Origin of the sequence: Corynebacterium gottingense, assembly GCF_007559235.1 — a bacterium.
GTDB classification, from domain to species: domain Bacteria; phylum Actinomycetota; class Actinomycetes; order Mycobacteriales; family Mycobacteriaceae; genus Corynebacterium; species Corynebacterium gottingense.
On the sequence record NZ_VMHH01000004.1, the window covers coordinates 53999 to 167297 of the forward strand.

At 65.4% G+C, this 113299-nt stretch carries 106 protein-coding genes and 2 tRNA genes (2 of these 108 cut by a window edge); 68 read left to right on the forward strand and 40 right to left on the reverse strand.

From position 1 onward, the window contains the following. Positions 1-2078 carry the 5' portion of an aminopeptidase N gene (pepN, locus tag FPH17_RS06360; RefSeq protein ID WP_154879248.1) on the reverse strand. It extends 340 nt beyond the left edge of the window, so 2078 of the gene's 2418 nt are visible here — the first part of the coding sequence; it begins with the start codon at positions 2076-2078; its stop codon lies beyond the left edge, outside the window. Positions 2079-2147: 69 nt separating this feature from the next. Between pepN and FPH17_RS06365 the strand changes: the two genes are divergently transcribed. Genes FPH17_RS06365 through FPH17_RS06375 form a run of 3 tightly spaced genes read left to right on the forward strand, consistent with a single transcriptional unit; the run spans position 2148 to position 4128 of the window. Further along, positions 2148-2774 carry a mycothiol-dependent nitroreductase Rv2466c family protein gene (locus FPH17_RS06365; protein WP_095535388.1) on the forward strand — a complete coding sequence of 209 codons (627 nt, stop codon included), beginning with the start codon at positions 2148-2150 and terminating at the stop codon, positions 2772-2774. Between the two features lie 39 nt (positions 2775-2813). Then, a complete protein-coding gene (locus tag FPH17_RS06370; RefSeq protein ID WP_095275570.1) occupies positions 2814-3299 on the forward strand; it encodes a ribose-5-phosphate isomerase in 486 nt (161 codons plus the stop codon). A 22-nt stretch (positions 3300-3321) separates the two neighbouring features. Further along, positions 3322-4128, forward strand: coding sequence for an N-formylglutamate amidohydrolase (locus FPH17_RS06375; protein ID WP_144717374.1), 807 nt, complete (start codon positions 3322-3324; stop codon positions 4126-4128). Positions 4129-4134: 6 nt separating this feature from the next. Here FPH17_RS06375 and bioD read toward each other — a convergent pair whose 3' ends face one another. Further along, positions 4135-4809 carry a dethiobiotin synthase gene (bioD, locus tag FPH17_RS06380; protein ID WP_144717372.1) on the reverse strand — a complete coding sequence of 225 codons (675 nt, stop codon included), beginning with the start codon at positions 4807-4809 and terminating at the stop codon, positions 4135-4137. Then, entirely contained in the window at positions 4806-6113 is a 1308-nt protein-coding gene (locus FPH17_RS06385; RefSeq protein WP_154879250.1) for an adenosylmethionine--8-amino-7-oxononanoate transaminase, read from the reverse strand. The genes bioD and FPH17_RS06385 overlap by 4 nt, the downstream gene beginning before the upstream one ends. A gap of 70 nt (positions 6114-6183) precedes the next feature. Here FPH17_RS06385 and FPH17_RS06390 point away from each other — a divergent pair, with 70 nt between their 5' ends. Both FPH17_RS06390 and FPH17_RS06395 read left to right on the forward strand, forming a co-directional pair. Then, a complete protein-coding gene (locus FPH17_RS06390) occupies positions 6184-6912 on the forward strand; it encodes a 6-carboxyhexanoate--CoA ligase (protein ID WP_154879252.1) in 729 nt (242 codons plus the stop codon). Further along, on the forward strand, positions 6909-8138 hold the full coding sequence (locus FPH17_RS06395) for an aminotransferase class I/II-fold pyridoxal phosphate-dependent enzyme (RefSeq protein WP_154879253.1): 1230 nt from the start codon (positions 6909-6911) through the stop codon (positions 8136-8138). Before FPH17_RS06390 ends, FPH17_RS06395 begins: the two co-directional genes overlap by 4 nt. Here FPH17_RS06395 and FPH17_RS06400 read toward each other — a convergent pair. The 5 genes from FPH17_RS06400 to FPH17_RS06420 all read right to left on the reverse strand — a co-directional run bounded on the left by FPH17_RS06400 (position 8123) and on the right by FPH17_RS06420 (position 13190). Beyond that, positions 8123-8962 (reverse strand): aldo/keto reductase, encoded by an 840-nt coding sequence (locus FPH17_RS06400; RefSeq protein WP_154879255.1) that lies wholly within the window; start codon positions 8960-8962, stop codon positions 8123-8125. The two genes, FPH17_RS06395 and FPH17_RS06400, sit on opposite strands and share 16 nt — an antisense overlap. Before the next feature lie 52 nt (positions 8963-9014). Beyond that, positions 9015-10475, reverse strand: coding sequence for a cytochrome b/b6 domain-containing protein (locus tag FPH17_RS06405; protein ID WP_154879257.1), 1461 nt, complete (start codon positions 10473-10475; stop codon positions 9015-9017). 7 nt (positions 10476-10482) lie between these two features. Further along, the gene (locus FPH17_RS06410) at positions 10483-11421 is read right to left on the reverse strand and encodes an electron transfer flavoprotein subunit alpha/FixB family protein (RefSeq protein WP_154879259.1); all 939 of its coding nucleotides are present in this window, start codon (positions 11419-11421) and stop codon (positions 10483-10485) included. A 13-nt stretch (positions 11422-11434) separates the two neighbouring features. Further along, complete coding sequence (locus tag FPH17_RS06415; protein WP_154879261.1) at positions 11435-12214, reverse strand: electron transfer flavoprotein subunit beta/FixA family protein; 780 nt, start codon at positions 12212-12214, stop codon at positions 11435-11437. An 88-nt stretch (positions 12215-12302) separates the two neighbouring features. Continuing rightward, on the reverse strand, positions 12303-13190 hold the full coding sequence (locus FPH17_RS06420; protein WP_244288072.1) for a DUF1542 domain-containing protein: 888 nt from the start codon (positions 13188-13190) through the stop codon (positions 12303-12305). Between the two features lie 115 nt (positions 13191-13305). Between FPH17_RS06420 and FPH17_RS06425 the strand changes: the two genes are divergently transcribed. Then, positions 13306-13380 (forward strand) — tRNA-Gly (locus FPH17_RS06425). A gap of 39 nt (positions 13381-13419) precedes the next feature. Here the strand turns inward: FPH17_RS06425 and FPH17_RS06430 are convergent. After that, on the reverse strand, positions 13420-13875 hold the full coding sequence (locus FPH17_RS06430; protein ID WP_154879263.1) for a hypothetical protein: 456 nt from the start codon (positions 13873-13875) through the stop codon (positions 13420-13422). A 168-nt stretch (positions 13876-14043) separates the two neighbouring features. Here FPH17_RS06430 and FPH17_RS06435 point away from each other — a divergent pair. The 4 genes from FPH17_RS06435 to FPH17_RS06450 all read left to right on the forward strand — a co-directional run bounded on the left by FPH17_RS06435 (position 14044) and on the right by FPH17_RS06450 (position 17021). Further along, positions 14044-14117, forward strand: a tRNA-Pro gene (locus FPH17_RS06435). 81 nt (positions 14118-14198) lie between these two features. After that, on the forward strand, positions 14199-15578 hold the full coding sequence (tig, locus tag FPH17_RS06440; protein WP_154879265.1) for a trigger factor: 1380 nt from the start codon (positions 14199-14201) through the stop codon (positions 15576-15578). Between the two features lie 198 nt (positions 15579-15776). Then, the gene (locus FPH17_RS06445; protein ID WP_095275432.1) at positions 15777-16367 is read left to right on the forward strand and encodes an ATP-dependent Clp protease proteolytic subunit; all 591 of its coding nucleotides are present in this window, start codon (positions 15777-15779) and stop codon (positions 16365-16367) included. 33 nt (positions 16368-16400) lie between these two features. Continuing rightward, positions 16401-17021: an ATP-dependent Clp protease proteolytic subunit gene (locus FPH17_RS06450; protein WP_095275433.1), complete on the forward strand. Its 621-nt coding sequence runs from the start codon at positions 16401-16403 to the stop codon at positions 17019-17021. A gap of 76 nt (positions 17022-17097) precedes the next feature. On the opposite strand, the gene FPH17_RS06455 is transcribed toward FPH17_RS06450, so the two are convergent. Both FPH17_RS06455 and FPH17_RS06460 read right to left on the reverse strand, forming a co-directional pair. Continuing rightward, positions 17098-17742 carry a hypothetical protein gene (locus tag FPH17_RS06455; protein ID WP_133064023.1) on the reverse strand — a complete coding sequence of 215 codons (645 nt, stop codon included), beginning with the start codon at positions 17740-17742 and terminating at the stop codon, positions 17098-17100. A gap of 51 nt (positions 17743-17793) precedes the next feature. Beyond that, positions 17794-18558 carry an alpha/beta fold hydrolase gene (locus FPH17_RS06460; protein ID WP_154879267.1) on the reverse strand — a complete coding sequence of 255 codons (765 nt, stop codon included), beginning with the start codon at positions 18556-18558 and terminating at the stop codon, positions 17794-17796. 197 nt (positions 18559-18755) lie between these two features. Between FPH17_RS06460 and clpX the strand changes: the two genes are divergently transcribed. Beyond that, positions 18756-20033, forward strand: a complete 1278-nt coding sequence (clpX, locus tag FPH17_RS06465; RefSeq protein WP_095547417.1) for an ATP-dependent Clp protease ATP-binding subunit ClpX — start codon at positions 18756-18758, stop codon at positions 20031-20033. A gap of 30 nt (positions 20034-20063) precedes the next feature. On the opposite strand, the gene FPH17_RS06470 is transcribed toward clpX, so the two are convergent. Beyond that, positions 20064-20894: a TetR/AcrR family transcriptional regulator gene (locus FPH17_RS06470; protein ID WP_154879269.1), complete on the reverse strand. Its 831-nt coding sequence runs from the start codon at positions 20892-20894 to the stop codon at positions 20064-20066. A gap of 292 nt (positions 20895-21186) precedes the next feature. Here FPH17_RS06470 and FPH17_RS06475 point away from each other — a divergent pair, with 292 nt between their 5' ends. The 5 genes from FPH17_RS06475 to FPH17_RS06495 all read left to right on the forward strand — a co-directional run bounded on the left by FPH17_RS06475 (position 21187) and on the right by FPH17_RS06495 (position 28049). Next, entirely contained in the window at positions 21187-22173 is a 987-nt protein-coding gene (locus FPH17_RS06475; protein ID WP_154879271.1) for a malate dehydrogenase, read from the forward strand. Positions 22174-22195: 22 nt separating this feature from the next. Next, complete coding sequence (locus FPH17_RS06480) at positions 22196-24937, forward strand: valine--tRNA ligase (RefSeq protein ID WP_154879273.1); 2742 nt, start codon at positions 22196-22198, stop codon at positions 24935-24937. Positions 24938-24947: 10 nt separating this feature from the next. Beyond that, positions 24948-26627, forward strand: a complete 1680-nt coding sequence (locus FPH17_RS06485; protein ID WP_238397107.1) for a bifunctional folylpolyglutamate synthase/dihydrofolate synthase — start codon at positions 24948-24950, stop codon at positions 26625-26627. A gap of 4 nt (positions 26628-26631) precedes the next feature. Beyond that, positions 26632-27501, forward strand: a complete 870-nt coding sequence (locus FPH17_RS06490) for an ATP-grasp domain-containing protein (RefSeq protein ID WP_165765394.1) — start codon at positions 26632-26634, stop codon at positions 27499-27501. A gap of 68 nt (positions 27502-27569) precedes the next feature. Continuing rightward, positions 27570-28049: a DUF4233 domain-containing protein gene (locus tag FPH17_RS06495; RefSeq protein ID WP_095535399.1), complete on the forward strand. Its 480-nt coding sequence runs from the start codon at positions 27570-27572 to the stop codon at positions 28047-28049. Here the strand turns inward: FPH17_RS06495 and FPH17_RS06500 are convergent. Then, a complete protein-coding gene (locus FPH17_RS06500; protein WP_167496784.1) occupies positions 28046-29485 on the reverse strand; it encodes a class I adenylate-forming enzyme family protein in 1440 nt (479 codons plus the stop codon). The genes FPH17_RS06495 and FPH17_RS06500 overlap by 4 nt on opposite strands. A gap of 27 nt (positions 29486-29512) precedes the next feature. On the opposite strand from FPH17_RS06500, the gene FPH17_RS06505 reads away from it, so the two are divergent. The 6 genes from FPH17_RS06505 to rpmA all read left to right on the forward strand — a co-directional run bounded on the left by FPH17_RS06505 (position 29513) and on the right by rpmA (position 35651). Then, positions 29513-29836, forward strand: a complete 324-nt coding sequence (locus FPH17_RS06505; protein ID WP_154879280.1) for a hypothetical protein — start codon at positions 29513-29515, stop codon at positions 29834-29836. Beyond that, positions 29833-30243: a nucleoside-diphosphate kinase gene (ndk, locus tag FPH17_RS06510; RefSeq protein ID WP_095275443.1), complete on the forward strand. Its 411-nt coding sequence runs from the start codon at positions 29833-29835 to the stop codon at positions 30241-30243. The genes FPH17_RS06505 and ndk overlap by 4 nt, the downstream gene beginning before the upstream one ends. A 195-nt stretch (positions 30244-30438) precedes the next feature. Further along, positions 30439-31020, forward strand: a complete 582-nt coding sequence (locus tag FPH17_RS06515) for a TetR/AcrR family transcriptional regulator (RefSeq protein ID WP_167496785.1) — start codon at positions 30439-30441, stop codon at positions 31018-31020. Between the two features lie 273 nt (positions 31021-31293). Next, on the forward strand, positions 31294-34773 hold the full coding sequence (locus FPH17_RS06520) for a translation initiation factor IF-2 N-terminal domain-containing protein (protein ID WP_154879292.1): 3480 nt from the start codon (positions 31294-31296) through the stop codon (positions 34771-34773). A 220-nt stretch (positions 34774-34993) separates the two neighbouring features. Next, the gene (rplU, locus tag FPH17_RS06525) at positions 34994-35299 is read left to right on the forward strand and encodes a 50S ribosomal protein L21 (protein ID WP_095275446.1); all 306 of its coding nucleotides are present in this window, start codon (positions 34994-34996) and stop codon (positions 35297-35299) included. A gap of 25 nt (positions 35300-35324) precedes the next feature. Continuing rightward, on the forward strand, positions 35325-35651 hold the full coding sequence (rpmA, locus tag FPH17_RS06530) for a 50S ribosomal protein L27 (RefSeq protein ID WP_095275447.1): 327 nt from the start codon (positions 35325-35327) through the stop codon (positions 35649-35651). Positions 35652-35695: 44 nt separating this feature from the next. Here the strand turns inward: rpmA and FPH17_RS06535 are convergent, their stop codons facing one another. Further along, a complete protein-coding gene (locus FPH17_RS06535) occupies positions 35696-36490 on the reverse strand; it encodes a hypothetical protein (protein WP_154879294.1) in 795 nt (264 codons plus the stop codon). Positions 36491-36608: 118 nt separating this feature from the next. On the opposite strand from FPH17_RS06535, the gene FPH17_RS06540 reads away from it, so the two are divergent. The 15 genes from FPH17_RS06540 (at position 36609) to FPH17_RS06610 (ending at position 53097) form a co-directional block, all read left to right on the forward strand. Continuing rightward, on the forward strand, positions 36609-39923 hold the full coding sequence (locus tag FPH17_RS06540) for an AAA family ATPase (protein ID WP_154879296.1): 3315 nt from the start codon (positions 36609-36611) through the stop codon (positions 39921-39923). Between the two features lie 63 nt (positions 39924-39986). Continuing rightward, positions 39987-41528 (forward strand): GTPase ObgE, encoded by a 1542-nt coding sequence (gene obgE, locus FPH17_RS06545; protein ID WP_095537343.1) that lies wholly within the window; start codon positions 39987-39989, stop codon positions 41526-41528. A gap of 6 nt (positions 41529-41534) precedes the next feature. Further along, positions 41535-42659, forward strand: coding sequence for a glutamate 5-kinase (gene proB, locus FPH17_RS06550; protein WP_154879298.1), 1125 nt, complete (start codon positions 41535-41537; stop codon positions 42657-42659). 16 nt (positions 42660-42675) lie between these two features. Beyond that, positions 42676-43605, forward strand: coding sequence for a D-isomer specific 2-hydroxyacid dehydrogenase family protein (locus tag FPH17_RS06555; RefSeq protein ID WP_154879300.1), 930 nt, complete (start codon positions 42676-42678; stop codon positions 43603-43605). Position 43606: 1 nt separating this feature from the next. Then, positions 43607-44908, forward strand: a complete 1302-nt coding sequence (locus FPH17_RS06560; RefSeq protein WP_154879301.1) for a glutamate-5-semialdehyde dehydrogenase — start codon at positions 43607-43609, stop codon at positions 44906-44908. 16 nt (positions 44909-44924) lie between these two features. Beyond that, on the forward strand, positions 44925-45887 hold the full coding sequence (locus FPH17_RS06565; protein WP_240510701.1) for a cutinase family protein: 963 nt from the start codon (positions 44925-44927) through the stop codon (positions 45885-45887). A 75-nt stretch (positions 45888-45962) separates the two neighbouring features. Beyond that, complete coding sequence (gene nadD / locus FPH17_RS06570) at positions 45963-46583, forward strand: nicotinate-nucleotide adenylyltransferase (protein WP_095275454.1); 621 nt, start codon at positions 45963-45965, stop codon at positions 46581-46583. 70 nt (positions 46584-46653) lie between these two features. Then, on the forward strand, positions 46654-47109 hold the full coding sequence (gene rsfS / locus FPH17_RS06575) for a ribosome silencing factor (RefSeq protein WP_095275455.1): 456 nt from the start codon (positions 46654-46656) through the stop codon (positions 47107-47109). A gap of 86 nt (positions 47110-47195) precedes the next feature. Beyond that, complete coding sequence (locus tag FPH17_RS06580; protein ID WP_095537339.1) at positions 47196-47837, forward strand: histidine phosphatase family protein; 642 nt, start codon at positions 47196-47198, stop codon at positions 47835-47837. After that, positions 47834-48637, forward strand: a complete 804-nt coding sequence (locus FPH17_RS06585; protein ID WP_154879303.1) for a DegV family protein — start codon at positions 47834-47836, stop codon at positions 48635-48637. The genes FPH17_RS06580 and FPH17_RS06585 overlap by 4 nt, the downstream gene beginning before the upstream one ends. A 114-nt stretch (positions 48638-48751) precedes the next feature. Then, positions 48752-49426, forward strand: coding sequence for a ComEA family DNA-binding protein (locus FPH17_RS06590; RefSeq protein ID WP_095537337.1), 675 nt, complete (start codon positions 48752-48754; stop codon positions 49424-49426). Positions 49427-49428: 2 nt separating this feature from the next. Beyond that, positions 49429-51084 (forward strand): ComEC/Rec2 family competence protein, encoded by a 1656-nt coding sequence (locus FPH17_RS06595; protein ID WP_154879305.1) that lies wholly within the window; start codon positions 49429-49431, stop codon positions 51082-51084. A 1-nt stretch (position 51085) separates the two neighbouring features. Then, positions 51086-52021: a DNA polymerase III subunit delta gene (holA, locus tag FPH17_RS06600; RefSeq protein WP_095275460.1), complete on the forward strand. Its 936-nt coding sequence runs from the start codon at positions 51086-51088 to the stop codon at positions 52019-52021. Positions 52022-52033: 12 nt separating this feature from the next. Then, entirely contained in the window at positions 52034-52450 is a 417-nt protein-coding gene (locus FPH17_RS06605) for an ankyrin repeat domain-containing protein (RefSeq protein ID WP_095535413.1), read from the forward strand. Next, positions 52447-53097: a LysE family translocator gene (locus FPH17_RS06610; RefSeq protein ID WP_095275462.1), complete on the forward strand. Its 651-nt coding sequence runs from the start codon at positions 52447-52449 to the stop codon at positions 53095-53097. Before FPH17_RS06605 ends, FPH17_RS06610 begins: the two co-directional genes overlap by 4 nt. Before the next feature lie 47 nt (positions 53098-53144). On the opposite strand, the gene FPH17_RS06615 is transcribed toward FPH17_RS06610, so the two are convergent. From FPH17_RS06615 to FPH17_RS11895, 3 genes are all read right to left on the reverse strand, one after another. Continuing rightward, positions 53145-54230: a CE1 family esterase gene (locus FPH17_RS06615; protein ID WP_238397106.1), complete on the reverse strand. Its 1086-nt coding sequence runs from the start codon at positions 54228-54230 to the stop codon at positions 53145-53147. 191 nt (positions 54231-54421) lie between these two features. Further along, on the reverse strand, positions 54422-54685 hold the full coding sequence (gene rpsT, locus FPH17_RS06620) for a 30S ribosomal protein S20 (protein WP_095275464.1): 264 nt from the start codon (positions 54683-54685) through the stop codon (positions 54422-54424). Between the two features lie 222 nt (positions 54686-54907). Then, positions 54908-55519: a type II toxin-antitoxin system PemK/MazF family toxin gene (locus FPH17_RS11895; RefSeq protein WP_244288073.1), complete on the reverse strand. Its 612-nt coding sequence runs from the start codon at positions 55517-55519 to the stop codon at positions 54908-54910. Positions 55520-55619: 100 nt separating this feature from the next. Between FPH17_RS11895 and lepA the strand changes: the two genes are divergently transcribed. Continuing rightward, positions 55620-57476: a translation elongation factor 4 gene (gene lepA, locus FPH17_RS06630; RefSeq protein WP_095546509.1), complete on the forward strand. Its 1857-nt coding sequence runs from the start codon at positions 55620-55622 to the stop codon at positions 57474-57476. Here the strand turns inward: lepA and FPH17_RS06635 are convergent. The 3 genes from FPH17_RS06635 to FPH17_RS06645 form a co-directional block, all read right to left on the reverse strand. Further along, positions 57460-58251, reverse strand: coding sequence for a CPBP family intramembrane glutamic endopeptidase (locus tag FPH17_RS06635; protein WP_154879309.1), 792 nt, complete (start codon positions 58249-58251; stop codon positions 57460-57462). The genes lepA and FPH17_RS06635 overlap by 17 nt on opposite strands. Beyond that, positions 58248-58970, reverse strand: coding sequence for an aldose epimerase family protein (locus FPH17_RS06640; protein WP_154879311.1), 723 nt, complete (start codon positions 58968-58970; stop codon positions 58248-58250). Before FPH17_RS06640 ends, FPH17_RS06635 begins: the two co-directional genes overlap by 4 nt. Before the next feature lie 100 nt (positions 58971-59070). Then, a complete protein-coding gene (locus tag FPH17_RS06645) occupies positions 59071-59817 on the reverse strand; it encodes a CPBP family intramembrane glutamic endopeptidase (RefSeq protein ID WP_154879313.1) in 747 nt (248 codons plus the stop codon). On the opposite strand from FPH17_RS06645, the gene FPH17_RS06650 reads away from it, so the two are divergent. Both FPH17_RS06650 and FPH17_RS11900 read left to right on the forward strand, forming a co-directional pair. After that, entirely contained in the window at positions 59816-61024 is a 1209-nt protein-coding gene (locus tag FPH17_RS06650; protein WP_238397105.1) for an alpha/beta fold hydrolase, read from the forward strand. The genes FPH17_RS06645 and FPH17_RS06650 overlap by 2 nt on opposite strands. A gap of 46 nt (positions 61025-61070) precedes the next feature. Beyond that, positions 61071-61208 carry a hypothetical protein gene (locus FPH17_RS11900; protein ID WP_165765481.1) on the forward strand — a complete coding sequence of 46 codons (138 nt, stop codon included), beginning with the start codon at positions 61071-61073 and terminating at the stop codon, positions 61206-61208. Here FPH17_RS11900 and FPH17_RS06655 read toward each other — a convergent pair. From FPH17_RS06655 to brnQ, 8 genes are all read right to left on the reverse strand, one after another. After that, positions 61205-62170: a ribokinase gene (locus FPH17_RS06655; RefSeq protein ID WP_154879317.1), complete on the reverse strand. Its 966-nt coding sequence runs from the start codon at positions 62168-62170 to the stop codon at positions 61205-61207. The genes FPH17_RS11900 and FPH17_RS06655 overlap by 4 nt on opposite strands. Next, positions 62167-63609: an ATP-binding cassette domain-containing protein gene (locus tag FPH17_RS06660; RefSeq protein WP_154879319.1), complete on the reverse strand. Its 1443-nt coding sequence runs from the start codon at positions 63607-63609 to the stop codon at positions 62167-62169. The genes FPH17_RS06655 and FPH17_RS06660 overlap by 4 nt, the downstream gene beginning before the upstream one ends. Continuing rightward, positions 63606-64418 (reverse strand): ABC transporter permease, encoded by an 813-nt coding sequence (locus FPH17_RS06665; RefSeq protein ID WP_244288074.1) that lies wholly within the window; start codon positions 64416-64418, stop codon positions 63606-63608. Before FPH17_RS06665 ends, FPH17_RS06660 begins: the two co-directional genes overlap by 4 nt. A 2-nt stretch (positions 64419-64420) precedes the next feature. Further along, positions 64421-65335 carry an ABC transporter permease gene (locus FPH17_RS06670; protein ID WP_203085530.1) on the reverse strand — a complete coding sequence of 305 codons (915 nt, stop codon included), beginning with the start codon at positions 65333-65335 and terminating at the stop codon, positions 64421-64423. A gap of 92 nt (positions 65336-65427) precedes the next feature. Next, positions 65428-66903: an ABC transporter substrate-binding protein gene (locus tag FPH17_RS06675; protein WP_154879325.1), complete on the reverse strand. Its 1476-nt coding sequence runs from the start codon at positions 66901-66903 to the stop codon at positions 65428-65430. 30 nt (positions 66904-66933) lie between these two features. Continuing rightward, entirely contained in the window at positions 66934-67695 is a 762-nt protein-coding gene (locus FPH17_RS06680; protein ID WP_154879327.1) for a GntR family transcriptional regulator, read from the reverse strand. 85 nt (positions 67696-67780) lie between these two features. Then, positions 67781-68773 (reverse strand): LLM class flavin-dependent oxidoreductase, encoded by a 993-nt coding sequence (locus FPH17_RS06685; RefSeq protein ID WP_154879329.1) that lies wholly within the window; start codon positions 68771-68773, stop codon positions 67781-67783. Positions 68774-68782: 9 nt separating this feature from the next. Next, positions 68783-70180 (reverse strand): branched-chain amino acid transport system II carrier protein, encoded by a 1398-nt coding sequence (gene brnQ, locus FPH17_RS06690; RefSeq protein WP_154879331.1) that lies wholly within the window; start codon positions 70178-70180, stop codon positions 68783-68785. A 395-nt stretch (positions 70181-70575) separates the two neighbouring features. Here brnQ and FPH17_RS06695 point away from each other — a divergent pair, with 395 nt between their 5' ends. Genes FPH17_RS06695 through efeB form a run of 3 tightly spaced genes read left to right on the forward strand, consistent with a single transcriptional unit; the run spans position 70576 to position 74993 of the window. Further along, a complete protein-coding gene (locus FPH17_RS06695) occupies positions 70576-72519 on the forward strand; it encodes a phospholipase C (RefSeq protein WP_154879333.1) in 1944 nt (647 codons plus the stop codon). Between the two features lie 15 nt (positions 72520-72534). After that, entirely contained in the window at positions 72535-73746 is a 1212-nt protein-coding gene (locus FPH17_RS06700) for an EfeM/EfeO family lipoprotein (protein WP_238397104.1), read from the forward strand. Continuing rightward, a complete protein-coding gene (gene efeB, locus FPH17_RS06705; RefSeq protein ID WP_154879335.1) occupies positions 73746-74993 on the forward strand; it encodes an iron uptake transporter deferrochelatase/peroxidase subunit in 1248 nt (415 codons plus the stop codon). The genes FPH17_RS06700 and efeB overlap by 1 nt, the downstream gene beginning before the upstream one ends. 7 nt (positions 74994-75000) lie before the next feature. Here efeB and FPH17_RS06710 read toward each other — a convergent pair whose 3' ends face one another. The 4 genes from FPH17_RS06710 to FPH17_RS06725 are packed head-to-tail and all read right to left on the reverse strand — an operon-like array spanning position 75001 to position 80998. Beyond that, positions 75001-76140, reverse strand: a complete 1140-nt coding sequence (locus FPH17_RS06710) for a phosphotransferase (RefSeq protein ID WP_154879337.1) — start codon at positions 76138-76140, stop codon at positions 75001-75003. 10 nt (positions 76141-76150) lie between these two features. Further along, positions 76151-77905 carry a maltose alpha-D-glucosyltransferase gene (gene treS, locus FPH17_RS06715; RefSeq protein WP_154879339.1) on the reverse strand — a complete coding sequence of 585 codons (1755 nt, stop codon included), beginning with the start codon at positions 77903-77905 and terminating at the stop codon, positions 76151-76153. Between the two features lie 6 nt (positions 77906-77911). Continuing rightward, complete coding sequence (locus FPH17_RS06720) at positions 77912-79033, reverse strand: MalY/PatB family protein (RefSeq protein ID WP_154879341.1); 1122 nt, start codon at positions 79031-79033, stop codon at positions 77912-77914. A gap of 54 nt (positions 79034-79087) precedes the next feature. Then, positions 79088-80998 (reverse strand): ABC transporter ATP-binding protein, encoded by a 1911-nt coding sequence (locus FPH17_RS06725; RefSeq protein ID WP_154879343.1) that lies wholly within the window; start codon positions 80996-80998, stop codon positions 79088-79090. 100 nt (positions 80999-81098) lie between these two features. Here FPH17_RS06725 and FPH17_RS06730 point away from each other — a divergent pair, with 100 nt between their 5' ends. Both FPH17_RS06730 and idi read left to right on the forward strand, forming a co-directional pair. Further along, on the forward strand, positions 81099-81644 hold the full coding sequence (locus tag FPH17_RS06730; RefSeq protein ID WP_095537318.1) for a hypothetical protein: 546 nt from the start codon (positions 81099-81101) through the stop codon (positions 81642-81644). Continuing rightward, entirely contained in the window at positions 81644-82195 is a 552-nt protein-coding gene (gene idi, locus FPH17_RS06735) for an isopentenyl-diphosphate Delta-isomerase (protein WP_154879345.1), read from the forward strand. Before FPH17_RS06730 ends, idi begins: the two co-directional genes overlap by 1 nt. Here the strand turns inward: idi and FPH17_RS06740 are convergent. Next, entirely contained in the window at positions 82192-83502 is a 1311-nt protein-coding gene (locus FPH17_RS06740) for a carboxylesterase family protein (protein WP_154879347.1), read from the reverse strand. The genes idi and FPH17_RS06740 overlap by 4 nt on opposite strands. 19 nt (positions 83503-83521) lie before the next feature. Here FPH17_RS06740 and FPH17_RS06745 point away from each other — a divergent pair, with 19 nt between their 5' ends. The 3 genes from FPH17_RS06745 to FPH17_RS11905 are packed head-to-tail and all read left to right on the forward strand — an operon-like array spanning position 83522 to position 85921. Continuing rightward, positions 83522-85546: a M3 family metallopeptidase gene (locus FPH17_RS06745; RefSeq protein WP_482764205.1), complete on the forward strand. Its 2025-nt coding sequence runs from the start codon at positions 83522-83524 to the stop codon at positions 85544-85546. Positions 85547-85569: 23 nt separating this feature from the next. Next, positions 85570-85773, forward strand: coding sequence for a hypothetical protein (locus FPH17_RS06750; protein WP_095553581.1), 204 nt, complete (start codon positions 85570-85572; stop codon positions 85771-85773). Positions 85774-85777: 4 nt separating this feature from the next. Beyond that, positions 85778-85921 (forward strand): hypothetical protein, encoded by a 144-nt coding sequence (locus FPH17_RS11905; RefSeq protein ID WP_095275485.1) that lies wholly within the window; start codon positions 85778-85780, stop codon positions 85919-85921. 63 nt (positions 85922-85984) lie between these two features. On the opposite strand, the gene malQ is transcribed toward FPH17_RS11905, so the two are convergent. After that, on the reverse strand, positions 85985-88150 hold the full coding sequence (gene malQ, locus FPH17_RS06755) for a 4-alpha-glucanotransferase (protein WP_414437235.1): 2166 nt from the start codon (positions 88148-88150) through the stop codon (positions 85985-85987). A 70-nt stretch (positions 88151-88220) separates the two neighbouring features. Between malQ and FPH17_RS06760 the strand changes: the two genes are divergently transcribed. From FPH17_RS06760 to pdxY (FPH17_RS06815), 12 genes are all read left to right on the forward strand, one after another. Continuing rightward, a complete protein-coding gene (locus FPH17_RS06760) occupies positions 88221-90059 on the forward strand; it encodes an AMP-dependent synthetase/ligase (RefSeq protein ID WP_154879351.1) in 1839 nt (612 codons plus the stop codon). A gap of 129 nt (positions 90060-90188) precedes the next feature. Further along, positions 90189-90857: a hypothetical protein gene (locus tag FPH17_RS06765; protein ID WP_095275579.1), complete on the forward strand. Its 669-nt coding sequence runs from the start codon at positions 90189-90191 to the stop codon at positions 90855-90857. Positions 90858-90866: 9 nt separating this feature from the next. Then, positions 90867-92018, forward strand: a complete 1152-nt coding sequence (gene hemW, locus FPH17_RS06770) for a radical SAM family heme chaperone HemW (protein ID WP_154879353.1) — start codon at positions 90867-90869, stop codon at positions 92016-92018. A 31-nt stretch (positions 92019-92049) separates the two neighbouring features. After that, complete coding sequence (gene hrcA, locus FPH17_RS06775; RefSeq protein WP_122085172.1) at positions 92050-93069, forward strand: heat-inducible transcriptional repressor HrcA; 1020 nt, start codon at positions 92050-92052, stop codon at positions 93067-93069. A gap of 62 nt (positions 93070-93131) precedes the next feature. Next, the gene (gene dnaJ, locus FPH17_RS06780; protein ID WP_095537311.1) at positions 93132-94271 is read left to right on the forward strand and encodes a molecular chaperone DnaJ; all 1140 of its coding nucleotides are present in this window, start codon (positions 93132-93134) and stop codon (positions 94269-94271) included. After that, positions 94271-94969: a 16S rRNA (uracil(1498)-N(3))-methyltransferase gene (locus tag FPH17_RS06785; protein WP_154879355.1), complete on the forward strand. Its 699-nt coding sequence runs from the start codon at positions 94271-94273 to the stop codon at positions 94967-94969. The genes dnaJ and FPH17_RS06785 overlap by 1 nt, the downstream gene beginning before the upstream one ends. A 14-nt stretch (positions 94970-94983) precedes the next feature. Next, positions 94984-96006 (forward strand): PhoH family protein, encoded by a 1023-nt coding sequence (locus FPH17_RS06790; RefSeq protein ID WP_095537309.1) that lies wholly within the window; start codon positions 94984-94986, stop codon positions 96004-96006. Further along, entirely contained in the window at positions 96003-96638 is a 636-nt protein-coding gene (ybeY, locus tag FPH17_RS06795) for an rRNA maturation RNase YbeY (protein ID WP_154879357.1), read from the forward strand. The genes FPH17_RS06790 and ybeY overlap by 4 nt, the downstream gene beginning before the upstream one ends. A gap of 7 nt (positions 96639-96645) precedes the next feature. After that, complete coding sequence (locus FPH17_RS06800) at positions 96646-97974, forward strand: hemolysin family protein (protein WP_095547377.1); 1329 nt, start codon at positions 96646-96648, stop codon at positions 97972-97974. Positions 97975-98015: 41 nt separating this feature from the next. After that, positions 98016-99080 (forward strand): 2,3-butanediol dehydrogenase, encoded by a 1065-nt coding sequence (locus tag FPH17_RS06805; protein ID WP_154879359.1) that lies wholly within the window; start codon positions 98016-98018, stop codon positions 99078-99080. A gap of 80 nt (positions 99081-99160) precedes the next feature. After that, on the forward strand, positions 99161-100012 hold the full coding sequence (gene pdxY / locus FPH17_RS06810) for a pyridoxal kinase PdxY (RefSeq protein WP_095547376.1): 852 nt from the start codon (positions 99161-99163) through the stop codon (positions 100010-100012). Next, positions 100012-100869 (forward strand): pyridoxal kinase, encoded by an 858-nt coding sequence (gene pdxY, locus FPH17_RS06815; protein ID WP_154879360.1) that lies wholly within the window; start codon positions 100012-100014, stop codon positions 100867-100869. The genes pdxY (FPH17_RS06810) and pdxY (FPH17_RS06815) overlap by 1 nt, the downstream gene beginning before the upstream one ends. On the opposite strand, the gene fmdA is transcribed toward pdxY (FPH17_RS06815), so the two are convergent. Together fmdA and FPH17_RS06825 are read right to left on the reverse strand one after the other, a co-directional pair. Beyond that, positions 100866-102119 carry a formamidase gene (gene fmdA, locus FPH17_RS06820; RefSeq protein ID WP_095275496.1) on the reverse strand — a complete coding sequence of 418 codons (1254 nt, stop codon included), beginning with the start codon at positions 102117-102119 and terminating at the stop codon, positions 100866-100868. The genes pdxY (FPH17_RS06815) and fmdA overlap by 4 nt on opposite strands. A gap of 8 nt (positions 102120-102127) precedes the next feature. After that, a complete protein-coding gene (locus FPH17_RS06825) occupies positions 102128-102415 on the reverse strand; it encodes an FmdB family zinc ribbon protein (RefSeq protein ID WP_095535442.1) in 288 nt (95 codons plus the stop codon). Between the two features lie 129 nt (positions 102416-102544). Here FPH17_RS06825 and FPH17_RS06830 point away from each other — a divergent pair, with 129 nt between their 5' ends. The 4 genes from FPH17_RS06830 to FPH17_RS06845 are packed head-to-tail and all read left to right on the forward strand — an operon-like array spanning position 102545 to position 106877. Then, complete coding sequence (locus FPH17_RS06830; protein WP_269150539.1) at positions 102545-104329, forward strand: ABC-ATPase domain-containing protein; 1785 nt, start codon at positions 102545-102547, stop codon at positions 104327-104329. A gap of 11 nt (positions 104330-104340) precedes the next feature. Continuing rightward, on the forward strand, positions 104341-105351 hold the full coding sequence (era, locus tag FPH17_RS06835; RefSeq protein ID WP_095537301.1) for a GTPase Era: 1011 nt from the start codon (positions 104341-104343) through the stop codon (positions 105349-105351). Beyond that, positions 105341-106123, forward strand: coding sequence for a DNA repair protein RecO (gene recO, locus FPH17_RS06840; protein ID WP_122085160.1), 783 nt, complete (start codon positions 105341-105343; stop codon positions 106121-106123). Before era ends, recO begins: the two co-directional genes overlap by 11 nt. A gap of 7 nt (positions 106124-106130) precedes the next feature. Further along, complete coding sequence (locus tag FPH17_RS06845; protein ID WP_095553569.1) at positions 106131-106877, forward strand: isoprenyl transferase; 747 nt, start codon at positions 106131-106133, stop codon at positions 106875-106877. A gap of 2 nt (positions 106878-106879) precedes the next feature. On the opposite strand, the gene FPH17_RS06850 is transcribed toward FPH17_RS06845, so the two are convergent. Then, entirely contained in the window at positions 106880-107329 is a 450-nt protein-coding gene (locus FPH17_RS06850) for a Fur family transcriptional regulator (RefSeq protein ID WP_154879362.1), read from the reverse strand. A gap of 20 nt (positions 107330-107349) precedes the next feature. Then, positions 107350-107856 carry an ArsR/SmtB family transcription factor gene (locus tag FPH17_RS06855; RefSeq protein WP_238397103.1) on the reverse strand — a complete coding sequence of 169 codons (507 nt, stop codon included), beginning with the start codon at positions 107854-107856 and terminating at the stop codon, positions 107350-107352. A gap of 199 nt (positions 107857-108055) precedes the next feature. Here FPH17_RS06855 and FPH17_RS06860 point away from each other — a divergent pair, with 199 nt between their 5' ends. The 3 genes from FPH17_RS06860 to FPH17_RS06870 are packed head-to-tail and all read left to right on the forward strand — an operon-like array spanning position 108056 to position 110375. After that, entirely contained in the window at positions 108056-109438 is a 1383-nt protein-coding gene (locus FPH17_RS06860) for a glycine--tRNA ligase (protein WP_095535447.1), read from the forward strand. Positions 109439-109443: 5 nt separating this feature from the next. Further along, the gene (locus FPH17_RS06865; protein WP_095275504.1) at positions 109444-109950 is read left to right on the forward strand and encodes a hypothetical protein; all 507 of its coding nucleotides are present in this window, start codon (positions 109444-109446) and stop codon (positions 109948-109950) included. Further along, complete coding sequence (locus tag FPH17_RS06870) at positions 109947-110375, forward strand: hypothetical protein (RefSeq protein WP_154879364.1); 429 nt, start codon at positions 109947-109949, stop codon at positions 110373-110375. The genes FPH17_RS06865 and FPH17_RS06870 overlap by 4 nt, the downstream gene beginning before the upstream one ends. 7 nt (positions 110376-110382) lie before the next feature. Here FPH17_RS06870 and FPH17_RS11910 read toward each other — a convergent pair whose 3' ends face one another. Continuing rightward, positions 110383-110550: a hypothetical protein gene (locus FPH17_RS11910; protein WP_167496787.1), complete on the reverse strand. Its 168-nt coding sequence runs from the start codon at positions 110548-110550 to the stop codon at positions 110383-110385. A gap of 140 nt (positions 110551-110690) precedes the next feature. Continuing rightward, positions 110691-112712 (reverse strand): TPM domain-containing protein, encoded by a 2022-nt coding sequence (locus FPH17_RS06875; protein ID WP_154879366.1) that lies wholly within the window; start codon positions 112710-112712, stop codon positions 110691-110693. Between the two features lie 56 nt (positions 112713-112768). Here FPH17_RS06875 and FPH17_RS06880 point away from each other — a divergent pair, with 56 nt between their 5' ends. Continuing rightward, a protein-coding gene (locus tag FPH17_RS06880; protein WP_154879368.1) for a deoxyguanosinetriphosphate triphosphohydrolase crosses the window boundary here: on the forward strand, positions 112769-113299 show its start. The gene runs 741 nt beyond the window's last position; the window shows 531 of its 1272 coding nt (coding positions 1-531); the start codon lies at positions 112769-112771; its stop codon lies off the right edge, out of view.

The window sequence follows — 113299 nt, forward strand, 5'->3', positions numbered from 1 at the left end:
TCCTCGTTGACCAGCGTGTCCCATGCCCATCGCTTCTCGACGGTCGCGCGGCACCGCAGCCGCGAAATCACACCTTCGGACGAGGTGTCCTCTTCCTTATCCGCGTCCTCGAGCGGCGCCTCGCCGGCGGCGATGAGGCTGGTCAGGGCCAGCCAGCGCACCTCCTGATTGTCCGAGCGCTCGAGCAGCTGCTTGAGGTAGTCCACCGTCTCCGGCGTCGGGGCGAGGCGGGCAAGTGCGCGGTCGAAAATTGCGGCCGGCTCGGCGCCGCGGAAGGCGTCGTTGAGCAGGCGGAAGCCCTCGGCCTGCCAGGCGGGGTCGACGTACTGCTTGACCGCCAGGGTGGCCTGGGCGAGCAGGCGCTCCTGCACGCTCGGCTGGTCCTCGGCGGCGCCGTGCTTGGCCACCAGGCGGACGAACTCGCGGGCAGGGAGCTGGCCGTCGCGCACGGACTCCCACAGCGACGACCACACGAGGGTGCGCGCCAGCGGGTCGGTGATCTCACCCAGGTGGTCCAGGGCGAAGCGCTGGTGCGCGGGGGTCAGGCCCATCTTGCAGTAGGTGAGGTCTTCGTCGTTGACCAGAGCCAGGTCGTGGTCGACTCCGGCGAGCTCCGGCACCTCGGTGCGCGCACCGTCGACGTCGAGGGTGACGTGGTGGGTGCGGGTGACGGAGCCGTCGATAAGCGAATAGAGCCCCACGGTAACCCGGTGGGTGCGCATGACGTCGGATTCCTGCACGACGGCGAAGGAACCCTCGGTGATTTCCGGGCGCAGCGCGGAGACACCGGTGGTGCGCAGCCACTGCTCGGACCAGCTGGACAGGTCGCGGCCCGAGGACTTCTCCAGCGCGGAGAGCAGGTCAGCGAAGGTGGCGTTGGCGTGGGCGTGGTTGGTGAAGTGCTCGTGGACGCCGGCGAAGAACTCGTCGCGGCCGACGTAGGCCTGCAGCTGCTTGAGTACCGACGCGCCCTTGGCGTAGGTGATGCCGTCGAAATTCTGCTCCGCTGTCTCGATGTCGGGCGCGTCCGCCGCGATCGGGTGCGTGGTAGGCAGCTGATCCTGCTGGTAGGCCCACGCCTTCTCCACGGCGGCGAAAGTGGTCCAGGCGTCCGGGTACTCGCCGATCTCGGTCTGCGCGATGGCGGCGGACCAGGTGGCGAAGGACTCGTTGAGCCACAGGTCGTCCCACCACTGCATGGTGACCAGGTCGCCGAACCACATGTGCGCCATCTCGTGCAGGATGGTGTCGTTGCGCCGCTCCAGGCGGTACGGGGTGGGCTCGGAGGTGAACACGTACTCGTCGCGGAAGGTCACCGCGCCGGCGTTTTCCATCGCGCCCATGTTGTACTCGGGGCAGAAGATTTGGTCGTACTTGCCAAAGGGGTAGGCCACGCCGAAGTTCTTGTGGTAGTAGGCGAAGCCGTCCTTGGTCTGGCGGAACAGGCGGTCGGCGTCCAGGTGCTCCATGAGGGAGGCGCGGGCGTAGATGCCCAGGGGGATCTCGCCGTGCTCGTCGGAGTAGGTGTCGGTGACGTGCTCGTACTCGCCGGCGATCACGGCGATGAGGTAGGTGGACAGGGGGTAGTCCACGGTGGCGGACCAGGTGTTGCCCTCGCGCGTGGTCGGCGCATTGAGGACCACGGTGTAGGACTCCGGTGCGGTCACCGCGATGTGGTAGGTGGCCTTGATGTCCGGCTGGTCGAAGCAGGCGAAGACCTTCATCGCCATCGCGGGCTCGAACTGGGTGTAGAGGTAGTCCTTGTTGTCCACCGGGTCGGTGAATTTATGCAGGCCCTCGCCGGTGCGGTTGTAGGTGATGGTGGCGTCGACGCTGAGGGTGTGTTGGCCGTCGGTAAGCGAAAGCTCGCGGCCCTCGACGGGCGAGCCGTCCAGGGTGGCCGTGAACGAGTCCGCGACCAGGTCGAAGGAAGTTTCGCCGGCACGGGAATCGAAGGTGACCGTGGTGCGCGAGCGGAACTGCTCGGCGCCAGTAACGTCGAGCTCGATGGAGTAGTGGACGTTGGAAATGAGGGCGGCGCGGTGCTGCGCGTCGGCCCGAGTCAGATTTGTTTTCATGGCCCCAACATACTCGGACGCACGAAGTGGCTACTGTGGGGGCCAACCGCTCACACGAAGGAGAATGTAATGACCCAACAAGTCACTTTTTGGTTCGATGTTTCTTGCCCATTTTGCTGGCTGACCTCCCGCTGGATCAAGGAGGTCGAGCAGGTGCGCGACATCGAGGTCGAGTGGGTGCCGATGTCCCTGAGCGTGCTCAATGACGGCCGCGACCTCTCGGAGACCTACGCCCGCATGATGGAGGCGAACTGGGGCCCGGCCCGCGTGTTCACCAAGGTGAAGGACGAATTCCCCGACAAGATCGACGAGCTGTACACGATGATGGGCACGCTCGTGCACACCGAGGGCCAGGGCGGCAAGCAAGGCTTTGGCGGATACGACGAGATCATCGGCGTGGCCCTCGACGCGGTCGGTCTGCCGCCGCAGCTGGCGGATGTGGCCAACTCCGAGGTCGTCGACGACCAGCTGCGCGCCTACCACCAGCAGGCCATGGACAACGTCGGCGACGAGGTCGGCACGCCCGTGGTCAAGCTCGGCGACACCGCCTTCTTCGGCCCAGTGATCACCCGCGTGCCCAAGGGCGAGGAGGCGGGCAAGCTTTTCGACGCCTCCGTGTCCCTCGCCTCCTTCCCCTACTTCTTCGAGCTGAAGCGCTCGCGCACCGAGGACCCGCAGGTCCGCGAACAGGCGTAGGGGCCCTAACCGGGCCGGGCGGCAGGTAGGCTTGTGCGCATGCGAATTTACCTTGGAGCAGACCACGCTGGTTTCGAGCGAAAGAACCAGATCAAAGCCCACCTGGAGCACGCAGGCCACGAGGTCATCGATTGCGGCGCCCACGAGTACGACGCCGCCGATGACTACCCGGCGTTTTGCATCGCCGCCGCTGAAGCAGTGGTGGCGAACCCGGGCTCGCTCGGCATCGTGCTGGGCGGCTCCGGCAACGGCGAGCAGATCGCCGCGAACAAGGTGAAGGGCGCGCGCTGCGCCCTGGCCTGGTCCGAGGAGACGGCGAAGCTGGCGCGCGAGCACAACAACGCCCAGCTCATCGGCATCGGTGGGCGCATGCACACCGAGGAGGAGGCGCTGAAGATCGTCGACGCCTTCGTCGCCCAGCCATGGAGCGAGGAGGAGCGCCACCAGCGCCGCATTGACATCCTGGCGAAGTACGAAGAGACCGGTGTGGCTCCGGAGGTGCCGGGTAACCCAGCGCAATCCTAAAATCCCGGTTACGCTTCTGTGCATGAGCGCACAGCCCGAGCACTACATCATTACGCAGGGCGGGGCCGCATGCCCCGTGATCATCCACGTCCCGCACTCCTCGCGCGAGATCCCCGAGGAGGTGGCCGCTGACTTCGTCGCCACCGACGCGCAGCTGGCGCAGGAGCTCGACCGCGTGACGGACGACGGCACGCTTGAGCTCGCCACCGCCGCCCGCGAGCAGTCCGGGGTGGACGCGTGGATGATCGTGAACAACCTGTCGCGACTGGTGGCGGACCCGGGGCGGTTCTCCAACGAGCGCGACTCGATGGACGCCTCAGGCCGCGGCGCCGTCTACATGAAGCTTGGCGACGGCAACCTGCTGCGCCCCGCGGGCTTTGACACCACCGAACTGCGCGCGAAGTACTACGAGCCCTACGCAGAGGCCGTCACCGAGCTCACCCGCGGTCGCCTGGACGCCCTCGACGGCGCGGTGATCGTGGACGTGCACTCCTACTCCAACCAGCCCGACGAGTACCAGATCCACCCCGGCACGCTGCTGCCGGACATCTGCATCGGCACCCACTCGATCCATACCCCGGCGCTGCTTGCGGACGTGACCGACCGCGAGTTCACCGCCGCCGGGTTCAACGTGGAGCGCAATACCCCGTTCACCGGCGTGTACATCCCCGTCGAGTTCACCCAGAACATGAAGGTGCTGGGCGTGATGATCGAGGTGCGCAAGGACATCCTGAGCAGTGAGCGGGCGGCCGACGTCGCGGCGGCGCTGGCCAAGGTGATCCGCCACGCGGAGGAGATCGCGCAATCCGAGGTCGGCCGCCCGCTCTAGACCGAGCTACCGCGGCGGCGCAGGAACGCCGAGTGCCCGGGCCATCCGCGCAAACGCATCGCGCTCCAACGCGCCAGAGCCGGCGGGGATACTCGCCCACAGGTCCACGCCCGTGACCACGGGCAGCTCCTCAAGGTTGAGCCGCGTCGCCAGATCCGGCTCCGCGGGCAGCATGCCGCCGATAAGCCCGGCGACGCGCACACCGCGGCGCGTCGCCTCGCGCACCGTCAGTTCCGCGGCGTTGAGGCTGCCCAAGCCCAGCGAGGTCACGACAACGATGGGTGCGTCCAGCTCGGCGGCGATGTCGGCGATGGTGTAGTCGTCCGCAAGCCGCACCAGCAGGCCGCCCGCGCCCTCCACGAGAGTGACGCCGCGGCCGCCGTCCTCGGCGTCGAGCGCCCGGATCCAATCGCAGACCTCGCCCAGCGGCGGGACCTGCATGCCGGCGCGCCGGGCCGACAAGTTGGGGGCGAGCGGCTCGGGGAAGCGGACGTACTCGTGCGTGGCCACGCCGGTGAGACGGTCGACCGTGTTGGCGTCGCCGGAGCCGTCCGGTTCTCCGGTCTGCAAGGGTTTGGCCACGCGCACGGCCGTCCCGTCCGCCTGCCACGCCGATGCGAGCGCCGCGGTGGCGATGGTTTTGCCCACGTCAGTGTTTGTACCGGTGACGACAACAATCATTGGTCCTGCTCCTGTGTATCTTTGTGTGCGGCTGCGGCCGCTTCAGCCGCAGCGACCACGGCCCGACCAATCTGCCGGACCTGGTCCTCGGTGCATACAAACGGCGGCATGGTGTAGATGTTGCGCCCGAACGGCCTGATCCACACGCCGTGATCGACCGCGGCCTGCGTGGTGGCGGCCATGTCCACGTCGAACGCCATCTCCACCACGCCGATTGCGCCGAGAACCCGCACGTCGGCGACGCCGGCAATGTCGCGCGCGGGCGCAAGTGCCTGGGTAAGCCAGGTTTCGATGTTGCGGGTCTGCTCGCGCCAGTCGCCCTCGGCGATAATGTCGGTCGCCTCGGCTGCCACGGCGCAGGCAAGCGGGTTGCCCATAAACGTGGGCCCGTGCATGATCGCCGACGGCTCCATGCCGGCCGCGACCTCGTCGGTGGTGAGCACCGCGGCGAGCGTCATGAACCCGCCCGTGATCGCCTTGCCCACGCACAAGATGTCGGGGACCACGCCGTTGTCCAGGGTGGTGAACAGTTGGCCGGTGCGCCCGAAACCGGTGGCGATTTCGTCGGCAAGCAACAGCACCCCGTGCTTCGTGCACAGCTCGCGCACGCCGCGGACCAACTCGGCGTCGTGGAAGCGCATGCCGCCTGCTCCCTGCACCACAGGCTCGATGACCACGGCGGCGACGTCGTCGTCCATGAGCTGCTCAAACTCGGCAAGGTACGCGGCGCGCTCGTCCTCGCTCGCCCCGCGCACGGGTGGGGCGGGGGCGAAACGCTGCTCGGCGAGCACGCCCTGCCACATCGAGTGCATGCCACCGTCGGGATCGCACACGCTCATCGCGGCGAACGTGTCGCCGTGGTAGCCGGAGCGCCACGTGAGCAGGCGGTTGCGCTCCGGGTGTCCGGTGCCGCGGGCGTACTGCAGCGCCATCTTGATGGCCACCTCCACGGAGACCGAGCCCGAGTCCGCGAGGAAGACGCGGCTGTAGTTTGGTCCGTCGGCGCCGCCGGTAAGCGCCAACAGGTTGTGAGTCAGGCGCGCTGCCGGTTCGTGGGTGAGCCCGCCGAACATGACGTGCGACATGCGGTCGATCTGTTCGTGGGCGGCGCGGACCAGGCGGGGGTGCCCGTGGCCGTGGGCTGCGGCCCACCAGGACGACATGGCGTCGATAAGCGTGCGCCCGTCGGCGAGCTCGAGGAAGACGCCGCTGGTGCGGGCGACGGGCAGGTTGCCTGAGCCGGGCGCGGCGTAGGGGTGCCAGATGTGCGCGGTGTCGATCGCGGTGATCTCGTCGGGCGTCATTGGGGCCTTTCATTGGTGCAGCTGGTGGCGATATTGAACACTGTACAAGGCGGGGTGTAGGTTGGGTCACATGACCTACTTTTCGGTGCGCATGCGCGCGAGCTCCAACGGTCGGCACATCTCTGGCGCAGAACGCATCGTGCCCGCAGAGCACGTGTCGGCCACCTGCGGGCAGCTTGCGCAGCGCGCGTTGGACCACCCAAAGGGGGTGGCGGCCGAGACACACCTCACGGTGGAGGCGCTCGACCCCGATGCGATCCGGCGCGTCCCCGCGCTCGCCGTGGAGGTGGCGGAGTGCGCCAACCCAGGTGAGGCGCAGCAGGTGATCCGCGCGCTGCTCGCGCCGCTGACCCCGCACGCCGACGCCCTGGTCCGCGACACGTTCGCCGCACGGGACATGCGCGGCGCCATGCTCGTGTGCGCGGGCGCCGGCGCGCGGCTGGAACCCGACCACGAGCGCGGCGTACGCGTGAGCCACGTCGATGGCGCAGCTGCAGTCGACACCACGGCCGCGCCCGGCAAGGACGCCGCCCGTGAGGCGCTCGTCCTCAGCAGCAAGGTCGCCGCACACCCCGACGTGCTCGCGGAGCTGTGCATCTCCGATGACCCCGACTACACCACCGGCTACGTCGCCCACGCCGGCACGTACACGCGCATCCCCAACATCAAGCCGGTCGGCTCGCCCGCGGGTGCGCGCGCCTTCCTCGTCCGCGAGGGCGCCGACATCGCCGCGCTCTTCCGCTACCTGGAGCGAGAACCGGTGTTGGTGCGCGTTCCGTCGCAGGAGGACGCGCAGTGACCCCCGGCCAGCCACCGCGGGCCGAGACGCTTGCCGACGTCGCCGCTGCCAACCTCGACGACTGGCGCGCCCGTGGCCTGTGGCGCAGCCCGTCCGTCTTCGCCACCGCCCAGCGCGCCGAGGCGAGCCTCCGGGACGGGGCACACCGCACCGACGCGGTCCTGTTCAGCTCCTCGAACTACCTTGGGTTCGCCGAGGATCCGCGCCTGGCTGAAGCCGCTATCGCCGCGATCCGGACCTTTGGTGCGGGCTCGGGCGGCTCCCGCCTCACCACCGGCACCAACGAGCTCCACCTGGCCGTCGAGGCCGCGTGCGCGCGCCTGACCGGCTACGACGATGCAGTACTTTTCGCCACCGGCTACCAGGCCAACGTGTCCACCCTCCAAGCCCTCGCCGCCGCGTGCGCGAGCGCGGGCGGCCTCACGATCGTCTCGGACGCGCGCAACCACGCCAGTATCATCGACGGCTGCCGCCTAGCCAAAGCCAGCGGCGCCGAGGTCCGCGTCACCCCGCATCGCGACGTCGGGGCCGTCGCCCGCGCCCTGTCCCAGCGCACGACCGCCCACGCGCTCGTGGTCACCGACGGCCTGTTCTCCATGGACGGCGTCTGCGCGCCGCTGCCCGCACTGCTCGAGGTCTGCCGGGAGCACGGCGCCTGGAGCATGCTTGACGACGCCCACGCCATCGGCACCATCGGCGCCACCGGCCGCGGCCTCCCCGAGTACTTCGGTGTGCGCCCCGACATCCAGCTCATGACCGCCAGCAAGGCGCTCGGAGCGGAGGGCGCCGCCGTGGCGACCAACGCGCCGGTTGCCCAACTCCTGCGCCAGCAAGCGCGCTCCTTCGTCTTTTCTACTTCACCGGCGCCGGCGACCTGCGCAGCGATCACCGCCGCGGTCGAGGTCCTCGAATCCGACCCAAGGCCGGTGCAGCGCCTGCACGCCAACATCGCCCGCTGGTACGCCAACCGCGGCGAAGGCGCGATCGATCCCGCGGGCGCCGGCCCCATCATCCCGGTCCACGTGGGCGAGGAGGACGCCGCGATGCGGGCGTCTGCTCAGCTGCTCGAGCGCGGGTTTATCGTGCCCGCCATCCGTTGGCCCACCGTGGCCCGCGGGCAGGCGATCCTGCGCGTTACCCTTATGGCGACGCACACGCCAGCGCAGATCGACGCCCTGTGCGCCGAGCTCGCGGCGCTGGGAATTGAAGGCTACATGTCCGCGTAGTGCGCGGGGTGCGGCCCGAATCGGCCGAACTCCTCCTCGTCAAGCGCAATCATGGCGGCCATCTCGTCGTGGCTGAGCTCGAAGTCGAAGATGTTCAGGTTCTCCGCCATGCGCTCCGGCGAGTTGGTCTTGGGGAAGACGATCACCCGGTTCTGCAGGTGCCAGCGCAGCACCACCTGGGCGGGCGTCTTCCCGTGCGCCTCGGCGGCGTCGGTGATCTCCGGGTAGTCGGAAAGGTCCAGGTTGCCGCCGCCCAGCGGCGCCCACCCCTCGATGGCCACCCCGTGTACCCGCATCGCGTCGAGCTCCTTCCACCGCTGGAACAGCGGGTGCAGCTCGACCTGGTTGACCGCCGGGGTGACGTCGGTGGCCATCTCCAGGTCGTGGATGTGGCCGGGGAGGAAGTTCGAGACGCCGATGGAGGTGGTCAACCCCTGCTCGCGCAGCTGGACCATGGATTTCCACGCGTCCACGTAGGCACCCTGCGACGGGACCGGCCAGTGGATCAGGTACAGGTCCACGTGGTCCAACCCCAGGCGCTCGAGGGACTCGGACAGCGCCGCGTCGGCGTCGCGGTGCCGGTCGTTCCACAGTTTCGTGGTCACGTACAGCTCGTCGCGGGGCACGCCGGAGGCGGCAATAGCGCGGCCAACGCCCTCCTCGTTGTGGTAGATGAAGGCGGTGTCCAGGTGCCTGTACCCGGCCTCAAGCGCGGCGAGGGTGAGTTCCTCAGCGAGGGCCGGGTCGACGCGGTGCAGCCCGTACCCGAGTTGGGGGATCAGGGTGCCGTCGTTGAGTTTGAGCTCGGGAATCGTTTCCGTCATGGCCGACATCGTAGTCGGACGGGGTGACGGGGGCGTCGATAAGCGACTGCCCCTAGCGCTGCGTCACGTTGCCAGTGCGTGCAGCGATGGGCGCGACGAACATTGGCCGGGCGAGCGCCCAACCGCCCGCGATGACCGCGATGGCGATGACGAAGAGGATCGTGCCCGTCCACCCGGTCGGGTCATCGGTGGCGGCGAACATCGCGTTGAGGTTGCCGCGCACGCCTGTGGTGAATACGAGCGCGACGTGGATGATCACGAACAGGACGAAGAACAGCATGGTGGGGAAGTGGAGCGCGCGAGCCACGCGCATGGAAATGAAGTTCCACTGCCTCGGCCACAGCGGGCTCATGCGCGCACCCGAGATGATCGCCAGCGGCGACGCCACGAACACCACCAGGAAATACGACAGCTCCTGCAGGGAGTTGTAAAACACCCACGGGTTCTCGTTCGGCCAATCCAGGCTCAGGTATTGGATGCCCGCCGACACCGCGTTGGGGAAGGTCTCCCAGCTCGTGGGCACGATGCGCACCCACTGGCCCGTGGTGAACAGAAGGACATAAAAGATCGCGCCAAGCACGACCCACGCCACGTCCAGTACGACGTGCAGCCACAGGTTCACCGAAATCTTCTCGCGCGGCCTGCTCCGCGGCGCCCAGTACGCCTCCGGCTTCTTCTCGCGACGCTGCGTCAGACCAGTCTTGATGATCATGGCCATGAGGAACATGTTGAAGAAGTGCGACCACGTCAGCCACGCGGGGAAGCCCTCCGGCGCGCTTTCCGGCAGCGGCTGCGCGCCGCTGTAGCGCGCAATGAAGTCCGCGCCCGTGTCCGTCCCGACGAACCAGCGCGCAGCCAGCACACCAATCGCCGCAAGCACGACGAGGATACCGCCCCACAGCCAGGGCTTGGTGTTGTGAGGAGTGCTTTTCGACGCCTCTGTGCCACCCCCCGCACGCTTCGCCGTCGACCCGGCGGCAGCGCCTGGTGTTGCGAGTGCGGCCGGTGTTGCGGGTGCCGCCGGGGCGACGTGCGCTGCCGACTCTGCCGGCTCTGCGGCCGGAGAGTGATCCGCCTCCGGTGCCGGTGCTTCCGCCTGTGCGGAAAATTTTGGCGCTGGGACCTGGGCGGTTTCTGCTGCGGGCCAGGGTTGGCCGCCCGGGGTGCGGGGCAGGCCGCGGCGCAACGGAACGGTGACGTACTCTGCGGCCGGAGAGTGATCCGCCTCCGGTGCCGGTGCTTCCGCCTGTGCGGGAATTTTCGGCGCTGGGACCTGGGCGGTTTCCGCTGCGGGCCAGGGTTGGCCGCCCGGGGTGCGGGGCAGCCCGCGGCGCAGTGGGACGGTGACGTACTCTGCGGCCGCAGAGTGAGCTTTGTTCGGTGCCGGGTCTTCCGCCTGCGCGGAATGTGCCGCAGCGCCGCCCTTGGGCTCCGGCACCTCCGCAACCTCCACCGGCGGCCACGGTGCCCCGCCGGAAACGCGGGGCAGGCCCTGACGTACGGGTACCTGCATAGAGCGCCTACTTTCTGGACTCGATCTCGGAGATGATCTCGGGCACCACATCGAAGAGGTCGCCGATGATGCCAAAGTCGGCGATCTCAAAGATGGGGGCGTCTTCGTCATTGTTGATGGCAACGATGGTGCCGGAGGTCTGCATGCCCACCAGGTGCTGCACGGCGCCGGAGATGCCCACGCCGATGTACAGCTTCGGGGACACCAGCACACCGGTCTGACCGATCTGCGCCTCGTAGGGGACTTGGTCCTCGTCCACCGCGGAGCGGGTCGCTCCGACGGCGGCGCCCAGGGCGTCCGCGAGGCCGCCGACGAGCTCCTCGAACATGTCGGCGTCGCCAAGCGAGACGCCGCCGGCGACGACCTTGTCCGCCGTGGTCAGCTCGGGGCGGGAGGAGGTGCGCTCCACCGGGGTCGACTCGACGACTTCGGCAACGCGGCGCTCGTGTGCGTCGCCGGTCACCTCGATGACCTCCGCGTTCGTGGCTTCCGCGCGCGTATCGACGCTGCCCAGACGCAGCGTGACCACCGGCGCGGAGTGGGTGGCGGCAGCGACGGCGGTGAACGCGCCGCCGTAGTTGGAGTGGTCGGTGACGATTCCCTGGTCGTCGCGGCGGACGTTCGTAGCGTCGGTGAGCAGCGCGCGTCCGGCGCGGATGGCCACGCGGGCGGCCAGGTCGCGGCCGCGCACGTCGTGGGCAGTGAGAATAGCCTGGGGGTTGAACGTATCGATGGCGGCCACGGTGGCGTCGATAAGCGAAAGCTCCGAGGTCGCGACCTTGGTCGCCCCGAGACCGCCGAGGACCTCCGCGTGGTCGGCGCTGCGGGCGAGGACAACCGGGGTGCCGAGCGTGCTGGCGGCACCGATGAGCTCTGCGGCTGCGGGGTCGGGCTGGCCGTCGAGCGTGTCGGGCAGGACGACGAGAACCGGATCTGTGGTGGTCATGGTGGGCTCCTAACTAGATAAGGTTCTGAGACTCGAGGAAATCGACCAGCTTGGCGGCGGACGAGCTCGACGCGTCGATGATCTCGCCCTGCTCGCGCGGCGGGCGGCGGTCAATGCTCACCATGATGGCGCGGGCCGGAGTGTAATCCTCGGCGTCAACCCCAAGGTCATCGAGCGCGAGCGTGGTGAGCTCTTTCTTCTTCGCCGCCATGAGGCCCTTGAAGTTGGGGAAGCGTGCGTCCGCGAACTCGTCGGAGACCGCGACGACTGCGGGCAGCTGCGCGCGCAGCGTCGACGTCGCGTGATCGCCCGCCTGCGTCGCGGTGACGGTGTCACCGTCCACGTCGAGAGAGGTGAGATTGGTCAGCGCGGGCCAGTTCAGCAGCTCGCCCAGCATCGGGGCGATCACACCCGAGCCGCCGTCCGAGCTCATCGTGCCCGCAACGACGAGGTCGTAGTCGCCGCGCTCGATCAGCTTTGCCAGCACCGTCGCCGTCATCGTCGTGTCCGCGCCGACGAGGCGGTCATCCGTCACCATCGTCGCTTCCTGCGCGCCCATCGCGATCCCCCGGCGCACGGACTCCGCCGCCTGTGCGGGACCGACCGAAAGGACCTCGACCTGAACGTCATCTTTCCCCAGCTTCTCCGCAATGCGCAGCGCGGCCTCCACCGCGCGCTCGCCAACCTCGTCGGCGGCGACGTCCCCCGAGCGGTCGGTGAGACCGGTCTCCAGGTTCATGTCGCGGTCGCTGTAGGTGTCCGGGACTTCTTTCAGCAACACTGCAATGCGCACTGCGGCTCCTTATATATAGGGCGGTTGAACGTCAAGCAGTTTATCGCACACAGCTCACTGGTCGGGCAGGGCTTTGGCTATCTGCGTGTTAGTCCCCGCCACCGCCGTCGCCGCCTCCGTCACCGCCGTCTCCGCCGAAGAAGCCGCCGAACCAGCCGCCCCCGCCACTGTCACCGTCACTTCCGTCGTCGCCGCGCCCCTGTTTGTCGTCGACGTCGAACCAGCCGCCCCTGCTTTCGTTGTCAAAGTTGGCGTTGCCGGAGGATGGGGTGCTCGACCAGTCGTCACTGCCACCTCCGCTGCCAGATGCGGACTCCATCTTCTTGCGGGGATCTTCCTCGGCCTCCGCGTACACGGAGGAGGAGAGCGCCGCAGCACCCGCGGCCCACGTGCCCGCAACGAGCGCCGGCTTCCACCACGGATCGGAGTACCAGCCGGCCGGCACCGGGCGACCCGCGACCGCGCCGCCGGGGTAAAAGTGCGGAGTGCTTACCGACGGCATGGGCGACGCCAGTAGCGTCGGCCCGTCCTCCTGCCGGATCATCCGTTCTTCGCCCACTCTCCCCGCCTCGAGTTGGCCCCGGAGCTTCGGGAGGGGCGACTCCGTCGCCATGCCCATGATCTCGCGTGCGGCGTTGAGGTAGTGCATGCCCTCCAGCGCCGCGTTGCGGGCGGCGCGCACCTCGTCAGGTGCTTGGGCGTACGCGAGTGCATTTTGCGCCGCGTCGTGCCGCTCGTTTGCGTCCGCCAGCGCCTGTCGGGACGCCTCGTCCTTTCCCGTGAGTCCTGACAACTGCGTGCCGAGGTGGTCCGTCCAGCGTTTTGCATCGGACACTGCGGTGTCGAAAAGCACGCGCTCGCGCGGGTCGTTGCCACTGCGGTTCACGATGAAGGCGCACAGTGCGATGCCGACGAACAAGAAAACAAACGGCCACAACACGAACGTCACATCCTTGGGGAGGTCGAGGTTTGTCACCACCGAGAGTATGTGCGCCGGGATGATCGCGCAGCAGCGTATGCGGCTCGGGTTTGGTTTCGCTGAGGCCCTGCGCTACACTTTCCACAGCGATTTCGCGCTGATTTCGCGTTTTGGGAATGTCGTATAGTGGCTAATACCTCAGCCTTCCAAGCTGAAGACGCGGGTTCGATTCCCGTCATTCCCTCCACTTTCTCCCGGTGAAACCGGTCGTGCGGGGCGCCGCCCATCAACGCTCGAGCACCCTCACCTCGCGTTGGTTCACCCCGGAAGATGATCCGGAGTATTCCACCTTTTCCACGTGTGTGCGAAGCTCTGCGCCCGGGTCGAGCTCGGTCCCAGACTCAATTCCGTTTCCGCAGGCGTTGATCTCTTCCGGCTCGAACCATTCGACGGAGGAGCTTCCGTCCGTAAAGATGAGTCCGATGCCGGTGCGAGTTTCCCACGCGTTCGGGTTGCGGTTGATGCTGAAGAAGTCTTGCTTGTCAAAGCCGAGCGCCGCGGCCTGCGACGCGTCGTGGTAGGGGCACCACGCGTACGCCCGATCGACGGTTTTGCCGGTCGACTCGCGGGCGACGTCTGCGAGGGTGAATGGGGCGTCGTGAAGCAGGTGCTCCCGCAAGCCCTGGCTGGGCGCGCACGCAGCGAGGGGGAGTAGTGCAACGAGCGCGACAGTGCGTTTCATGGGTGTCTCCTTTTTGTTTTGCCATAATAATTGCTTGTCGACGCCACCGCACCCGGTTTAACGGGGCCTTAATTCCATATCGCGTACGCTGCACGCTACAATTGCTTGGCGTGAGTTGGTAGGGTGCCCCACCATCCTGCTTTACCGCAGCTCATGCCGTAAAAATTGCGGGGCGTGGCGCAGCTTGGTAGCGCACCTGCTTTGGGAGCAGGGGGTCGCAGGTTCAAATCCTGTCGCCCCGACAAGAGCAAGCCCGCTCCTCGTGAGCGGGCTTGCTGCACATACGAATCTCTTTTTCAATCAACTAGTACAGGAGTTACTTCGTGAAGACTTCCGTCGATAAGCTCAGTGAGACTCGCGTCAAGCTGAACGTGAGCGTCCCCTTCGACGAGCTCGGTAAGGAAATTGACCAGGCTTACAAGTCCATTGCACAGCAGGTCAACATCCCGGGCTTCCGTCGTGGCAAGGCTCCGCGCCAGCTTATCGACGCGCGCTTTGGCCGCGGCCCCATCCTCGAGCAGGTTGTCAACGACATGGTGCCGCAGCGCTACGAGCAGGCCATCGCGGAGAACGAGCTGACCCCGCTGGCCCAGCCGGAGCTGGAGATCACCAAGATCGAGGACAACGACGTCGTCGAGTTCACCGCTGAGGTCGACGTCCGCCCGGAGATCACCGTGCCGGACTTCTCCAAGATCGCTGTGACCGTCCCGGCCATCAAGGTCGACGACGAGGCCGTCGAGGCAGAGCTGGACAACCTGCGCTCCCGCTTCGGCGAGCTCAAGGACACCAAGCGCAAGATGAAGACCGATGACTTTGCCATCATCGACCTCGAGGCAACCGTCAACGGCGAGAAGCTCGAGGACGCTTCCTCCGAGGGCCTGACCTACCAGATCGGCAGCGACGACCTGGTCAAGGGGCTGGACACCACGCTGCGCGGCATGAAGACCGGCGAGGACGCCGAGTTCACCGCCACCATTGAGCAGGGCGAGCACAAGGGCGAGGAGGCCACCTTCAAGGTCCACGTCCAGCAGTCCAAGGAGCGTAAGCTCCCCGAGCTTGACGACGATTTCGTGCAGGAAGCTTCCGCATACGACACCGTCGACGAGCTGCGCGAGGCTACCAAGTCCCAGCTGGAAGAGGACACCAAGACGAAGCAGGCTGCGGACATCCGCGACGAGGTCCTCAAGGCCGCGCTCTCCGAGTCCACCTTCGAGCTGCCGGACTCCGTCGTTGAGGAGCAGGCGCACAACCAGCTGCACCAGCTGCTCGGCCAGATGGCGCACGACGAGAACGCGCTGGCTCAGCTGCTCGAGGCACAGGGCACCACTCGCGAGGAGTTTGACAAGCAGACCCGCGAGCAGGCAGAGGAGTCTGTGCGCACCCAGCTGTTCCTCGACGCCGTCGCTGAAGAGGAGAAGCCGGAGGTCTCCCAGGAGGAGCTCACCGACCACATCCTGTTCACCGCGCAGTCCTACGGCATGGACCCGAACCAGTTCGTGGCCCAGCTGCAGCAGTCCGGCCAGATTGGCAACCTGTTCGCAGACGTGCGCCGCGGCAAGGCCCTCGCCGCAGCCATCTGCCGCACCTCCGTCACCGACGAGGACGGCAACACGATCGACCCGAACGAGTACTTCGGCGAGATCGAGGATGAGGACGAGGCTGCAGAGTCCAACGAGTCCGCTGAGGCGACCGAAGAGAAGTAAGCGGTCACGGGGGCGTCGATACGCTGCCCCTGCCCAGTGAAGCCACTGCCCCACGCGCGGGCGGTGGCTTTTTTCGTGCGCGGGCGGCGCGAATCGGAGGGCGCGTACGCCGGTAGCGAACAGGGTCCACATTGCGCGCGGCCCCGAGTAGGGTAGGGGCATTGACTCAACGGAAACGAAGGATTAAAGGAGCGTCATATGACATCCCCAGCTAACGGCATGAATCTCGGAGACTCCGTCTACGAGCGCCTGCTGCGTGAGCGCATCATCTTCCTCGGTCAGCAGGTTGATGATGAGATTGCGAACAAGCTTTGCGCGCAGATCCTGCTGCTGTCCGCGGAGGACCCCACGCGCGACATTTCGCTGTACATTAACTCTCCCGGCGGCTCCGTGACGGCCGGCATGGCGATCTATGACACGATGAAGTACGCGCCGTGCGACGTGGCTACGTACGGCATGGGCCTCGCCGCGTCGATGGGCCAGTTCCTGCTCTCCGGTGGGACGAAGGGCAAGCGCTACGCGCTGCCGCACGCCCGCATCATGATGCACCAGCCGTCCGCGGGCGTCGGCGGCACCGCAGCGGACATCGCGATCCAGGCGGAGCAGTTCGCGCAGACCAAGCGTGAGATGGCTGAGCTCATCGCCGAGCACACCGGCCAGACCTTCGAGCAGATCACCAAGGACTCGGACCGTGACCGCTGGTTCACCGCCCAGCAGGCGTTGGAGTACGGCATCGTCGACCACGTCATTGAGAACGTTGCGCAGACCGACGGCCCAGTTGGTAACTAACCCGGAACACCCTCAACGCAAAGGACTGAACTTATGACTTTCCAGATGCCGAACTCCCGCTACGTCCTGCCGCAGTTCCTGGAGGAAACCTCCTTTGGTACCAAGCAGATCGACCCGTACGGCAAGCTCTTTGAAGAGCGCATCGTCTTCCTGGGCACCCAGGTGGATGACACCTCCGCCAACGACATCATGGCGCAGCTGCTGGTCCTCGAGTCGCAGGACCCGGACCGCGACATCACCATGTACATCAACTCGCCGGGCGGCTCGTTCACCGCACTGATGGCGATTTACGACACGATGCAGTACGTCCGCCCCGATGTGCAGACCGTCTGCCTCGGTCAGGCCGCGTCCGCAGCTGCCGTGATCCTCGCGGCCGGCGCCCCGGGCAAGCGCGCTGCGCTGCCCAACTCCCGCGTGCTCATCCACCAGCCGGCCACCCAGGGCACTCAGGGGCAGGTCTCTGACCTGGAGATCCAGGCCAACGAGATCGAGCGCATGCGCCGCCTCATGGAGGACACGCTGGCCCGTCACACGGGCCGCACCGCGGAGCAGGTCCGCGAGGACACCGACCGCGACAAGATCCTCACCGCCCAGGAATCGGTGGAGTACGGGATCATCGACCAGGTCTTTGACTACCGCAAGCTCAACGCGTAACGCTTCCCGCGCTACACACAACAACGCCACCCGGCAGTGAACCGGGTGGCGTTGTTTGCGCGCGGACTATCCCGTTTTACGCGCAGAACGGCACAGCGTTCTTCACGGCCTCAGGCGCTTGCGCAAACGGCTCGCGGGCCCAGCACACGCCGTTCTCGTTCGACCCAGTCGGGTCCACGCTGGTCCAGGTGCCGCCCTCGGAAGTCCAGAAGTACTCCTGCTCGTTTTCAGGCGTGATGGTGCGCGCCCAGGTGCCGTCGCAGAACGTGCTGTACTCCTGGTTGCCGCTGCCCTCGCCCTGCGCCGGCCACGCGCACCCATTCGAGCCGTCATCCACCGGCACCGTCTCAGTGATCACCTGCTCTTCCACCTCGTCTTTTGCGGCTCGGCGGGTGCTGGTCTTGCGCGTGCTCGTCGACTTCTCGGAGGTCTTCTTCGTCGAGGTCTTCTTTTCCGAGCTGGACTTTTCAGAGGTCTTCGACGAGCTTGTCGACGACGACTTCGTCGTTTCCTCCTCGTCGTCCTCGTCCGCACTCGCGCTCTTCGATGTAGAGGTGGACGTGGATTTCGACGTCGTCGGCGACGCCGTCGTGCTCGTCGCCGGAAAGTCGATCACCGGCTCCGCCAGGCGAGCTTCGTCGCCCTCGGAAGACGAGCAACCCGCCAATACCGTTGCAGCAACGAGTGCTGCGAGAACAGACTGGGTACGGGTGCGTTTCACGAGCAGATCCTTTCCGGCGACGATGAACGCTACTAGCGTAGCCGATGCGGCCTAGAGAAACGCGGTCAAGGCCCGGTTGAATTCCTCGGGACGCTCGATGCCAACCTGGTGCGAACCAGGGTCGATCACCACCGACGTCACTGGCCCCGCGACACCGCGCGCGATCTTCTCCAACTCGGCGGGAGGCGTTGACGGGTCCTGTGCTCCGGCGATCGTCAGCACCGGGCAGGTGATCTCGCCCAGCCGGTCGGCGAAGTCCCACTTGGCCAGGGCATCGCCGTTTTGCGCGTAGCCTTCACCGTCGATGCCGGACACCATGTCATGGACGCGCTGCACCTCGTCCGGGTGCGATTTCCGGAACCCGTCGGTGAACCAGTTGCCCATCATCCCGTCGGCCAGCGCCGCTGTGCCCTGCTCGCGGGTGAGGGCGGTGCGCTCGGACCACTTGTCCTGCCCGCCAAGGTAGGTGGCGGTGCAGGCGAACACGGCCTTGTCCACGCGGCCACTGGTGGCGGCGATGTACTGCGCCAGCGCCCCGCCGAGCGAAAGTCCGACGATGCTGAAGCGGTCCACGCCCGCCTCGTCGAGGGCGTGGAGGATGTCGGACGCGAGGTCGTCGATAAGCGATGCCCCGGGCGCAACCCGAGCCTTGTCGGACTTGCCGTGACCGCGGTGATCCACGGTGACGACATGGAAGGCGCCCTCGAGGGCGGGGATTTGTTTGGACCAGGCCTCGTGCGTCGTGGCGATGGAGCTGAGCAGCACCACCGTCGGGCGAGTCGGATCCCCATGTTCGGTGACGTGAAGGTGAGTCATTGTCTGCGTCCTTTCCGCTGAAATGCAGGTCCGACAACCATTGTTGCGCAAAACGGGAACCAGCGCGGGCGTGCGCCCGTTGGTTTGACGTAGGAACTACACTTGAAATCTAACCTTTTGGTCAGTCCGTGGCGGGGGCACGTATATTGCACGGAAAGACCGCACGGCGATTGCACGAACGGGAGTAAATAGCGCACATGGCAGCAACACACGACGGATCGGATCTGCTCAAGTGCTCGTTTTGCGGAAAGAGCCAGAAGCAGGTCCGCAAGCTCATCGCAGGTGGCGGTGTGTACATCTGCGATGAGTGCATTGAACTCTGCAACGAGATCATCGAAGAAGAGCTCGCGAGCTCGCAGCAGGGGCAGGCTGGTGACCCGGAGCGGCTCCCGCGGCCGTCCGAAATCACGGCGTTTTTGGACCAGTACGTCATTGGGCAGGATCAGGCGAAGCGGACGCTCGCCGTCGCGGTGTACAACCACTACAAGCGCATCAAGGCAGAGTCGCTTGCATCGACGGCGCGCCGCCGCGAGGAGGACGTGGAGATCTCCAAATCCAACATTCTTCTGCTCGGCCCGACCGGCTCCGGTAAGACGTACCTTGCGCAAACGCTGGCCCGAATGCTCAACGTCCCGTTTGCAATCGCGGACGCGACAAGCCTGACCGAAGCCGGGTACGTGGGCGAGGACGTGGAGAACATCCTGCTGAAGCTGCTGCAGGCGGCGGACTTTGACGTCAACCGCGCGCAGACCGGGATCATCTACGTCGACGAGGTGGACAAGATCTCGCGCAAGTCGGAGAACCCGTCGATCACGCGCGACGTCTCCGGCGAGGGCGTGCAGCAGGCGCTGCTGAAGATCCTGGAGGGCACGGTCGCGTCGGTCCCGCCGCAGGGTGGGCGCAAGCACCCGAATCAGGAATTCATTCAGCTTGATACCACGAACATCCTGTTCATCGTGGCCGGTGCCTTCGCCGGTCTGGACAAGGTCATCGCGGAGCGCGTGGGCAAGAAAGGGATCGGTTTCGGCGCAGAGATTGACTCGAAGGCGGAGCGCGACGAGGCTAACCTGCTTTCCCAGGTGCAGCCGGCCGACCTGGTGAAGTTTGGACTGATCCCCGAGTTCATCGGCCGTCTGCCGGTGCTGGCAAGCGTGGAGGACCTGGACCGCGACGCCATGGTGCGTGTGCTCACGGAGCCGAAGAACTCCCTAGTGAAGCAGTATCAGCGCCTGTTCGCGATGGACGGTGCCGAGCTTGAGCTGGATAGCGAGGCGCTCGGGCTCATTGCGGACAAGGCAGCGGAACGCAAGACCGGCGCTCGCGGGCTGCGCGGGATCATGGAGGAGCTGTTGGTGCCCATCATGTACGACCTCCCCGATCGTGAGGGCGTGAACCGCGTGGTCATCTCCGCGGACGTGGTGCGGGGCGAGGCCGAGCCGCAGTACCTGACGGACGAAGAGCAGCGCTCGGCCTAAGTGCGCCGTGTGCCCCGGCCGCGGCGCGCCTTAGTAAATGCGCGTCTCCGGGTCGTCCAGGTAATCGGCGCTCACATCCGCGATGGTGTGGACTTCGGGTAAGTCCGCCGCGTCCGCCGCAGGCGTCGGTTCCAAGTAGCTGTCGTAACCGGACGGGGAAATGTTGGTGGTCAGGAACGCGATGACCGCGTCGATGACCATCCTGCGCAGGCCAGTGTTGTTGCGCTCGGAGCGAAAGTTTATGCTGCGCAGCCCCTCCGCGACGTCGCCCAAGGCAGTGGGGAAGAAGCTGAGCGAGACGAGCAACACCAGTACGTCGTCGGCCGAGATTCCGGGGCGGAACGCGCCCGAGTCCTGGCCGATGAGCAGGAGGCGTTCCAGGTGCAGCGCGACGGTGTCGGTACGTTGGGTGAGTACCGACGTGGTGCCGTCAAGCACCGGGTCCAACTCCTCGCGCAGCAGGATGCCTGCGGAATCGGGGTTATTCTTGACGGCCGTGTAGAGCGCGTCGATGAACTTGCGCATCCCCTCGACGGGTACGGCGTAGGAGCGATTCAGCACGTGCTCGGGTGGGGTGAGGCGTTCGAGGGCGCGCAGCGTCGCCCGCGTATACAGACCTTTTTTGTCCCCGAAGTTGTAGTGGATCTTGCGCTTGGACATGCCGGATTCCTTGGCAATCGCTTCGAGCTTCGTGTCGTGGAACCCGTCCGCGCAAAACATTCGCAGCGCGGTATCGACGACCGCGTCCAGCGAGTCGGAAGATGCGGCGCCGGAGTCGGCCCTCGCTTCACCCGTATCTGAGGTCTGGGCAGCCCCGTCAATTGCGTCAACTGCGTCACTGCTCTTGTGCTGTTGCGTCACAGGGTCTCCTTCGGGTCATGCAGGGCGGGCAGGGGTCGGTGCGCGTCAACGCCAAGGTCATACGTTTCCATCGTGCACCACATGCGCCCCCGATGTCCCCATTCGAAGCGAAAAACCACAGAAGCTGGCCAAAGTTGTGCCCAAATGGGGGGAGATGCGCGAGAACCCACCGGCGTCACGTTTCTATACTCGTCGGGTATGCGATCGCGTCGTCTGCATCATGAGGGTCATCGCAGGGCCATTTCAGACGGCGAGCAAGCAGTCGAGCACACATCCGAGCCAAGGAGTCAAGATGACGAAATCCCCGGTACAGCCCGTCAACGTTGTGGTTACTGGAGCCGCAGGCAACATTGCGTACTCGCTGCTCTGGCGTGTCGCCTCCGGCGACGTCTATGGTAAGGACCAGCCGGTCAACCTCACGCTGCTGGAGATCCCGGCTGCCGTGCGCGCCGCGGAGGGGACCGCGATGGAACTCGCTGATTCTGCACTCCCGCTGCTCAACACCATCACTGTCGCGGACAACGCAGCCAAGGCGTTCGAGGGAGCGAACGCGGCGTTCCTGGTCGGCGCCAAGCCGCGCGGAAAGGGCGAGTCTCGCGCCGACATGCTCGCGGCCAACGGCAAGATTTTCATCGAGCAGGGCAAGGCGCTGAACGACGCCGCAGCGCAGGACATCCGCGTCCTCGTCGTGGGCAACCCGGCCAACACTAACGCCTACATCGCTTCGAAGTCGGCCCCGGACATTCCGGGCGATCGCTTCAACGCAATGATGCGCTTGGACCACAACCGCGCGCTGTCCATGCTGGCGCAGCACCTCGACGTGCCCTCCACCGCGCTCGAGCGGGTGGTGGTGTGGGGCAACCACGCCGACACGCAGTTCCCAGACATCACCTACGCCACCGTGAACGGCGAGCCGCTGGCCAACAAGGTGGACCGGGACTGGTACGTCGACGAGTTCATCCCGCGCGTGGCCAAGCGCGGCGGCGAGATCATCGAGGTGCGTGGGAAGTCCTCCGCGGCGTCGGCGGCGTCCGCCGCCGTCGACCACATGCGGGACTGGGTGCAGGGGACCGATGGGCGTTGGGTGACGGTGGCGCAGGCGTCGACAAGCGAATACGGCGTCGACGCTGGCCTGGTCTTCGGAGTGCCGGCAGTGGGTACCGGCGGGACGTGGGAGCCCGTCGCAGGGCTGGAGGTGAGCGACTTCCAGCGCGAGCGTATCCAGGCGAACGTGGACGCGCTCAAGCAGGAAGCCGAAGTGGCTGACGCGCTGTTCTGAGCGGGGGCTATGATGGGCAACCGTGAGTGAAGCGACGAATGATTTAGTAGGCAAGAACCGCGCGGACGCCCTTCCCAAGAGCTGGGAACCGCAGGACCACGAGTCCACGCTGTACGAGAAGTGGGTGGACAAGGGCTACTTCACGGCGGACCCCGCATCCGACAAGCCCGCCTACTCCATCATGCTGCCGCCGCCGAACGTGACCGGCCAGCTGCACATGGGCCATGCGCTCGACCACACGCTGATGGATTCCCTCGTGCGCCGCAAGCGCATGCAAGGCTACGAGGTGCTGTGGCTGCCCGGCATGGACCACGCCGGCATTGCTACGCAGACCAAGGTGGAGGCGAAGCTCAAGGCCGAGGAGGGCAAGGACCGCTACGACTACGGCCGCGAAGAGTTCATCGATCGCGTCTGGGAGTGGAAGCAGCAGTACGGCGGCACGATCACCACGCAGATGCGTGCGATCGGCGATTCGGTCGACTGGTCGCGGGAGCGCTTTACGCTGGATGATGGGCTGTCCAAGGCGGTCCAGACCATTTTCAAGCAGCTGTACGACCAGGGCATGGTGTACCGCGACTACCGCCTGGTGAACTGGTCCCCGGTGCTCGAGACCGCGGTGTCGGACATTGAGGTCGTATACAAGGACGTCGAGGGTGAGTTCGTCTCGATTCGCTATGGCTCGCTTGACGACGATGCGCCGCACCTCGTCGTGGCCACCACCCGTGTCGAAACAATGTTGGGTGACGTGGCGATCGCCGTCCACCCCGATGACGAGCGTTACGCGCACCTCATCGGCGAGGAGTTCGACCACCCGCTGCGCGACGACCTCAAGGTCAAGGTTATCGCCGACGACTACGTGGATATGGAGCTGGGCACGGGCGCGGTGAAGATCACGCCGGCGCACGACCCGAACGATTACGAGATGGGCCTGCGCCACAACCTGGACATGCCGATCATCATGGATGAGCAGGCCCGCATCGCCAACACGGGCACCCGCTTCGACGGTTTGAGCCGCGAGGAAGCGCGCGTCGCCGTGCGCGAGGCACTCGCGGAGCAGGGCCGCATTGTCAAGGAGATCCGCCCCTACGTGCACTCCGTGGGCCACTCCGAACGCTCCGGCGAGCCGATCGAGCCGCGCCTGTCGTTGCAGTGGTTTGTCAAGGTGGACGAGCTGGCGAAGATGTCCGGCGACGCCGTGCGCAACGGCGACACGGTGATCCACCCGCAGTCGATGGAGAAGCGCTACTTCGACTGGGTAGACAACATGCACGACTGGACCATCTCGCGCCAGCTGTGGTGGGGTCACCGCATCCCGATCTGGTACGGGCCGGAAGACGAAAACGGCGAGCGCGACGTGGTGTGCGTCGGCCCCGACGAGGAACCGCCCGCAGGCTACGAGCAGGACCCGGACGTGTTGGACACCTGGTTCTCCTCCGCGCTGTGGCCATTCTCCACGATGGGCTGGCCGGAGAAGACGCCTGAGCTGGACAAGTTCTACCCGACCTCCGTGCTCGTCACCGCGTACGACATCCTGTTTTTCTGGGTGGCGCGCATGATGATGTTTGGTACCTTCGCCGGCAAGTTCACCCCGGAGATCCTCGGCGAGGGCAAGGGCGGCCGGCCGCAGGTGCCCTTCACGGACCTCTACCTCCACGGCCTGGTGCGCGACGAAAAGGGCCGCAAGATGTCCAAGTCCCTGGGCAACGGCATCGACCCGATGGACTGGGTCGGCCGCTTCGGTGCGGATGCGCTGCGCTTCGCCCTGGCCCGCGGCGCGAACCCAGGCGTGGACCTGCCCATCGGCGACGACCACGCCGTGGCCGCCCGCAATTTTGCCACCAAGCTCTACAACGCCACGAAGTTCGCGCTGATGAACGGCGCCGGGGTCGGCGAGCTGCCACAGCGTCAAGCGCTTACCGACGCCGACCGCTGGATCCTCGACCGCGCCGAGGAACTGCGCAAGCGCGTCGACGCCTACCTGGACGACTACCAGTTTGCCAAGGCGAACGAGGCGCTTTACCACTTCGCTTGGGACGAGCTGTGCGACTGGTACCTCGAGATTGCCAAGACCCAGATCCCGCGTGCTGACGCTGATGCGTCAGCGGAAGAACAGGAGCGGGGCCGCAACACCCAGATCGTGCTGGGCCGTGTCCTCGACGTGGTCCTGCGCCTGCTGCACCCGACCATGCCATTTATCACCGAGGTCCTGTGGACTGCGCTGACTGGCGAGGAGACCGTGACCACGGCTGCGTGGCCGACTGCAGACGACACCAATGGCGGTGCGGAAGCGGACCTCGACGCGCGCCGCCGCGTCGAGGACTCCATCAAGCTCATCACCGAGCTGCGCCGCTTCCGGGCCGACCAGGGCGTGAAACCGTCGCAAAAGGTGCCGGCGCGCTTGGACTTCGCGTCCGCGGACCTGGCTGGCCAGGAGGACATGGTGCGCCAGATCGCTCGAGTGGAGGCGCCGGGTGAGGACTTTGCGGCGTCGGCAAGCATCGAGATGCGCCTGAGCCAGGTCAACCTCGACGTGGCGCTGGATACCTCCGGCACGGTCGACGTGGCTGCCGAGCGCAAGCGCCTGGAGAAGGAGCTCGCCGCCGCGCAGAAAGAGCTGGACACCACCGGTGCGAAGCTTTCCAACGAGCAGTTCCTGACCAACGCGCCGGAGCAGGTCGTGGAGAAGATCAAGGTGCGGCAGAAGGTTGCGCAAGAGGAATTCGAGCGCGTGACCGCGCGACTGGAGAAGCTGCCGGAGAAGTAGACTGGCTCGCATGAGCGAGCAGCACAACCACAGCGACAACACCAGTCCCGGCGACGAGCAGGAGCGTGACGAGCTCACGCCGGTGCGTGAGCGCGACACGGAGTTCGGCCGTATCTCCATGACGGAGAGTGGCATGACGCTGAATCTCGGTGGTACTTGTGCCGCCGACAGCGTCGAGCCCGACGGGTCTCCGGAAGGCTCGGAGAACGACGAGCTTGCGCGCCTCGCTGGGCTGGTGGGGATGCGCGTTGGGCAGCTGGCGAGCGACGACGGCGAGCCGATCAGTCGGGTTCCTGAGTACTCCGGGGATAGCGCTGCACTCACGCGGGTCAGCGAGAAGCTTGATGCTCGCGCCGGTGCTGCCGACCCGAACCCGAGCCTTGACCGCGTTGCCGCATTGATGGATTTACTCGGTTCGCCCGAGCACACGCTGAAGGTGATCCAGGTCGCGGGCACGAACGGGAAGACGTCGACCGCGCGGATGACCGAGTCGTTGCTGCGCGCACTGGGACACCGCGTGGGGCTGTTCACCAGCCCTGAGCTCACGCGGGTGACCGAGACGATGCTCATCGACGGCGCCGAGATCGCGCCGGAACGCTTCGCGGAAATCTTTGACGAGCTCGAGCCCTTCGTGGAAATGGTCGACGCGCAGTTTGCCACCCCGCTGAGCCGCTTTGAGGTGCTCGTAGCCATGGCGTTCGTGGCGTTTGCGGACGCGCCCGTCGACGTCGCCGTCCTGGAGGTCGGCATGGGCGGGACCTGGGACGCGACGAATGTGGTGGACGCCGATGTCGCCGTGATTACCCCGATCGGGCTTGACCACCAAGCGTTCCTTGGCCAGACCATTGCCGCGATCGCGGCACAGAAGGCCGGGATTATTAAGCCCCGCGAGGCGGACGCGTTGAGCGCGTTGAGCCCGGCGGAAAACATTGCGGTGGTCGCCGAGCAGGAGCCGGACGCAATGCACGCGATTCTCGAGCGTGCGGTGGACACAGAGGCAATCGTTGCTCGGAGCGGCAGCGAGTTCTCGGTAGGGAAGTCCACGGTTGCCGTCGGCGGCCAACAGCTCACGCTGCGCGGACTCGGTGGAGAGTACGACGGCATCTTCCTCCCACTCGCGGGCGCCCACCAGGCGGCGAATGCGTCGCTTGCGCTCGCCGCGGTGGAGGCGTTCTTCGGCGTGACCCGCGAGCACCCGCTTGATGCCGACGCCGTTCGCGCGGGATTTGACCAGGTGACGGTCCCGGGGCGGATTGAGCGGTTTGGTAAGGACCCGGTCGTGCTTATCGACGCCGCCCATAACCCCCACGGCGCCCGCACCCTCGCCTCCGCACTCGAGCGGGACTTCAACTACACGGGTCTGATCGGCGTGGTGTCGATTTTTGGGGACAAAGACGCACGCCAGATGCTGACAGCGCTGGAGCCCGAGCTGCGCGAGGTAGTGATTACTCAGAACTCATCCCCACGTGCGATGGACGTCGACGAGCTGGCGGAGGTGGCGTACGACGTGTTCGGTGATGACCGCGTTCGGATCGAGGCGCATCTGCCGGCGGCGGTGGAACTGGCGCGCGAGGTCGCCGAAGAGTCTGGCGAAGACGGCATGGGCGTGTTGGTCACCGGGTCCATCGCCACCGCCGGTGATGCCCGCACCTACCTCACTGCGCTGGACGCGCAGGAGCCCGAGGCGTAGTGCGGTGGGCTGCGACGCTGCCTGGCTGGTGACCAACCGCTGGCTGCACTGGGACAAGTTTGAGTGGCAGTTCGGCGCTCTTGCGCGTGCGGCCGGCGCGGTCGGGCTTGATTTGCGGCGAGTGAGTACCGATGAGGTTGTCGCCGCGATGGGCACCGGTCCGCTGCCGCGCGTCGCGCTTATCCAGGACAAAGACGTTGCCGTCGTCGCACAGCTCGAAGCGCTGGGGGTGCGCACCATCAACACCGCGACCGCGATCGCTGCGTGCGATAACAAGGCGTACACGCACGCGGTGCTTTCTCACGCCGGCATTGCGCACCCGTGTACGTTGACTGCGCCGCTGGCGTACCGGAACTTATCGGCCGCGGAATGGGAGGAGAGCGAATTTCTCGCTGCCGTAGACCTTCAGTTGGGCTACCCGGTCGTGGCGAAACGTGCAATCGGCTCGTGGGGGCAGGGGGTCGAGCTGATCCACGCCCCCGCGGAGCTGGTCGCGTTCCTCCGCGCCGCTCATCCTGCGCCCGTGATCGTGGAGGAATACATCGCTGAATCCCACGGCCACGACGCCCGCATCTTCATGGTTGGTGAGACCCCAGTTGCTGCGATGCAAAGGTTCGGCCAGGGAGGTGACTTCCGCGCCAACGTGACCGGTGGCGGTCGCGCGGTGCCGTGGGATCCGCCCGCGGACTTCGTGGACACTGCACGCACAGCGATGGGCGCGCTCGGCCTGGATATTGGCTCGGTCGATTTCCTCCATGCGTCCAGTCCGCTTGTCGGCGAGGTGAACTCGAACGCCCAATTTGCCTCCCTCACGGAGGTGACGGGAATCGACGTCGCCGCTCGAGTAATTGAGTACTGCGTCCAGGCGCGTTGATCGAAGCGCTTGTCGACGCCACCGCGCACCAGTTATGGCCCAACCGTTCTCAGCGATACGATGAGGGCATGGCTGACCAGAACAACACCCGGCGCTCGCGCCGCGGCGCGCGTCGCGAGCCGGATATGAGCCCCCTCGGCCCGGGCAAGGCCCCGGTCAAAGACCCGATGGCAGGCCTGACCGGCGTACTTTCCGGCACGCTCGTGATGGAAGCGATCACGATCTTCCTCATCCTCACCGTGATTCTCAAGGTTGAGAACGGGGAGCTCTGGACCACGTTTAACTGGGTCTACGTCACCGTCATCGGCCTCGCGCACGTGGTCGTTGCGTTCTTCCAGAAGAAGCCGGTGATGCTGTGGGTGGACCTGGCGCTCCAGATTCCGCTCATCTTCGGGTTTTTCATCCACTGGTCCGTCACTGCCGTCGGCATCACGTTCGGCGTCGTGTGGTTCTTCATCATCAAGCTGCGCTCGGAGATGCTGCAGCGTATGCGCGCCGGGTACCTAGTTACCCAGCACCTGGGCACTGCAGAAGACCCGGCGCGCTAGTCTGCGTGCGGCAGGTCGCGCAGCTGGGTGCGGAGGATTTTCCCGGCTGCGCTACGGGGGATCTCTTCGACAAAATCTACGACGCGCACCTTCTTGTACGGCGCGACCCGGTCAGCCACGAACCGCATGACACCGTCGGCTGTGAGGCGGGCAGACGTGGCTGCCGGTGAGGGTGCGGGCACGACGAACGCGCGGGGGACCTCGGTGCCATTGAGCACAAAGGGGGTGACGGCGGCGTCGACAATTGCTTCATGCTCGAGCAGCGTGGCCTCCAGCTCGGCCGGAGCGATCTGGTAGCCCTTGTATTTGATCGTGTCTTTGGCGCGTCCGATGATGTAGAGCTCGCCGTGCGTTCCCACGCGCGCGAGGTCCCCGGTTTGAAACCATTCACCGATCGGCTCTTGCCCGAGGTAGCCGCGCATGAGCTGTGGCCCGGCGACGGATAATTCACCGTCGGGACCGATGCGGAAGCGGGTATCGGGGAGCGGGAACCCCACCGAGTCCGGAGGCGTTTCGCCGCGCACGCCAACAAAGGTGACCGGCGACGTCTCGGTCATTCCGTACCCCTGGATCACGCTCGCGCCCAGTCGCGACTCCACCGTTCGTGCCACCGTGGGGTCGAGTCGATCCGCGCCGCTGATGATCAGTTCGAGTGCGTTGAAGGCATCGGCCGGGGCGGTCTCGAGGACGCGCGCGAGCGGCGGGGCGATGAATGTGAGCTGCACGGCGAAATCGCGGTGCGCGCTCACAAAGCGCTCCGGATCAAAGCGCTGCATCGTGAGCACGTGATGCCCCAGCATGAGCGGGGTGAGCAGCAGCGCGGTCAAGCCATAGATGTGTGAGAAGGGCAGCGGCGACATCGTTGGGGTGTGAGTACCCACCCCACTTCGTGCAATCGCTGCAGCAAACTGGGTCATGTTTGCGCTTACCGACGCCCCCGTCAACCCCACCGCCTTCTGCATCCCCGTGGTGCCCGACGAGTACGGAACGAAGGCGAGCTCTTGTGCATTCGCAGCACTGACTGCGGGCGTGTGGTTAGCAGCGTCGCGGTGTGGCCAACCGGCGGGAGTCGTGCCGCGTATCAGCGCTTGCGCCTGCTCCATCCGGATGAGGTCGAGTTGTGGGTCTGCGCCGGCGAGTTCGGCGAGATGTCTCGCTTCATGGTTGCGAAGTAGCGGGCCGATCAGACTGGACGCTGCACCCGCCTGGGCGATGCCGAGGATCACGGCCGCAAACTCCACCGAGTTTGGGAGTTGGACCGCGATGACGGGGGAGGGGGATGTTATGGCGTGGGCGAGTACGCGCGCGACGTTGTTAGCGAGTGTGCGGAGCTCGCGGTAGGTCACCGTCGTGCCCGTGGACAGGTCGGTCAACGCGGGTGCGTCAGGAAGGCCTTGGCTAAGCGCGAGCTCATGGAGCGGAACATGCTGGTACATCCCCATAAACCTTAGTAGCTTGGGAGTATGCGATTCTTCCTGCTGGTGCTTGCTGCGGTGATGTCGCTTGTCGCCGTTGGCGCGTCGTTGTTCGCATGGCCGAGTTGGGGCGGCGCCGCTGCGATCGTGATTGCGGGCGGTGCTCTGGCATGTGCGCTGTACATGAAGTATCAGGACATGGGTGCCCCGGATCTTTCGCTCGATCCGGAACAGCGTACGACAATTTTGCGGATGGTCCGTGAGGGAAATGAAGATGGAGCGGTGCGGCAGGTGCAGTTATGGAAGCGTGACGCGACGCCCGCTGATGCATCGCGCATCGTGCGAGAGGTTTCGGTAAAGTCTGGTCCATGACCGAACGTACTTTGATTCTTATTAAGCCGGACGGCGTTGCCCACGGGCACGTCGGTGAAATCATTTCCCGCATCGAGCGCAAGGGCTTGAAGCTGGTGGAGATGGATCTGCGTACCGCAGACCGCGAGACCGCCGAGAAGCACTACGAAGAGCACAAGGATAAGCCGTTCTTCGGTGACCTCGTAGACTTCATCACCTCTGCGCCGCTGGTTGCTGGCATCGTTGAGGGCGAGTCTGCGATCGCTGCCTGGCGCCAGCTGGCAGGCGGCACCCACCCGGTGGAGAAGGCTACCCCGGGTACCATCCGTGGCGACTTCGCGCTGACCGTCGGTGAGAACGTGGTGCACGGTTCCGATTCCCCGGAATCTGCAGAGCGTGAGATCGCCATCTGGTTCCCCGGCAAGTAACCAACCACACCAAAGATTCGACAACGCTACCCCCGGAAGAGCGCATCCTGGGGTAGCGTTTTTCGATGCTTTCCTGGGCAAAACTCGTGAAACGTTCAGATGATTTATTGCGACTCAATAGATATGTCACAATGCATAGGTAAGCGTCACGCTGCGATGAGCCCATCGTATGTTGTATCGGAGAAAGGCCCGGAGATGGTCAACGACAAGCCAGAGCAAGAACGTGCAAAAGCGAAGCGCGCGTCTATCGAAAAGGCCACGATTGATCTTCTCCTGCAGGAGGGGATGTCCTCAGTCACTCATCGGCACGTAGCCGCGCGTGCTGGGGTGCCGGTTGGCTCGATTGGTTACTACTACGAGAGCCGTGAGAAGCTCATCCAGACGTGCTTTGAGCGATTCCACGCCGTGCAGGCGGCGATCCTCGAGGAGGCGCTCAAGAACCCTAAGATTCGAGAGGATCGGCGTGAGCTCGCTGCGGCGACGCTGGATCTTGTGACCTGTGGGCACCGAGACTGGGTACGCGGGATCATTTCCGCAACCGTCGATGCTGAGCGTGAGGCACCCGCGTTGCAAGCGATGGTCAAAGAGCAGTTTTACGAGGCAGTTAACGCAATCGACGCACTGCTCAAGTACGCGGACGTTACCAAAGCGGACGGCAACGCAGTTCTCGGAGCAATTGTTGGGTCGTCCCTTGTTGTTGCTGGCTGGGATAAACCAGTCGTCGAAACAACCATTAGCGGAGTTGTGCGCTTCCTCGAGCTTGCGGAGGGGCCGTAGAGCGAGAACGAGTAGCGGTTGGTCAAGAGGACTGACCGTGGACAGGGCGGGGTGAACGCGCGGGGCGGGGGCCTGTGCCACAATGGATGGCAAGCATCGCGTCGTTGACGTCCTTGACGTTGTTGATGTTGTTGACGCCGCGCGTGCTGACAAACTTTGACATTGAAGTCCCGCGCATTCGCGCGGCACTGTGCGGCGGCGGCAGGGAAATGCCAGCGCCCGGTGCTCGGCGCAGAAGCTGTGCGGGCAGACGCATAACAGGAGAATAGGTTCGTGGCACAGAACGAGGAATCCACGCCAAAGAAGCGCCGCAGCACGAAGGCGACGGCGAAGAAGTCGGCAAAGCCGGCCAAGAAATCGACAAAGAAACCAACAAAGAAGGCTCCTGCGAAGCGCGAGCAGCTGGCCAATGAGCCAACGGTCAACCCCTACGCGACGTTTGACCGCTCTCGCCTCAAGGACAAGATGCGCGTCTTTCAGTTGGCCAAAGAGCTCGGCGTGCCTTCGAAAGACCTGGTCGTTGCGCTGTCGGACATGGGAGTAGTCAAGGTAGCGCAGTCTTCGCTCACTCGCGCGGAGAGCGAGCAGCTTCTCGACGCCCTGTCTCCCGACACCAACGCGCCCCAATCAAGCGACGCTGGGGATGAGTCTTCTGACGCGGACGAGAAGATCCGACACCGCGTACGCAAAGACGTGGAGAACGAGATCCACCAAATCGAGGACAAGGTCAATGCCGAGTTGGCCACCGCAGATGAACCCGACACGGATCCGAGCGACGATGCTTCCGACGAGCCGCTCACTGACGTGGAACCTGACGTGACGCCGGCGCCAGAGGACGAGTCGGTCACCGAGTACGCTCCGCTGTTCAAGGCTCCGACGCGTTCGCAGCGTCGACGCGCTCGTCGTGCAGCGCAGGCTGCCCGTGCTGCTGAGCTCGACGCGGCGGAAGGTTCCGACGGACAGGATGACTTGGGCGCCTCATCTTCTGATTCTGGGGAAGGTACCTCGCGCACAGCGGAAGGAGGCTCTGCGGACTCCGCGCGTAGCGGGCGGCAGAAACGGAATCGCGGCAACGCAAAGGCGAGCAAGGCCAGCGATACACGCGGGCAGGAGAGCGCTGATGGGGCAGAGCGTGGCGTCGATACGCAAGAGGCTGAGCAGATAGACGAACCGAAGGCGATCAAGGGATCGGCTCGTCTGGAAGCGAAGCGACGTCGTCGCAGTGAGCGGAGTGCGGAGGAGCGTAAGCGCTCGCGCATTGTCAGCCAGGCAGAGTTTCTTGCGCGGCGCGAGTCCGTGCAGCGCACCATGGTGGTGCGGGACCGTGAGCGGCACTATGGAACGGGAACGGTGACACAGGTCGGGGTGCTCGAGGACGGCCTGCTCGTTGAGCACTTTGTTGACACAGAAGACCAGGTCACCATGGTTGGGAACATCTACCTTGGGCGCGTGCAAAACGTGCTGCCCAGCATGGAAGCCGCGTTTATTGACTACGGACAAGGCCGAAACGGTGTGCTGTACGCGGGCGAAATCGACTGGAAGTCTGCTGGACTCGGGGGTCGCGCGCGACGAATTGAAAACGCGCTGAAGTCCGGCGACCAGGTCGTCGTTCAGGTCACCAAAGACCCGGTTGGACATAAGGGCGCCCGTCTGACGACCCAAATTTCGTTGGCGGGGCGGTTCCTTGTCTATGTTCCGGGAGGACGCACAGCCGGAATCTCCCGCAAACTACCGGCCCCGGAGCGCAAGCGCTTGAAGGAGATCCTCCACAAGGTTGTACCCGAGGAGGGTGGGGCAATCATCCGCACCGCTGCCGAAAATATCACTGAGGAAGCTATTGCGGCGGACGTGCAGCGCCTTCACAGCCAGTGGGAGGACATCAAGGAACTTGCCGAGCGTGAAAAGAAGTCTCATGGCGCGAAACCGGTGACCCTTTATGAGGAGCCGGCACTATTGATCAAGGTCGTACGGGATCTTTTCAACGAGGACTTCAATAAACTCATCGTCGACGGCGAGAAGTCGTACAAAACTATTCGTGCGTACGTTGAATCCGTCGCGCCTGACTTGCTCGGACGCGTAAAGAAGTACCGCAGCAAGAAGCACGATGGACGCGATGCTTTTGAGACGTACCGCGTGGATGAGCAGCTCGAAAAGGCTTTGGCTCGGAAGGTTTGGCTGCCGTCCGGTGGCACCTTGATCATCGAACATACCGAGGCACTGACGGTTATCGACGTCAACACCGGCAAGTACACCGGATCCGGCGGAAACCTCGAGGAGACGGTGACGAAAAACAACCTCGAAGCAGCCGAGGAGATTGTTCGCCAAATTCGCCTGCGCGACATCGGCGGCATGATCATCATCGACTTCATCGACATGATCCTGCCGGAGAACCAAGAATTGGTTGTTCGACGTCTCAAGGAATCACTGGGGCGCGACCGCACCCGCCACAATGTCTCCGAGGTAACTTCTCTGGGGCTGGTACAGCTCACCAGAAAGCGTCTTGGGAACGGTCTTCTTGAGACGTTCTCCGTACCCTGCCATTGCTGCGACGGTCGAGGCATTCTGCTGACCGAAGATCCAGTTGTTGAAGAGAAGCGAGCGCGATACGGGCGCGTCGATTCCAAGCGACTCCCGTCCGGTCAGCACCCTGCGGCCAGAGCGATGCATTCTGCGCTCTCCGAGGCGCCGAAACCCGTAGAGAAGCCGCTGGATGACGAGGCCATCGACGAATTGGCGGATGCTGTCGTGGCGGAAGAAAAGAAAAAGGAGGACGAACCGAAGACTTCGTCGAGGCGACGCGGTCGTCGCGGCTCCGGTCGAGGTCGTGGCCGAAATCGTTCGCAAGCGCCTGAACAGAACGCATCAGACGCCGAGGAGCACCGAGATCAGCGCGGCAGTGAGGAAAACACTGTTCTTAGCTCGGAGCCAGCAGAGAATGACGGCCTCAACGAGGCCGGAAGTGAAACTCAGCAGTCCGATAGTGGCAATGAGCGTGGTGGACGCAACAGGCGCAGGCGACGTCAAGCGCAGCGAAAGAATGCGAAGGCCGAGCAGTCGAAGCCAGTTGCGGCGGCGGGCGGATCTTCCGGGGATGCCGGCGACAACAACGACCACGAAGACGCGCCGGCGCAGCGAACCTCGCGAGCAGGGCGATCCAAGAAGCGTCGCAGCGCTCGGAGAGCAGCAACCCGCAGCACGTCGAGCGAGACTGAAGCTCCTGCGCACGGAGAAAACGAGAACACTGGGAACTCGCGGCAGAGCTTTGAAGATGCAGTGGCGGACTTTGAGAAGTCACCGCGTCGTCGACGGAAGACCCGGGGCAACTCTCGCTCCGATCAACGGCCACAACGCAACGAGTGGGACGACGATTCGCTGGCGAGTGAAGCCCAGCAACCTGTAAGGCGAGGTTCGACGGATCAGTCTGGTACGCGAGACCGAGGGGCGAGCGCCGGTGAATCGACAGGGAAGCGTGGGAGCGTCGAAACTTCCCGTGACGCCTCTGGAGGTCGCCGTCGCCGTCGAGCGGTACGGCGGACGAATCGGAGTGTGTCGTCCGAGGATGGTTCCGCGCCCAACCCTCGACAAGATGGCGGGCGTAACCCTCGCAATGCCGGCGCCCACGGGGACACCAGCCGCCAACGTGGCACCCGTGGGCACGAAGGTGACAAGGACTCGGAGCAGCATGGTGAGGAGGCAGGACGCCAGCGAAGCCGGCGCGGCCGCCGACGAGCCGCGCGCAAGCGCCGCTCCTAGCGCCCGAGGTCGTTGAGGCACAGCGCCCCAGGTCGCGGTTTGGAGAAACGCCCCGGTTCGGTGTAGTCTTTGGCAGTCGTTGTTTTTGGGGCGTGCCGCCTCGTTGCCCAAGCATGCGGGCACGGCGGATCGATCAGGTCCTGAAGCACTGAAATGAAGTTCCATGCGTCCACCGAAGCATGCCGGAGGATGCGCGAGTAGAGATAAGGGGTAACCCTCTATGTACGCGATCGTCAAGACCGGCGGCAAGCAGTACAAGGTTGCCGAAGGCGACCTCGTCAAGGTCGAGAAGCTGGAGGGTGAAGCAGGCGACAAGGTTGCACTCACCCCGATCCTTCTCGTTGATGGCGCAGACGTCACCTCCGGCGCAGACGCACTGTCCAAGGTCAATGTTGAGGCTGAGATCGTCGAGCACGGCAAGGGCAAGAAGATCGACATCCTCAAGTACAAGAACAAGACCGGTTACAAGGTCCGCCAGGGCCACCGCCAGCAGCTGACCACGGTCAAGATCACTGGCATCAAGTAAGACTTACTTTTAAGGAGATAGACAAATGGCACACAAGAAGGGTGCATCCAGCTCCTCGAACGGTCGTGACTCTGAGTCCAAGCGCCTCGGCGTGAAGCGCTTTGGTGGCCAGCAGGTCAAGGCCGGCGAGATCCTCGTCCGTCAGCGCGGTACCAAGTTCCACCCGGGCGACAACGTCGGCCGTGGCGGCGACGATACCCTGTTCGCACTGAAGCCGGGCGCTGTCCAGTTCGGCATCAAGCGTAAGCGTCGTATCGTGAATATCATCCCGGCCGATGGTGAGGGCGTTGCCTCCGAGGTCCTGGAGCAGGCAGAGGCTGCAGGCGTCGTTGAGGACGAAGCCACCGCGTAAGCGAAGGTTGGCAACACGCTAGGCCGCGTGGCCCCGATCTCGGGCTACGCGGCTTTTTGCATGCCTGGAGAATCTGCCGGAACGGTGGTGTGACCTGGAGGGCCGTATCCCTCAGCTACAAGCGTAATGCGGCCTAATGAGATCAACTGGCGGTCGGCAAATTCGGTTCCGTGAACTACTGATCCATCCGCCAGACGTACCCCGGTGGAACAGGCGCTTCCTTTCATAATGGCCTGCAAGTCGCTCATCGGCATAACAGCGTGCGCGCAATCTTCTGCCGAGTGAGCCTGCCTTTTTTCGCACAGCCAAAGAATTGGGTCGAGTGGATCACCGGTTTCGTTGGTCCCGCTCCTGAGCGTATTTACGACATCCTCCAGAGCGCTGGAATCGCCTGTAAACGTCATAGTCGTCTTCGCGCCGGAGCGTCTTATTCTCACCCCGTCCTTGGGGCTCTGGGTCGGTTGATAAGCCTTCTTGATTCTCCGCGCTGTGCGACGGACAACGTCTGTGTCACCTGCAGTATTGCAGAGTGCTTCGCGGAATTTCCACCGCTGCGTCGGATCTTTAATACTGCGAGAAGCACGGAAAATGAGTGCAAGAGTTTCGACGCAATGCTCGTTGTTCGCTGCGTATTTCCGGCACCGTTTCTGGTATCTCGTGTGCACTACCGGGCGAAAGAGCAGCCCCGCGAGGTCGAGCACGTCCATAGCGTAGTCCTTTGGCATACCTAGTAAAACGAGCTCGTCGAGTGTCTTATTTGATCGGGCAACCCACTCGGCGAGTTTGATGCCATTGCGACGGAACATAAAGTAATTGCTAATTTCGGTTGAGTAGTCCATACTGCGAAACTACCGAAATGTTGTGTGGGTAGTCAAGGGGTCGCGAAAATACAGAGTCAGCGCACATGCATGCGGGAGCTGACGTAAAGTGGAGCAGAATTCGCGAAAAGGAGTGTAGATGCAGGCAACCACGCACGATGATCTCGCAACCCTACTTGAGCAGCTCCCTTCGGGTGGAACGCTGACGGTAACACCTGGGGAGTACTCAGTTGGAACACTTCGCGTTGTGGGGCGCACCGTGCAGGCGAGTGGCCGGGGTGTAATCTTCCACGGTCGCGTCGTACTTGCCGATGGTGCGGCTTTAGTTGGTGTGAGCGTGATGGGGCCGAATGAAGCAAACGCCGTCATTTGTAACCGAGGGCAAGCTACGCTGAGCTATTGCACTGTGCGAATCCCGGCAGTTTCGACGTACCCTGCTGTCGGCGTCAAAGATGCGCAGCTCAACGTGGTGAATTCTGATGTACGTGGCAGCGACGCCAAGAAAGCTATCCTTGGCGCGCAAAATGCTCAAATCGCAGTTGAACGATCCCACACCGACGCGCTCGAAATTCTTTCAAACGTGAGTGCAACGATCGCCTCGTCCACAGTGGGAACCCTCATCATTAATAAGGGCGGACGCGCCCACCTCGGCGAAGGCGTAGCCATCAAGACTCCGGCAGGTAAGAGAATTGCAGCTGTCGCTGGCGGAGGTGTGCTCGAGGGGCAGCGCGCGCACGTCGATACGAGCCGCCCCGAGATTTTTGTGAAGGACGCTACGGTCCGGATTCCGCAGATGAGCAGCCAAACTGGAGAGCGCATTACCGTCAAGGCTTCCGGTGGCGCGACGGTTGATGTTGATCAGAGCTCATGCGTCGTGGAGCGGGAGAGCGCTGACGAAACAGAAGTTCGGTGGAGTGCTTCCGAAGGTGCGGACTTTGACCGCGTTGTAGCCCCAAGGCTTGCGCCAGAGGCGACGGTGATTCTTGAGGCCGGGGAGTACCGGATGCAGTCGGTGCCGGAAAAGATGCGGCACTTCACAATTCGAGGGGCTGGTCGCGACGAAACCACGATCGCGGTCACCGGCGCGCTTTGCGCGAAAAACGGCGGCACCGTGCGCATTGAGGACGCAACGATTCTGCAGGCAGATGGGCAAAACTGCTTCAACGTGTTTGACCAGTCGTTTGGCGAGCTAGTTCGTACGCGTGTCGTCACCGCGCAACGGTCGAGCAATATGCCCGCCATTTTTGCCAGGGGCAGAAGGCTCTTGCTTGAGGATGCGATTGTTGAATCTCCCGCGGGTGTAACAAATGCGACGCTCTCGGTGAGCGGAGGGGAACTTGTGGCCAAGCGGTCATTTCTCGGGTGGTCGCAGATTCTCGACGGTGTGCTGGCCGTATTTGAAAACACGCGAGCGTTCTCGATCATGGCTGAAAACTCGCGGCTATCTGGTTCCTTGGTGCTCCACCCGTCGATGGCAAACTTCCGCCAGCTCGTCCTCCAAAACGGCAGTCGAGGCGAGTTCGATGAGCTCACTCTCTTTGCCTCCTACGGTGAGTTTCTGGTCAATGGCTCCGTGCTCAGCGTCGAAGATACAAAGCTCACGCAGGGCGCGCAGATTGCAATCTACTCCCAAAATGGCAGCCAGGTGGACGTCGACGTTGCTGCCGTATTCGAAAGCGTCGATGGACAATGGAAGCAGGTCCAAGCGCCCACGCCGGTTAACGGGCCCACGTCAGCAAACTCGGGGAAGAGCGGTCAAGTCAGCGGAAGTTCCCAAGGAAGCGGCGCTGCTGGGGCTGTCGCCTCGGCACCTGGCGATCCGATGGCGCAGATCAACGAGCTCATCGGCCTTGCGAGCGTGAAGCGGCAGATCGCCTCCTTTATGGACCGCGTGAAATTCAATCAGCGCCGCAATGAGCTTGGCCTCGCGTCCGAGCCTGTGGTTATGCACTCCATGTTCCTCGGTAATCCGGGTACAGGTAAAACGACCGTCGCTCGCCTTCTTGGCCAGGCGCTGTACAGCGCAGGAGCGGTGCGCACGAACACTTTCGTCGAGGTTGGACGTGCGGACCTCGTTGCGGAGCACATTGGTGGCACCGCCCAGAAGACGAACAAAGTGCTTGAAGAAGCCCGCGGCGGCGTCCTTTTTGTGGACGAGGCTTACGACCTTCACTCTGAGGGAGGCAATGACTTTGGTAAGGAAGCCGTGAATGCGATCCTGACATTTATGGAGAACAACCGCGAAGACATCGTGATTATCTTTGCAGGTTACACAGACAAAATGCAGGACTTCCTCTCAATGAACCCCGGTTTGAAGTCCCGCATTCCGAACCGGTTTGACTTTGAGGACTACTCCGCCGACGAGCTTGCACAGATCGGTGCGGCGAGCTTGGCAAAGAAGGGCTACACCTTTGATGAGGAAGCGTTGCATTCGGCGATCCGCCGTCAGTATCGACGTTCCGGCGACGGTTCGAATGGCCGTTGGGCGAGAAACTTCGAGGATAAGCTCATCAGCTCCATTAGTAGTCGACTTGCACGCGAATACGCGGGTGATCTGTCGAAGGTGACGAATGAGGAAATTACAAGCGTGACTGACGCCGATATTCGCGCGGTTTCGGGCGGAGAATCGAGTGGTCAGCGTGTCGAAGAGCTGTTGGATCAGCTGGAGAGCCTGATTGGCCTCGAAGAGGTCAAGCAGTGGGCGGCCGAATTGGTGCGCGTCGCGGAAACGAATCAGCGCCTCGAAGCGCAAGGTCTGCAGACGTCGTCGCCGACCTACCACATGGTCTTTTCTGGCAACCCGGGTACTGGCAAGACGACCGTTGCGCGTATCGTGGCGGAAATTTTCCACGCACTCGGCATTCTGGAATCCCCCACTGTCAAGGAAGTCACGCGGTCTGACCTCGTCGGATCGGTGATTGGCGCGACTGAAAAGCAGACCACCCGTGCGCTGGATGAAGCGCTCGGAGGCGTCCTGTTCATCGACGAGGCGTACCAGCTCACCGCAGCAGGCGGCGCTAACGATTTCGGTCTGCAAGCCGTAGAGACACTGCTCCCTCGCCTGGAGAATGACCGGAGCAAGTTCATCGCCATTCTTGCCGGTTACACCAAGGAGATGGACGAGTTCATGAATGCAAACCCAGGCTTGCGTTCGCGTATCCCGAACTCCATTGAGTTCCCCGATTACTCGCCCGTCGACGTCGCGCGCATTGTGGAAGCAAGCATCACCGGCAGGGGCTGGCTTGTCGACGCTGATTTGCTCACCGCTACTGTCGTCGCAGCCTACGAAGCACTTCCGCCCGCGGAGCGAAGCAATGGTCGCTGGGCCCGCAATTTTGCGGACCGGCTAGAGCACCAGCACAAGCTGTGGATCAGTCAGAACAATGTGTCCGGTGAGGAGCTTCGTCGAATTTCAGACGACACCGTTCGCGCGGTGGCGGGTATCGGCGAGTAGTCGATCCCCGACCCGGTACCCTGCAAGTGAGAAGCACGAAATCACGGAAAGGCGGGCGTAACCATGGCGCAGTTTGTTGATCGTGCGGTTCTGCACCTGCAAGCGGGCGACGGCGGGCACGGTTGTGTCTCCGTGCACCGCGAAAAGTTCAAGCCACTCGGTGGGCCGGACGGCGGCAACGGTGGACACGGTGGGGACATTGTCCTCGAGGTGTCGACCCAGGTGCACACGCTGCTCGACTTTCAGTACCGGCCGCATGTGAAGGCTGAACGTGGTGCAAACGGCGAGGGTGATCACCGCAATGGCGCCCGGGGCGAAGACCTCATCCTCCATGTGCCCGTCGGCACTGTCGTACGCAGTGAAGATGGCGAGATACTTGCCGACCTCACCGTTCCGGGGACGAAGTTTATTGCCGCAGAAGGCGGTTTTGGCGGGCTAGGTAATGCAGCACTGGCCACCGCGAAGAGGAAGGCCCCGGGGTTCGCACTGAAGGGGGAACCTGGTGAAGCGCATGATCTCATTCTTGAGCTGAAGTCTGTCGCAGATGTGGGCTTGGTGGGTTTCCCATCGGCCGGTAAGTCATCCCTCATTTCAGTACTGTCCGCTGCGAAGCCGAAAATTGCGGACTACCCGTTCACCACACTTGCGCCCAATCTCGGCGTGGTCGACGTCGGCGACGACACGTTTACCATCGCCGACGTGCCGGGACTTATTCCGGGTGCCAGCGAAGGGAAGGGGCTCGGTCTTGATTTCCTTCGCCACATCGAGCGAACCGCCGTGCTCATTCACGTGGTCGATGTTGCGTCACTTGAGCCTGGGCGCGATCCGATCTCGGATATTGAAGCACTCGAGGCTGAGCTTGATAGCTACGCCGAGGCACTCGACCACGATTCCGGGCTCGGGGACCTTCGCCAACGGCCAAGGGTCATCGTGCTGAACAAGTTGGATATTCCCGACGCGGCGGAGCTTGCAGAGTTCCTGCTCAGTGACATCAAGGACAAGTTTGATTGGCCGGTGTACTTCGTGTCCACAGTGACTCGCGCGGGGCTCGAAGAGCTGAAGTGGGCGATGTGGGACGTTGTGAAGAAGTCGCGTGACGCGCAGCGTAAAGCAGCTCGAAAGGCCGCCGGTGCGAGCGGCAACGCACTGGGCGCGGAGCCGCAGATCATCCGACCACGCGCAGTGGGGAGAAATGGGCGGTCCGGTTCCGGCATCACTGTCGAGCGCGATCCGCTGTACCCCGAGGGCTGGATTGTTACGGGCGAGAAAGCTGAGCGATGGATCCGGCAAACCGACTTTGACAACGACGAGGCAGTGGGCTATCTCTCCGACCGTCTGGAAAAGGCTGGTGTTGAGGACGAGCTCCGTCGGATCGGCGCCAAGGAGGGCGATACGGTCACGATCGGTGAAATCTCGTTTGATTGGGAACCGATGCGTGGCGGCGACCCGACACTTGCTGGCCGCGGTGGCGACGCTCGCCTCTACGACACGAATCGCGTCTCCGCGGCAGAACGCAAGCGTGCCTCGCAGGCTCGCCGTGGCCTGATCGATGAGTTTGATTACGGCGACGGTGAAGAAGCCGAGCGGAAGCGCTGGGAGGGCTAGCAACCCATGGCCTCTGAATCCCAGCTGCGTGCACAAATTGCTGCGGCGCGCCGGGTCGTGGTGAAGATTGGTTCGAGTTCCTTAGTCAATGAGGATTCGGCAGTCAGCACTGCGAAAATCGACGCGCTCGTGGATGCAATGCATGCACGTATGAGCACGGGAACAGACATCATCGTCGTCTCGTCTGGTGCTGTTGCGGCCGGCTGCAAGCCGCTGGGTCTGCACCAGCGTCCGCGCGATCTGGCGACCAAGCAGGCCGCCTCAGCAGTGGGACAAGTCCATCTTGCCCAGGCTTGGGGGTCGTCCTTTGCACGCTACGGGCGAACCACCGGCCAGGTGCTGCTGACGCAAGCAGACGCAGGGGCACGCGAGCGTGCGCGCAACGCGCAGCGGACCATTGACCGGCTGCGGCAGCTTGGCACCGTGCCAATCGTGAACGAGAACGATACGGTCGCCACGACAGAAATGCGATTTGGTGATAACGACAGGCTCTCGGCCATCGTAGCCACGCTGACTTCGTCGGACGCACTCGTGCTCTTGTCCGACGTCGACGGGTTGTATGACCGAAACCCCTCCGACCCCAATGCAACGTTCATCAGTGAGGTTCGCAGTGGCCGCGACCTCGAGGGAGTCGCTGCGGGCGACGGAGGCGCGTTCGGAACCGGGGGTATGGCGGCCAAAGTGTCGGCGGCACGGCTCGCGGCGCGGGGTGGGGTACCGGTGTTGTTGACGTCGGCAAGCAATATTGACCAGGCGCTCGGTCCGGCCGATTGCGGGACGGTATTCCATACACGACCGGAATCGAAGTTGCGGGCGTGGAAGTTCTGGGCGCTCTATGCTGCAGACGCAGAGGGCGTGCTGCGCTTGGACGCCGGCGCGGTTGACGCGGTGACTCGGGGTGGGACGAGTTTGCTCGCGGTGGGTATTACTGATGTCGAGGGCGATTTTCACGCAGGCGACATTGTAGAGATCCTCGGCCCTGACTCCGAGGTCGTTGGGCGCGGTGAAGTTGCATTTGATGCTGCAGAACTCCATGGGATGTTGGGCAAGCACACTACCGAGCTGGAAGAAAACAAGCGTCGGCCGGTAGTGCATGCGGACTACCTTTCTCAGTACGCGAGCCGCCTGTAGCGATTACTGTGGGGGCATGAAGTACGCATTTTTGCCCTCACCGTGGAAAGAGTCCGCGGACCACCTGCGCGCAGCTGGTCATGAAATGGTCGACCTTTCGGAGAACCCTGACTTGCTAATCTTCCGCGGCGGAGCGTCGGATTTCCCCGCTGAACTGCCGGAAAGCGTCAAGGTCGTGCAGATTGGTTACGCGGGTGTTGAGCAGCTGCTTGAAGCTGGAATTCTTGCCCGCCACGCTGGGTGCGGTGTCCGTTTCGCCAACGCAGCTGGAATCTACGACGACACGGTTGCAGAAGCGACGCTGGCACTGCTCCTCGCTGTGCTCCACCGCCACAAGGCAGTGTCTCGCGAGTGGAACCAGGAGCAACTCTTTGGCGAAACTGAGTACCTTTTTGACGCGAAGAAGCTCGCGATCATCGGCGCGGGTGGCATCGGGAAGAAGCTCATCGAATTTACCGCGCCGTTCGGCGTCGAAATTACCGCGGTGAATCGGTCAGGCCGTGACGTCAGTGGGGCTGATCGCACCGTTGCCATGGGGGATGTCGAAGCGATGGAAGTTGTGTGGTCCGAATCCGACTGTGTCGTTCTCCTGGCGCCACTGACTCCGGAAACTCGGCACTTGGTTGATGCCACGGTGCTGGCGAAGATGCGGAATAACGCGGTGATCGTCAACGTAGGGAGGGGAGCGCTGATTGATACGGAGGCGCTGACAACAGCCTTGCAAGACGGCGCTATTGCGGGTGCCGGATTGGATGTAACGGACCCCGAACCGCTGCCTGCAGACCATCCGCTCTGGGAGATGGATAATGTGGTGATTACACCCCACACCGCGAACATCCCGCGCTTTATGGCCCGCCGGGTTGGCGCGCTTGCGGCCAGAAACTGGGAGTTGTTTGCCGCAGGCGATTCGATGAGCACCGAAGTCGACGTCGAGGCGGGATATTAGGATGAGTGGACACACAACAGCGGATGGCACTGCCCAATCCGGTTACGAAACGGTGTCCGTGGAGGCGCTCGCGCGTGAAGCGAAGCGGGTCGCGCCGCTGCTTGCGAAAATATCGACCGCGGTGAAGAACCGCGTTCTCATTGCTGCCGCGGGTGCTCTAGTGGAGCGAGCGGACGAAATCCTGGCCGCCAACGAGAAGGACATCGAGGCGGCGCGCGCCAACGGTATGTCAGAGGCGATGGTGGACCGTCTGGCTCTCAGCCAACAGCGTGTCGAGGCGATGGCTGCCGGCCTGGACCAGGTGGCGAACCTCAGCGATCCCATCGGCGAGGTGCTCCGAGGGCATACGATGCCTAACGGCATCCGCATGCGACAGGTTCGCGTTCCACTCGGGGTGATGGGCATGGTTTACGAAGCGCGGCCCAACGTCACCGTTGACGCATTCGGGTTGGCGTTGAAGGCAGGCAACGCTGCGCTTTTGCGGGGCTCGAAGTCGGCGGTTCATTCCAACTCCGCCTTGGTGAACATTATCCAGGACGCCCTCCACCAGTTCGACCTTCCGCGCGAAACGGTGCAACTCCTGCCGTGTGAAAGCCACGATTCGGTGCAGGAGCTCATCACCGCGCGCGGTCTGGTGGACGTTGTCATTCCGCGCGGTAGCGCGGCGCTTATCGATGCAGTCGTTCAAAACGCCACTGTTCCGACTATTGAGACCGGTACCGGCAATTGTCACTTTTTCATTGACCGTGACGCCCAACTCGACGACGCCATCGCAATGCTTCTCAATGGCAAAACCCGCCGGTGCTCCGTATGTAACGCGACGGAGACAGTGCTTATCGACGCCGCGCTCCCGGACGCAGACAAACTCAGAATCGTCCAATCATTGCAGGAAGCGGGGGTGACGGTGCACGGCGACGTCGAAAAGCTTGGCGCGTTTCAGGCGCAAGGAATTATTGAGGCTACCGAGGCTGATTGGGCTGAGGAGTACCTTTCGATGGACATTGCGTGCGCCGTGGTTGAGAGCGTCGACGGTGCGATTCAGCACATCGCTGCGTACAGCAGCGGGCACACCGAGGCGATCGCGTCGCTGAACGCGTCGACGCTGCAGCAGTTTGCCGATTCGGTCGATGCTGCGGCAGTCGTGCTGAACGCTTCGACTGCCTTTACTGATGGCTTTGAATACGGAATGGGCGCAGAGATTGGTATCTCGACCCAGAAGTTGCACGCGCGCGGACCGATGGCACTTCCCGAGCTGACCAGCACAAAGTGGATCTTGGAGGGGGCTGGTCAGACCCGCCCGTGATCGTAATGAGACATTGGTGGCAACTGGCTATATGCTCATTGGCGTGTTAAATTCTCATGCCAATCTCCGCGCTCGCCTCTGCGCGATTGTCATCGCCCTGGTTGCCGCAATTACCGTTGTCGCGAGTCCGCTGAGCCCGACCCCAAAGGCCGAAGCGCAGCACCGATGCCCAGCCGTCGCCTTTGTTGCCGCACGCGGGTCCGGACAAAACGACCAGATTTTCCGCACAAGCTACTCCCCGCAGGCGCCGTGGGTGTCGAACGGCTGGGAAGGGCAGACGATCCGTGCCTTCCTCCGCCACGCTGAGGGGCGTTACGCGGCCACGCACGGCGGCAATTCCCTGATGAAGGATGTCGAAGTACTCGGCCTTGAGCCGCGTTTCTACCCGGCTGTGTACCCCGAGTATGAGGTCCCCAACGTCATTGCACCGACGACAGCGCTGCAGGCGTTTAGCCTCGCAATGCAATACTCCGTCCCCGTGCTCCGCATGGCGATGCGCGCCGGGAACGAGTTCCTCGACTCTGTGCAGGTTGGTCGCACTGGCGTGATGGCCATGATCAACGGGTACGAAGCCACGACGGGCTGCCACCCGCAGTACATCCTGTCGGGATACTCCCAGGGCGCGATGATCATGCTTGAGCACGAGCGTGAGCTCGCGCGGCGCGGCCAGCTCGCCGGTGTGGTCTACTTTGGCAATCCGAATACCGCTGCCGGTGACCCGTCCACCGTTGGCGTGCCGGGCGGTGGCGCGGGTGGCATTCTCGGATTCCTGCCGTTTAACTCCCGCACGGCCGCTGGCACTGGCAACCGCGTGAACTACTGCCTGCCCCTCGATGGTGTCTGCGACCTTTCCGTGCAAACGCTGCGCGCTTCTCAGGGAAACGGCGGTAATCACGGGCGCTACTTCATCTGGGGCTCCCGGTGGGACAACCAGGTATCGGACTCGTTCGGCAGGTTCGTGGACCAAGTCCGCTACTAGGCCAGTTGCCGCGGTCCGGTCAGAAAAGCGGAGTCATGGCATCATACGAACGACGTCCCGCGTACGCTAAGCAGCATGGACGACGCTTTTGCAGACTCGTTGGATGATGCCGCGCGCATTGGCATCATGGGCGGCACCTTCGACCCCATCCACCATGGGCACCTCGTCGCCGCGAGTGAGGTCGCGGACCGCTTCCAGCTCGACGAGGTGGTGTTTGTGCCCACAGGTAACCCGTGGCAGAAGGCGGGACGCACAATTACTGCCGCTGAAGACAGGTATTTGATGACGGTGATCGCCACAGCGTCAAATCCGCGGTTCTCTGTCTCTCGCGTCGACATTGACCGGGGAGGGCCCACCTACACGATGGACACGCTGCGTGATCTCCGCGAGCAGTTTCCCAACGCGCAGCTGTACTTCATCACGGGAGCGGACGCGCTGAGCTCGATTATGTCGTGGCGCGACTGGGAGCACATGTTTGAGCTCGCGGAATTTGTCGGCGTGACGCGCCCCGGTTACGAGCTCAGCGAGGACATGTTTCCGGAGGAAATTCAGCGGCGCGTGCATCTGATTGAGATTCCAGCAATGGCGATTTCATCGACCGACTGCCGGGAACGGTCAGGACAGGGGAGGCCAGTCTGGTATTTGGTTCCCGACGGCGTCGTGCAATACATCGGGAAGAACCAGCTCTACCAGTAAGTGGCACTTTGCGCGCTCATCGTGGGAGAATGGGGGCGCATTATTGTTATCAGCGAAAAGGAATTGCTTCTTGAGTGCAGCGCAGGTCTCCATCGATCAAGCCACGATTGCCGCTAAGGCGGCCGACGAAAAGCTTGGCACGAACATTGCCGTCCTCGATGTCTCCCAGGTCATGGGCATCACGGACATTTTTGTAGTCGTCTCTGCAAGCAGTGAGCGGCAGGTCGCGTCCATTGTCGATGAGGTCGAGTCTGAGCTCACTGCGGCTGGACTCGAGCCGAAGCGCCGGGAAGGGAACCGTGAGTTCCGCTGGGTGCTGCTTGACTACGGAAACTTTGTGGTCCACGTGCAGCGCGAAGCGGAGCGCGAGTTTTACGGCTTGGACCGGTTGTACGCCGATTGCCCGGCGATCTCGGTTGAGGGCATCGCGCCGTATGAGCGCCCGAGCGACTTCGGAGACGTTCGCGAGGTCGAAACCTTGGAAGACCTGCCGCTTGCCGGTGAGGTCGCGGAGGACGAAGACTAACGCTTGACGACGCCCACCCCGTCAGCAACCAACGTCGTTGATCCCCTTTTCAACGCGCCACATTGATTACGAGCAAAGGAGCGCCGATGCAGCGCCGGCTAATTCTGCTGCGGCACGGGCAAACTACATATAACGCGACCAACAGGATGCAGGGACACCTAGACTCCCCGCTTTCGGAGACCGGTTTGGCGCAGGCGCGGTCGGCTGCGGAATTGGTGGCCAAGCTCGGAGTGTCAAAGATTGTTGCTTCCGATCTCCAGCGTGCGGCAAATACTGCGCAGATCATCGCGGATCGGCTGGGGCTTCCCGTGTCGACTGATGCTCGGCTCCGAGAGACCCACCTCGGCGAGTGGCAGGGCAAGTCGCACGCAGAAGTCGATGCGGCCCACCCAGGTGCGCGGGCTCGCTGGCGCAACGATGCCGCGTGGGCACCACCAGAAGGGGAAAGCCGCGTCGAAGTTGCGCAGCGCGCGCGTCCGGTTGTTGAGGAGCTGCTTGCAGAATACGACGCGTGGGATGACTCCGCGGTGCTTCTGGTTGCGCACGGAGGGACGATCTCGGCGCTGACAGCGAACCTGCTGGGACTTGACGTGTCACAATTCCCATTATTTAAGAGCCTAGGCAATACAAATACAGCGCGCCTGTACGCGATGCCTGCCTATAGTGAGCCCGATGCCGGAATGCAGTGGTACCTCGAAGCCTGGAACCAAGGGCTGGTCGTGCCATGACGGTGCGCGTAGTCGTTGATTCTGCAGCGGGACTCTCGGAGGAGCTCCTGCGAGAGTTGGATATTGCCGTGGTTGACCTCCACGTGCTGGACGGGGACGAGGGGGCGTCGACAAGCGGACTCACCGCTATCGAGCTTGCTGCGTGCTACGGCCGCCAACTCGAGCGTGGAGGCGACGACGGCGTCGTCGCCTTGCATCTGTCGAAATCGTTTTCTTCAACGTGGTCCGCGGCTGTCCAGGCGGCGGGAGTCTTTCCTGGAAACGTGCGAGTGGTGGACACAAACGCTGCCGGTATGGCAGTTGGAGCCGCAGCGATGGCGGCGGCAACGATTGCACGTGAGGGAGCTGATTTGGACGAATGCGAGGAGATGGCACGGGCCACGATCGAGCGCTCCGAAACGTGGTTGTACTTGAGCCAGCTTGATGACCTTCGTAAGAGCGGGCGGCTTTCAACTGGCACGGCGGTGCTGTCTGCAGCACTGTTGGCAACGAAGCCCATTCTTCGGTTGCACGAGGGAAAATTCGAGCTGGCGGGGAAGACGAGGACGCAGACGAAGGCGTTTGCCAAGCTGGCAGAACTTGTGATGGAGCGCGCTGAGGACCTCCCTGTGTTTGCTGCGGTCCAACACGCCGAATGCGAGGACGCTGCTGAGCATTTGGCGGAAACACTCAGAGAGGTGCTGCCAAACGGGTCACGCGTACTTGTCGCGCCTCTGGTGGATGTGCTCGCAGTTCACACCGGTAGTGGGGCTATTGGACTTTCGGTCGTCTTCTCTTCGCAGGGACGGCCTGCGGCGTAATTCGCCTGCGTGATCTTCGTCGGTGCCCCACGGGCCAGATTCACTTACTTGCGATGTTGATCGAATAGTGCGTTTCCTCTTCCGATTGATTCGAATATTGCGTATTATCGCGATATGGAATCTTTAGCAAGAATTAAAGAACTCACTCGTCCGACGGGGGAAGAGGATCTCCTCAACGTAAAATATCCGCCGCCCCGCATCCAGGTGGCTCCAAAATATGCCATCAGCGCGGTGGTGCTCGTATTTCTGGCGGTCGGTGGGTGGGCCATCACCCGCCCACCCTCTCACAGCGAGTCTGTTCCCCAGTGGGAATCGACTGCAACTGAAGCAGAATCCAGTGGCCAAATCGTGGTTTCCGTGATCGGGCAAGTGGAAAACCAGGGGCTTGTCACGCTGCAAGACGGAGCCCGAATCGCGGATGCCGTTAACGTGGCACGGCCAACCGGTGACGCGGACATCTACCAGCTCAACCAAGCGCAGTTGCTCGTCGACGGCCAACAGATCCTTGTGCCAAGCAAAGGCGCGCCGCCGGTTCCTCACGAGCTCGGAGCTGGCGGTGCCCAGTCGGGCGGTGCGCCTCCGGCGGGTGGCGCAGGTGGGCTCGTTTCACTCAACTTCGCTACAGCAGAAGAGCTGACCAGTCTTTCAGGTGTTGGTGACGCCACAGCGGCGGCGATTGTTGCCCACCGGGAGTCAAACGGCCCGTTTGCCAAGCTGGAGGACCTCATGGACGTCAAGGGGATCGGCCCAGCCAAATTTGACGCCCTCAAAGACCAGATCACGCTGTAGCTATGCAGGAACTCCGACTCGCTCCGGCAGCCCTCGTCGTGTGGGGAGCAACCATCTGCTGCCTGCTCATCGGCCTGCTCCCCGCAGGCTTCTTTGTAGTGGCGACAGCATTGGTGTTTTTCTGTGCGCGGCAAAAGGGGCAGGCGATCTTGGTCGCCGGACTTGGCGCTGCATCCCTTATTTGTACGTCTCTGCGTATCCGTATTGCAACATCCTTTGCACTGAGCCACGAGGTTGGTCGCAGTGCAGAATTCCCCGCTACGGTGCTTGGCCAGCCTAAGCCGTTGAGCTCGGGCGGGTTCCTTACAAACGTGAGCCTTGATGGCTACCCAGCGAAGATTCCAGTCTTCGCACCGGAGCTGGATGACTCCGTCGTTTCAGGCGCAAGCGTAGCGGTATCTGGCCAGGTACGGGAGTCCACGTTTCCTGGGATCGGGACGGTGACAGTAAACGGCGAAGTGGACACTGTTGCTGCGCCGCGCGGTTTTGCCGCGTTTGCGCACCATGTCCGTGCGACATTTGGACAATCTGTGCAGGCAAACGTCGGGGATGCTGCGGGAGGCCTCATCCCGGGAATGGTACTTGGGGATACGCAATATCAAACCGAGGCGGAGCAACAGGCATACATTGACACGGGGCTGAGCCATTTGTCCGCGGTGTCCGGTGCGAACGTGGCGATTGTGACAACGTTTGCGATCGTCGTCGCATCGCTTCTAGGCCTTGGATTGCGGGGGCGCCTCATCGCCGCGGCGATAGCACTGTCGCTCTTTGCCGCGCTGATTGGTCCGGATCCGAGCGTGCTGCGTGCGTCTGTGACCGGACTGGTCGGTGTCGTGGCGGTGGTGGCGTCGTCAAGAGTCGAGCCCATACACGCGTTGTGTTTGTCTGTGATCGTCTTGATTTTTATCGACCCAGACCTGGCGGTGCATTTCGGTTTTGCGCTGTCCGTCGCGGCTACTGCCGGGATTGTCGCGCTCAACCCACTGCTTTACCGCGCCCTTGCAGTTACCGGGTGGCCGGACATTGTGGTTCGAGCGCTGGCTGTAGCAATTGCTGCTGACCTTGCGACGATACCAATCATTGCGCTGATGTCGGGACAGGTATCGCTTGTCTCGGTGGCTGCGAATGTCCTCGTCGCCCCAGTGGTTCCCCTCATCACGGTCCTCGGCTTGATCGCGGTGGTTCTCGCGTTGCTGCCAGGAGGCCTCGAGGTGGTGCTCCTGCGCGCAATGGAACCGTTCGCGTGGTGGGTCCACAAGGTCGCAACATGGGGATCGGAGATGCCTTTTGCGCTTATCGACGCCACGCCAGCGGCCGTACTCGTCGCCTACGGATGGATCGTCGCGGGGCTGGTCGCGGGACGCCCGAGACTGACGTTAGCCACAATTGTGTCGTTGATCCTCGTGATGCAGGCCCCCTTTTCCGGGCATGGTCGCACGCTTGATCCGAGGCAGCTTACTGCACACGTCGTAGAGAGCAAGGAAGACGTCGAACCAATTCCGGCAGGAACCCAGGTTGTGGTGGTGCTTGAATCCGGGCGGCCACACTCGCGGCCCGTGCAAACGGCATCTGGTATCCCGGTGCTGTTTCCCAACCGTGATGGTCCGGGGCGACTCTACGCCGATGGCACGCAGGAGCTTCGCGGTTCCGGCCCCTAAGATGGTGGACATGCTCAACCCCGTGCACCTCGTACTCGGTGAAGAGGCGTTTCTTGCGGAGCGCATCACCAACGAGATCATCGACCAGATTGGCCCTGCTGCGGAGGTCTCCACGCTGCGTGCAGGCGACGTCACCGAAGGCGAAATCGCGATGGCAACAAGCCCATCCCTCTTCGCCGAAGAACGTGTCGTGGTGGTGAAAAAAGCAGAAATAGCGGGAAAAGAGCCCACTCAGGTGCTCCTGAACGCGTGCATGGATCCTGCCCCGGGCATGACGCTCATCATCGAGCACACCGGCGGTGGGCGCCAAAAAGCGATGGTGAAGAAATTTCAGAAAATCGCTGAAGTACATCCTGCAAATCCGGTTGGCCCTCGAGACCGACCCGCATGGGTTACGTCCGAGTTTCGTCGTCACGGCGTTCGCCCGCATCAGGACGTCGTCGCCGCGCTGCTTGAATCTGTGGGATCTGACTTGCGGGAGCTGGCGTCCGCTGTCAGTCAGCTCGTGGCGGACACAAACGGCGAAGTCACGGTCGAAGCAGTCCGTCAGTATTACACGGGCGTTGCAGAAGTAGCCGGGTTCGATATTGCGGAACTCGCGCTGCAGGGCCGTGCGGACAAAGCGCTGGCGTCGACGCGCCGGGCGTTGCAATTGGGCACGGACCCTGTAGCTATTGCAGCGGCGTTGGCGTATAAGGTCGGCGACCTCGCAAAGTTGCAAGGGGAGCGTGGGGACCCAAATCAGCTTGCCAGGGTCGTCGGTATGCCACCGTATGGGGTGAAGAAGACCATGCAGCTCGCACGACGGTGGTCTTCTGAGGCAGTGTCGCAGGCCGTGATCATCGTGGCAGACCTGGACGCAGAGGTGAAAGGCAATGGCGGTATTCCCGAGTTTGCGGTGGAGAACGCTGTCCGCCGCCTCGCGCAGCTCGCGTGATAGTTTTTCGGTATGACCATTGAGCGCACGAGCAATCCTGCCCACCAAGACGAGAAAATTCCCGAGGAAGTGCGGGAATTTGCCACCAAGATGTTCAACTTGGCACGTTCCGGCGACGTATCGCTCTTGGATTACGTTGACGCCGGAGTGGATGTGAATCTGTCCAATCAGGACGGCAATAGCTTGCTCATGCTCGCCGCCTATTCAGGGCATGTTGATGTGGTCCGTGGGTTGCTCGGCCGTGGCGCAGATGTTGAACGCCTCAACTCCCGCGGCCAGAGCATCCTCGCCGGTGCGGTGTTTAAAGGCGACGAGGACATGGTGAGCGTGCTGCTTGCTGCCGACGCGAGCCCAGAGGCAGGGCAGCCTTCAGCGCGGGAAACTGCGCGTATGTTTGGCCGCGAAGATCTGCTGGGACCGACCGCATGATCGGGTTCGGGGACCTGGCTGTCATCGTCGGCCTGAACTTGCTCGGTGCGGCATCACCGGGGCCGGACATTATTCTGGTTACGCGGACAGGGACTCGGTCGCGCACCCATGCGTGGGCCACGACCCTGGGGACCCAAACTGGGGTGCTGTTGTGGTGCACGTTGACAGTGATCGGTGCGACTGCGCTCCTCAACGCATTTCCGTGGGCGCTCGAGGCCGTGCAGGTATTGGGCGGCGCTTTCTTGGCATGGATGGGGATCGGCAACGTACGTAGCGGTTGGGCAGAGAGGAGGAAGCCTCCTCCAAATACGGTTGAGGCTGCACGCCGACTCGGCACGCCACGGGCCAGCTACATTCGAGGGCTGACCACGAACCTGGCGAACCCGAAAATTGTTCTCGGCCTCTCAGCGATGATCGCCCCGCTACTGCCAGCGCACCCTTCGGCGCTGACGGCGGTTGTCGTTATCTTGGCGCTGTGGCTGAGCTCATTCGCGTTGTTTGCGGCGTATACCCAGGTCATTTCTACAGATCGCGTCCGGCGCCGGATGCTAGGGGCAGGCCCCTTCATCGACATCGGCGCTGGCTGCTTCTTTTTCGTCGTCGGTGTTGTGCTCTTTCTACGCGGCGCACTCGCATTGGGGCAGTAACGTGCAAGGCTGCGGCATAGTCCCCGCAGCACCGCTTTGGCGCCGCGTTAGAGCTCGTTGAGGACGAAATTGACGGACTCCGTCGTCGCGTCTGGGTTGGTAAACCACGTGTGGCCGCCACCGTCGACGCGCTCAAGCCGAGTGGGCGTGAGACAACTCGTGGGCTCAAAACTGGTGGAAAACGCTCCGGGGGTTTCAATGAGCTGCGTCGAGCAACCGTTCTTCCGGCCAAACGTAGCAAACACACGGTCGACGGGTTGAAAGTGCGCGCCGTGTCGGGTTCCGCCGAAATACCCCACGACGTCGTCGTTCGTCCCGTGCAGCAGGAGCGTCGCCACGTCGCCGGACGTGCAGTTGCTCACGGTCGGGTCGTAGTACGCACCGGCAGCCGAAGCAACTGCTTTGACCAATTCTGGTGCGTGGCACGCCAACGCGGCAGCCATGCCACCGCCGTTGGATAGCCCGATCGCAGCAACGTGGTCCCGCTCGCCACCGAAGTTGGTCGCAACATCGTCGATCGCGGCACGGACGAAGTCGATGTCGTTGTCCACAGTCGTGTCAGCGTATGGTGCGCCGCTCCAAGCATTGTTGATTCCTTGCGCATAGATAATGATTGCGTCACGAGCGACCGATTCCAGTCGCATGTATTCACGCGAGCGCTCAGCAGAATGCTGCCAACCGCCAAAGGCGATGATGACCGGGTAGGCATCGCCTTGGTGATAGTGGGCGGGCAGTACGACGTTGAACTCGCGGGTTCTACCGCCTGCCTGCACGGTGCGACGTCGGAGCGACCCTCCGCCTTCATAGTCACCGTCGGGAGCAGCGTTCTTCGACGACCCCTCGGTGCCCACAATCGGAAGCGCAACGCCCAGTACCGCGATGAGTGCGATGAGGACGCCAATGCGCTGCGCCACCACCGGATCTACCCCGGGAAGCTGAGGGAAAGCTCCGTTCAGGCCGCGTGGCCGGCTCTTGAGAAGCTCTTCTGCGAGCGACGCATTCGTGGCAGGCAGGACGCCGACCGAGGCGTCCTGCGGGCGGCTCTCCGCAGGGGTATCCGCAGAGGCGACGGCAGGGAAGCCGTCCTCCTCGCTGAATGCAACCGCGGTGCTGAGGGCGAGTGCAGTGGTCAATGCGGCCGCACTCATCGTTCGTCGCCACGATCGTGGCAGGCGCGGCGCTCGGGGATTGGACGATTGGGAAATGATCACCCGGCAATCGTAATCCAACCTGGGAGCAAGTATTGCGTCTCCCGTGGGCGAATATGAAAAAGCTCCCACGCCGACCTCGCGGCCGGGGCGGGAGCGACGACGCTCAGCGTCAGTTACGCCATCTTGTTCAGGGCGGTAGCCATGTTGGACTTCTTGTTCGCCGCGCTGTTGCGGTGGTAGACGCCCTTGGTCACAGCCTTGTCAAGCTTGCGGGAAGCCACGCGGAGCTGAGCCTCTGCGGCAGCCTTGTCGCCGGACTCGACAGCCTCGCGGAACTTGCGGATCTCGGTGCGAGTGGCGGAACGGATGGACTTGTTGCGCAGACGACGCTTCTCGTTGGTGAGAACGCGCTTCTTCTGCTGCTTGATGTTTGCCATGATGTACCTCTTGGTCTTTCGTAAAAACGGATCGGTTCGTGTCGATCTCCCGGAAGCGGGGAAGAAACTGCCTGGCTGTAGCGACCCTCGTCGGCGTGCGCCGTGCGTTGGTCTACGCGGACCCAAGGTCCTGACCGCGTCGTCAAGCAAGCCCCGAAATGCCCCGGGCTGAAACAACCACTCAAACCTAGCAGTTCAGCAGGAGAAACCCCAAAACGTGCGCTACTCCCAGTCGAACCTGTCGCGCAGGCGGTTTGCTACACGCTCGAATCGGCGCTGCGGGATGATGGTGCCGGAACGGTGTAGGTCACTTTCCGGCACAATCATTGTCTTGTCCAGGCGCACCCAACAGGGCTTTCCAGAGGCGTTCCATTCGCCGGCACCGATGCCCAGCCAGCGTTCGTCGCTGGCGTGCTCGGCTTCGGAGGAGATGAGCAAGCCGAGAACTTCGCCGCGTTCGCGGCCGACGACCAGCATCGAGCGTTGCCGTGGCGGGTGTGAGGGGACGGTGACCCAGACAACCTCGCCGGGTTCGGCGTTGCCGTCCATATCGGGTGCGTAGTAAATGTTGCGCGGCAGGTGCGCCGTCGGCTTCACCGTGACGTAGGTGGCGGTGCGGGGCTCGTGCGCCGGGTTGCGGGTCCCCAGGCGCTCGTTGAGTAACGCGAGCCCCTGGTCCAGCGAACCTACGCGGTGCTCGTCTTTGCTCCCGCGGTTGCGCCTGATCAGCTTGGACGTTGTCGCCTTGATCTTGTTCAGCGGTTGAAAGCTTCTGGGCCTTTTGACCAGGCGCGGCTTGTCGCCCTGAGGGGTGGGGTCTCCGTGTGATTCCACGCTGCTGAACCTTCCGTCCGTGTTGCTGGACACTCTAGGCGCTCGCAGCGGGCGGGACAAGTGGTTTCGCGTGGGTTGTGCCCGGTAGGATGGTGAAACTATGGCTGCCACTACGAAAAATTTTGCGGAAGAGACGTTTACTTCGCCCGAGCGGATCCGAAACTTCTGCATTATCGCCCACATTGACCACGGCAAATCTACGCTCGCTGACCGGATTTTGCAGTTGTCAAACGTGGTGGCTGCGCGCGAGATGCGCGACCAGTACCTGGACAACATGGATATTGAGCGCGAGCGTGGCATCACGATCAAGGCGCAGAATGTGCGTCTTCCCTGGACGCCGACGACCGGTGAGTACGCCGGCCAGGACACGGTGCTACAGATGATCGATACCCCTGGCCACGTGGACTTTTCCTATGAGGTTTCGCGTTCCCTCGACGCATGTGAGGGTGCGATCTTGCTTGTCGACGCCGCGCAGGGGATCGAGGCCCAAACCTTGGCCAATCTGTACATGGCCATGGAGAATGACCTGGAAATCATCCCCGTGCTGAATAAAATCGATCTGCCCGCCGCGGACCCGGATAAGTACGCTGGGGAGATTGCCAACATTATCGGTTGCGAGCCGGAGGACGTGCTGCGCGTCTCCGGGAAGACCGGCGAAGGCGTGGCGGAGCTGCTGGACAAGGTTGTCGAGCTCGTTCCGCCGCCGACGTCGGAACACGGTCCGGATGCGCCTGCGCGCGCCTTGATTTTCGATTCGGTCTACGACACCTACCGCGGCGTGGTTACGTACGTGCGAATGATGGACGGCAGGCTCGAGCCGAACCAAAAGGTGCAAATGATGAATACCGGCACCACGCTGGAGATCCTCGAGATCGGCGTCGTCTCTCCAACCATGAAGAAGACGAAGGGGCTGGGCCCGGGCGAGGTCGGCTACCTGATCACCGGTGTGAAAGATGTGCGCGAGACGCGCGTGGGCGACACGGTGACCTGGGCGCAGAAGGGTGCCACCGAAGCGCTGGAGGGCTTCGAAGACGTCAAGCCGATGGTCTACTCGGGCCTGTTCCCGGTCAGCCAGGAGGATTTCCCAACATTGCGTGAGAGCCTGGAGAAGCTCCAGCTCAACGACGCCTCCTTGACTTGGGAGCCCGAAACGTCGGTGGCGCTGGGCTTCGGCTTCCGCTGTGGATTCCTCGGCCTCCTGCACATGGAGATCACCCGCGACCGCCTCGAGCGCGAGTTTGACCTGGACTTGATTTCCACGGCACCGTCGGTCACCTACCGCGTGATCGCCGAGGACGGCACTGAGCACCTCGTGCACAATCCGTCGGATTGGCCGGGTGGCAAGTTGCAGCAGGTCTTCGAGCCGGTGGTCAACATGACGATCATCGTGCCGCAGGAGTTTGTCGGCTCCACGATGGAGCTGTGCCAGTCCAAGCGCGGTCAGATGAAGAACATGGAGTACCTGTCCGAGGACCGCGTGGAGCTGCGCTACATCATCCCGCTCGGCGAGATTATTTTCGACTTCTTCGACATGCTCAAGTCGCGCACCAAGGGCTACGCCTCGCTCAACTACGAGGAGGCAGGTTGGCAGGAGTCGGACCTGGTGAAGGTAGACATCCTCCTGCAGGGCGATCCCGTGGATGCGTTCTCCGCGATCGTGCACCGCGATTCCGCCCAGTGGTATGGCAACAAGATGACGAAGAAGCTCAAGGAGCTCATCCCACGCCAGCAGTTCGAAGTGCCGGTGCAGGCGGCGATTGGTTCGAAGATCATCGCCCGCGAAAACATTCGCGCGATGCGCAAGGACGTCCTGTCGAAGTGCTACGGCGGCGACATCTCGCGTAAGCGCAAGCTGCTGGAGAAGCAGAAGGCAGGTAAGAAGCGCATGAAGGCGATCGGGTCCGTGACGGTGCCACAGGAGGCATTCGTCGCGGCCCTGTCTACCGACGAGGGGTAAACGCGGCAATCAGCGCCGCGGACGCCATCGTCGCTACCGTGCCCAGGGGGCCGGAGCTTATCGACGCCCCCATCACCCACACGTTTCCTACCAGGTGCAAAGCCCACGCGGCCTCGATTCCGTCGGTGCGCCAGGTCAGCCACGCCGCGCAGGCGGCAAACACGGCGACGTCGACAATCGTGCCGGTCCCGCCCGTGTGCAGCGCAACGAACGCGAGCGCGGGCATGCCGTAAGCGATAGCGGGGTGTGCGCACCAGCGCCCGAACGCGCCCGAGCCAATGATCTGGGGGAGCGCGGCGCGGAACACGAGCTCTTCTGCTGCCGATTGCAGCGTGATCACGGCGCACAGCGCACACACCATCGCAACCGAGCACGTTTCGCTCACCGGGGCGGGCTCCCCGCTGACGCGTGCCCACACGACGGCGCCTGCCGTGGCCGCAGCGTAGAGACCAACCGCGAGGGCGAGGGCACGCCCCGCTACGGGCCACCTGATGCGCCGCGTAGTTGACACCAGTGACGCGGGGTGGCGTCCGGTGCACGCGGCGGCGAGGGGCGCCGCCGGCAGCGTCGCTGCGAGAATCAGCAGCGGCTCAAAGAGTGCTCGCTGCGCGGGGTCGTCGAGCAAGATCCCGCGCGAGCTGCACAACTGGATGGCGAGCGCGGCGGCGACGCCGAAGGCGGTGGCAAACGCCGCGAGCAGCGCGAGCTCCGCTGCGCGAACCCACGTACTGCGCCCGGGGCGCGCGTCGGCGCTGCGATGGAGCGGTACCGTCATGCGCGCACGCTGCCGCCAGCAGTCGCAGTGACTGTCAGCGAGAGTTCTGCAGACGCACCCGGGGCGAGCTCAACACCTTCGCGGTTTTCGCCCAGGAGCGCGGGTTCGACGCAGACGAAGCGGGTCCAGTCGTCCGCGTGCAGCCCGTCGGCGGCGGCGCATTCCTCAGGGCCTGGGTTCCACACCACGACGTGGTCGGTGCCGTGGGTGCGGAAGGTGAGGGCGCGGTGGTCGTCGATAAGCATGCAGTCGTTGGTGGTGCGAACGACGCTGTCGACCTCCCGGCCAAATGCGAGATCGCCGTCAATCCTGCGCGCTTCACCCGCGACCTTGTCAAAGTAGGGCTGGTCGGCGAGACCTGTGACGCGTGCGCGCGCGGTGTCGACGGCCCAGTAAGGGTGGAGTGCGAGCTGAATACGGCGAGACTCCTCGTCCTCATTGACCGCACGCAGCGTGAACGCGGGCTCGGGGCCGCGACGAACGGTGTAGATCAGGCGGAGGCGATCGTTGCTGAGTTCCGCAGTGGTGGTCTCGCCAGTCTCCTCGGTGATGACCCACGGCAGGGTGCGCGCCCACCCGTGCATCTGCGGGCCCAGCGTTTGCGCAAACCACGGCGCCACCACGGGCACGCCGCCGTGCTCGGGCCCGGCGGACGAGTTGAACAGGAGGTCGCCGGTGGGGTGGGGGAGGGTTCGCAGGTGGGCATCGGTGGTTGGCATGGGGGCAACCTTACTGCCAATGATCGGCAGCGCGATGAGTGCGAGGGCAAACGCGCCAAGTTGGCCGACAACGGGCAGCAGGACGCGCGCCGATTCCAGATCAATAAGACCGGAAAAACCTTGCGTACGAGACAGTGACGTTATTGACAATGTGCAGCGCCACCGAAAGCTCGATCCCGCCCGAGCGGTGGACCAGCAGCGAGGCAATGAGCGCGAAGACCACAATGGTGACCATGCCGCCGCCGCCCGCGGTGTGCCCGACGACGAAGATCGGCAGGGCCAGTAGGTATGCGAGCCACGGCGAGCGCATCCACGCGCCGAAGTTTTGCACAACCACTCCGCGAAAGAGCAGCTCTTCTGCGAGACACTGCAGCGGCACCAGGCTGAGCACGATGGCGACGCTCCAGAAGAAAGTTGGGTCCAACGGGGCAGGGGGCGCGCCGTATATGGCGATGTCGGCAACGAGCGTGAGCAGGCCTGGCGCGGCAAAGACCGCGAGCGCGGGCAGGAAGTAGCGCCACCGGAACCGTCGCTCGACCGACCAGAGCGCGCGCACGTCGCGCCCTGAGGACCACGCCGCTACGAACGCGGCCGGGACCGTCATCGCGAGCGCGCCGAAGCCAACCAGCATCGATGTGGGGGTGCCGTCCGCAATACGACCGATACTCTCTTTGCCGTTGATGAGAATGAACGCGACCACCCACACTGCCTGGAGTGCGACGAACAGTGCAGCGGCGACTGCGATCTCAAGAAGCGGACGCCACCAGCGGTACGGGCGGATGCGGTCGCGGCGCGCTAGGCGGTGGAAGGCGGGGATCATGCGGGGAGTGTCTACGATCGCAGGCATGGAGTCAACTGTAGAGGTCACCCGAGGCCAATGGTCCGTCTTCGCTCGCGTGTTGGGAGACACCGGCGCCCCCGCGTTGCTGTTTTTGCAGGGAGGGCCGGGCTCGCCCGCGCCGCGCGAGCGATTCGCGTGGATTGAAGAGGCGCTGCGCCGCGGTTACCGAGTCGTGCTGCTGGACCAACGCGGCACCGGCCGGTCGACGCGCGTCGACGCCGCCACGCCCGAGCTCATCAACGCCGATACGTTGGCGCAGCTGCGCGCGCCCGACATCATCAAGGATACGGAGGCGGTCCGCGAAAAGCTCGGCATCGAGCGCTGGGACGTACTGGGGCAGTCCTTTGGCGGGTTCTGTTTGCTGCACTACCTGTCGGTCGCGCCGGAACATATCGGGGTGGCGATGTTTACGGGCGGGTTGGCGTCGATAAGCGAGGGGCCCGACGCGGTGTACGAGGCGACGTTTGCGAAGCTGCGCGCCCGCCACCGCGCGTTCAACCGCAGCCACCCGGAGGCGGAGCGCACGATGCGCGAGGTGTGCCGTCACCTTGAGGCCGCCGAGGAGTGCCTGCCGACAGGGGAGCGGCTCACCCCGCGCCGTTTCCGCACCGTCGGCATTGAGCTTGGGCGCGAGGGCGGCTTTGCGACGCTCGCGAGCCTCCTCGAGTCACCCTTCCACCCCAACGGACGCCTGCGCACCGACTTCCTCGCAAGCGTAGGGCAACGCGTCAGCTTTGCCCCCAACCCGCTCTATGCCGCTATCCACGAATCCATCTACGGCGGCACCGTGCCGGGGGCGACGAACTGGTCTGCCGAGCGGGTCTCGCGCACCATCGCGGGGTTCGGTCCCGACGCCTCGCCAGACGACGAGGAGTTCTACCTCACCGGCGAACACATCTTCCCCTTCCAGTTTGACGAGGACCCCGCGTTGCGCCCGTTCAAGGACGCGGCGCACGCACTCGCGGAGAAAACGGATTGGGGTAACCAGTACGCGGGCGTCATCGCCGGCGCGGCGGCGCACGAGGCTGCGGGCGGCAAGCGCGTTGCAGCCGTCTACACCGATGACATCTTCGTACCCCGCGAGCTGTCGCTGGCCACCGCGGACGCGCTGGGTGTGAGCGTGTGGGAGACCGCAACGTACCAACACGACGGCCTTCGGCGACACGGGACGGAGGTCATTGGGCGGCTGCTGGAGATGGCTGCGCAGCGGTAGTGCGTGTGGGGTGCACGCGCGGTTGCGCGCGGGCTATGATCGGGGCATGCAACGACCGGTTCCCCGCGAGCAAGTGCAGTTGAGTCCCGCCGAGGCGCACGAATTTGAGGACCTCACGGCCGTGTTTGAGCGAGTTGAGGAGCACCTGCTGAGTTGGTCTCTGGTGCCCCGCATCCGCGACTAGCGCGCAGCCCCCGGCAGCTCGTCACCGGAGTTTGGGTACGACGGCTGGGCGCCTGGGCGCTGGACCGAAAACGCGCCGACGCGCGCCGCGTAGGCGGCCGCGTCATCCAGCGAGTCGCCGACGACGAGCCGGAAGCACAGGGCGCCAGCGAACGAGTCCCCGGCACCGACAGTATCTACCGCCGTCACGCGCGGGCTCGCGATGTCGCGCAGGCCGTCAGCATCGGCGACGAGCGCGCCCGCCGCACCAAGCGTGAGGACGACCGACGCAACCCCCGCGTCGAGCAAGCGCTGCGCCAGTTCGGGCGGGGTTCCCGAGCCGTCGAGGCCAAGCTGCGCCAGGATCAGGCCGGCCTCGTGTTCGTTGGCGAGCAGCGGATCGGCCGTGAGCAGCGCGTCGCGCGGTACGTCGACAACGGGCGCAAGGTTAATCACCACCCGCCCGTGAGCCAGCTTGACGGCCTCGGCGAACCCGTCCGCCGGAATTTCGCCCTGCAACAAGACCAGCGGCGCCTGTTCGATGGGGGCACGGTGCGCGCGCACGAACGTTGCGTCGACCAAAGCGTTTGCGCCGGGGATGACCAGGACGGTGTTTTCGCCGTCGGCGGCGACGGTAATCACGGCGAGCCCGGTGACGTCGTCGACGTCCTCGAGGTGGTCGAGGTTCACTCCAGCTTCGCGCATGAGCGCGGTTGCTGGCGTGGCGTTCGCGTCGCGTCCGACGGCGCCGACGAGCGCCACGCGCCCGCCAAGCTTGGCTGCCGCGCACGCCTGGTTCGCGCCCTTGCCACCGGCGGTGATGCCACCGCCACTGCCCAGCAGCGTCTCTCCGGGCTCGGGGTGCCGCGGCACGTTCACGGTCAGGTCAGCGTTGACGGAGCCGACGACAACAATGTCGGCTGTGGCTGTGGTGTTCGCTGTGTTGCTCGTTGCGGCGGGACGGGGTGCGCTGTGTTGGCTCATAGGTCCTCATCGTACGGAAGATCGGTCGGGGTCTCGTAGGGGATGATTGCGTCGAGGAGCTGGTGGGTGTACTCGTGCTGCGGGTCGGCCCAGATTTTTTCGGTCGCTCCGTGCTCGACGATGCGCCCGCGGTGCATGACCGCCAGCCGTGGGCACAGCTCGCGGGCAACCTGTAAGTCGTGGGTGACAAAGATAAGCGTGCCGTCGCCGACGGTGGAGCGAAGCAGGTCGAGCACCTGGTGCTGCACGGATGCGTCGAGGGCGGAGACGGGCTCGTCGGCAAGCAAGAGCCCGGGGCGCGGCGCTGCGGCGCGGGCGATCGAGATGCGCTGGCGCTGCCCGCCGGAAAACTCGCTCGGCAGCCGCGATCCCGTCCCACCGAGCTCGACGGCGTCAAGCATCGCGTCGGCGCGCTCGGCGTCGACGCCGGCCTCGCGGATGGAATCGCGCACGCGCATGCGGGGGTCCAGCGACGAGTACGGGTCCTGGAACACCATGTGCAATCGCTTGGAAACACTCACCTCACCGGAATCCGGGGCCAAAAGCCCCGCGATGACGTGCAGGAGCGTGGTCTTGCCGGAGCCGGACCCGCCGACGATGGCCACGCGGTCGCCCTCACGCACGGTGAGGCTGACACGGTCGAGTGCCCGCGTTGCCCCGCGGGTCAGTGTGACGTCGGCAAGCTCGACCACGGGTTGGCGCAGCTCACGGTCGTGCGTATGCGGATCTGCCGCGGGCGGGCCCGGCTGCGCGGCGCGTGCGAGGGACCGGGCGTACTCCCCGTCGGATTCCTCGATGCGCCCGCGGTGGAAGACAAGGGTGCGGTCAGTCATATGGTGCACGACCGCGAGGTCGTGGGAGATGAACAGCAGCCCCATGCCTCGCTCGGTGACGAGCGAGTCGATGAGGTCGAGGACCTCCGTTTGCGTCGTTGCATCGAGCGCGGTGGTCGGCTCGTCGCAGATGAGCACGTCGGGGTCCTGCGAGAGGGCGAGCGCAATGAGGACACGCTGGCGCTGCCCGCCCGACAACTGGTGTGGGTACGCGTCCGTTCGATCCACGCCGACCTGGCGCAACAGGTCGCGGGGGACGAGCCGCCCAATCCTGGTCAGGGGATCCAGCGCCGTCATCGGTTCTTGGAACACCATGGCGACGCGTTGCCCGCGTACCTTTCGGCGGGTCCTGTCGCGGGTCCCCACCATCTCGATGCCGTCGACGGTGACCGAGCCTGAGGCCGGCGGAAGTCCGGGCTGGTCGGCGAGCCCCATGATGGACAAGGCGGTGAGCGACTTGCCCGAGCCGGATTCACCAATGATGCCGACCCGCTCGCCGCGTTCGAGGGTAAAGCTGACGTGGTCGAGGACGCCTGGGATGGTCAGCCCGTCGACGGTGATGAACGGTGCCGACGAGCCGTCTGCGGTGTTGTTCGCCGAAATCATTGTGCCCTCCGTTCGGTTCCGGTGCCGAGCAGGTTAAACCCGAGCACGGTCAGCGAGATAGCCAACCCGGGCCACAGCGCTAGGTGCGGGGACGTGGCCAAGAACGGCTGCGACGCCTGCAGCATGCGCCCCCACGACGCGTACGGCGCCGGGGTACCCAGGCCGAGGAAGGAGAGCCCCGCCTCCGCGAGGATTGCGAGCGCGAACGCGACTGACACCTGCACCGTAATAATGGGTGCGATGTTGGGGAGGACGTGCCGTAGCGCGATGCGCCACCCAGTGGCGCCAGAGATGCGTGCGGCGAGCACGTAATCCTGGTGCATGATCTGCATGGTGCCGACCCTGGCGACGCGGATGAATCCGGGCACGCCGGCAATGCCGACAGCGAGGATGACCACCCACATCGACGCACCGAACACGGCGGTAAAGACGATGGCCAGCAGCAGCGCGGGGAACGCCAGCAGCAGGTCCGCGCCCGCCATGACCACGCCGCCGCCACGACCTGCCGCGCCCCGCATGCCGGCGAGGACGCCCAGTGGCACACCGACCAGGGCGGAACCGGCGACGGCGGCAAGCGAGACCGCAAGCGTGAGGCGTGCGCCGTCCATGATGCGAGACAGAATGTCGCGGCCGAGCTCGTCGGTCCCCATCCAGTGCTGCCAGCTGGGGCCGACCAGGCGAGCAGCAGGGTCGGCGTGCAGCGGGTCGTACGGAGTCCATACCAGGGAGAGCAGCGCGGCGAGCACTGCCACTGCGACGAGCACGAGCCCGAAGGTGCGCGCCGCTCCGAAGCGTCTACGCGTTGTCACCATTATGCGAACCTCCCCGGCTGCCCAGCTTGTCTCGTTCGCGGATCGATCGCGGCGTAGCTGACGTCCACCGCGAGGTTGACCGCGAGCGTAAACGCGACGATGCACATCATCACCGTTTGGACCGCGGTGAGATCGCGGGTCGACACGGCGTCGATAAGCATGCTCCCGAGGCCGGGCACCGCAAACACGCGCTCAATCACCACAGCCCCAACGATGAGGGTGGACAGTTGCACGCCCGTCACCGTCAGTACCGGCAGCGCGGCGTTGCGCAGCGCGTGGCGCGCCAGGGCAGTGCTTACCGACGCCCCGCTCGCCCTTGCCGTGCGCACATAGTCTTTCGTGAGCTCCTCCGAAATCGCGGCGCGCACGTAGCGGGTGAGGATCGATGCCTGCACCAACGTCAGCGCGAACACCGGCAGCACGATGTGCGACGGCGTGCCCCACCCGTTCGCGGGAAGCCAGCCCAGCCGGACGGAGAAGCACGCGACGGCGAGGATGCCCACCAGGAATGAGGGGACCACGATGCCGACCTGGGTCAGCGCGTTGATGAGCGCGGCGTCGGCGTGGCCGCGGCGGCGCGCCAGGTAGGTGCCCGCCGGCACCGCGATGGCCAGCGAGCACACCATCGCGATGACGGTCAGCGTGAGCGACGCGCCTGCGCGCTCCGCCACGACGGGGGCGAGCTCAGTGCCGCTGGCCATGGAGATGCCGAAGTTTCCGGTGAGCATCCCACCTACCCAGTCCAGGTACTGGACCACGAGCGGACGGTCGGTGCCCAGCCGGTGGGAGAGCTCCGCGACCGCCTCGTCGGTTGCGCTCACGCCGAGGGCGACGCGCGCCGGGTCGCCGGGGACGGCGCGGAGCAACACGAAGATGATGACGCTCGCGGCGAGGAGTAATAGGACAAAGCGCAGGAGCGCGCGGCCGAGGCGCGCCGCGAACGCGGAGGCACCACCCCTGGCTCTGACCGTGCTGTCCGCACGGTGCTCGCGCGAAAGGAGCTTGCTCACCGTTCTACCTCCTTTAACGGTAGCGAGTCGGTGACGACGTTGGGGTTCAGGCCGTGCACGCCCGGGGCGTAGAGGACGACGTTTGGGGCGTTGACCAGGGTGAGCGCGCCGGCGTCTGCCATGATCGTGTCCACGGCGTGCACGCGGTCGCCGCTGCCGAGCGCGGCGCGCGCTGCCTCGGAGTCGTAGCCGAGGTAGTAGTCGGGGTCGCCAAACAGCACACCCAGGTCACGCGGTTCCACGTGCGCGACCAAGGACGCCTGGTAGTCGTGCCCCTTGAGCACGTCTGCGAGCCAGACCGCGGGGAACTCGACCGTTTCAAGGTGAACGCGGAATCCGACGTCGGTGAGCTGGGAGTAGATAAGTTCGCTGGCCGTTTGCGCGTACGGCAGGTTCGGCACGGTGATGGTGATTTCCGGAGCGCGCCCGCCGAGAAGCTCTCGCGCGCGTTCCGGATCGTAGGGGTAGTAATTCTCGCCCGTATACCAGGGGTCGGTCGGCGGCACGGGTGCGCCGCCGGTGTCGGTGGCGAGTCCGTTGTACACGACGCTATTCACCGCCTCGCGGTCGATGGCGAAGGCAGCAGCGCGGCGGACGTCGGGGTCATCAAACGGAGCGCGCTTGTTGTTCATGGAAAACAGGACCTCGCCGTTGGTGGTGCCGATGTCCACCGTGATGTCGTCGGGGAGCGCGTCGATGAGCTGCGGCGCCTGCATCGCCCACACCACGTCGGCGTCGCCAGTGCGCAGCGCGTTGACGGCGGCAATCGAATCGTCGAAGTAGCGGATTTTGGCGTCGTGCTCGGCGGGCTCGCCCCAGTAATCCTCACGCGCACGAAATTCAATGGCCTCGCCGACGCGGAAGTTGTCCACCACGTAGGGGCCGGTCCCGAGCGGATCCGTGGCGAGCCGGTCCACGCTCGCCGGCGCCATCATTGCACCGGTTAGCGTGCCCATGGACCATAACCAGTCCGGGCTCGGGGAGTCGAGCGTGACGCGGAGCGTGTGCTTATCGACGCTCACCGCTTCCCGCACCGGCGCCATCTGGCTCTTTAGCCCGTTCGTCCACTGGTCGTTGACGTAGTTGATGGAAAACGCGGCGGTGTCGGCGTCGAAGGGGGTACCGTCGGCAAATGTGACGTCGTCACGCAGGTGGAAAGTGTATTCGGTGCCGTCGGTGCTTTCCTCCCAGCTGGTGGCGAGGAACGGCTGCGGTTTACCCGATTCGTCGATCCGGACCAGGGTTTCGTAGACGTTGCCCATCATCGCCTGGGGGACGGCCGCGCCGCCGGTGGTGGTGAAATCCAAGCTGGCGGGTGCCGCTTGCGTGGCGACGACGACTTCTTCGCGGGCCTGCTCGGGGGCCGCGTCCGTGTCTCCTCCGCTGCCGCACGCTGCGGTGGTTAGCAGCGCGCAGGACGCGGCAAGCACCCCGGCGAGCCGGAGAGGGTGGGAACCAGCTGTGGAAGCCATGTGGAGAGTGTAACGGGGTCCACGCGGCGACTACGAATCGATTTCAAACCACAGGGGGGACGAGTGCCCCCGCACATTGTTCAGCCCGATGGTGATCATGTCGGCGCGGTAGGTTTGCACCGCGAGCTCGACGGGCCTGCCTGAGTGGTCGAAGACGCGCATCTCCACTTGAATCACCGGTGTACCCGGGGCGATGTCGAGCGCGTCCGCTTCGTTGTCGGTCGCGGCGTGGACCGTCAGCGCGCGGGACAGGTTGTTGAAGTCGATCCCACTACTCACGAGGCGGCGGTGAATGGAATCGTGCTCCGGATCAACCCCGTCAAGGGCGTTGGTCACACTGGGGTGGAAGTAGAGAGACTCGATCACCAGCGGGGCACCGTCGGCGGTGCGGGTGCGCTGCACGGTCACCGCCTCGTCGCCGCCGGGGACGCGCAGTACGTCCGCGGCGTGCTGCGGCAGCGGGGCGAGGCCGTAGTGCTCCAGGACCTGGCCGGGGGCCTTGCCCAGGTTCACAATCCAGGCCGTGTTGGATAGGATCTCTTCGAACGACTCGGTGCGAATGTTGGAGAGCACGAGCGAGCGCCGACCGCGGCCGGAGGAGATGAGTCCCTCGGCACGCAGGGTCGCCATCGCCTGTCGGACGGGGCCACGGGACGAATTGAACTGCTCGCACAGGTCCGCCTCAGAGGGGAGTGGTTCGCCCGCGGGGATCCGGCCCGTGAAGATTTCATCGCGCAGGTGCGCCGCAATTTCCTCGTGTTGTTGCGGGGGCCGAAGCGGCGAAACGGACATGACACTCTCCCAGCTATAGCGCGCCTAAAAGTATGAACTCGGCTAGACCCTATACCAGGATCCTGAGTGTTCACGCATCGGTGAATTAATATTTCCAGTGGCTTGCGAGGATGTCCATGGAGGCGAGTACTTCCTCGTGGCTGGGTGCCTGCAGCGAAATCATGAGCTCGTCCGCGCCCGCGTGCTGTGCAAACCAGTCGAGGTACTCGACGACCTGCTCGCCGGTGCCCTGTGCGGTGTACCGCAGCATGTCAATGATTTGCCGGCCCTGGTAGGAGTCGACGACGGCGTCCAGTTGGGCGTCGTCAAGCACCTGGCCCCTCCGGCCCAACATCGCGCGCACGCGGTTGCGGTGCACCAGCCGGGTCTGCCGCTCCGCGTCCTCTTCGGTCTCCGCGGCGGTGACGTTGACGGCGGCCACGCAGTACGGCTCGGGGTAGCGCTCGGAGGGTTCGAAGTTCTCCCGGTAGTAGGCGGTGGCCTGCTCCAGGTGTTGCGGCGCGAAGTGAGACGCGAACGCGTAGGGCAGGCCCAGCTTGGCGGCCAGCGACGCCCCGAACATGGACGAGCCGAGAATGATCAGCGGCACGTTGGTGTTGAAGCCGGGGACGGCGGTCACGCCCGGGAGTGGCGACTCGTTGGACAGCCATGCCTGGAGCTCGAGGACGTCCTGCGGAAAGTTTTCGGCGGCGCGGGGGTCGCGTCGCAACGCACGGCCCAGTGTTTGCTGGTCGGTGCCGGGGGCGCGGCCCAAGCCCAAATCAATGCGGCCGGGGTAGAGCTCCTCGAGCATGCCGAACTGCTCGGCGATGACGTAGGGGGAGTGGTTGGGCAGCATCACGCCGCCGGAGCCCAGGCGGATGCGCTCAGTCTTGGCGCCGATGTGGGCGATGAGCACCGCGGGCGTGGAGGAGACAATCGAGCTCATGTTGTGGTGCTCGGAGTACCAGATACGCGAATACCCCAACGACTCCGCGTGCTGGGCGAAGGCTACGGAGCGCTCCATGGCCTCGCCGACGGATTCGTCGGGGTAGCGGGTGCAAAAATCAATGAGTGACAGTGGGGCACGCGTATTCATGCCCCCACACTACGCGGTGACTACGTCACCGTCGACGGTCTCGTTGGTGCCCACCGCCATCGGCGTCTTGGGGTGTGCCCAGTCGATGGCCAGGCCGATGAGGAAGGCGATGACAACCGGGACGATCCACCCCAGTCCCTCGGCGTGCAGCGGCAGCCAGGACACCAGCGGCGTGAGCGCGTCCGCGCCCCACCCCTGGGAAATGCAGGTCTCGATCGCCGAGTAGATCACAGCGACCCAGATGGGCAGGAAGAACGCCCAGGTAAAACGGGTGCGCTTGGCAAACGCCGGTTCGACCAGCGTTACCAAGATCAGGGAGATGGCGGGCGGGTACAGGAAGCCGATGACCGGGGCCGCAATCGTCATGACGAAGTCGAGCCCCTGCGTTGCGATGATCATCGACGTGACGGTGAACACGACGGCCCAGACCTTGTAGGAGCCCGGGAACTGCGAGGAGAAGTACTCGGCGGTCGCGGTGATCAGACCGACCGACGTGGTCAAGCAGGCGAGCAGGACGATCAGCGCGAAGATGATCTGGCCCGCCATGCCCATGGTCAGGTTGGAGGCGTCTGCAAGCAGGCCGGCGCCGTTGTCGTACTGGGTGGGGTTGGGGATGACGCGGCCGATAGTGCCCAGGCCGAGGTAGATGGCGCCCAGCATGATGCCCGCGCCAACGCCGGCGAGGATCGTGCCGCGGACAATTTCCTTGCCCTCCTTGAACCCTTTGAACTGCAGCGTGGAGATGACCACGATTGAGAACGCCAACGCGGCGATGGAGTCCATGGTGAGGTAGCCCTCGAGCAGGCCGGAGGTGAACGGGCCGTCTGCGTAGGTCTCACTCGGGGCGGAAGGCTCCGCGTCCCACTTGACAATGGACACGGAGATCATGATGATCAGCAGGACCACCAGGGCGGGCACGAGGAATTTGCCCAGGGTTTCCATAATGCGGGTGGGGTTCCACGCCAGCGCCAGGGAGACGCCGAAGAAGATCACATTAAAGACGGCGGAGGCGAACAAACCGTCCCACCCAAACAGCGGCGTGATCGCCGTTTCCATGGACACGGCGCCGGTGCGGGGCAGCGCGTAGAAGGCGCCGATAGACAGGTAAGCGAGCACCGGAAAGACGACGCCGAAGACGGAACCGGCGCGCTGCGCAAGGTCGCGGACGTTCGCGCCGGACATGGCGATCGCGATCACCGCCAACACTGGCAGGAGTGCGCCGGTGCCCAGGAAACCGAGAATGGCGGGCCAGAAGTTGTCGCCGGCCGAGACCGCCAGCATCGGCGGGAAAATCAGGTTGCCAGCACCGAAAAACATGGAAAACAGTGCGAGCGCGGTGATGACGATCGTTTTCGTCTGGCCGCCGGTGCTGCCCGAGGCGCCGGCGGACGTTGCTGTGGAACTCATTGAAACCCTCCTTGTGGGTGTTGGGTGGTGTTCAGCGTACATCGAAGATTCCATTTTTGGGAAAATTTGTCCCAAATAGTGGAAAATTTGGGGAACGTAACTAATTTGCCAGCGGGTTTGCGTCGATAAGCGATCGGCGCGAGCGGAGCGAGAAAGTGGAAAGTTAGGCAAACTGTTGGTGAATTTTGCGTCAACAGTAGGTGTGATCGGGCGAGAATTTCACTGTTGTTCCAGCTCACAGGCTTGAACGCGCGGGAAACGGATGGATTGACAGGCTTTGCAAAGTGACCTGGCGGGAATTTAAATAGGTGCTGAAAGGATACGGTCCTCGCGCAGGGGTGCCGCAGCTTTCGTTGTTACCGCAGTATCCACTTACTTCAAGATTGGACTTCGCCATGAAGCTTCGTCACCGCGCTATCGCCGCGTGCGCCGCAGTCGCCGCGACCACTGCAATCGTCCCGGGTGTGGCCCAGGCCGACACTAAGACCCCGATCGAGCACGTCGTGGTCATTTACTCGGAGAACATCTCCTTCGATCACTACTTCGGCACCTACCCCAACGCCGCAAACCTCGACGGCGAGAAAATGCAGGGCTCGGGCAACGACGCCCCGAAGTTCACCGCCAAGAAGGACACCCCGAAGGTCAACAACCTGGAAAACAACGACCTGCTCGGCGAGAAGAACCCGAACTCCACGAAGCCGTTCCGCCTCACTCCGGGCCAGGCCGTGACTACGGACCAGAACCACCACTACGCTGACGAGCAGAAGGCCTACAACGGCGGCAAGATGGACAAGTTCGCAGAGACCGTGTCTACCGATGTGGACAAGTACGGCCAGGGTTCCTTCGCCACTGTCGGCACGACCATGGGCTACTACGACGGCAACACCGTCACCGGCCTGTGGAACTACGCGCAGAACTTTGCCATGAACGACAACTCGTTCTCCACCATCTTTGGTCCGTCCACCCCGGGTGCGCTCAACCTGATTTCCGGCACCGTGGCCGACGCCACCATGCACGACCCGGCCACCGGCGAGCAGCAGAAGATCGTCGACGGCCAGAACCACGCCCTCGCCGGTGTCTCCGAGGACGGCAAGACCGCGACCGTCGTCGGAGACCCGGACCCGCTGTTCGACGACTGCTCCAACTCCTCCTCCGCGGGCACCAACCAGGTCACCGCGATGCACTCCAAGAACATCGGTGACCAGCTCAATGAGAAGGACATTACCTGGGGCTGGTTCCAGGGCGGATTCCGCCCGACCGAAGAGGCAACCGATTCCTCCCGTGCACGCTGCGGCGCCGCGCACAAGACGCTGACCGGCCAGGATAAGACGGACTACAACCCGCACCACCAGCCGTTCCAGTACTACGCATCCACCGCGAACCCGCACCACTTCGCGCCGTCCAGCGACGAGATGATTGGTAAGACCGACCGCGCGAACCACCAGTACGACCTGACCGACTTTGACAAGGTCATCGAGCAGGGCAACCTGCCGGCCGTTTCCTTCCTCAAGGCCGCGAACTACCAGGACGGCCACGCCGGTTACTCCAACCCGTACGACGAGCAGGCCTTCATTACCCACTACATCAACGAGCTGCAGAACTCGCCGGAGTGGGACTCCACCGCGGTCGTCATCGCCTACGACGACTCCGACGGCTGGTACGACCACCAGGCACCGACGATCCTCAACGGCTCCAACGATCCGCACCAGGACGCGGAGATCTGCACCGCTGCAGCCAAGAAGGTCGGCGTCGCGGGCGACAAGCACGGCCAGTGCGGCCCGGGTACCCGTCAGCCGCTGCTGATCGTCTCCCCGTACGCAAAGACAAACTTTGTCGACTCCACCTACACCGAGCAGACCTCCATCACTAAGTTCATCCAGGACAACTGGGGGCTGGGCCGACTGGGAGGCATCGCTTTCGACGAGCGCGCCGGCGAGCTGAACAACATGTTCGATTTCGACGGTGAGAAGGCGCCGAAGCTGTTCCTCAATGAGACCGACGGCACCGTGGCCAAGGATTACGCCTCGATTGAGAAGGTGGACAACACCTCCCGCGAGATCTCTAACCTCAAGCCGGTCGCAGAAGGCATGAACAACCCGCTGGTCACCGAGAACGGTGTCGCCGAGGTGGCCAAGATGGTCAACCGCGACGCGAAGCCGGGTGCGCAGCAGCCGGGCAAGGATGATCCCGCCGGCGAGCAGGACGGATCCTCCACCGGCGGCATCATCGCCGCGGTCGTCGCCGTCCTTGCTGTCCTGGGTGGCATCGGCGCTTGGGTTATGAACGGCATGCCGGGGCTGCCCGCGAACATCAAGGACTCCATCAAGCTCCCGTTCTAAGGCACGCGCTCAGTAATGCAGGAAAACATCCAATACGCTCTGGCGGCGCTGGCTGCACTCATCGCAGTCATCGTCGGCATCGTGCACATCCCAGGAATCTCAAGCTCGAGTGGCACGGAAGGCTCGAGTGGCTCCTCGTCGCAGTCGCAGGGCCAGCCTTCCACGCAGCCCTCCGCGCAGCCCGCACCGAGTGACAACCCCGACCAGCTCACGCTGCACGTGCGCGACGTGTACAACTGCCCGTCGCCCGGGGATGTGCAGGACCAGGCGAATTGGAATGTCTACAACACCTCAGGCCTGGCCCTCACCGTCTACGTATCGGACGATGACGGCTACGCCTACCAGGTCCTCGAGCGCGTCGGCTTCCCCGCCGAGCGCGCCTGGACCCCCAAACTTCAAAACGGCACGTACCACCTGACGTGCGTGTTTCACAGTGATTCCGCGGTGAAGTCCGAACCGTTCCAGGTCACCGGATCCCCCATCACGGACGCCCCGAAGATGGTGCCCATCACAGACCGAGAAGTCGCCGCCGTCTCCACCGCCCACGCTGCCGCGCAGAAACAGCGCGTCCCCGAGCTGCAGGCCAAGGCGCAGGCGCTTGTCGACGCCACCCGCTCCGGCAACCGCAGCGAGGCGCAGGCCTCCTACCTGGCATACCTGGAGACGTACCGCTCCTTCGACGACGCGTCCGAGATGTGGCCGGGCGCGGCACTTGGCGGGTACGAGGACGTCGAAAAGCTGCTCTTCTCCGAGGCACCGGTGCAGGACGCGGTGGCGCCGGCGGAGGCGCTGGCCGACGCCGTCGACAAGGCGGCGCACGCGCTTCAGACCTTGCACTTTGCCATCCCGGCACCCGATTATGGGCTGCGCACGCACGAGGTGATGGAGGAGTTCGAGCGTTTTGACATGCGCGGCGAGCGGGACTTCGGCGCACACGCGCTGCCCACGGCGCTGCGCGGAAACGTAACCTCGACCAGGGCGACGATGGACCCGGTGCGCGAACTCGTGGAGGGGCGCGGCCTGGACACCACCCCAATTTATGACGAGCTGGACGCTCTCGAGCAGCTCGCCAACGAGATGGACGCGAAGTACGGCGCCGGCGGCACGCCGACGGCCTACGACGACTGGGAGCAAGACGACCGGCTTAGGCTACAAGCCGAGGTCGCCCGCGCGAATGAGCTGCTGGCCACGGTGGCCACCATGACTGTGATCCGGAGGATGAACTAGTGACCTGCCCGTTCCACTTCAACCGACGCACGTTCCTCGCCAGCGCCGCCACGGCCACGGCGGCGCTTGGGGTCCAGGCGACGACGCAGGCGCAGCAGGCGGACTCGCCCCGCGGCGACGGCACGCCGCGCTCCGACAACGCGACCGTGAACAACCCGGAGGCGCGCCTGGAATTCCACGGCGAGCACCAGCAGGGCATCATCAACCAGCCGCAGAAGTACGCGGAAGTCGTGGCCTTGGACATCCAGCAGGGGGACCGCGCCCGCCTGGAGCAGCTCCTGCGCACGATCACCGAGCGCTCCCGCGCGCTCACGGCAGGGGGCGCGACCGCCGTCGACGGCATCGCGTTCCCCGCCAGCGACTCGGGCGAGCTTGGCCCGGACCTCCCCACCGACAACGTGTCCATCACCCTCGCGGTGGGCGAGTCCCTCTTCGACTCCCGCTTCGGGCTCGCAAACCGCAAGCCCGCCCGCCTGCGCGCGATGGAGGCGTTCGCGGACGATACGCTCAACCCCGATCTCTGCCACGGCGACCTGGTGCTGCAGATCTGCGCCGACCAGCACGATACCGTGACCCACGCGCTGCGCGACATCTTGCGCCACACCCGCGGCGACGTTGCCGTGCGCTGGCGCCAGAACGGCTATATGAACGAGCCCCGGCCGACCGGCACGCAGCGCAACCACCTCGGGTTTAAAGACGGCATCGTCAACCCCTCGCCGAAGCAGTTCGACGACCTGGTGTGGGTGGGCGACGGCGAGCCCGACTGGACCGCGGGCGGCAGCTACATGGTCGTGCGCTTGATCGCCATGTATACGGAGTTTTGGGACCGCATCTCCATCGCGGAGCAGGAGCAGATCTTCGGCCGCGACCGCGCCACCGGCGGGCCGCTCTCCGGCGGCGACGAGTACGCCGCCCCGGACTACCTCGACGACGCGAACGGCGACGTGATCCCCACCGACGCACACATCCGCCTGGCCAACCCGCGCACCCCGGAGACCGCGGACCAGCTCATGCTGCGCCGCGCCTACAACTACGATAACGGCGTGCGCGACAACGGCACCCTCGACGTCGGCCTGCTTTTCGTCTGCTTCCAGCAGGACCTGGAGCGCCAGTTCGTCACCGTGCAGAAGCGCCTGGAGGGCGAACCGCTCGCGGACTACATCCGCCCGTACGGCGGCGGCTACTTCTTCGCCCTGCCCGGCGTCGCCGACCAGGACGACTACTTCGGCAGCGCCCTGCTGGCCTAATTCGTTCCTACACCAGGTCGCGGATCGCGTCGAGGGGGATGTCCACCCAGTCCGGGCGGTTGTTCGCCTCGTAAATCACCTCGTAGGCGGCCTTGTCCACGATGTAGGCCGCGAGCAGCGCGTCGCGTTCGGCGCCGTACCCCGCGAGCAGCTTTTCGACGCCGCCGCGCTCCCATTCCACGTCAAACCCGCCGACGGCGCGGGCGTAGCCGTACGAGCGCACCATCCCGGCCACGTCACGCAGCCGATGGTCCGGGCGGCGCCGCTGCGCGAGGGGCCGCGCCGGCTCGCCCTCGAAGTCGATGAGGTACCACCGCTCGGGGGTCTTGAGCGTCTGTCCCAGGTGCAGGTCGCCGTGGACCCGCTGCACCGGCACGGTTGACTCAGTGCGGCCGAGCTCCGCGTAGAGCGCGCGGATCCGCGGGGCGAAATCGGCGAGCAACGGTGCGCGGCGCACGTATGCATCCAGGTTTGCGGTGAGCGTGTCGGCGATCGCGCGCGTCGGCCGTTCCTGGACGCCGAATGCGTGGGCAAGCGCCTCGTGCACGGTCCGCATCGCGCACCCGAGCGACTCCGCCTGCGCGGCGACTTCGGCCTCCGGCAGCGTCCCCTCGGCGGAGCCCCCGGTAGTGAGCACGAACCCGTCGATGCCGCCGCGGATGAATTCCTGCTGCATCGCCAGCGTCTGCTCGCCGCGGGTGACGTAGGCGTTCACGGCGGCGACGTGCGGGCAGTCGCCGATGCGGGTGAGCAGTTCGACGTCCGGGTTGAGGCCGTCCTCGAGGTGGCGGAACACCTTCACGATCGTGTTGCCGACGACGAGGTTGGTGTTGGACTGCTCGGCACCCAGTGGGGTAGCGGCGCCGGTGATCAGGTCGCCGTGGACCTCGCCGAGCTCGGGGAGCGCGGCCACGTAGGCGGTGGCCCCGGAGTCGGTGCTCAGAATGTCCTGCGTCTCGCCGCTCGCCGACTCCGCAAGGAGGACCTGGTAGGTGTCCGAGTCGGCGCCGCGTGCGACGTCGAGAAGCTGCCACTGCGCCGTGGCTCCGCAACCAGCGACGGCGACCGGCCGCGCGGTGGCGACGGTGATCGCGTCGATGGTGTCTGACTTTGCGCCGTAGAAGCGTTGCGAGGCGAGATCGAACATGCCGCCCTCCCTAGGAGATGTCGAACCAGAAGAAGCCGTGTGGCGCGAGCGTGACCAACCAGGGCAGCTCGCCGATGGCGGGGAACTCCAGGCCGCCGGACAGCTCGCGGGGAACAACGCCGGCGTACTGCGAAAGGTGCATCTCCACCGCTTGCGGGCGCGAGCTCATGTTGTGCACGCACAGGATTCGCTCGACCCCGCCGCCGGGGGTCCCGTCCGCGGACGCGTCGTACTCGCGGATGAAAGCCAGCACCTGCTCGTTGCCGTGGTCAACCTCAATGTAGGCGCCGCGCCCAAACGCCTTGTACTGCTTGCGGATGTGCACCTGCGTGCGCACCCACTGCAGCAGCGAGTTCTCGCGGGCCATCTGGGATTCCACGTTCACGATGTGGTAGCCGTACTGGTCGTTGCGCACCGGGGGCAGGTAGAGCCGCTCCGGTTCGGCCTTGGAAAACCCGCCGTTGCGGTCGTTGGACCACTGCATGGGCGTGCGCACGCCGTCGCGGTCGGGCAGCCAAATGTTGTCGCCCATGCCAATCTCGTCGCCGTAGTACAGGAACGGGGAGCCGGGCAGGCTGAGCAGCAGGGCGTGCGCGAGCTCCAAGCGGTCGCGGTGCCCGCCGAGCAGTGGGGCGAGGCGGCGGCGGATACCCACGTTGGCGCGCATGCGAGGGTCGGATGCGTAGTGCTTGTACATGTAGTCGCGCTCTTCCTCCGACACCATCTCGAGGGTGAGCTCATCGTGGTTGCGCAGGAAGATGCCCCACTGGGCGGACGCCGGGATCGCCGGGGTTTCGCGCAGGATGTCAATGATGGGCGTCGCGGACTCCTGGTGGATGCCCATGAAAATGCGCGGCATGACGGGGAAATGGAACGCCATCTGGCACTCGTCGCCGGAGCCGTCGGGGTTGCCGTGCTCGTCGGTGCCGCCGTCGCCGAAGTACTCCACCACCTCGTCGGGGAGCTGGTTGGCCTCGGCGAGCAGGAAGCGGCCGGGGTATTCCTCGTCAAAGAGTGCGCGCACGCGCTTGATAAAGCCGTGCGTCTCCGGCAGGTTTTCAGACGAGGTGCCCTCGCGCTCGAAGAGGTAGGGGATGGCGTCGAGGCGGATGCCGTCCATGCCCAGGTCGAGCCAGAAGCGGATGATGTCCAGGATCTCCTCCTGCACAGCCGGGTTGTCGTAGTTCAGATCCGGCTGGTGGGAGAAGAAGCGGTGCCAGAAATACTGCTTGCGCACCGGGTCCCAGGTCCAGTTGGATTCCTCGGTGTCGATGAAGATGATGCGGGTGCCGTCGTACTGGGTGTTGTCGTCGGTCCACACGTAATAGTCGCCGTACGGCCCATCCGGGTCCTGCCGGGACGCCTGGAACCAGGCGTGGGAGTCGGAGGTGTGGTTGATGGGAAAGTCCGTGATGATGCGGATGCCGCGTTTATGCGCGGCGTCGATAAGCGAAATGAAGTCTTCGACGGTGCCGAACTCGGGCAGGACCTTGCGGAAGTCGCGGATGTCGTAGCCGCCGTCGCGCAGCGGGGAGTCGTAGAACGGCGGGATCCACAGGCAATCTACCCCCAACCACTGCAGGTAGTCGAGCTTCTCCTCCAGCCCCTTGAGCGTGCCCAACCCCGTGCCGTCCGGGTCGTAGAAGGCGCGGACGAGGACTTCGTAGAATACGGCGTCCTTGTACCACTCGGGGTCGGGCCGCTCCCAGGGCTGCTCCGGGGGTGCGGGGGGTAGGTAATCTGAGGCCTGCGGGGTCTGCTCCATGCCCACCTACAGTAGGCGAATTGCCCCCGCCATGCGCTCGACTGCCTCCCGCAGGATCGCGGGGCTGGTGGCAAAATTCAGCCGCGCCTTGTGCTCGCCACCGGGGCCGAAGCTCACGCCCTCGTTCATGGCCACCTTCGCGTGTGTGCGCAGCCAAGTCGCCGGCTTTTCCGTGGTCAACTTGGTATTCCGGAAGTCCAGGAACATGAGGTAGGTGGCCTGCGGGACCTCGACCTCGATGCCGGGAATCTCGCGCGGGAGGTGCTCAACGAGCCAGTCGCGGTTCTCGCGCAGCTGCGCAATTTCACCGTCGAGGAAGTCACCCCCGTCCCGGTAACACGCCTCGGCGGCGACGATGCCGAGCGTGCCCGTGCCGTCTTTCGCCACCCCGCTGAGTCCCTGCCAGGTCTTGACATCGGCGTCGTTGGAAAAGATCAGCTGCGCGCACTTCAGGCCCGCCACGTTCCATGCCTTCGACGCCGCCGTAATAGTGATGCACACGTCCGGGTTGTTCGCGGCCGCGCACGTGTGGGCGCCTTCGTAGACCAGCGGCGCGTGGATCTCGTCGACGATCACGCGCGCGCCGTGGCGGCGGGCCAGGGCACAGATCTCATCGAGCCGCTCGGGCGTAAAGGTCCACCCGCCGGGGTTGTACGGGTTGGTGAGCACGAGCGAGCCCGCGCCACGGGAAAACGCCGCGTCCAGTTCGTCCAGGTCCAGCCCCGGCACGGCGCGCACGTTGATGCGCTCGCGTCCGGCGGTCTCCGCCACCTCCAAGAACGGGTGGTAGGCGGGCACCGGCACGATGACCGGGCCCTCGGTGAAGTGCTGGATGGATAGCAACACGCCGCGCACCACGTCGGGGATGGGGAAGATGCGCGCGGGGTCCGGCCGCCAGCCGTAGCGCGCGTCGTAGAAGTCGGCCACCAGCCCAGGCAGCTGCTGCGCGCTCGGAGCGGGGGTGTAGCCGAACATCTCGCGCCCGACGGCGTCGGCGATCGCCGCGCGCACGGGCTCGGCGGTGGTGAAGTCGCTCTCGGCGACGAACAGCGGCAGCACATCGTCGTCGTACTGGGTCCATTTGCGGGTTCCGCGTGCGCGGAGTTGCTCAAGCTCGGGGAAATCCATGGCCCCAAGCTTAACGACGCCCACCCGCCCCCTCCGCCACACCGCCGCGCGGTATCAGGCGTTGTAGGGCTGCGCGGCGCCCTCCACGTCCGCGGCGTCCTCGTCCTCGGCGTCGTATTCGCCGTCTAGCTGGAAGCCGAAGGACTTCAGGCGCGCCCGGTCCGCGGCGGACGAGGACGCGGTGAGCGTGAGCAGCTCTGAATAAATACCGCCGGAGGCCGCGAGCTCCGCCGGCGAGCCGATCTCATCGATCCGGCCGTTATCCAGGGTGATGATGGTGTCCACGTCGGCGATGGTGGAGAGCCGGTGCGCGATCATGATGGTCGTGCGGTCCTTCATCAGCTCGTCCAGGCCGGCCTGCACGGCGCGCTCCGCCTTGGTGTCCAGAGCCGAGGTGGCCTCGTCGAGTACCAGGATGGGCGCGTCCTTGAGCATCGCCCGCGCTACGGCCACGCGCTGCTTCTGCCCGCCGGACAACCGCAGGCCGCGCTCACCGATGACGGTGTCGTAGCCGTCCTTGAACCGGGTGATGAAGTCGTGGGCGTTCGCGCGCTTGGCCACGTCGATGACCTCCTCGCGCGTCGCGCCGGGCTTACCGTAGGCGATGTTTTCCGCCACGGTGCCGGAAAACAGCGCGGGTTCCTGGAAGACCACGCCGGAAGACGCGCGAAGTTCCTCCACGCTCAGAACTTCGAGGTTGCGGCCGCAGACGGTGAGCGTGCCGTCGTGAAGCGGATAGAGCCCCAGCAGCAGGTTGACGATGGTGGACTTGCCGCCACCAGACTCGCCCACCAGCGCGATCTTCTCGCCCTCGCGCGCGGAAAAGGTCAGGCCCTCCAGGACGGGCTCGCCCGGATTGTACGCGAAGGAGACGTTGTCGAACGCGATGACCGGTTCGCGCACCTCGAGCGGTTCGTGCGTCACCTGTGTGAGCTCCGGCACGCCGGTGGACTGGGTCGCGGCGACGAGCTCGCGGTTGGCGGTGGGCTCGTTCGGCTCGTCCATTACCTTGAAGTAATCGCGCGACCCCGCGATGGCGCGCTGCGCGGCGTCGACGATCCAGCTCATCATCTGCGCGGGCTGGCGAGCCATGGTGACCATCTGGATGAGCATGACCATCTCGCCGATGGTGAAGTCGCCGTGGAGCGTGCGCACGAACAGGATCAGGTAGATGCCCAAAAAGACCGCCGTCATGGCGATGCCGCGCACCGTGTCCATGCTGTGCCACCAGCGCGACTGCGGGCGCGTGATGTCCACGGTGTTGTTGTAGTGGGTGCCAAACTTGTCCAGCTCGCGCACCTCCGCCACGAAGGACTTGGTCACCTTGACCTGACCGACCACCTCGGCGAAGCGGCCGTTGCCCTCGTCGATGTTGGCGTTTTTCTCCTTTTCAAACCGCTGCCACCGCTTGGACGTGAGCGCGGTGAGCCACATGTAGAGCGGGAACAACAGCGCCAGGAGGATGGTCAGCGGCCAGTAGTAGTACGCCGTGATCGCCAGAATCGCCGCGACCTGCAGCAGCATCGGCAGGAAGTTGTTGGCAAAGGACTGGATGAACTGCGTGACGTTAGCAATCGAGCGGTCCAGGCGGGCGATGATCGTGCCCGTGACCTGGTTGTCAAAGTAGCGCTGTGGCAGCGCGAGCAGCTTGGCAAAGTAGCGCGTGGACATGATCTGTCGGATCCGCGCCACCATCACGTCGCCCAGGTAGCCGGCGACGTTGCGCAGCAGCGCCGCGGCGGATTCGGCAGCAAACAGCGCGATGGCCAGCCACACGACGGTGCGCACCGGCGACGGCCCCTCGCTGTCACCGCTGACGTATCCGACGATCGTGTCGGTGGCCTCCCGGATGATGAAGGGGGAGACCAATCCCAGAGCTGCGACACCGGAGGAAATGATCACGACGGCGAGGTAGTAGGGCCACAGCGCAGAGGCGCTGCGGAGGACACGCAACAATGACTGCATAGTTTGGCTAGGGTACTAGGGCTGTACAGTGAGGAAGAATTGGAAAGCGCCTGATCGGCGCATTTCAGTGCAGTGCCACAACGAGGTAAAAGAGGCGTTTATGTCACACCGTTCGCAGTTCACCGCCGTGCTGCTTGCCGCCACGTCCGTCTTTGCGTTGTCCGCGTGCGTGAGCGGCAACGAGAGCGAGGAGGCGAAGGAATCTGAAATCGAGATCACGACGCCGACTGGCGCCCCCGCCCCGGAGTTCAAGGCGGAGGAGACCGACCCGCTGATCAGCGACGAGATCACGGGCGAGCGCGTGAAGGACCCGGCGATGGACCTCTCCTACAAGTGGCAGGGCACCAGCGCCGCGCCCGGTGGCGGCACCGTGGTCGTCGTAGCTGTGACCAACGAGAGTGAGGTCCCCATGCCCGCGGACACCCTCACCCCGAAGCTGCGCTACAACTCCGGCAACAACAACATGCAAAACGCCGACCCGATGAGTGGCGAGAACGCCGGCGTGGAGATCGTCGGCGTGGACCTGCCGCTCGGCCCCGGCGCCACCACGAACGCGAAGTATGCCTTCAACGTGTCCACCGGCAATCTGTGGGACGCCGAGTTCACCATCGGTAATGTCACCTTCAAGGGGAATCTGAACAACTAATGCGCGAGCAAGTAGTGCTTGTCGACGCCACGCGGACCCCAATCGGCACCGCCGACAAAGCCACGGTGCACACCACCGACACCCCGCTGCACCTCGCGTTCTCCTGCTGGCTGCGCAACGCCGACGGCGAGGTGCTGCTCACGCGCCGTGCGCTTTCCAAGATTGCGTGGCCCGGGGTATGGACGAACTCCTTTTGCGGCCACCCGGGCCCGGGCGAAGCGGTCGCCGATGCGGTGCGCCGCCGCGCCACCGAGGAACTGGGCATTGCTGCGATCAACGGGCTGACGGAGATCCTGCCGGACTTCCGCTACCGCGCCGTTGATTCCTCCGGCATCGTGGAAAACGAGTGCTGCCCGGTCTACGTCGCCCGTCTCGCGCCGGGCGCGGCGCTGAACGCCAACCCGGACGAGGTCGACTCCTGGGACTGGGTCGCGCCGGAGGAGCTCATCCGTGCCGTCGACGCCACCCCGTTCGTGTTCTCGCCGTGGCTCGTTGATGAGCTCACGGACCCGCGCCTGCGCCGCGCGCTCACCCGGGACGGTTCGCACTAAAGCTCGTGGGCCACGGGGCTGAATGCGCCCCGCAGGTAGCCGAGCGGATCCTTCACCTCCTGTGCCCCCGAGCCGTCCAGCGCCACGCGCAGCGCGGTCCGCCCCGTCCCCGCGCGCGTGCCGCCGCTGTAGGGCTCCCACCCGACGTCGCCCCCGCGCACAAATTGGGTGAGCCACCGGTTGAGCCCGGTGCCGTAGGCGCCATCGGCGCCGAACGCGGGGGCGAGGTCGGCGGCGTGGTGCGCCGGGAGGTCGGCGCTGGCGACGAGCTCCGCTTGCCACACCGGTCCCGGCGCGCCCTCAGCAATGTCGTCGACCCAGCGGCGGCACATGGCGTCGGAAATCAGGCGCCCCACCACGTGGCCCGGGTCGATGCGCGACGCCGCGCCGAGGTACTCGCCGACGCGCCCCTTGGCCAGCCCCATGTGCCGGCCCAATGCCCGCGCCACGGGGGTGGCCAGGGCGGTGCCGTCCGCAAACGCGCCGTTGGGGAAGAACTCGTCGCGGGTGGAGGTGACCACCAGGGGGACACGAGCGAGCTTCGCGGGCTCCAACGGGAACGGGCCGAGCGCGATGTCGGTGAAGTACTGCGTGCGGAAGCGGCGGTAGGCGCGGTCGAACCGCTGCGGCGAGCGGGCGTAGCGCGGGTTGAGGTCCTCGCGCAGCAGCGCGTCCCCGATTGCGCCGCGCGCCGCCCACCGGCGCGAGTCCATCCCGCGGCGCGGGAACACCGGAGACGCCGCCACCGCGCGACGGAACTCGCCCTTGTAGTGGTCACGCCGGCACAGCCAGACCGCGATGTCCGCCCCGGCGCTTTGGCCCGCGACGGTGACGTTGGTGGGGTCGCCGCCGAACGCCTCGATGTTGCGCTGCACCCAGCTCAGCGCAGCCGCGCAGTCCTGCACGGCCCGGTACTGGCCGGGGGCGTCGCCGCTGACCGGCAGCATCCCCGGAAACTTCAGCCGGTACCCCACCTGCACCAGGATGATCCCGTCGCGGGCGAAGGCGGGACCGTTGGCGCGGCCATCGGCGTGAGTGCCCTCCTCGAACCGGCCGCCGTGGATCCACACCAGCACCGGCAGGTCGTCGTTTCTGCGAGCGCCCTCCGGGGCCGTGATGCTCAGGCGGGTGGCGTGGGGGAGGGGAGTAGTGGCGTCGATAAGCATGCCCGTGGGCGCCGGGGCGGGCGGGTCGAACGCGGCGGTGAAGCGCGCGTACGGGATCGAGTGGAATTCGCGGACTGCTCCGTCGCTGGTGCCGACGATTGCGCCGGCGGGACAAGTGACCTGAGTTTCGCGCGTAGCCATGCCGTAATCGTAACCGCCTATGATGGCCGCCATGACCAACCCACTGCTTGCCCCGTCGGAGCTGCCGTACCAGCTGCCGGACTTTGCCCACATCAGGCTCGCGCACGTCGAGCCCGCGTTTGAGGAAGCGCTCGCGCGTCACGACGCGGAGATCGCGGAAATCTGCGCGCAGGAGTCGCCGAACTGGGAGAACACCGTCGAGGCGCTCGAGCTCGCGGGGCAGGACCTCACGCGCGTGCTCGCCTGGTTCTTCAACCTGCAGGGGACTGACGCCACCGCGGAGTTTGACGCCGTGGCCGACCGCATCGTCCCGCAGCTGTCCGCGCACACGGACGCGATCTACCAAAACGCGGAGCTGTATTCCCGGCTGCGCGCGGTGGCGGTGCCCGATGACGAGGAATCGCGGCGCCTTCACGAGCTGCTCGTGCGCCGCTTCGTGCGCCGCGGCGCGGACTTGGACGCAGACGGCAAGGCGCGCCTGGCCGCTATCAACGGGCGGCTGTCCGAGCTCTCGGAGCAGTTCGGCCGCAATCTGCTCGCCGACACGAAGCGCCTTGCCGTGCGGCTGTCGCGCGACGAGCTCGCGGGACTTAGCGAGGACCAGCTCGACGCGTTCGCGGCAGACGACGGAAGCGGCGAGTACATCGTGCCCCTCGAACTTCCCACGCCCCAGTCGCTGCAGGCCGAGCTGGAGAACCCCGCGGCACGGCGCGCGCTTTTCGACGCCTCCCAGCAGCGCGGTGCCCAGTCAAACGTTGACATTGTGGTGGAGACGGTCACGCTGCGGCAGGAGCGTGCCAAGCTCCTGGGGTACGACACGCACGCGGACTACGTGATTGCGGAGGAAACCGCGGGCACCGCCGACGCGGCCCGCGCGTTGATCGCGGACCTGGCCCCCGCTGCCGCGGCGAACGCGGAGGCGGAACGCAAGCTGGCCGGCGAGCTCGCGCGGTCGCGCGGCGCGGAGCTTGGGGGCCCCGATGGCCCTGACGGTGCGGACTGGCCGTACTGGGCGGCGCAGCGCCGCGCCGAGGAACTCAACTTGGACGAGGCCGAGCTGCGCAACTACTTCCCGCTCTGGCAGGTGCTGGAGGACGGCGTGTTTTACGCGGCGAACCTGCTCTACGGCATCACCGTCACGCGTCGCGAGGATCTGCGCGGCTACCGCGACGACGTGCAGGTGTGGGAGGTCAAGGAAGAAGATGGCACCGGTCTCGGCCTGTTGCTCACGGACTACTCGGCGCGCGAGACGAAGCGCGGCGGGGCGTGGATGAGCTCATTTATGGACCAGTCCCGGCTCGCCGGCACGGCACCGGTGGTGGTCAACGTCATGAGTGTGAATAGCGAGCTGCTCACCATCGACGAGGTCACCACCGTCTTCCACGAGTTCGGCCACGCGCTGCACGGTCTGCTCTCCAACGTGCGCTATCCGTCGCTGTCCGGCACCAACGTCCCGCGGGACTGGGTGGAATTCCCCTCGCAGATCAACGAGAACTACGCGTTCGCGCCCGAAATCGTGCGCAACTACGCCCGCCACGTGGACACCGGCGCGCCGATCCCGCCCGCGTTGCTCGAGTCCGTCCGCGCCGCGCGCCAGTTTGGCCAGGGCTTTGCCACCGCCGAGTACCTCGCCGCCAGCGCCATCGACCTCGAGTGGCATTCGCTTACCGACGCCACCCCGACCGACATCGACGCCTTCGAAGAAGACGTCCTGCGGCGCTACCACCTGGACGTTCCCGGGCTGACACCCCGGTACCGCTCGACGTGGTTCAACCACATCTTCGCCGGCGGCTACTCCGCCGGGTACTACTCCTATCTGTGGGCCGAAGCACTGGACGCGGACGGGTACGACCTGGTGCAGGAGGAAGGCATCAACCGGGCGACCGGCGCGAAGTTCCGCGACGCTATCCTGTCGCGCGGCGCTGCGCGCGACTACACCGAGGCGTACACGGCGTTCCGCGGCCGCGAGAAAGATACGCGCCCGCTGCTGGTGCGTCGTGGGCTCGAGGGCACCGACATCGCGTCCAACACTGGGCGCGTGTAGGCGTACACGGAGGAGGGACCTTCATGTTTGCACTGAGCCCCTGGCTCCAGCTCCCGATCGTGCTCGCCGTCGCGCTGCCGGCGGCCGGGCTCGCCGCGTGGGCGATGCTGCGCGTGGCGGATTGGCTAGCGTTCCTGCGCGACAGAACTCGCGGGACCAAAAGTGCCCAACAGACCGGAAGCGCACACGGCGAAGTTTCGGCCGCGGCGGACGGGGAAGTACACTAGCGCCATGGCAAACCCGGAAGAATTGCGCAAGCAGGATCAGCGCCTGCCACGGCAGCAACGCAAGTACCCGCAGTCGCGGGTGACGCAGGCACTGTACGTGATGCTCGCGCTCGTCGTTATTGCGGCGATCGTCGGCAGCCTGGTGTAGCAGGCCGAGCCGGTCGAGCCCGCACCTGCGCGGGACCTGCGCCGGCGCCGCACAGCGGCCAAGCTAGCGCTGCGGCCGCCGCGACGCCTCTGCGACCCGGTGGAAGAGGGGGTTGGACGGCAGGGCGTCGATAAGCACCGGCTTCCCTGCGGCATCGGTGAGGGGGATACACCAGTTTGCGTACTGGTGCGCGTTGGTGCCCGGCTGGTTTTGGATGCGGCGGTCGCCCACCATGTCCACGAGGTTCGTGCACGTCATCGCGGACGGGGTCGAGGCGATGAAGCGGGTGAGGCCGACAAGCAGGTCATCCAGCGAGCCCGCGCTGTCGAACTCGCCGAGGTCGTACTGGGTAAAGTCGGTGTCCGCGAACGCCGTGCCCGCGAACGCGCCCTCGGCGCGCACCTGGTTGAGCACACGACCGATCCACACGCCGTCCTCGGCGTTGAGCTCTTCGAGCGACTCCGCCACCAGGCCCAGGCGGGAGCGCAGCTCGTTGTGCACGCCCTCCATGTAGCCGGCGGTCGGCGGCAGGTCGTGCGTGCCAACGGCGGACAGCGCCAGCGTCCGGTACTGGTCGGCCGGGCGCGGGTCGTCGGACTCGGTGGCCTCGAACCACAGGACCGTGGTGCCGAACACACCGGTGTCTCGCAGCACGTCCTGCACCCACGGCTCGAAGGTGCCCAGGTCCTCGCCGATCACCACGGCGCCTGCGCGCTGCGCCTCAAGCAGGAGGATGCCCACCATCGCCCGGTAGTCGTAGTTCATGTACAGGCCGTCGGCCGGCGTGTCCTCGCGCGGCATCCAGAACAGGCGGAACAAACCCAGGATGTGGTCGACGCGGATGCCGCCGGAGTGGCGCAGCACCGTGCGCAGCAAGTCGCGCCACGGGCCGTACCCCTGCTGGGCGAGTGCCTCCGGGTTCCACGGCGGTTGGGACCAGTCCTGCCCCTGCTGAGAGTACATGTCCGGCGGCGCGCCAACCGAGGCGTCGGCAACCAGCACATCAGCCAGCGTGTGCGCGTCCGCGCCGTCCGGGTGAATGCCCACGGCGAGGTCCGTCATGATGCCGATGCGCATGCCGGCGGCCAGCGCGCGGTCCTGGGCGACGCGGCGCTGCTCGTCCGCGATGAACTGCAGCCACATGTAGAACTGGATCGTTTCCTCGTCGGCGGCCTTCGCCGCGTGCTGGCCGTGCTCGACCGCTTCGGCCTGGACGGCGCACCACTCGCCGAACTCGCGCAGGCCCTCGCCCTCGTCCAGCGTGTACAGCTCGAAGTCGTGCGAGCGCCCCGGGTCCTGCTGGGACAGGTAGAACAGCTCGCGCAGGACCGCGAGCTTCACCTCAAACACGGCGTTGCGGTCCAGCGGGTCGGCGGTGTGGTTCATCGCTTTCAGCGGGCTGACCAGCTGGTTGACCTCCGCGCGCGTTTCCACGCCGAGCTTGGTGAACTCGGGGACTGCCTCGACGGAAATGTAGATGGGATTGACAAAGCGGCGCGAGGCGGGGAGGTACGGGGAGTCCTCCACCGGCGGGACGGGCTGCGCCGCGTGCACCGGGTTGATCAACAGGTAGTCCGCGCCCTCGGCGGCGACAGCCTCGGCGATGCGCGCGAGGTCTTCAAAGTCGCCGATGCCCCAGGACTGCGTGGAGCGCACGGAGTAGAGCTGCGCCATCACGCCGTACGCGGGCCGGCGCTCGAGCGCCTCGTTGGTGGTCAGGCGGGCCGGCACCACAATGAGCGGGCAGACCTCGTCCAGGTCGTCGGACTCCAGGTGCAGCTCGTGCCAACCTTCGGGCAGGTCGCCGGGGACGTGGAAGGTCGCCTCGCCCCAGACGGTGCCGTCGGCGGCGGTGGTCGGCGGCGCCCAGTTCTCGTCCTGGTAGGCGTCGCGCGAGGAGCCGTCCTCCAGGCGGATCCAGCAGTGCGCGTAGTGGCCGTCCTTGACGTGGACGTTGAAGTGCTGTTCCTCGCCCGCGGTGGCGACCACGGTGAGGGGCAGCGGCCGGGTCGCGAGGGCGGTCACGCGGGCGTCGATAAGCTCTTGGAGCTCCTGGTCTGAGGGGGATTCAGACAGCGGCACGCCGATTGCGCGCAGCAGTTTCATGAAGGACTGCGCCGGCGGCGTAACAAGTTTCCCAACGTCGGAGCGGTAGGAGGTGCCAAAGCCGTACGACCGGGCGAGTGACAGCAGGAGTTCTTCATTCATCACAGTGAACACAACGAACATTGTGCCAAACGCGCCGCGCGCTCGCCCGGAGCGGGGCCGAGCAGCTGTTAACGCGGTAGGGTGAGGGCTTATGTCACAGAATTCTTTCACCACGGACCTCGGATTCGAGCTCGACGCGTCGGAAAACTGCCTGAGCCAGCTGATCACGCTGTGCACGGAGCACCCGCACACGGTGCTGTTTTCCCGCCCGCGTAACTACGACTGGGTGAACGTGACTGCCGGCGAGTTCCTCGAAGAAGTCTACGAGGCGGCGAAGGGCCTGGTGGCGGCTGGTATTGAGCCCGGCGACCGCGTGGCGATCCTGTCGGCGACCCGCTACGAGTGGTCGCTGATGGACTTTGCCATCTGGGCAGCCGGGGCGGCGTCGGTGCCGATCTACCCGTCGAGCTCGATGTCGCAGATCCAGTGGATTTTGGAGGATTCCGGCGCGAAGCTGGCGCTGACGGAGACGCGTGATCATACGCAACTGATCAGCTCGTTCGTGCTGCAGGAGGATGGCACGCCGCGGCTGGCGGGCTCCACGTCCCAGCTGCGCAAGGTCTATGAATTTAATGCCTCGGGCGTGGAGACGCTCAAGTTTGAGGGGCGCGAGGTGGAGCAGTCGCTTATCGACGCCCGCGTGGCCGCCATCACCCACGACGACATCGGCTCGATCGTCTACACCTCGGGCACCACCGGCCGGCCGAAGGGCGTGGAGCTCACGCACGGCAACTGGGCCTACCAGACGTGGGCGCTGATTAAGAACGAGATCGGCGAGGTCGCCGTGCCCGGCAAGCGCGTCGTGACGTTCCTGCCGCTCGCGCACGTGCTGCAGCGCGCGGTGTCGCTGGCGCTGGCGATGGCGGGCGCGACCCAGTCGCACTGGTCCGACACCTCCACCCTCACGGTGGAGCTGCAGCGTGCCCGGCCGAATATGGTGCTCGGCGTGCCGCGCGTGTTTGAGAAGGTGCGCAACGCCGCCTACAACAAGGCCGCTGACGGCTCCGCCGTGGGCAAGCGCGTCTTCCTCGAAGCCGAGCGCGCCGCCATCGAGTACTCCAAGGCGCTGGATACGCCGGAGGGGCCGAACCGCGTGCAGAAGGCGAAGCGCAAAGTGTTTGAAAAGCTTGTCTACTCCAAGCTCAAGGACGCCATGGGCGGCGCCGTGACCTACGGAATTACCGGCGGCTCCGCGATGAGCGCCGAGCTGTCGCACTTCTTCCGCGGGATGGGCGTGCCCATTTATGAGGGCTACGGGCTGACCGAGACCTGCGCCGCGGCGTGTGTGAACAACAAGGTCGGGCAGAAGATCGGTACCGTCGGCCCGCCGGTCAACGGCTACTCGGTGCGGATCAACGACGACGGCGAGATCGAGTTCTCCGGCCCCGGCGTGTTCAAGCAGTACTGGAACAACCCGGACGCCACGGCCGAGGCGTTCGACGAGGGCTGGTTCAACACCGGCGACCTGGGCGAGGTGGACGACGAGGGCTTCGTGCGCATCACCGGCCGCAAGAAGGATCTCATTGTCACCGCGGGCGGCAAGAATGTTTCGCCCGGGCCGATGGAGGAGATCATCCGTCAGGACCCGCTGATCTCCAACGCGCTCATCGTCGGCGACGGCAAGCCGTTTATCGGCGTGCTGGTCACGCTGGACGAGGACGAGCTGGCCCGCTGGAAGGCCACCCACAACATCCCGGAGCAGAAGAAGCTTTCGGAGCTCGCCCAGGACGCGAGCCTGCGCGCGGAGGTGCAGGACGCGATCAACATGGCCAACGCGACCGTTTCGCATGCCGAGGCGATTAAGAAGTTCCGCATCCTGGACCGCGACCTCTCCGAGCGCGACAACGAAATGACGCCGACGATGAAGGTCAAGCGCAACGTGGTCTTCCAGCGCTTCCGCGAGGACATCGACAAGCTCTACGAGCGCTAGCGTGCGTCGGTGGCGGGGTGGGTGCGGCGTAGCTTCGGCGCGCCTTCCGCGCCGGGGCGCGCCCGTGCCTTAGCATTGCTCCCAGCAAATCCGTAACTCGTCCTGAGCAATACAAAAGGGGGCTTGTCCGTGCACAAGACGGCTGCAATGCTGCGGCACCGCGAGCTCACGCAGGAGATTTACAACATCGGCGACGAGGTCGCCGAGTACATCGAGCACATTGCAGAGGCCGTCGCGGACTACGACGGCGAGCTCACGGACGACTGCCTCGCTGAGTTTGTGGAGATCGCCGACGACGCCCGCGTGGACGCGCGCCGCGTGGTCGGCGAGCTCATCGGCTTGCGCCAGGCGCTGACCTCGGGGATGCGCGCGGGCGTCCTGTCCGCCTCCGCCTGCCCCGAGGAGAAGGTCCCCGAGCCGGAGCTTCTCGACGCCACCGGGCTGGAAGAGCTCTTCCCGCTTTCCGCGCCGTTTTCCGTGCAGACGATGGAGGACGCGCTCACCGGCCGCACCGACCTCACCGTCCAGCACCTCACCGAGATTGTCGCCTACACCCTTGAGCAGACCGACATGGTCGCCCGCGAGCTCGGAGCGGTGAGCCTGCCGCACCTCTACGCCACCGTCTCAGAGCTGGTCGAGGCCGCCGTCGAGGGGTGGGTGGAGACCGTGTGCGTCGACCACCCGGCGTTCGTGCGCACCATGCGCGGGACCAACCCGCCGGAGTTTTTGGACGAGCGCGCCCGCATCAACCGGATCGTGGAGAAGGTCGCGGCGAAGCGCTCCCGGCGCGGTGCCTAAACTGGCCGCATGGCTGAACACGACTCTTTTGGCGTCTACCTTCACGTCCCGTTCTGCGCGACCCGTTGTGGCTACTGCGACTTCAATACGTACACGCCCACCGAGGTAGCGTCCTCGCACGCGGAGTACCTGGACGCGATCGAGCGCGAGCTGGAGCTCGCCGCCGCGCGCACCGCCGCCGAGCGGGGCGAGCGCACCCCGCCGCGCGCGGACACTGTGTTCGTGGGCGGGGGCACCCCGTCGCTGCTTGGCGCAGAGGGACTGTCGCGTCTGCTGGGCGCCGTCCGCGACACCTTCGGCCTTGCGCCGAACGCCGAGGTCACCACGGAGTCGAACCCGGAGTCCACCAGCCCCGGCTACTTCGCGGGGCTGCGCGAGGCCGACTTTACTCGCGTCTCGCTCGGGATGCAGTCCGCCTCCACGCCCGTACTCAAGGTGCTGGATCGCACGCACACGCCGGGGCGCGCTGTCGCCGCTGCCCGCGAGGCGCTCGCCGCCGGGTTCGACCACGTCAACCTGGACATGATCTACGGCACCCCGACGGAGACGGACGACGACGTGCGCGCGACGCTCGACGCGATCCTGTCCACGGGCGTGGATCACGTGTCCGCGTACTCGCTCATCGTGGAGGACGGCACCGCGATGGCGCGCAAGGTGCGCCGGGGCGAGCTGCCGGCGCCCGAGGAGGAGGTATACGCGCGCCGCTACGAGCTCATCGCACAGACGCTCGAGGCCGCGGGGTTCGGCTGGTACGAGGTGTCCAACTGGTCGAAGCCGGGCGGGGAGTGTCGGCACAACCTGCTGTACTGGCGCGATGGCCAGTGGTGGGGCGCGGGTCCGGGGGCGCACTCTTATATCGGCCGCGAGCGCTTCGCAAACGTGAAGCGCCCAGAGCGCTACGCCGACATCCTGCGGGGCGGCGAGCTGCCGATCAGGTTCACGGAGACGGTGACGGATGCGGAGCACCACGACGAGCAGGTGATGCTCGGTCTGCGGCTCAAGGAGGGTATACCTGCCGGCTGGGTTGGGGAGGGGGCGCGCGGGGTCGTCGACAAGCATGTGCGCGGCGGCCTGCTCACCGCGGGCGAGCGCATCGCGGTGACGGATGCGGGCCGATTGCTTGCCGACGGCATCGTGACCGATATTCTGGCCGCCGAGTAGGATAGCTGGCAGTCGATGAGAGGGAGTGCTAATGAGTGCTGCTGATGACCGCCGCAAGGCGGTGCTGCGCGCAATCGTTGCAGACTACATCGCGCAGCAAGAACCAGTCGGATCGAAGGCACTGGTGGAGCGCCACGGGCTCGGCGTGAGCTCGGCGACCATCAGGAACGACATGAGCGTGCTGGAGCAACAGGGCTACATCAGCCAAACCCACACCTCCTCCGGCCGCGTCCCCACGCAGGCCGGGTACCGCGCGTTCGTGGACGCGCTGCACGACGACGTCAAACCGCTCTCCGTCTCCGAGCGCCACGCCATCCTGGACTTTCTCGAGCACGGCGTGGACCTCGAGGACGTGTTGCGCCGCAGCGTCCAGCTGCTCGCCCAGCTGACCAACCAGGCCGCGGTGGTGCAGCTGCCCAACCTCGACCTGTCGCGCGTGAAGCACTGCGAGGTCGTCTCGCTCACCCCGACGCGCCTGCTGCTGGTGGTCATCACCGACACCGGGCGCGTTGACCAGCGCAATGTCGAGCTCAAGGGGCCGCTTGTCGACGCCCACGTGCCCGTCCTCCGCGACCTCCTCAACGACGTCCTCGTCGGCCGGACGATGCGCGAGGCCGCCGCCGGGCTGTCCACCCTGCACGCGAGGGCGCCGCGGGAACTCGCCGACGCCGTCGGGCGCTGCGCCGCCGTCCTCGTGGACACGCTGGTGGACACGACCGCGGACCGCCTGCTCATCGCCGGCGCGGGCAACCTGACCGTGCACCGGCTGGCGGACCTGCACAACGTGATCGAGGCCCTGGAGCAGCAGGTCGTCGTGCTGAAGCTCCTGGCCAGCGCGCAAGATCTGGAGCGGGTGTCCGTGCGGATCGGGCGGGAGAACGAAAACGAGGAATTTTCCCAGGCGGCGATTGTTACTACTGCATATGGCGCGGGCGACGAGGCGCTTGGCGGACTCGGGGTGGTCGGTCCGACGTACATGGACTACCCCGGTACGATTCAAAAGGTTGCCACCGTGGCCCAATACATTAGCCGCATCCTGCGGGGCGAATAGCAGCCGCGACCAGCGGGCGAAGCACTTTTTCACACTTCTATAAATCTGAAAGGGTAAATACTTTGGCACGAGACTACTACGGCATTCTCGGCGTCGACCGGGAAGCCACGGAGCAAGAGATTAAGAAGGCGTACCGCAAGCTCGCCCGCAAGTACCACCCGGACGTGAACCCGTCCGAGGAGGCAGCGGAGAAGTTCGCGGACATTTCGCTTGCGCAGGAGGTCCTGCTGGACCCGAAGAAGCGCAGCATTGTGGACCGCGGCGGAGACCCAATGGAGCAGGGCGGCGCGGCCGGGCCCGGCGGCGGCTTCGGTGGATTCGGCGGCGTCGGCGACATCTTCGAGGCGTTCTTCGGCGGGGGCGGCGCGGGTCGCGAGCCGCGTTCGCGCGTGCAGCCGGGCAACGACGCCCTGCTGCGCACCCAGATCACGCTGGAAGAGGCGTTTGCCGGCGTGAAGAAGGACGTCACCGTGGACACCGCCGTGTTGTGCAACAAGTGCCAGGGCTCCGGCTCCGAGTCGGGCGCCAAGCCGGAAACCTGCGACTACTGCCAGGGTCAGGGCGCGGTGCAGGAGATGCAGCAGTCCTTCCTGGGCAACGTAATGACCACCCACGAGTGCCCGAAGTGCCACGGCTACGGCGAGATTATTAAGGACCCGTGCCGTCAGTGCGCCGGCGACGGCCGCGTGCGCACCACCCGCGACCTCACCGTGAATGTCCCGGCCGGCATCGCGTCCGGCATGCGCATCCGCATGGCCAACCAGGGCGAGGTCGGCCACGGCGGCGGCCCGGCGGGCGACCTCTACGTGGAGGTCCACACCGCCCCGCACGCCGTCTTCGCCCGTGAGGGCAACGACCTGCACCTGCAGCTGCGCGTGCCAATGTATGACGCTGCGCTTGGCACCGATCTGGCCGTGGAGAACTTGGCCGGCGAGCAGACCACTATCCAGGTCCCGGCCGGCGTGCAGCCGGATGAGGAGATCGTCCTGCACGGCGAGGGCATGCCGCGACTGCGTGCCGAGGGCGCGGGCGACATGGTCGCGCACGTGAAGGTGGTCGTGCCGACCGATCTGAGCAAGGACGAGCGCGCCGCGCTGGAGCAGCTGCGCGAGTCTCACGACGACGAGGCGCGCGTGCACTCCAGCGAGGAGTCCGGCGGGGAAAGCTTCTTCTCCCGCATGCGTGGTAAGTTCCGCCGCTGATGAGCCTGCCGTACTTTTACGCCGCGCAGCCAAACTCCGGCGAGCTCGACGGCGCCGAAGCGAAACACGCCCACGTCAAGCGCATCGGCCCGGGGGAGCACATCATGCTTGTCGACGGCCACGGCAACGCCGCCGAAGTCGTCGTCCGGGACTGCTCGCGCGACCGTGTCGTCGGCGACGTGGTGGCCGAACACACCGAAGCCGCGCCCACGCCGCGCGTCACGCTCGTGCAAGCGGTGCCGAAGTCGGACCGCGCCGAGCTGGCCGTCGACCTCGCCGTGCAGGGCGGCGCGGACGCCATCATTCCCTGGATCTCGCACCGCACCATCGCGCGGTGGGGGAACGACAAGCAGGCGAAGCAGGTGCAGAAGTGGCAAAACCAGGCAGCCGCCTCCGCGAAGCAGTCGCGCCGGGCGTGGCTGCCTAAGGTCCACGACGCGATGACAACCAACCAACTCAAGGACCTCATCGCCGGCAAGCCCGCGGTCGTGCTGCACGAAGATGCGACCGACTCCATCAAGGACCTTAACTTCGGCGACGAGATTTTCCTCATCGTCGGTCCGGAGGGCGGCATTGGCCAGGATGAGTTAGATTTGCTCGGAGCCCACCCCGTGCGGATGGGGCCGCAAGTCCTGCGCACAGCGAGCGCCGGGTTCGCGGCACTTTGCGCCATCGGCGCGTTGACGTCTCGCTGGTAGTGTTGAGGAGCAGCATGCAAAATCCAGTTACCCGCAAACTCGAATTGGACTCCGCTTACGCCCAGGCCGTCCTCGGAGTCAACGACGGCAACCTGCGGGTCCTCAACCGGCAGCTCGCCGCTGACATCCACGCGCGAGGCACGACGCTGACGCTGCGCGGTGCCGAGGCGGACGTGGCCTACGCGGCGCGCGTCGTCGATGAGCTTGAGTCCATGGCGCGCCGTGGTGTGCCCGTTGACCCGGACTCCGTCGTCCACGCCGCCCGCATTATGGAGACGGACACGCCAGAATCCGCGTCCGAGATCCTCGGCGCCGAGATCGTCGCCCGCCGCGGCAAGGTGATCCGCCCCAAGACCGCGGGCCAGCGCCAGTACGTCGATGCGATTGATGAGCACACCATCACCTTCGGCATCGGCCCCGCCGGCTCCGGCAAGACCTACCTGGCCGTGGCGAAGGCGGTGCAGGCGCTGCAGGCCAAGGAGGTCAAGCGCATTATCCTCACCCGCCCCGCCGTGGAAGCAGGCGAAAAGCTCGGCTTCCTCCCGGGCACGCTGAACGACAAGATTGACCCGTACCTGCGCCCGCTCTACGACGCGCTGCGGGACATGTTGGACCCGGAGATGATCCCCAAGCTCGTCGACGCCAACATCATCGAGGTCGCCCCCCTCGCCTACATGCGCGGTCGCACCCTGTCGGACGCGTTCGTGATCCTGGACGAGGCGCAGAACACCACCGGTGCGCAGATGAAGATGTTCCTCACCCGCCTGGGCTTCCGCTCGAAGATGGTGGTCACCGGCGACATCTCGCAGGTGGACCTGCCGCGCGGCACCGTGTCCGGCCTGCGCGTCGCCCGGCGTATTCTGTCCAACATTGACGACATCGCGTTCCAGGAGATGCGCGGCGAGGACGTCGTGCGCCACCACCTGATCTCCCGCATCGTCGCCGCGTACGACCGGCACGATGCCCAGAATTCGATGCGCTACGAAAAGCGCCAGCAGGAGCTTGAGCGCGAGCGCGAGGAGGAAGCCAGCCAGTGAGCATTGAAGTTCTCAACGAGTCCGGCGAGGCCGACGTCAACGAGCAAATGCTTATCGACGTCTGCTCGTTCGCCCTCCAAACCATGGACGTCCACCCGGACACCGAGGCCACGATCACGCTCGTGGATGAGCCGACGATGGCCGATCTCCACGTCCGCTGGATGGACCTTGAGGGCCCGACCGACGTGATGAGCTTCCCCATGGACGAGCTGACCCCGGGCGGCGGCCGCCCCGACGCGACCCCACTGGGCGCGGCGATGCTCGGCGACATCATCCTGTGCCCGGCGTTTGACCGCAAGCAGGCGGAGATGGCCGGCCACGATTTGGCGCACGAGCTCGCGCTGCTTACTGTCCACGGTGTCCTGCACCTGCTCGGCTACGACCACATCCAGCCCGCCGACGAGCGCGAGATGTTCGCGCTGCAGAACGAGATCCTCGCCGACTGGTACGACTCCATGACCGCGCGCGGGGTGGAGTACCAGCCGAAGCCGACCGGTGCGCACGCGTTCCCCTCCGCCGCTGACCGCGAGGAGCTCGACCTCCTGATGCGTGAGCGCGAGGCGCAGCACGCAGACCCCCACAGCTCCCACGGCACCAACGGACCCAACGCACCGACCCAGAACGAGAACTAACACCTCAATGCACAACACCATTTTCTACGGCATCATCGCGCTCGCGGCGATGCTGTTGTCCGGCCTTCTTGGCTCCGTCGAATCCGCCCTGACCCCGGTCTCCCGGGCGCGTGTGGAAAACATGGTGAAGGACGAGGTCGCCGGCGCACCGGCGCTGCTGCGCGTGGTCAACGCGCGCGCGAACCACGTCAACATGCTCGTGCTGCTGTCTACCACGCTGGACATCACGGCGGCGGTGTTCGCGGCGATCACAGCCATGGACCTCATTGACGCGGAAGGCTGGGCGATCACCGCGGCGATCGTGGCGGTAGCGCTGCTGCAGTTCAGCATCATCGGCGTCTTCGCCCGCACGGCTGGCAAGCGCAACCCGTACACCATCTCGCTGAAGGCGGCCCAGTGGCTCGTGGTGTTCCACGCGGTGCTGGGCCCGGTGTCCCGTTTCCTGATCAAGCTGGGCAACCTGTTCCACCCGGGCGCGGACTTCCGCGACGGCCCGTACGCCACCGAAGTGGAGCTGCGCGAGGCTGTTGACATTGCGCAGGAGAAGGGCGTGGTGGAGACCACCGAGGGCCGCATGATCCAGAACATCTTCGACCTCGCGTCCACTCACGCCCGCCAGGTGATGGTGCCGCGCCCGGAGATGATCTGGATCGAGAGCGAAAAGACGGCGCGCCAGGCCACGAGCCTGATGGTTCGCTCGGGTCACTCGCGCGTTCCGCTCATCGGCGAGAGCGTCGACGAGATCGTCGGCGTGGCTTACCTCAAGGACATGTTCGGCGACAACGGTGCCCCGGTCGACGCGTCGACGCAGCTGACCGGGCTGATGCGCGAACCGCTGTTCGTGCCGGAGTCGAAGCCGCTGGACGAGCTGCTCAAGCAGATGCAGCAGCAAAACACGCACATCGCAATCGTCATTGACGAGTTCGGCAACGTGGCCGGCCTCCTCACCATGGAGGACCTGCTGGAGGAAATCGTCGGCGAGATCACCGACGAGTTCGACGAGGACGAGGACGCCCCGATCGAGCAAATCGGTGAGCACCAGTTCCGCGCCCAGTCCCGCCTGCCGCTCGATGACTTGGTGGACTACCTCGAGGACCACTTCGATTACGAGGTCGAGTTCGACGACGAGCTCACCGACTCCGTGGACACCCTCGCCGGCCTACTGTCCTACCAGCTTGGCCGCGTCCCGCTCCCGGGTTCGTCGACGGTGATCGACGGCGTGCGCTACACCGCCGAGGGCGGCTTCGACCGCCGCGGCCGCATTAAGACGAGGACAGTGCTTATCGACGTCCCCGAACCCCCCGAAGAGCCACTGCCGACTGACGAAACGCGCTAAGATAGTACTTGTCAGTTTTCCTCTTGAAAGAGGCTTTTCCAATGCGTGCAGTGCGCTACTACGGTCAGAAAGACATCCGCGTCGAAGAGATTGACGCGCCGGAGGCAGGCAAGGGCGAAGTGCTCATCGACATCGCCTGGTGCGGCATCTGCGGCACCGACCTGCACGAGTACCTGGAGGGGCCGATCTTCTGCCCGAAGCCGGGCCACCCGCACCCGATCACGAGCGAAGAGCCGCCGGTCACCCTGGGCCATGAGTTCTCCGGCGTGATCTCCGCGCTGGGCGAGGGCGTGGACGACCTGGAGGTCGGCCAGCACGTCGTCGTCGAGCCGTACGTCCTGCCGGATGACGTCGACCCGAAGAAGCCGGGCCCGTACAACCTGCACCCGGACGTCAACTTCATTGGCCTGGCTGGCGGTGGCGGCGGCCTCTCCGAGAAGATCGCGGTCCCGCGCCGTTGGGTCCACACGATTTCAAACGACATCCCGCTGGATGAGGCCGCCCTGATCGAGCCGCTCTCCGTTGCCCACCACGGCTTTTCCGCCGCGGACGCGAAGGAAGGCGACGTAGCCCTGATCGGCGGCGCCGGCCCGATCGGCGTGCTCACCGCCGCGGTGGCGAAGGCATACGGCTGCACCGTGGTCGTCTCCGAGCTCTCCGAGCTGCGCCGCCAGAAGGCGCTCGACGCCGGCGTGGTCGACTACGCCATCGACCCGAGCAGCCAGGACCTCAAGGAAGAGATCATGAAGATCACGGACGGCAAGGGCGCGGACGTCGCTTTCGAGGCCACCTCCGTGAACGTGGTGCTGGACCAGCTGGTGGACTGCCTGAAGCTCAAGGGCACCCTGGTCGTGGAGTCCATCTGGTCGAAGAAGGCATCGCTGGACATCCACAGCGTCGTCATGAAGGAGCTGACGCTGCGCGGCATCATCGGCTACGCGCACGACCACGAGCAGACCATCAAGCTCGTCGAGTCCGGCAAGATCGACCTCAAGCCGTTCATCACCGGCAAGATCGGTTTCGACGGCGTGGTCGACGAGGGCTTTGACACCCTGATCAACCGCAACGAGACCGCGGTGAAGATCCTCGTTTCCCCGGAGCTGTAGGGAATACGAGGAAATTCTCGGGGCTGCGTTTGTGGCCCCTAACGCCCCCGTCGCAAAGCGGCGAGGGCACAATAGGTGGTATGAGTAACATTCTCTCCATCCAATCCGCAGTTGCGTACGGGCACGTGGGCAACTCGGCCGCCGTCTTTCCCCTGCAACGCATCGGCCACGAGGTGTGGCCGGTGTACACCGTCAACTTTTCCAACCACACCGGTTACGGTCACTGGACCGGCCCGATGATCCCGGCCTCGGATGTCGCGGACATCATCAAGGGCATGGATGAGCGCGGCGCCCTCGAGCGTGTCGACGCGGTGCTTTCCGGCTACCAGGGCGGCGACGACATCGCCGACGTGATCGTGGAGGCTGTCGCGCAGGTCAAGGCCAAGAACCCGAACGCCATCTACGCGTGCGACCCGGTGATGGGCAACGCCAAGTCCGGGTGCCACGTCTCCGACAACATCCCGCCGCTGCTGCGCGACAAGGTCGTGCCGGCCGCCGACCTGATCACCCCGAACCAGTTCGAGCTGGGCTACCTCACCGAGCGCGACGTCAACGATCTGGATTCGACGCTGGCCGCCGTGGACGCCGCCCGCGAGATGGGGCCGTCGACCGTGCTGGTCACCTCCGTCGAGCGCCCCGACGCGCCGGAGGACGTCATGGAGATGATCGCCGTGGATGACAAGGGCAAGTGGATCGTGCGCACCCCGCGCCTGCCGTTTAAGCGCAACGGCTCCGGCGACGTGACCGCCGCCCTGTTCACCGGCCACTACCTGCGCGGCGGCGACGCGGCGGACGCGCTGGCTCGCACCGCAAGCTCCGTGTACGACATGCTGCGCCTCACCCACGAGGCGGACTCGCAGGAGCTCAAGCTTGTGGAGGCGCAGGACTACTACGCCAACCCGCAGCTGCAGTTCAACGTGGAAGCGCTGTAGTGAACATCGTTTCGCTGCAGTCGGCGGTGGCGTACGGGCACGTGGGCAACTCGGCCGCCGTGTTCCCCATGCAACGCCTCGGCCACGAGGTGTGGCCGGTGCACACCGTCAACTTTTCAAACCACACGGAGTACCCCACGTGGCGCGGTCCGGTACTCGGCGCGGACAACGTGCGCGAGATCCTACGCGGCATGGAGTTCGCGTTCCCGCAGGTGGACCTGTTTGTCAGCGGGTACCTCGGCACCGCCGAGATGGCGGAGGTGGTGCGCGACGCCGTCGTGGCCATCAAGGAGGCCAACCCGCAGGCACGCTACGTGTGCGACCCGGTGATCGGTAACTCGGAGGTCGGCTCGTTTGTCAACGAGGACATCCCCGACGTGTACACGGAGACGCTCATCCCGCTTGCCGACGCCATCACGCCCAACCAGTGGGAACTCTCGCTGCTGACCGGCCGGCGCCTCGACCAGGCGGGCAGCACCTCCGAGGCTGCGTACGCCGCGTACGCCGCAGACGCGGAGTACACCGAGGCGCTCGCAGACGCCGCGCGGTCGCTGTGCAGCAACGCGCTCATCACCTCGGTGGAGACGGGGGACCCGGAGACGATTGGGATGGTCGACGTGGCGTCGACAAGCGTCCTGCGCACTGACGCCCCGCGGCTCGGCGGCAACGTTGTTGGCGCGGGCGACCTGGCGACGGCGCTGTACGCGGCGCTCATCGACGCCGCGCCGCAGCAACGCCTCGACCACCTCGCCGGGACGATGGGCGCGATGGTGCGCGCGGTGCGCGAGCGCGGGCTCGACGAGCTGCCGCTCGTTGAGCTGCAGGAGTGCATCGTCGACCCCGCACGTACCGCCTAGGCGAAGGACGAGCGCGGTGCGCCGATGCCCGGGTCGATGCGCGGCGGCTCGCCGGCGCCGGGGCGGATGTCAATGTCAAAGATTTCCGTCGGCAGGTACACCGTGGCGCATGCGTTCGGAATGTCCACCACGCCGGAGAAGCGGCCCTCGATCGGCGCCGCGCCCAGCAGCAGGTAGGCCTGCTCCGGGGACCAGCCGAACGTGGTGAGGTAATCGATGGCGTGGAGGCACGCGCGCTGGTACGCCAGCTGGGAATCCAGGTAGCGTTGCTCGCCCTCGAGTGTGACGGAGGTGCCGGAGAACGCGAGCCACTGGCTGTACTGCGGCTCGACGTTGCCCGGCATGAAGATGGCGTTTTCGGTCACGCCGTACTTGGCCATGCCGTCCTTGATCACGTCGACGTGGAAGTCGATGAAGCCGCCCATCTCGATGCCGCCGCAGAACGTGATCTCGCCGTCGCCCTGGGAGAAGTGCAGGTCGCCGACGGAGAAGTTCGCGCCGTCGACGTAGACGGGGTAGAACACGCGCGTGCCCTTGGACAGGTTCTTGATGTCCTGGTTGCCGCCGTTTTCGCGCGGCGGGGCGGTGCGGGCGCCCTCGCCGGCGACGCGGTCGAAGTCCGCGCCGGTGAGCGAGCCGAGGATGGCGTGGTCGGGCTCCGGCGGCAGCGCGAGCGGCGGGACGCGCTCCGGGTCGGTGGCGATGAGCGCGGCCTCGCGCTGGTTCCACTTGCCCAGCAGCTCGTGGGACGGGGCGGTGCCCATGAGGCCCGGGTGGATAATGCCGGTGAAGCTCACGCCCGGGATGTGGCGCGAGGTCGCGGTCTGGCCAGTGAAGTCCCACACCGCCTTGTACGCGTCGGGGAACTGGTCGGTGAGGAAGCTGCCGCCGTTCTTCTTGGCAAAGATGCCGGTGTAGCCCCAGCCCTGGCCGGCGAGCGGGCCCTCCTCCTGCGGGATCGGCCCCACGTCCAGGATGTCCACAACCAGCAGGTCGCCCGGCTTCGCGCCTTCGATGCGGAACGGGCCGGAGAGCGCGTGGACCTTGTTCAGCGGCGCGTCGCGGATGTCGTCGGCGCTGTCGTCGTTGTGGATGTCGCCGTCGAACCATTCGCGGCAGTCAACGCGGAAGGTGTCACCGGGCTGCACCGTCTGGATCGCCGGGATGTCGGGGTGCCAGCGGTTGTGGCCGACGGTCTCCTGATCCGGGAACGGCTTGGCGGAATCGAGTGGGAAAAGATTCTTCGGCATGCTGCCTCCTAAGGCTTCGGAAGTTTGGCGTGTTGCGGGTTGTGCGAGACCGGGGTGGCGCGCCGGTTGCCGGCACGCGGGACCGAGTTCACGACCGCGGGTTCGTATGCGCTCTTCTGCGTTGCCTCCACCAGCTGGGCCTTTCGCTTATCGACGCTTCCCACAGCCGGTGCACTAATCACCCTCGTCGCCTGCTCGCCGCAGTCCTTGCAGTCCGTCGTGCGCGACTCGGAGGACATGGGAAGAAGCCGCTCGGTGGTGTGGCCGGTTGGGCAACGAAATTCATAGAAAGGCATCTGCTTCACTTTCTTTTTCAGCAGTGGGTGCAATCACAAAAGCACGGCCAGTGTAACGCATACCGAGTAGGGGTACGCGGACACCGGCCGCCGATCGGGGGTGGCGCGCCCCCGACTACGGTGGCGGGCATGGCACAGCAACGCAGACACCGGAACCACCGAACCGACGCGCGGAGCTCGCGCCCCGCAAGGCGGCGCGGCACCATCGACCAGCTGGATCGGATGTGCCGCGACATCGACGGCGCCGGCTACGGCGCGTACAAGAAGCTCGCGGGCGAGTACGAGGGCGGCGAGTTCCGCCTGGTGGTGGACAAGGTGCAGTCGGACCCGTTCGCGTCGCCGTCGAAAATCCGCGTCATCGTGCCGCGCGATGCGCTCGATGTGGGCGGCGAGTTCACCGCTACGCGCGGCGACCGCATCGCCGTCGCCGACGTGCTGGCGCGCGAGGCTGCGGCACTCCTGCGCTCCGGCGGCGCGCCCGGCCGCGGAGGGGGAAGCGGCAAATCCAACACCATCAGCATCGGGGCGCTCGGCCAGGAGGTCCTTGAGCGCACCAACGTGCTGGTGGGGGAGCGCGAGGTGGAATTCCGCCTGCTCGTCGGGCTGCCCGCGCGCGGGCGGCGGGTGCTGGGCAAACAGGCGGCGCAGCTGCTCACGCAGGACGTCCCCCGGCTCGCGCTGCGGGCTGCGGCGGTGTCGCGCCAAGCCCTGGAAGACGCAGTGTGGCTGCTCCGGGACCAGGAGGCGCTCCGCGCCGAGCTGCCGGGCCGCGGGCTCGTCGCGTTCGTCGCCGACGGCGCGAACCTCCCGCGCGCATCGGGCGCGAGCGACCTGCCGCTCAGCGGCGGCGTCCCGTTCCGCAGTCCGGAGCCGCTGCGCGTCACGTTCGACCTGCCTAGCGGCCGCACCGTCACCGGGATGGGCGTCCCGGAGGGGCTCACCGTCATCGTCGGCGGCGGCTACCACGGCAAGTCCACGCTGCTGCGCGCACTTGAGCGCGGCGTGTACCCGCACACGCTCGGCGACGGCCGCGAGTTTGCCATCACCCGCGCCGACGCCGTGACGGTGCGTGCGGAGGACGGCCGCCCGGTGACGTCGCAGGACATCTCCGCGTTCATTGCCAACCTGCCCAACGGCGCCGACACCGCGCACTTTTCCACCGCCAACGCCTCCGGTTCCACGTCCCAAGCAGCCAACGTTATCGAGGCTCTCCAGGCGAGTGCGAGCACGTTGCTTATCGACGAAGACACCTCCGCCACCAACTTCATGATCAGAGACACCGTGATGGCGGAGCTCATCGCCGCCGACCGCGAACCGATCACGCCGTTCAGTGCGCGCGTCCGCGGGCTCTACGAGGCACTCGGCGTGTCGACGGTGCTGGTCGCCGGCGGCTCCGGCGCGTACCTGGGGCTCGCGGACACCGTGATCGCCCTGGACGCCTACGTGCCGAGCGACGTGACAGAACGGGCCCACGCGGTCGGGCGCGGGCACGAGCCAGCGCAGCTGCCGGTCACACCGGAGATGCTCGCGCCGGATGCGCGCACGCTGTCGGGTCCGACTTTTGTCTCCGGCGGCTCAGGCGGCTCCGGCGGCGGGCGGCGCCGCGGGCCGAAGGCGCGGGGGCAGGACACCATCAGCGTGGGCAAGAGCGACATCGACATGTCCTTCCTGCCGCAGCTGGCCGGGGCGCCGCAGACGGCGGCGATCGCCGCCGCGCTGGAGCGGCTGGATGAGTTGTGTGGCCGCGGCGGGGCACCGGTGGCGGTGGGCGTCGAGAAGCTGCTCGGCGAGCTCGAGTCCGGCGGGCTCGCGGCACTCGTGCCGGGGCGCGCGCACCCGGGGCACCTCACGGCGCCGCGGCGGTTTGAGATCCTGGCCGCGGTGAACAGGTGCCGGGGGCTTCGCACCGGGTAGGATTACGCGCCATGAGCACTTTCTTCCCCGACGAGGCCGACCTGCCAGACGACGCGCGCGCCGATGCCACCGGCGGCACGGACGCGGCGCCCCGCCCGACCGTGCCCGGCTTCACCGACACGCCGGAGGGCTTCCGCTCCGGGTTCGTCAGCTTTGTGGGCCGGCCCAACACCGGCAAGTCCACGCTGACCAACGCGCTCGTGGGCGAGAAGGTGGCCATCATGGCGGACCAGCCGGAGACGACGCGCCGGCCGATCCGCGGCATCGTGAACCGGGAGGACGCGCAGGTCATCATCGTGGACACGCCCGGCATGCACCGCCCGCGGACGCTGCTCGGCGAGCGGCTCAACGACGTGGTCAAGGACACCTTCGCAGACGTCGACGTCATCGGGTTCACGGTGCCCGCGGACGAGAAGATCGGCCCCGGCGACCGTTTCATCCTGGACCAGATCCGCCGCATCAAGCCGAACACGCCGATCGTTGGCATCGTGACCAAGCTGGACAAAGCCTCGCGCGATATGGTCGGCGAGCGCCTGCTCGCGCTGCACGAGCTGCTTGGCGGCGACTGCGAGGTGGTGCCGGTCTCCGCCACGGACGGCGTGCAGACGGACGTGCTGATGGACATCCTGGTTGGCCAGCTGCCGGAGGGGCCGCGCTTCTACCCGGTCGGCGACGTCACCGACGAGGACCTCGAGGCGCGCATCGCCGAGCTGATCCGCGAGGAGGCGCTGCAGGGGCTTCGCGACGAACTGCCGCACTCCGTGGCCGTCCAGATCGATGAGATGGTGCCGGACCCGGAGAACCCGAACCGCACCATGATCTACGCCGTGATCTACCTCGAGCGCCCCGGTCAGCGCCGGATCCTGGAGGGGCCGAACGGCCGCCGCCTGTCCGGGATCACCCACCGCTCACGCCAGCAGATCATGGACCTGGTAGGCCACAACGTGTACCTTGACCTGCGCCTGAAGGTGCTGAAGAACTGGCAGCAGGACCCGAAGGCGCTGGGCCGCCTTGGCTTCTAAGGCGACTCGGCCTACTCGGTCTTCGAGGCCTTCGCGCCCGGGCCGCCCGTCCTGGCGCGACCGCGCGTTCGTCGTCCGCACTTACGACTTCGGCGAGGCCGACCGCGTCGTCGTCCTGCTCACGCGCTCCCACGGCTTGGTCCGCGGCGTGGCCAAGGGCGTGCGCAAGGCGCGCTCCCGGTTCGGCTCCCGCCTGCAGCCCTTCGTCGACTTGGACGTACAGATCTACCCGGGCAAGGGATTGTCTACAATCACCGCCGCCGATACCGTGGCCTACCACGGCGCGCGCATCATCGAGGACTTCGAGCGGTACGCCGCGGCGTGCGCGATCCTGGAGGCGGCGGACAAACTCGCGTACGAGGAGGCGGACCCCGAGCTGTTCGACCTGGTCAAGGACGGCATCCGCCAGCTACAGACGACGGAGGCGCCGACGCAGGTCCTCGACGCGTTCATCCTGCGCGCCACCGACCACGCCGGCTGGGGGCTGTCGCTGTACAACTGCGCGAACTGCGAGAAGCCTGGCCCGCACCGGGCGTTCAACGCCGCCGTCGGCGGGGCGGTGTGCACGAACTGCCGCCCGCCGGGGTCAATGACTGTGGCGGAGGAAACCCTGCACGCGATGTGGCTGCTCGCGCGGGGCTATGAGTACACGCCAGACTCGGCGACAGCGGAGTCGACGGTGGAGGCGCAGGTGCACCGCGCGGCGACCGCGCACCTGCAGTACCACCTGGAGTCCGGGTTGAAGAGTTTGCGAATGATGGAACAGGCATAATAAGGGCATGACTTTGCGCCAGATCGATCCGGAATTCATCCCCCGCCACATCGCACTCGTGATGGACGGCAACGGCCGTTGGGCGCAGCAGCGCGGCATGAAGCGCACCGAGGGGCACAAGCGCGGCGAGGCAGTGCTCATGGACTGCGTCGATGCCTGCATCGAGATGGGCACGGTCGAGTGGCTGTCGGCCTACGCGTTTTCCACGGAAAACTGGCGCCGCGCGGCGTCCGAGGTCCGCTTCATCCTCGGCTTTTCCCGCGACGTGCTGCACCGCCAGCGCGACGAGCTGAACGAGAAAAACGTTCGCATCGTCTGGGCCGGCCGGCGCCCGCGCCTGTGGCGCTCGGTGCTGCGCGAGCTCGAAGCCGCCGAGGAGCTCACCCAGGACAACACCGGACTTACGCTCGCGATGTGCATCAATTACGGCGGCAGGGCAGAGATTATCGACGGCGCACGCCAGCTCGCCACCGACGCCCGCGACGGCAAGATCCGCCCGCAGGACATCAACGAGCAGACGTTTTCCAAGTACCTCTACCGGCCCGACATGCCGGACGTGGACTTGTTCCTGCGCCCCAGCGGCGAGCAGCGCACCTCGAACTTCCTGCTCTGGCAGTCGGCCTACGCGGAGATGGTCTACCAGGACAAGCTGTTCCCGGACTTTACCAAGGACGACCTGTTCGACGCGGTCTACGAGTACGCCAAGCGCGACCGGCGCTTCGGCGGCGCGGTGGATAAGTTCGCGGAGAAGTAAGGTTACGCGTTGGCGTCGAGAAGCTTCCTGCACTCGGCGCAGATGCCGTAGATCTCGGCGTCGTGGGCGACCAGCCGGTAGCCATACGAGTTCGCGGTTTCGCGCGCCCAGGCCTCGATGGGCCCGCCGTCGATCTCCTCGCTGCGGCCGCACTTCGTGCACACGAGGTGATGGTGGTGGTGCTCGGTGATGCAGTGGCGGTAGAGCGTCTCGCCGTCGGCGTTCTGGAGCACGTCGACGGCGTCGATCTCCGCGAGCGACTGCAGCGTGCGATACACCGTGGTCAGGCCGACCTTCTCTCCACGCGCATCCAGCTCGGCGTGGATTTCTTTGGCGGTGGCGAACTTATCGACGTCGCGTAGCGTCTCCACCACCGCCGTGCGCTGGCGCGTCATGCGCGCTCCGAGTTTGGGGATGGGCTCCTTCGGCGTCCTCTGGTGCTGCTGTGCCATACCTATCTACGGTAGCGCGGCTACTCCACCGGCTGCCGCGGGGTCTGCGGAACGATCCCGGGGTCCGCGGTGGGAGCCACGGTGGGGGACATCGTTGGTGGGGCCATGATCGCCGCGCCCATGCCGGCGCCCGCGCCGGGGGAGGTCGGCGCATCGCCGTGTTCGCGCGCGCTGCGCTTCGCGGCCAGATCGTCGCGCTCGGCGTCCGCTTCCTCCGCCACCTTGGTCACCCGGGTGGCGGCCCGGGAGAGCGCGAAGATGACATCTCCGGCCTCCGGCACCACAAGGCTGTAGATCACCTCGCGGCCGGAGCGCGAGGAGGTGACCAGCCCGGCGGACTTGAGCACGCGGAGGTGCTGCGAAATTAGCGGCTGCGACTTTTTCAGGTTGGCCACCAGCTCGTGGACCACGTGATCGCCGTTGTACAGCATAAGCAAAATCTGCAGCCGCAGCTCGGAGTTCAGCGCGCTGATGAGCTCCGCGGTTGCGTCGAGGTTTGCTGGGGCGCTTCGTTTACGTCGTGCCAAGGCGCCGCCCCTTTCTAATTGCTGTGGGCGTTCTCAGAATTCTCAGTTTAGGAAATTTACGAGGCTTTTGCCAGTTTCTTGCCCAAGGGCTTGAGCGGGCGTGGGGCATTCGCGCGGTGCGCGCCCCATGCGCATACGCCGAGCGTGCGCTAGGCTACACTAGCACCGTTACCCGAAACCGGATTACAGGAGGCTATCCGTGCCCGCCAGCAAGATCGATACCGTTGTCAACCTCTGCAAACGCCGTGGACTCGTGTTCCCCGCGGGCGAGATTTACGGCGGTACGCGCTCGGCATGGGACTACGGCCCGCTGGGCGTAGAGCTGAAGGAAAACATTAAGCGCCAGTGGTGGCGCCACATGGTGCAGTCCCGCGACGACGTCGTGGGCGTGGACACGTCCGTGATCCAGCCGCGCCAGGTGTGGGTGTCTTCCGGCCACGTCGAGGTCTTCACGGACCCGCTGGTGGAGTCCCGCCATACCGGCAAGCGCTATCGCGCCGATCACCTCATCGAGGCGTACGAGGAGAAGCACGGCCACGAGCCGGAGAACGGCCTGGCAGACATCAACGACCCGGAGACCGGCCAGCCCGGCGACTGGACCGAGCCGAAGGCGTTCTCCGGTCTGCTCAAAACCTTCCTGGGCCCGGTGGATGATGAGCAGGGCCTGCACTACCTGCGCCCCGAGACCGCCCAGGGCATCTTCGTCAACTTCAAGAACGTGATGACCTCGTCGCGTATGAAGCCGCCGTTCGGCATCGCCAACATTGGCAAGTCGTTCCGCAACGAGATCACCCCGGGCAATTTCATCTTCCGCACCCGCGAGTTCGAGCAGATGGAGATGGAGTTCTTTGTCAAGCCGGGAGAGGATGAAGAGTGGCACCAGTACTGGATTGATGACCGCTACAACTGGTACGTCGACCTGGGCATCAAGGAGGAGAACCTCCGCCTGTACGAGCACCCGAAGGAGAAGCTGTCGCACTACTCCAAGCGCACCGTGGACGTGGAGTACGCCTTCGGCTTCAAGGGCTCCAAGTGGGGCGAGCTGGAGGGCGTGGCCAACCGCACGGACTACGACCTCTCGGTGCACGCGAAGGGCTCCGGCGAGGACCTGTCCTACTACGACCAGGCCAACGAGGAACGCTGGATCCCCTACGTCATCGAGCCGGCCGCCGGCCTGGGCCGTTCCATGATGGCCTTCCTGGTGGACGCGTACGACGAGGAAGAGGCGCCCAACGCCAAGGGCGGTACCGACAAGCGCGTCGTCCTGCGCCTGGACCGCCGCCTGGCCCCGGTGAAGGTGGCAGTGCTGCCGCTGTCCAAGAAGGAGGAGCTGTCCGTCCCCGCCCGCGAGCTGTCGAACACGCTGCGCAAGCACTGGAATGTCGACTTTGACACCTCCGGCGCGATCGGCCGCCGCTACCGCCGCCAGGACGAGATCGGTACGCCGTTCTGCGTCACCTACGACTTCGACACCCTCGAGGACAACGCGGTCACTGTCCGCGAGCGCGACACGATGGAGCAGGAGCGCGTGAAGATTGACGAGCTCGAGGCCTACCTCGCCGCCCGCCTGATCGGGGCATAAGCGCGATGCACTACGTCAGCTGGGACCGCTCGGATCGGGACAACCTGAAGTTGCTCGCCGAGGCAGGCCCCGAAGTGCTCGGCGAGTTCACGCACGACCGCGCCGTCGTGGCGGGGCAGCAGTGGGAACTGCTCGCGTCGCCGGAGTCGGGTGCGGTGGCGTCGCGAGGCGGCAGCGAGTTCGTGCGCGCGCACGATTCGCTGAAGCGCGCGAAGCAGATCCGCGTCGACGTGGAGGGCCGCACCTACCAGATGGTCGCGGAGACCTCGAAGAACTGGATCGTCGACGATGCCTCCGGCACGAAGGTCGCCCAGTTCACCTCCGATCACAACGGCGTGCGCAAGGCCATCCTGGAGTTCGAGGGCGAGACCGAGCTTTCGCTTCTCGACGTCGCCGCGCTCGCCTGGGTATCCCGCGAAATCTTGGAGGCGCGCAAGATCGTCTCCTCCAACGTGCTGATCGCAACGCTCCTGCTCTTCTCGCTTGTTGCCGTGCTAGTGTTCGTGCTGTGATTTGGCGCGACAACCTGCTGATCCGCGAGGACGATGAGCCACCCGCCGGGGGCGGCGCGCGCCTCGCTGCGGTGGAGGACGGCACGCTGCGCTTCGGCGCCACGACCCTCCGCTTCACCAGCGAAAACCCGGCTGACCTGCGCGCTGAGGGCGCGCACGGCGAGCAGTTCGCGTTCCGCAAAACGTCGCTCACCGTCGCACGCTACGCCGCGGACTGCAACGGCGCCGCATACGAGCTCAACCGGACAGGGCTGCGCCCGCGCCGCGAGATCGTTGACGCCCAGGGGAACATCGTCGCGCTGACCGTCGCGCGCGCGAACGGCGATCTCGCGGTCACCGTCCCGCGGGAGATCACCGTAGACCTCGTGTTCATGACGTGGTGCTTGACGCTTATCGACGCCCCCGTGCGTCGCACCCGCTACTAATCCGCCCTTATTCTGCGTCGTGCGGCGAGCCGACGTAGACGCTCTCGCCCCGGCGTAACGCCGACACGAGCTGCTCCAGTGTTTCGCGCGCCGCAGCCGAGCTGGAGCAGCGGCGGAGTGCGTCGAGCTCGTTGAGGTCTTCGGGGGTGAGTTGCTTGGTGATAAGCGCCCTCATCGTGAAAACCTCCCGCTTCCGCTCGTGGTGGCTGGCTGATGTTTGCCAACCAAAGCTTATGTGGATCTAATGTATCGCAGCTGTGATTCAGACACTACGGAACCCCGGCCGTTCTAGCAACGGGACACCTGTCTGTGCTGCTAGAACGTGCCGCCGCGACTAATGTTGCCGCCTCCGCCACCGCCGGAGAAGCCGCCGCCACCGCCACCGCCGCCAAAGCCGCCGCTGAGAATCGCGCCCCACATGGCTGCGCGCGCGATGTCGCCGGCGGTCTGGCGGTTCTGCTGGGAGCGGTAGTGGTCCACGTCGTCCTTGGCCGCCTGGTAGGCGCGGCGCGCGGTGTCCGTGGCGGCGCGGGCGAAGTCGATCGCGCCGCGGGTGTCGCTGGTCCGCCGCTGGTGTGCCTCGGCGTACTGGCGCTGGGACTCGGCGAGCAGGGAGCGTGGGTGCGAGCCGATGATGCGGCCGCGGGAGCGGATGAGGTCTTCGGCCGACTGGATCTGGGTCGTGGCCACCTGCATTTGCTGGGTAAACAGCTGGAGGGCGCGGGATTGGTCGTTGGCCACGCCCTTGGCGCGGTCCAGCTCGGCGTCGATGCGCCCGTCCAGGTCCGTCAGCTCGGTATAGAGGGCGAGCGGATCGGTCTCAGCGCGGTCGCCCATCTGTGACAGGGCCTCGCGGGCCTGCGCGGCGATGGCGTCCAGGGATGCGACGTCGATACGCGCGCCCTGCTGCGTGGAGCCCTTAACCTGGTCGATTTCGCGCAGCTCGCCCTCGATCTCCTTGATCAGCGCGGGCAGGTTGTGCTGCGCCTTGGCCAGGTTGTCCTCGGCGTGCTCGATGGCAGCGAGGTTGGTGTCGGCGACCTTGACGGCTTGGGTGGCGGTGGCGAGGACGTCGATAAGCGCGCCCTGCTGGCCCGCGGGCTTCGCGGCGAGCGCGCTGGCCTCGCTCAGCTGTTTCTCGGCTTCCGCGAGTGAGGACTCGGCGACGTCGACGTTTTCATCGATCGAGTGCAGCATCCCCTCGTTGTGGCGGCTGCGCAGCTCCTCCAGCGTCGCCTTCGCCGGCTCGATGCGCGCGCGGATGTCAATGGTGCGGGCGCGGAGCGTGTTCACCTCTTCGTCAGCGCGCATGAGCGTGCCGCGCATGGCGTTGAACTCATCCGTCTTCGCCTTGAGCGCCTCCTCGGCCTTGCCGCAGCTGGAGATGATGTCAATGAGCATGGCGCGCTTTTCCGGCTCGGTCTCCGGGATGGCGTCGTAGAGCTTCTGGTGGGTGTGAAACGCGCGCTGCAGCGTGGAGGTCGCCTGGTTCATCGCCGAGGTGAACGGGCGCACGCGCTCGGCGCCGAACTCCGCGGACGCCACCTGCAGCTCCTCCTTGCCCTGCGTGATCGACTCGTCGGCGGCGACGAGGGCGTCGCGCGCCACCTGCTCGAGCGTCGGCGTGGGCAGGCGGCCGAGCGAATCGGTGTCGCCGGGCGTGAGCGCCTTGGCGGACTCGAGTTGCTTCGCGTTCTGCTTCTTGGTGTTGCGGCGCGACGCTACGTAGGCGCCGCCGCCGGCGAGCGCGAGCACGCCGACGCCGCCCGCGGCCCAGCCGGCGCCCGAGCCGCCATCGGAACCGCCGCTCCCGGAACCGCCCTTGCCGCTGATTGCGGCCTCAGCCGCAGCGGTGCCGACGCCCGCCCAGTCCTTGGCCGACAGCTTCTCATAGGCAGCAGCGTCCATCGCGTCGATGTCCTTCTGCGTCCAGTCGTTGCCGCCGAAGACGCCGTAGGCGCGCTCGTCCGGCGCGACGACCAGCACGGCGGTGTTCGCGCCGTTCGCGGCGACGGCCTGCTCCGCCCACTGCGGGCCGGTCAGGGTGCCCAGCGAGCTCGCGTACACCACGCGCAGCGAGAGGTGCTTCTCCTGGCTCACCTTCGTCACGGCGTCCTTGACGCTGGCCAGCTCTGCCTCGGAGAGCACGCCCGCCTCGTCCGTGACGGGCTGCGCGAGCTTGCCCGGCGCCGTCGCGGTATCCACGGCCTGCGCGAGGACGGCCGGTGCGTCGGGGGTTGGCGGGGTGGCGTGGGCGGCGGTCATGGGGGCGTCGATAAGCAATGCCCCGGCGATGAGCGGCGCGGTTGCCACGATGCGTAGATAGCGCGAATTCATGCCAACTAGGGTAGTCGCAACCGGGGAACGCGCGCTGCAGCCTTTACGCTTGGGGCGTGTACACCTATACAACTGAGGATTTCGCCCGCCGCGCGGCGGAGGCCCCGAAGCAGGCGCAGATCGCGCCGGAGCAGGACACGCGCGACGCCTTCGCGCGCGACCGGGCCCGCGTGCTGCACTCCGCCGCGCTGCGCCGGCTCGCGGATAAGACGCAGGTGGTCGGCCCCCGCGACGGCGACACCCCGCGCACGCGCCTGACGCACTCGCTGGAGGTCGCGCAGATCGCGCGCGGGATCGGCAGCCGCCTCGGCCTGCACCCCGACCTGTGCGAAATGGCCGGCCTGACCCACGACATCGGCCACCCGCCCTACGGCCACAACGGGGAAAACGCGCTCAACGCCGTCGCGCCCTGCGGCTTCGAGGGCAACGCGCAGACCCTGCGCATCCTCGCGCGCCTCGAGCCCAAAGTGCTTATCGACACCACCTCATACGGACTCAACCTCACCCGGGCCTCCCTCGACGCCGCCGTGAAGTACCCGCGCACCCGCACCAACGCGGACGGCTCCCTCAACCGCAAGTACTCGGCC

What these genes read in the sequence shown, in the direction of transcription:
- FPH17_RS06695 (WP_154879333.1), top strand. Translation starts at nt 70,576, where the DNA reads ATGAAGCTTCGTCACCGCGCTATCGCCGCGTGCGCCGCAGTCGCCGCG.
- FPH17_RS06610 (WP_095275462.1), top strand. Translation starts at nt 52,447, where the DNA reads ATGATCGGGTTCGGGGACCTGGCTGTCATCGTCGGCCTGAACTTGCTC.
- FPH17_RS06730 (WP_095537318.1), top strand. Translation starts at nt 81,099, where the DNA reads ATGTCACACCGTTCGCAGTTCACCGCCGTGCTGCTTGCCGCCACGTCC.
- FPH17_RS06745 (WP_482764205.1), top strand. Translation starts at nt 83,522, where the DNA reads ATGATGGCCGCCATGACCAACCCACTGCTTGCCCCGTCGGAGCTGCCG.
- hrcA (WP_122085172.1), top strand. Translation starts at nt 92,050, where the DNA reads ATGAGTGCTGCTGATGACCGCCGCAAGGCGGTGCTGCGCGCAATCGTT.
- FPH17_RS06505 (WP_154879280.1), top strand. Translation starts at nt 29,513, where the DNA reads ATGCGATTCTTCCTGCTGGTGCTTGCTGCGGTGATGTCGCTTGTCGCC.
- FPH17_RS06405 (WP_154879257.1), bottom strand. Translation starts at nt 10,475, where the DNA reads ATGCAGGTACCCGTACGTCAGGGCCTGCCCCGCGTTTCCGGCGGGGCA.
- lepA (WP_095546509.1), top strand. Translation starts at nt 55,620, where the DNA reads ATGGCTGCCACTACGAAAAATTTTGCGGAAGAGACGTTTACTTCGCCC.
- idi (WP_154879345.1), top strand. Translation starts at nt 81,644, where the DNA reads ATGCGCGAGCAAGTAGTGCTTGTCGACGCCACGCGGACCCCAATCGGC.
- FPH17_RS06710 (WP_154879337.1), bottom strand. Translation starts at nt 76,140, where the DNA reads ATGTTCGATCTCGCCTCGCAACGCTTCTACGGCGCAAAGTCAGACACC.
- FPH17_RS06370 (WP_095275570.1), top strand. Translation starts at nt 2,814, where the DNA reads ATGCGAATTTACCTTGGAGCAGACCACGCTGGTTTCGAGCGAAAGAAC.
- FPH17_RS06675 (WP_154879325.1), bottom strand. Translation starts at nt 66,903, where the DNA reads ATGGCTTCCACAGCTGGTTCCCACCCTCTCCGGCTCGCCGGGGTGCTT.
- FPH17_RS06585 (WP_154879303.1), top strand. Translation starts at nt 47,834, where the DNA reads ATGACGGTGCGCGTAGTCGTTGATTCTGCAGCGGGACTCTCGGAGGAG.
- FPH17_RS06430 (WP_154879263.1), bottom strand. Translation starts at nt 13,875, where the DNA reads ATGAAACGCACTGTCGCGCTCGTTGCACTACTCCCCCTCGCTGCGTGC.
- FPH17_RS11910 (WP_167496787.1), bottom strand. Translation starts at nt 110,550, where the DNA reads ATGAGGGCGCTTATCACCAAGCAACTCACCCCCGAAGACCTCAACGAG.
- FPH17_RS06740 (WP_154879347.1), bottom strand. Translation starts at nt 83,502, where the DNA reads ATGGCTACGCGCGAAACTCAGGTCACTTGTCCCGCCGGCGCAATCGTC.
- era (WP_095537301.1), top strand. Translation starts at nt 104,341, where the DNA reads ATGAGCACTTTCTTCCCCGACGAGGCCGACCTGCCAGACGACGCGCGC.
- FPH17_RS06720 (WP_154879341.1), bottom strand. Translation starts at nt 79,033, where the DNA reads ATGGATTTCCCCGAGCTTGAGCAACTCCGCGCACGCGGAACCCGCAAA.
- ndk (WP_095275443.1), top strand. Translation starts at nt 29,833, where the DNA reads ATGACCGAACGTACTTTGATTCTTATTAAGCCGGACGGCGTTGCCCAC.
- proB (WP_154879298.1), top strand. Translation starts at nt 41,535, where the DNA reads ATGGCCTCTGAATCCCAGCTGCGTGCACAAATTGCTGCGGCGCGCCGG.
- FPH17_RS06605 (WP_095535413.1), top strand. Translation starts at nt 52,034, where the DNA reads ATGACCATTGAGCGCACGAGCAATCCTGCCCACCAAGACGAGAAAATT.
- FPH17_RS06865 (WP_095275504.1), top strand. Translation starts at nt 109,444, where the DNA reads ATGCACTACGTCAGCTGGGACCGCTCGGATCGGGACAACCTGAAGTTG.
- hemW (WP_154879353.1), top strand. Translation starts at nt 90,867, where the DNA reads ATGGCTGAACACGACTCTTTTGGCGTCTACCTTCACGTCCCGTTCTGC.
- FPH17_RS06535 (WP_154879294.1), bottom strand. Translation starts at nt 36,490, where the DNA reads ATGGACTACTCAACCGAAATTAGCAATTACTTTATGTTCCGTCGCAAT.
- FPH17_RS06685 (WP_154879329.1), bottom strand. Translation starts at nt 68,773, where the DNA reads ATGAATACGCGTGCCCCACTGTCACTCATTGATTTTTGCACCCGCTAC.
- FPH17_RS06845 (WP_095553569.1), top strand. Translation starts at nt 106,131, where the DNA reads ATGACTTTGCGCCAGATCGATCCGGAATTCATCCCCCGCCACATCGCA.
- bioD (WP_144717372.1), bottom strand. Translation starts at nt 4,809, where the DNA reads ATGATTGTTGTCGTCACCGGTACAAACACTGACGTGGGCAAAACCATC.
- FPH17_RS06375 (WP_144717374.1), top strand. Translation starts at nt 3,322, where the DNA reads ATGAGCGCACAGCCCGAGCACTACATCATTACGCAGGGCGGGGCCGCA.
- FPH17_RS06830 (WP_269150539.1), top strand. Translation starts at nt 102,545, where the DNA reads ATGGCACAGCAACGCAGACACCGGAACCACCGAACCGACGCGCGGAGC.
- FPH17_RS06875 (WP_154879366.1), bottom strand. Translation starts at nt 112,712, where the DNA reads ATGAATTCGCGCTATCTACGCATCGTGGCAACCGCGCCGCTCATCGCC.
- FPH17_RS06485 (WP_238397107.1), top strand. Translation starts at nt 24,948, where the DNA reads ATGAGCGAGCAGCACAACCACAGCGACAACACCAGTCCCGGCGACGAG.
- FPH17_RS06760 (WP_154879351.1), top strand. Translation starts at nt 88,221, where the DNA reads ATGTCACAGAATTCTTTCACCACGGACCTCGGATTCGAGCTCGACGCG.
- FPH17_RS06495 (WP_095535399.1), top strand. Translation starts at nt 27,570, where the DNA reads ATGGCTGACCAGAACAACACCCGGCGCTCGCGCCGCGGCGCGCGTCGC.
- FPH17_RS06385 (WP_154879250.1), bottom strand. Translation starts at nt 6,113, where the DNA reads ATGACGCCCGACGAGATCACCGCGATCGACACCGCGCACATCTGGCAC.
- holA (WP_095275460.1), top strand. Translation starts at nt 51,086, where the DNA reads ATGGTGGACATGCTCAACCCCGTGCACCTCGTACTCGGTGAAGAGGCG.
- FPH17_RS06540 (WP_154879296.1), top strand. Translation starts at nt 36,609, where the DNA reads ATGCAGGCAACCACGCACGATGATCTCGCAACCCTACTTGAGCAGCTC.
- FPH17_RS06500 (WP_167496784.1), bottom strand. Translation starts at nt 29,485, where the DNA reads ATGTACCAGCATGTTCCGCTCCATGAGCTCGCGCTTAGCCAAGGCCTT.
- FPH17_RS06560 (WP_154879301.1), top strand. Translation starts at nt 43,607, where the DNA reads ATGAGTGGACACACAACAGCGGATGGCACTGCCCAATCCGGTTACGAA.
- FPH17_RS06850 (WP_154879362.1), bottom strand. Translation starts at nt 107,329, where the DNA reads ATGGCACAGCAGCACCAGAGGACGCCGAAGGAGCCCATCCCCAAACTC.
- FPH17_RS06825 (WP_095535442.1), bottom strand. Translation starts at nt 102,415, where the DNA reads ATGCCTTTCTATGAATTTCGTTGCCCAACCGGCCACACCACCGAGCGG.
- fmdA (WP_095275496.1), bottom strand. Translation starts at nt 102,119, where the DNA reads ATGCCGAAGAATCTTTTCCCACTCGATTCCGCCAAGCCGTTCCCGGAT.
- FPH17_RS06460 (WP_154879267.1), bottom strand. Translation starts at nt 18,558, where the DNA reads ATGACTCACCTTCACGTCACCGAACATGGGGATCCGACTCGCCCGACG.
- clpX (WP_095547417.1), top strand. Translation starts at nt 18,756, where the DNA reads ATGGCAGCAACACACGACGGATCGGATCTGCTCAAGTGCTCGTTTTGC.
- FPH17_RS06645 (WP_154879313.1), bottom strand. Translation starts at nt 59,817, where the DNA reads ATGCCTGCGATCGTAGACACTCCCCGCATGATCCCCGCCTTCCACCGC.
- FPH17_RS06660 (WP_154879319.1), bottom strand. Translation starts at nt 63,609, where the DNA reads ATGATTTCGGCGAACAACACCGCAGACGGCTCGTCGGCACCGTTCATC.
- FPH17_RS06595 (WP_154879305.1), top strand. Translation starts at nt 49,429, where the DNA reads ATGCAGGAACTCCGACTCGCTCCGGCAGCCCTCGTCGTGTGGGGAGCA.
- FPH17_RS06750 (WP_095553581.1), top strand. Translation starts at nt 85,570, where the DNA reads ATGTTTGCACTGAGCCCCTGGCTCCAGCTCCCGATCGTGCTCGCCGTC.
- obgE (WP_095537343.1), top strand. Translation starts at nt 39,987, where the DNA reads ATGGCGCAGTTTGTTGATCGTGCGGTTCTGCACCTGCAAGCGGGCGAC.
- FPH17_RS06650 (WP_238397105.1), top strand. Translation starts at nt 59,816, where the DNA reads ATGGAGTCAACTGTAGAGGTCACCCGAGGCCAATGGTCCGTCTTCGCT.
- FPH17_RS06365 (WP_095535388.1), top strand. Translation starts at nt 2,148, where the DNA reads ATGACCCAACAAGTCACTTTTTGGTTCGATGTTTCTTGCCCATTTTGC.
- treS (WP_154879339.1), bottom strand. Translation starts at nt 77,905, where the DNA reads ATGGAGCAGACCCCGCAGGCCTCAGATTACCTACCCCCCGCACCCCCG.
- FPH17_RS06475 (WP_154879271.1), top strand. Translation starts at nt 21,187, where the DNA reads ATGACGAAATCCCCGGTACAGCCCGTCAACGTTGTGGTTACTGGAGCC.
- FPH17_RS06590 (WP_095537337.1), top strand. Translation starts at nt 48,752, where the DNA reads ATGGAATCTTTAGCAAGAATTAAAGAACTCACTCGTCCGACGGGGGAA.
- FPH17_RS06390 (WP_154879252.1), top strand. Translation starts at nt 6,184, where the DNA reads ATGACCTACTTTTCGGTGCGCATGCGCGCGAGCTCCAACGGTCGGCAC.
- FPH17_RS06410 (WP_154879259.1), bottom strand. Translation starts at nt 11,421, where the DNA reads ATGACCACCACAGATCCGGTTCTCGTCGTCCTGCCCGACACGCTCGAC.
- nadD (WP_095275454.1), top strand. Translation starts at nt 45,963, where the DNA reads ATGGACGACGCTTTTGCAGACTCGTTGGATGATGCCGCGCGCATTGGC.
- FPH17_RS06640 (WP_154879311.1), bottom strand. Translation starts at nt 58,970, where the DNA reads ATGCCAACCACCGATGCCCACCTGCGAACCCTCCCCCACCCCACCGGC.
- rplU (WP_095275446.1), top strand. Translation starts at nt 34,994, where the DNA reads ATGTACGCGATCGTCAAGACCGGCGGCAAGCAGTACAAGGTTGCCGAA.
- FPH17_RS06790 (WP_095537309.1), top strand. Translation starts at nt 94,984, where the DNA reads ATGCAAAATCCAGTTACCCGCAAACTCGAATTGGACTCCGCTTACGCC.
- FPH17_RS06580 (WP_095537339.1), top strand. Translation starts at nt 47,196, where the DNA reads ATGCAGCGCCGGCTAATTCTGCTGCGGCACGGGCAAACTACATATAAC.
- FPH17_RS06700 (WP_238397104.1), top strand. Translation starts at nt 72,535, where the DNA reads ATGCAGGAAAACATCCAATACGCTCTGGCGGCGCTGGCTGCACTCATC.
- rpmA (WP_095275447.1), top strand. Translation starts at nt 35,325, where the DNA reads ATGGCACACAAGAAGGGTGCATCCAGCTCCTCGAACGGTCGTGACTCT.
- rpsT (WP_095275464.1), bottom strand. Translation starts at nt 54,685, where the DNA reads ATGGCAAACATCAAGCAGCAGAAGAAGCGCGTTCTCACCAACGAGAAG.
- FPH17_RS11905 (WP_095275485.1), top strand. Translation starts at nt 85,778, where the DNA reads ATGGCAAACCCGGAAGAATTGCGCAAGCAGGATCAGCGCCTGCCACGG.
- FPH17_RS06785 (WP_154879355.1), top strand. Translation starts at nt 94,271, where the DNA reads ATGAGCCTGCCGTACTTTTACGCCGCGCAGCCAAACTCCGGCGAGCTC.
- malQ (WP_414437235.1), bottom strand. Translation starts at nt 88,150, where the DNA reads ATGTTCGTTGTGTTCACTGTGATGAATGAAGAACTCCTGCTGTCACTC.
- FPH17_RS06635 (WP_154879309.1), bottom strand. Translation starts at nt 58,251, where the DNA reads ATGACGGTACCGCTCCATCGCAGCGCCGACGCGCGCCCCGGGCGCAGT.
- FPH17_RS06805 (WP_154879359.1), top strand. Translation starts at nt 98,016, where the DNA reads ATGCGTGCAGTGCGCTACTACGGTCAGAAAGACATCCGCGTCGAAGAG.
- FPH17_RS06800 (WP_095547377.1), top strand. Translation starts at nt 96,646, where the DNA reads ATGCACAACACCATTTTCTACGGCATCATCGCGCTCGCGGCGATGCTG.
- FPH17_RS06450 (WP_095275433.1), top strand. Translation starts at nt 16,401, where the DNA reads ATGACTTTCCAGATGCCGAACTCCCGCTACGTCCTGCCGCAGTTCCTG.
- FPH17_RS06655 (WP_154879317.1), bottom strand. Translation starts at nt 62,170, where the DNA reads ATGAGCCAACACAGCGCACCCCGTCCCGCCGCAACGAGCAACACAGCG.
- FPH17_RS06725 (WP_154879343.1), bottom strand. Translation starts at nt 80,998, where the DNA reads ATGCAGTCATTGTTGCGTGTCCTCCGCAGCGCCTCTGCGCTGTGGCCC.
- FPH17_RS06445 (WP_095275432.1), top strand. Translation starts at nt 15,777, where the DNA reads ATGACATCCCCAGCTAACGGCATGAATCTCGGAGACTCCGTCTACGAG.
- FPH17_RS06400 (WP_154879255.1), bottom strand. Translation starts at nt 8,962, where the DNA reads ATGACGGAAACGATTCCCGAGCTCAAACTCAACGACGGCACCCTGATC.
- pdxY (WP_095547376.1), top strand. Translation starts at nt 99,161, where the DNA reads ATGAGTAACATTCTCTCCATCCAATCCGCAGTTGCGTACGGGCACGTG.
- FPH17_RS06515 (WP_167496785.1), top strand. Translation starts at nt 30,439, where the DNA reads ATGGTCAACGACAAGCCAGAGCAAGAACGTGCAAAAGCGAAGCGCGCG.
- brnQ (WP_154879331.1), bottom strand. Translation starts at nt 70,180, where the DNA reads ATGAGTTCCACAGCAACGTCCGCCGGCGCCTCGGGCAGCACCGGCGGC.
- FPH17_RS06555 (WP_154879300.1), top strand. Translation starts at nt 42,676, where the DNA reads ATGAAGTACGCATTTTTGCCCTCACCGTGGAAAGAGTCCGCGGACCAC.
- FPH17_RS11900 (WP_165765481.1), top strand. Translation starts at nt 61,071, where the DNA reads ATGCAACGACCGGTTCCCCGCGAGCAAGTGCAGTTGAGTCCCGCCGAG.
- FPH17_RS06680 (WP_154879327.1), bottom strand. Translation starts at nt 67,695, where the DNA reads ATGTCCGTTTCGCCGCTTCGGCCCCCGCAACAACACGAGGAAATTGCG.